The sequence below is a fragment of the Chryseobacterium sp. genome, assembly GCF_045629545.1.
Taxonomy (GTDB): domain Bacteria; phylum Bacteroidota; class Bacteroidia; order Flavobacteriales; family Weeksellaceae; genus Chryseobacterium.
In genome coordinates, this window is record NZ_JAZQRK010000045.1 from 1 (window position 1) to 115343 (window position 115343).

Annotated in this window: 110 protein-coding genes, 2 tRNA genes and 1 pseudogene (1 of these 113 running past the window's edge); 70 read left to right on the plus strand and 43 right to left on the minus strand. The window is 33.5% G+C overall.

The window, feature by feature from the left end:
* Positions 1–181: 181 nt before the first annotated feature.
* The 7 genes and pseudogenes from ACKI42_RS10635 (at position 182) to ACKI42_RS10665 (ending at position 7189) form a co-directional block, all read left to right on the plus strand.
* A complete protein-coding gene (locus tag ACKI42_RS10635) occupies positions 182–817 on the plus strand; it encodes an ATP-binding cassette domain-containing protein (protein ID WP_407405226.1) in 636 nt (211 codons plus the stop codon).
* Between the two features lie 165 nt (positions 818–982).
* Positions 983–1480 carry a VOC family protein gene (locus ACKI42_RS10640; protein ID WP_407405228.1) on the plus strand — a complete coding sequence of 166 codons (498 nt, stop codon included), beginning with the start codon at positions 983–985 and terminating at the stop codon, positions 1478–1480.
* A 9-nt stretch (positions 1481–1489) separates the two neighbouring features.
* On the plus strand, positions 1490–1963 hold the full coding sequence (locus tag ACKI42_RS10645; RefSeq protein WP_407405230.1) for a GNAT family N-acetyltransferase: 474 nt from the start codon (positions 1490–1492) through the stop codon (positions 1961–1963).
* Positions 1964–1994: 31 nt separating this feature from the next.
* Positions 1995–2765: an alpha/beta hydrolase gene (locus ACKI42_RS10650; protein ID WP_407405232.1), complete on the plus strand. Its 771-nt coding sequence runs from the start codon at positions 1995–1997 to the stop codon at positions 2763–2765.
* A gap of 51 nt (positions 2766–2816) precedes the next feature.
* Positions 2817–3647, plus strand: a pseudogene (gene pheA / locus ACKI42_RS10655) (prephenate dehydratase).
* Between the two features lie 376 nt (positions 3648–4023).
* Complete coding sequence (locus tag ACKI42_RS10660; protein WP_407405234.1) at positions 4024–5661, plus strand: ABC1 kinase family protein; 1638 nt, start codon at positions 4024–4026, stop codon at positions 5659–5661.
* Positions 5662–5836: 175 nt separating this feature from the next.
* Complete coding sequence (locus tag ACKI42_RS10665; RefSeq protein ID WP_407405236.1) at positions 5837–7189, plus strand: DEAD/DEAH box helicase; 1353 nt, start codon at positions 5837–5839, stop codon at positions 7187–7189.
* A gap of 107 nt (positions 7190–7296) precedes the next feature.
* On the opposite strand, the gene ACKI42_RS10670 is transcribed toward ACKI42_RS10665, so the two are convergent.
* The 3 genes from ACKI42_RS10670 to ACKI42_RS10680 all read right to left on the minus strand — a co-directional run bounded on the left by ACKI42_RS10670 (position 7297) and on the right by ACKI42_RS10680 (position 9686).
* Positions 7297–7758, minus strand: a complete 462-nt coding sequence (locus tag ACKI42_RS10670; RefSeq protein WP_407405238.1) for a lipocalin family protein — start codon at positions 7756–7758, stop codon at positions 7297–7299.
* A 315-nt stretch (positions 7759–8073) separates the two neighbouring features.
* Positions 8074–9237: an iron-containing alcohol dehydrogenase gene (locus ACKI42_RS10675; protein ID WP_407405240.1), complete on the minus strand. Its 1164-nt coding sequence runs from the start codon at positions 9235–9237 to the stop codon at positions 8074–8076.
* 197 nt (positions 9238–9434) lie between these two features.
* Positions 9435–9686, minus strand: coding sequence for a hypothetical protein (locus ACKI42_RS10680; RefSeq protein ID WP_407405242.1), 252 nt, complete (start codon positions 9684–9686; stop codon positions 9435–9437).
* Positions 9687–9881: 195 nt separating this feature from the next.
* Between ACKI42_RS10680 and ACKI42_RS10685 the strand changes: the two genes are divergently transcribed.
* Positions 9882–10070: a hypothetical protein gene (locus ACKI42_RS10685; protein WP_407405244.1), complete on the plus strand. Its 189-nt coding sequence runs from the start codon at positions 9882–9884 to the stop codon at positions 10068–10070.
* Between the two features lie 140 nt (positions 10071–10210).
* On the opposite strand, the gene ACKI42_RS10690 is transcribed toward ACKI42_RS10685, so the two are convergent.
* Positions 10211–11818 (minus strand): S8 family peptidase, encoded by a 1608-nt coding sequence (locus ACKI42_RS10690; protein WP_407405246.1) that lies wholly within the window; start codon positions 11816–11818, stop codon positions 10211–10213.
* A gap of 81 nt (positions 11819–11899) precedes the next feature.
* On the opposite strand from ACKI42_RS10690, the gene ACKI42_RS10695 reads away from it, so the two are divergent.
* From ACKI42_RS10695 to ACKI42_RS10705, 3 genes are read left to right on the plus strand one after another with little or no spacing between them, the layout of a single operon-like run.
* Entirely contained in the window at positions 11900–13030 is a 1131-nt protein-coding gene (locus ACKI42_RS10695) for a DegT/DnrJ/EryC1/StrS family aminotransferase (protein ID WP_407405248.1), read from the plus strand.
* A 15-nt stretch (positions 13031–13045) separates the two neighbouring features.
* The gene (gene galE / locus ACKI42_RS10700) at positions 13046–14068 is read left to right on the plus strand and encodes a UDP-glucose 4-epimerase GalE (RefSeq protein WP_407405250.1); all 1023 of its coding nucleotides are present in this window, start codon (positions 13046–13048) and stop codon (positions 14066–14068) included.
* 7 nt (positions 14069–14075) lie between these two features.
* On the plus strand, positions 14076–14513 hold the full coding sequence (locus ACKI42_RS10705) for an adenylyltransferase/cytidyltransferase family protein (RefSeq protein ID WP_407405252.1): 438 nt from the start codon (positions 14076–14078) through the stop codon (positions 14511–14513).
* A gap of 53 nt (positions 14514–14566) precedes the next feature.
* Here the strand turns inward: ACKI42_RS10705 and ACKI42_RS10710 are convergent, their stop codons facing one another.
* The 5 genes from ACKI42_RS10710 to pnuC all read right to left on the minus strand — a co-directional run bounded on the left by ACKI42_RS10710 (position 14567) and on the right by pnuC (position 20495).
* The gene (locus tag ACKI42_RS10710; RefSeq protein ID WP_407405254.1) at positions 14567–17128 is read right to left on the minus strand and encodes a TonB-dependent receptor domain-containing protein; all 2562 of its coding nucleotides are present in this window, start codon (positions 17126–17128) and stop codon (positions 14567–14569) included.
* Between the two features lie 165 nt (positions 17129–17293).
* Positions 17294–18319, minus strand: a complete 1026-nt coding sequence (gene mltG / locus ACKI42_RS10715) for an endolytic transglycosylase MltG (RefSeq protein WP_407405256.1) — start codon at positions 18317–18319, stop codon at positions 17294–17296.
* Positions 18320–18348: 29 nt separating this feature from the next.
* On the minus strand, positions 18349–19116 hold the full coding sequence (dapF, locus tag ACKI42_RS10720) for a diaminopimelate epimerase (RefSeq protein WP_407405258.1): 768 nt from the start codon (positions 19114–19116) through the stop codon (positions 18349–18351).
* A 105-nt stretch (positions 19117–19221) separates the two neighbouring features.
* On the minus strand, positions 19222–19830 hold the full coding sequence (locus ACKI42_RS10725) for a hypothetical protein (protein WP_407405260.1): 609 nt from the start codon (positions 19828–19830) through the stop codon (positions 19222–19224).
* An 8-nt stretch (positions 19831–19838) separates the two neighbouring features.
* A complete protein-coding gene (gene pnuC, locus ACKI42_RS10730) occupies positions 19839–20495 on the minus strand; it encodes a nicotinamide riboside transporter PnuC (RefSeq protein ID WP_407405262.1) in 657 nt (218 codons plus the stop codon).
* 163 nt (positions 20496–20658) lie between these two features.
* Here pnuC and ACKI42_RS10735 point away from each other — a divergent pair, with 163 nt between their 5' ends.
* From ACKI42_RS10735 to hemN, 3 genes are all read left to right on the plus strand, one after another.
* Positions 20659–22173: an amino acid permease gene (locus ACKI42_RS10735; protein ID WP_407405264.1), complete on the plus strand. Its 1515-nt coding sequence runs from the start codon at positions 20659–20661 to the stop codon at positions 22171–22173.
* A 42-nt stretch (positions 22174–22215) separates the two neighbouring features.
* Entirely contained in the window at positions 22216–23232 is a 1017-nt protein-coding gene (locus tag ACKI42_RS10740; protein WP_407405266.1) for a WD40/YVTN/BNR-like repeat-containing protein, read from the plus strand.
* A 99-nt stretch (positions 23233–23331) separates the two neighbouring features.
* Complete coding sequence (gene hemN, locus ACKI42_RS10745) at positions 23332–24690, plus strand: oxygen-independent coproporphyrinogen III oxidase (protein ID WP_407405268.1); 1359 nt, start codon at positions 23332–23334, stop codon at positions 24688–24690.
* A 66-nt stretch (positions 24691–24756) separates the two neighbouring features.
* On the opposite strand, the gene ACKI42_RS10750 is transcribed toward hemN, so the two are convergent.
* The 3 genes from ACKI42_RS10750 to ACKI42_RS10760 all read right to left on the minus strand — a co-directional run bounded on the left by ACKI42_RS10750 (position 24757) and on the right by ACKI42_RS10760 (position 26828).
* Positions 24757–25257 (minus strand): hypothetical protein, encoded by a 501-nt coding sequence (locus ACKI42_RS10750; protein WP_407405270.1) that lies wholly within the window; start codon positions 25255–25257, stop codon positions 24757–24759.
* Between the two features lie 16 nt (positions 25258–25273).
* Positions 25274–25981, minus strand: coding sequence for an endonuclease/exonuclease/phosphatase family protein (locus ACKI42_RS10755; protein WP_407405272.1), 708 nt, complete (start codon positions 25979–25981; stop codon positions 25274–25276).
* A gap of 307 nt (positions 25982–26288) precedes the next feature.
* Positions 26289–26828: a GNAT family N-acetyltransferase gene (locus ACKI42_RS10760; protein ID WP_407405274.1), complete on the minus strand. Its 540-nt coding sequence runs from the start codon at positions 26826–26828 to the stop codon at positions 26289–26291.
* A 647-nt stretch (positions 26829–27475) separates the two neighbouring features.
* Here ACKI42_RS10760 and ACKI42_RS10765 point away from each other — a divergent pair.
* From ACKI42_RS10765 to ACKI42_RS10775, 3 genes are all read left to right on the plus strand, one after another.
* Positions 27476–28399 (plus strand): hypothetical protein, encoded by a 924-nt coding sequence (locus ACKI42_RS10765; RefSeq protein ID WP_407405276.1) that lies wholly within the window; start codon positions 27476–27478, stop codon positions 28397–28399.
* An 11-nt stretch (positions 28400–28410) separates the two neighbouring features.
* Positions 28411–29310 (plus strand): hypothetical protein, encoded by a 900-nt coding sequence (locus ACKI42_RS10770; RefSeq protein ID WP_407405278.1) that lies wholly within the window; start codon positions 28411–28413, stop codon positions 29308–29310.
* 104 nt (positions 29311–29414) lie between these two features.
* Entirely contained in the window at positions 29415–30182 is a 768-nt protein-coding gene (locus ACKI42_RS10775) for a hypothetical protein (RefSeq protein ID WP_407405280.1), read from the plus strand.
* 384 nt (positions 30183–30566) lie between these two features.
* Here ACKI42_RS10775 and ACKI42_RS10780 read toward each other — a convergent pair whose 3' ends face one another.
* Positions 30567–30932, minus strand: a complete 366-nt coding sequence (locus ACKI42_RS10780) for a thioredoxin family protein (RefSeq protein WP_407405282.1) — start codon at positions 30930–30932, stop codon at positions 30567–30569.
* Positions 30933–31701: 769 nt separating this feature from the next.
* Here ACKI42_RS10780 and secD point away from each other — a divergent pair.
* The 5 genes from secD to ACKI42_RS10805 all read left to right on the plus strand — a co-directional run bounded on the left by secD (position 31702) and on the right by ACKI42_RS10805 (position 37482).
* Positions 31702–34614 (plus strand): protein translocase subunit SecD, encoded by a 2913-nt coding sequence (gene secD, locus ACKI42_RS10785; RefSeq protein WP_407405284.1) that lies wholly within the window; start codon positions 31702–31704, stop codon positions 34612–34614.
* A 191-nt stretch (positions 34615–34805) separates the two neighbouring features.
* On the plus strand, positions 34806–36023 hold the full coding sequence (locus ACKI42_RS10790) for a TCR/Tet family MFS transporter (protein WP_407405286.1): 1218 nt from the start codon (positions 34806–34808) through the stop codon (positions 36021–36023).
* Between the two features lie 60 nt (positions 36024–36083).
* Positions 36084–36416 carry a twin-arginine translocase TatA/TatE family subunit gene (locus tag ACKI42_RS10795; protein WP_407405288.1) on the plus strand — a complete coding sequence of 111 codons (333 nt, stop codon included), beginning with the start codon at positions 36084–36086 and terminating at the stop codon, positions 36414–36416.
* A gap of 2 nt (positions 36417–36418) precedes the next feature.
* Complete coding sequence (locus ACKI42_RS10800) at positions 36419–36997, plus strand: phosphatase PAP2 family protein (protein WP_407405290.1); 579 nt, start codon at positions 36419–36421, stop codon at positions 36995–36997.
* A gap of 32 nt (positions 36998–37029) precedes the next feature.
* Positions 37030–37482, plus strand: a complete 453-nt coding sequence (locus ACKI42_RS10805; protein WP_407405292.1) for a tRNA (cytidine(34)-2'-O)-methyltransferase — start codon at positions 37030–37032, stop codon at positions 37480–37482.
* Positions 37483–37489: 7 nt separating this feature from the next.
* Here ACKI42_RS10805 and ACKI42_RS10810 read toward each other — a convergent pair whose 3' ends face one another.
* On the minus strand, positions 37490–37963 hold the full coding sequence (locus tag ACKI42_RS10810) for a 23S rRNA (pseudouridine(1915)-N(3))-methyltransferase RlmH (protein WP_407405294.1): 474 nt from the start codon (positions 37961–37963) through the stop codon (positions 37490–37492).
* A 31-nt stretch (positions 37964–37994) separates the two neighbouring features.
* Here ACKI42_RS10810 and ACKI42_RS10815 point away from each other — a divergent pair, with 31 nt between their 5' ends.
* Entirely contained in the window at positions 37995–39005 is a 1011-nt protein-coding gene (locus ACKI42_RS10815; protein ID WP_407405296.1) for a YihY/virulence factor BrkB family protein, read from the plus strand.
* 371 nt (positions 39006–39376) lie between these two features.
* On the opposite strand, the gene nhaA is transcribed toward ACKI42_RS10815, so the two are convergent.
* From nhaA to ACKI42_RS10840, 5 genes are all read right to left on the minus strand, one after another.
* On the minus strand, positions 39377–40558 hold the full coding sequence (gene nhaA, locus ACKI42_RS10820; RefSeq protein WP_407405298.1) for a Na+/H+ antiporter NhaA: 1182 nt from the start codon (positions 40556–40558) through the stop codon (positions 39377–39379).
* Positions 40559–40579: 21 nt separating this feature from the next.
* The gene (locus ACKI42_RS10825; RefSeq protein ID WP_407405300.1) at positions 40580–42784 is read right to left on the minus strand and encodes a RelA/SpoT family protein; all 2205 of its coding nucleotides are present in this window, start codon (positions 42782–42784) and stop codon (positions 40580–40582) included.
* Between the two features lie 121 nt (positions 42785–42905).
* Complete coding sequence (locus ACKI42_RS10830) at positions 42906–43271, minus strand: hypothetical protein (RefSeq protein WP_407405302.1); 366 nt, start codon at positions 43269–43271, stop codon at positions 42906–42908.
* Positions 43272–43418: 147 nt separating this feature from the next.
* The gene (gene acs, locus ACKI42_RS10835; RefSeq protein WP_407405304.1) at positions 43419–45326 is read right to left on the minus strand and encodes an acetate--CoA ligase; all 1908 of its coding nucleotides are present in this window, start codon (positions 45324–45326) and stop codon (positions 43419–43421) included.
* A 40-nt stretch (positions 45327–45366) separates the two neighbouring features.
* The gene (locus ACKI42_RS10840; RefSeq protein ID WP_407405306.1) at positions 45367–47253 is read right to left on the minus strand and encodes an AMP-binding protein; all 1887 of its coding nucleotides are present in this window, start codon (positions 47251–47253) and stop codon (positions 45367–45369) included.
* 313 nt (positions 47254–47566) lie between these two features.
* Here ACKI42_RS10840 and ACKI42_RS10845 point away from each other — a divergent pair, with 313 nt between their 5' ends.
* The 8 genes from ACKI42_RS10845 (at position 47567) to argH (ending at position 55816) form a co-directional block, all read left to right on the plus strand.
* The gene (locus tag ACKI42_RS10845) at positions 47567–48145 is read left to right on the plus strand and encodes a GNAT family N-acetyltransferase (RefSeq protein ID WP_407405308.1); all 579 of its coding nucleotides are present in this window, start codon (positions 47567–47569) and stop codon (positions 48143–48145) included.
* On the plus strand, positions 48132–49328 hold the full coding sequence (locus ACKI42_RS10850; RefSeq protein WP_407405310.1) for an argininosuccinate synthase: 1197 nt from the start codon (positions 48132–48134) through the stop codon (positions 49326–49328). The genes ACKI42_RS10845 and ACKI42_RS10850 overlap by 14 nt, the downstream gene beginning before the upstream one ends.
* 127 nt (positions 49329–49455) lie before the next feature.
* Positions 49456–50418 (plus strand): N-acetyl-gamma-glutamyl-phosphate reductase, encoded by a 963-nt coding sequence (gene argC, locus ACKI42_RS10855; protein ID WP_407405312.1) that lies wholly within the window; start codon positions 49456–49458, stop codon positions 50416–50418.
* A 10-nt stretch (positions 50419–50428) separates the two neighbouring features.
* Positions 50429–51568 (plus strand): aspartate aminotransferase family protein, encoded by a 1140-nt coding sequence (locus ACKI42_RS10860; RefSeq protein ID WP_407405314.1) that lies wholly within the window; start codon positions 50429–50431, stop codon positions 51566–51568.
* A 66-nt stretch (positions 51569–51634) separates the two neighbouring features.
* Complete coding sequence (locus ACKI42_RS10865; RefSeq protein WP_407405316.1) at positions 51635–52594, plus strand: acetylornithine carbamoyltransferase; 960 nt, start codon at positions 51635–51637, stop codon at positions 52592–52594.
* A 5-nt stretch (positions 52595–52599) separates the two neighbouring features.
* Positions 52600–53397 (plus strand): acetylglutamate kinase, encoded by a 798-nt coding sequence (argB, locus tag ACKI42_RS10870; protein ID WP_407405318.1) that lies wholly within the window; start codon positions 52600–52602, stop codon positions 53395–53397.
* Entirely contained in the window at positions 53369–54451 is a 1083-nt protein-coding gene (locus ACKI42_RS10875) for a M20 family metallo-hydrolase (RefSeq protein WP_407405320.1), read from the plus strand. The genes argB and ACKI42_RS10875 overlap by 29 nt, the downstream gene beginning before the upstream one ends.
* A gap of 60 nt (positions 54452–54511) precedes the next feature.
* On the plus strand, positions 54512–55816 hold the full coding sequence (argH, locus tag ACKI42_RS10880; protein WP_407405322.1) for an argininosuccinate lyase: 1305 nt from the start codon (positions 54512–54514) through the stop codon (positions 55814–55816).
* Here argH and ACKI42_RS10885 read toward each other — a convergent pair.
* Positions 55813–56274: an Lrp/AsnC family transcriptional regulator gene (locus ACKI42_RS10885; RefSeq protein WP_407405324.1), complete on the minus strand. Its 462-nt coding sequence runs from the start codon at positions 56272–56274 to the stop codon at positions 55813–55815. The two genes, argH and ACKI42_RS10885, sit on opposite strands and share 4 nt — an antisense overlap.
* Before the next feature lie 242 nt (positions 56275–56516).
* On the opposite strand from ACKI42_RS10885, the gene ACKI42_RS10890 reads away from it, so the two are divergent.
* From ACKI42_RS10890 to carB, 4 genes are all read left to right on the plus strand, one after another.
* Positions 56517–57407, plus strand: coding sequence for an aspartate carbamoyltransferase catalytic subunit (locus tag ACKI42_RS10890; protein WP_407405326.1), 891 nt, complete (start codon positions 56517–56519; stop codon positions 57405–57407).
* A gap of 125 nt (positions 57408–57532) precedes the next feature.
* On the plus strand, positions 57533–58606 hold the full coding sequence (locus tag ACKI42_RS10895; RefSeq protein ID WP_407405328.1) for a carbamoyl phosphate synthase small subunit: 1074 nt from the start codon (positions 57533–57535) through the stop codon (positions 58604–58606).
* A gap of 18 nt (positions 58607–58624) precedes the next feature.
* Positions 58625–58777 (plus strand): four helix bundle protein, encoded by a 153-nt coding sequence (locus ACKI42_RS10900; RefSeq protein ID WP_407405330.1) that lies wholly within the window; start codon positions 58625–58627, stop codon positions 58775–58777.
* A gap of 59 nt (positions 58778–58836) precedes the next feature.
* On the plus strand, positions 58837–62019 hold the full coding sequence (gene carB / locus ACKI42_RS10905; RefSeq protein ID WP_407405332.1) for a carbamoyl-phosphate synthase large subunit: 3183 nt from the start codon (positions 58837–58839) through the stop codon (positions 62017–62019).
* 78 nt (positions 62020–62097) lie between these two features.
* On the opposite strand, the gene ACKI42_RS10910 is transcribed toward carB, so the two are convergent.
* A complete protein-coding gene (locus ACKI42_RS10910; protein WP_407405334.1) occupies positions 62098–62958 on the minus strand; it encodes a hypothetical protein in 861 nt (286 codons plus the stop codon).
* A 235-nt stretch (positions 62959–63193) separates the two neighbouring features.
* Here ACKI42_RS10910 and ACKI42_RS10915 point away from each other — a divergent pair, with 235 nt between their 5' ends.
* The 3 genes from ACKI42_RS10915 (at position 63194) to ACKI42_RS10925 (ending at position 67346) form a co-directional block, all read left to right on the plus strand.
* A complete protein-coding gene (locus ACKI42_RS10915) occupies positions 63194–64213 on the plus strand; it encodes an alpha/beta hydrolase (RefSeq protein ID WP_407405335.1) in 1020 nt (339 codons plus the stop codon).
* 106 nt (positions 64214–64319) lie between these two features.
* Positions 64320–65471, plus strand: a complete 1152-nt coding sequence (locus ACKI42_RS10920; RefSeq protein ID WP_407405337.1) for an ATP-binding cassette domain-containing protein — start codon at positions 64320–64322, stop codon at positions 65469–65471.
* A 21-nt stretch (positions 65472–65492) separates the two neighbouring features.
* A complete protein-coding gene (locus tag ACKI42_RS10925; RefSeq protein ID WP_407405339.1) occupies positions 65493–67346 on the plus strand; it encodes a hypothetical protein in 1854 nt (617 codons plus the stop codon).
* Between the two features lie 57 nt (positions 67347–67403).
* Here ACKI42_RS10925 and ACKI42_RS10930 read toward each other — a convergent pair whose 3' ends face one another.
* A complete protein-coding gene (locus tag ACKI42_RS10930) occupies positions 67404–68753 on the minus strand; it encodes a glycoside hydrolase family 71/99-like protein (RefSeq protein ID WP_407405341.1) in 1350 nt (449 codons plus the stop codon).
* A gap of 191 nt (positions 68754–68944) precedes the next feature.
* On the opposite strand from ACKI42_RS10930, the gene ACKI42_RS10935 reads away from it, so the two are divergent.
* The 4 genes from ACKI42_RS10935 (at position 68945) to ACKI42_RS10950 (ending at position 70868) form a co-directional block, all read left to right on the plus strand.
* Complete coding sequence (locus ACKI42_RS10935; RefSeq protein WP_407405343.1) at positions 68945–69550, plus strand: DUF2911 domain-containing protein; 606 nt, start codon at positions 68945–68947, stop codon at positions 69548–69550.
* 135 nt (positions 69551–69685) lie between these two features.
* Positions 69686–69973: a nuclear transport factor 2 family protein gene (locus ACKI42_RS10940; protein ID WP_407405345.1), complete on the plus strand. Its 288-nt coding sequence runs from the start codon at positions 69686–69688 to the stop codon at positions 69971–69973.
* A 26-nt stretch (positions 69974–69999) separates the two neighbouring features.
* Positions 70000–70509, plus strand: coding sequence for a GNAT family N-acetyltransferase (locus tag ACKI42_RS10945; protein WP_407405347.1), 510 nt, complete (start codon positions 70000–70002; stop codon positions 70507–70509).
* A 2-nt stretch (positions 70510–70511) separates the two neighbouring features.
* On the plus strand, positions 70512–70868 hold the full coding sequence (locus ACKI42_RS10950; protein ID WP_407405349.1) for a cupin domain-containing protein: 357 nt from the start codon (positions 70512–70514) through the stop codon (positions 70866–70868).
* Between the two features lie 279 nt (positions 70869–71147).
* Here the strand turns inward: ACKI42_RS10950 and ACKI42_RS10955 are convergent, their stop codons facing one another.
* From ACKI42_RS10955 to ACKI42_RS10965, 3 genes are all read right to left on the minus strand, one after another.
* A complete protein-coding gene (locus tag ACKI42_RS10955; protein WP_407405351.1) occupies positions 71148–71891 on the minus strand; it encodes a dienelactone hydrolase family protein in 744 nt (247 codons plus the stop codon).
* A gap of 10 nt (positions 71892–71901) precedes the next feature.
* Positions 71902–72510 (minus strand): HAD family hydrolase, encoded by a 609-nt coding sequence (locus ACKI42_RS10960; RefSeq protein WP_407405353.1) that lies wholly within the window; start codon positions 72508–72510, stop codon positions 71902–71904.
* A 423-nt stretch (positions 72511–72933) separates the two neighbouring features.
* Complete coding sequence (locus ACKI42_RS10965; protein ID WP_407405355.1) at positions 72934–73362, minus strand: type I restriction enzyme HsdR N-terminal domain-containing protein; 429 nt, start codon at positions 73360–73362, stop codon at positions 72934–72936.
* Positions 73363–73371: 9 nt separating this feature from the next.
* Between ACKI42_RS10965 and holA the strand changes: the two genes are divergently transcribed.
* The 7 genes from holA to ACKI42_RS11000 all read left to right on the plus strand — a co-directional run bounded on the left by holA (position 73372) and on the right by ACKI42_RS11000 (position 77834).
* Complete coding sequence (gene holA / locus ACKI42_RS10970) at positions 73372–74409, plus strand: DNA polymerase III subunit delta (protein ID WP_407405357.1); 1038 nt, start codon at positions 73372–73374, stop codon at positions 74407–74409.
* A 128-nt stretch (positions 74410–74537) separates the two neighbouring features.
* Positions 74538–75482: a thioredoxin-disulfide reductase gene (trxB, locus tag ACKI42_RS10975; protein WP_407405359.1), complete on the plus strand. Its 945-nt coding sequence runs from the start codon at positions 74538–74540 to the stop codon at positions 75480–75482.
* Between the two features lie 54 nt (positions 75483–75536).
* Positions 75537–75896: a fluoride efflux transporter CrcB gene (gene crcB, locus ACKI42_RS10980; RefSeq protein ID WP_407405361.1), complete on the plus strand. Its 360-nt coding sequence runs from the start codon at positions 75537–75539 to the stop codon at positions 75894–75896.
* Between the two features lie 197 nt (positions 75897–76093).
* Positions 76094–76178 (plus strand) — tRNA-Ser (locus ACKI42_RS10985).
* 128 nt (positions 76179–76306) lie between these two features.
* A complete protein-coding gene (locus tag ACKI42_RS10990; RefSeq protein ID WP_407405363.1) occupies positions 76307–76864 on the plus strand; it encodes a hypothetical protein in 558 nt (185 codons plus the stop codon).
* A 56-nt stretch (positions 76865–76920) separates the two neighbouring features.
* Complete coding sequence (locus tag ACKI42_RS10995) at positions 76921–77448, plus strand: hypothetical protein (protein WP_407405365.1); 528 nt, start codon at positions 76921–76923, stop codon at positions 77446–77448.
* Between the two features lie 11 nt (positions 77449–77459).
* Positions 77460–77834 carry a hypothetical protein gene (locus ACKI42_RS11000; RefSeq protein ID WP_407405367.1) on the plus strand — a complete coding sequence of 125 codons (375 nt, stop codon included), beginning with the start codon at positions 77460–77462 and terminating at the stop codon, positions 77832–77834.
* Between the two features lie 337 nt (positions 77835–78171).
* Here ACKI42_RS11000 and ACKI42_RS11005 read toward each other — a convergent pair whose 3' ends face one another.
* Positions 78172–78768: a Crp/Fnr family transcriptional regulator gene (locus ACKI42_RS11005; protein WP_407405369.1), complete on the minus strand. Its 597-nt coding sequence runs from the start codon at positions 78766–78768 to the stop codon at positions 78172–78174.
* Between the two features lie 614 nt (positions 78769–79382).
* Entirely contained in the window at positions 79383–79610 is a 228-nt protein-coding gene (locus tag ACKI42_RS11010) for a glutathione synthase (protein ID WP_407405371.1), read from the minus strand.
* 493 nt (positions 79611–80103) lie between these two features.
* Between ACKI42_RS11010 and ACKI42_RS11015 the strand changes: the two genes are divergently transcribed.
* From ACKI42_RS11015 to ACKI42_RS11075, 13 genes are all read left to right on the plus strand, one after another.
* A complete protein-coding gene (locus tag ACKI42_RS11015; RefSeq protein ID WP_407405373.1) occupies positions 80104–80283 on the plus strand; it encodes a hypothetical protein in 180 nt (59 codons plus the stop codon).
* Positions 80284–80313: 30 nt separating this feature from the next.
* Entirely contained in the window at positions 80314–80631 is a 318-nt protein-coding gene (locus tag ACKI42_RS11020) for a hypothetical protein (RefSeq protein WP_407405375.1), read from the plus strand.
* 239 nt (positions 80632–80870) lie between these two features.
* Complete coding sequence (locus ACKI42_RS11025) at positions 80871–81080, plus strand: hypothetical protein (RefSeq protein WP_407405377.1); 210 nt, start codon at positions 80871–80873, stop codon at positions 81078–81080.
* A 254-nt stretch (positions 81081–81334) separates the two neighbouring features.
* Positions 81335–82465: a 1-acyl-sn-glycerol-3-phosphate acyltransferase gene (locus ACKI42_RS11030; RefSeq protein ID WP_407405379.1), complete on the plus strand. Its 1131-nt coding sequence runs from the start codon at positions 81335–81337 to the stop codon at positions 82463–82465.
* 443 nt (positions 82466–82908) lie between these two features.
* The gene (locus tag ACKI42_RS11035; protein WP_407405381.1) at positions 82909–83217 is read left to right on the plus strand and encodes a hypothetical protein; all 309 of its coding nucleotides are present in this window, start codon (positions 82909–82911) and stop codon (positions 83215–83217) included.
* On the plus strand, positions 83214–83546 hold the full coding sequence (locus ACKI42_RS11040) for a hypothetical protein (RefSeq protein ID WP_407405383.1): 333 nt from the start codon (positions 83214–83216) through the stop codon (positions 83544–83546). The genes ACKI42_RS11035 and ACKI42_RS11040 overlap by 4 nt, the downstream gene beginning before the upstream one ends.
* Positions 83547–83594: 48 nt before the next feature.
* Complete coding sequence (locus ACKI42_RS11045; protein WP_407405385.1) at positions 83595–84101, plus strand: CinA family protein; 507 nt, start codon at positions 83595–83597, stop codon at positions 84099–84101.
* 4 nt (positions 84102–84105) lie between these two features.
* A complete protein-coding gene (locus ACKI42_RS11050; RefSeq protein ID WP_407405387.1) occupies positions 84106–84261 on the plus strand; it encodes a hypothetical protein in 156 nt (51 codons plus the stop codon).
* 191 nt (positions 84262–84452) lie between these two features.
* Positions 84453–84713 carry a SemiSWEET transporter gene (locus tag ACKI42_RS11055; RefSeq protein ID WP_407405389.1) on the plus strand — a complete coding sequence of 87 codons (261 nt, stop codon included), beginning with the start codon at positions 84453–84455 and terminating at the stop codon, positions 84711–84713.
* A 175-nt stretch (positions 84714–84888) separates the two neighbouring features.
* The gene (locus ACKI42_RS11060) at positions 84889–86391 is read left to right on the plus strand and encodes an ankyrin repeat domain-containing protein (protein WP_407405391.1); all 1503 of its coding nucleotides are present in this window, start codon (positions 84889–84891) and stop codon (positions 86389–86391) included.
* A 4-nt stretch (positions 86392–86395) separates the two neighbouring features.
* Positions 86396–86890 carry a DUF2271 domain-containing protein gene (locus ACKI42_RS11065; RefSeq protein ID WP_407405393.1) on the plus strand — a complete coding sequence of 165 codons (495 nt, stop codon included), beginning with the start codon at positions 86396–86398 and terminating at the stop codon, positions 86888–86890.
* 5 nt (positions 86891–86895) lie between these two features.
* The gene (locus tag ACKI42_RS11070) at positions 86896–89094 is read left to right on the plus strand and encodes a PepSY domain-containing protein (RefSeq protein WP_407405395.1); all 2199 of its coding nucleotides are present in this window, start codon (positions 86896–86898) and stop codon (positions 89092–89094) included.
* A complete protein-coding gene (locus tag ACKI42_RS11075) occupies positions 89085–90083 on the plus strand; it encodes an FAD:protein FMN transferase (RefSeq protein ID WP_407405397.1) in 999 nt (332 codons plus the stop codon). Before ACKI42_RS11070 ends, ACKI42_RS11075 begins: the two co-directional genes overlap by 10 nt.
* Before the next feature lie 76 nt (positions 90084–90159).
* On the opposite strand, the gene ACKI42_RS11080 is transcribed toward ACKI42_RS11075, so the two are convergent.
* Positions 90160–90244, minus strand: a tRNA-Ser gene (locus ACKI42_RS11080).
* Positions 90245–90456: 212 nt separating this feature from the next.
* Between ACKI42_RS11080 and ACKI42_RS11085 the strand changes: the two genes are divergently transcribed.
* A complete protein-coding gene (locus ACKI42_RS11085; protein WP_407405399.1) occupies positions 90457–91329 on the plus strand; it encodes an HAEPLYID family protein in 873 nt (290 codons plus the stop codon).
* 378 nt (positions 91330–91707) lie between these two features.
* On the opposite strand, the gene ACKI42_RS11090 is transcribed toward ACKI42_RS11085, so the two are convergent.
* On the minus strand, positions 91708–95061 hold the full coding sequence (locus tag ACKI42_RS11090) for a TM0106 family RecB-like putative nuclease (RefSeq protein WP_407405401.1): 3354 nt from the start codon (positions 95059–95061) through the stop codon (positions 91708–91710).
* Positions 95062–95391: 330 nt separating this feature from the next.
* On the opposite strand from ACKI42_RS11090, the gene ACKI42_RS11095 reads away from it, so the two are divergent.
* Positions 95392–95901: a hypothetical protein gene (locus tag ACKI42_RS11095; RefSeq protein ID WP_407405403.1), complete on the plus strand. Its 510-nt coding sequence runs from the start codon at positions 95392–95394 to the stop codon at positions 95899–95901.
* Positions 95902–95975: 74 nt separating this feature from the next.
* Complete coding sequence (locus ACKI42_RS11100; protein WP_407405405.1) at positions 95976–96632, plus strand: MgtC/SapB family protein; 657 nt, start codon at positions 95976–95978, stop codon at positions 96630–96632.
* A 60-nt stretch (positions 96633–96692) separates the two neighbouring features.
* Here ACKI42_RS11100 and ACKI42_RS11105 read toward each other — a convergent pair whose 3' ends face one another.
* The 8 genes from ACKI42_RS11105 to ACKI42_RS11140 form a co-directional block, all read right to left on the minus strand.
* The gene (locus ACKI42_RS11105) at positions 96693–98468 is read right to left on the minus strand and encodes an acyl-CoA dehydrogenase family protein (RefSeq protein WP_407405407.1); all 1776 of its coding nucleotides are present in this window, start codon (positions 98466–98468) and stop codon (positions 96693–96695) included.
* A gap of 22 nt (positions 98469–98490) precedes the next feature.
* Entirely contained in the window at positions 98491–99669 is a 1179-nt protein-coding gene (locus ACKI42_RS11110) for a thiolase family protein (protein ID WP_407405409.1), read from the minus strand.
* Positions 99670–99721: 52 nt separating this feature from the next.
* Positions 99722–100075 (minus strand): four helix bundle protein, encoded by a 354-nt coding sequence (locus ACKI42_RS11115; RefSeq protein WP_407405411.1) that lies wholly within the window; start codon positions 100073–100075, stop codon positions 99722–99724.
* A 36-nt stretch (positions 100076–100111) separates the two neighbouring features.
* On the minus strand, positions 100112–102499 hold the full coding sequence (locus tag ACKI42_RS11120; protein ID WP_407405413.1) for a 3-hydroxyacyl-CoA dehydrogenase/enoyl-CoA hydratase family protein: 2388 nt from the start codon (positions 102497–102499) through the stop codon (positions 100112–100114).
* Positions 102500–102505: 6 nt separating this feature from the next.
* Positions 102506–102958: a MarR family winged helix-turn-helix transcriptional regulator gene (locus ACKI42_RS11125; protein WP_407405485.1), complete on the minus strand. Its 453-nt coding sequence runs from the start codon at positions 102956–102958 to the stop codon at positions 102506–102508.
* A 166-nt stretch (positions 102959–103124) separates the two neighbouring features.
* Entirely contained in the window at positions 103125–104048 is a 924-nt protein-coding gene (locus ACKI42_RS11130) for an ABC transporter ATP-binding protein (protein WP_407405415.1), read from the minus strand.
* 24 nt (positions 104049–104072) lie between these two features.
* Positions 104073–105044, minus strand: coding sequence for an iron chelate uptake ABC transporter family permease subunit (locus tag ACKI42_RS11135; RefSeq protein WP_407405417.1), 972 nt, complete (start codon positions 105042–105044; stop codon positions 104073–104075).
* A 23-nt stretch (positions 105045–105067) separates the two neighbouring features.
* Positions 105068–105634 (minus strand): TlpA family protein disulfide reductase, encoded by a 567-nt coding sequence (locus tag ACKI42_RS11140; protein ID WP_407405419.1) that lies wholly within the window; start codon positions 105632–105634, stop codon positions 105068–105070.
* Positions 105635–105665: 31 nt separating this feature from the next.
* Between ACKI42_RS11140 and ACKI42_RS11145 the strand changes: the two genes are divergently transcribed.
* Together ACKI42_RS11145 and ACKI42_RS11150 are read left to right on the plus strand one after the other, a co-directional pair.
* Positions 105666–106790, plus strand: a complete 1125-nt coding sequence (locus ACKI42_RS11145) for a 2Fe-2S iron-sulfur cluster-binding protein (protein WP_407405487.1) — start codon at positions 105666–105668, stop codon at positions 106788–106790.
* Positions 106787–107404: a vancomycin high temperature exclusion protein gene (locus tag ACKI42_RS11150; protein WP_407405421.1), complete on the plus strand. Its 618-nt coding sequence runs from the start codon at positions 106787–106789 to the stop codon at positions 107402–107404. Before ACKI42_RS11145 ends, ACKI42_RS11150 begins: the two co-directional genes overlap by 4 nt.
* Here ACKI42_RS11150 and ACKI42_RS11155 read toward each other — a convergent pair.
* On the minus strand, positions 107401–109998 hold the full coding sequence (locus ACKI42_RS11155; RefSeq protein WP_407405423.1) for a BamA/TamA family outer membrane protein: 2598 nt from the start codon (positions 109996–109998) through the stop codon (positions 107401–107403). The genes ACKI42_RS11150 and ACKI42_RS11155 overlap by 4 nt on opposite strands.
* On the opposite strand from ACKI42_RS11155, the gene ACKI42_RS11160 reads away from it, so the two are divergent.
* Positions 109984–110715: a TrmH family RNA methyltransferase gene (locus tag ACKI42_RS11160; protein WP_407405425.1), complete on the plus strand. Its 732-nt coding sequence runs from the start codon at positions 109984–109986 to the stop codon at positions 110713–110715. The two genes, ACKI42_RS11155 and ACKI42_RS11160, sit on opposite strands and share 15 nt — an antisense overlap.
* A gap of 83 nt (positions 110716–110798) precedes the next feature.
* Here ACKI42_RS11160 and ACKI42_RS11165 read toward each other — a convergent pair whose 3' ends face one another.
* The 5 genes from ACKI42_RS11165 to porQ all read right to left on the minus strand — a co-directional run bounded on the left by ACKI42_RS11165 (position 110799) and on the right by porQ (position 113864).
* On the minus strand, positions 110799–111296 hold the full coding sequence (locus tag ACKI42_RS11165) for a phosphoribosyl-ATP pyrophosphatase (protein WP_407405427.1): 498 nt from the start codon (positions 111294–111296) through the stop codon (positions 110799–110801).
* A 3-nt stretch (positions 111297–111299) separates the two neighbouring features.
* A complete protein-coding gene (locus ACKI42_RS11170) occupies positions 111300–111608 on the minus strand; it encodes a phage holin family protein (protein WP_407405429.1) in 309 nt (102 codons plus the stop codon).
* Positions 111609–111683: 75 nt separating this feature from the next.
* The gene (locus tag ACKI42_RS11175; RefSeq protein WP_407405431.1) at positions 111684–112031 is read right to left on the minus strand and encodes a YtxH domain-containing protein; all 348 of its coding nucleotides are present in this window, start codon (positions 112029–112031) and stop codon (positions 111684–111686) included.
* Positions 112032–112117: 86 nt separating this feature from the next.
* The gene (gene cmk, locus ACKI42_RS11180; protein WP_407405433.1) at positions 112118–112789 is read right to left on the minus strand and encodes a (d)CMP kinase; all 672 of its coding nucleotides are present in this window, start codon (positions 112787–112789) and stop codon (positions 112118–112120) included.
* Between the two features lie 82 nt (positions 112790–112871).
* On the minus strand, positions 112872–113864 hold the full coding sequence (gene porQ / locus ACKI42_RS11185; protein WP_407405435.1) for a type IX secretion system protein PorQ: 993 nt from the start codon (positions 113862–113864) through the stop codon (positions 112872–112874).
* A gap of 165 nt (positions 113865–114029) precedes the next feature.
* Here porQ and pyrH point away from each other — a divergent pair, with 165 nt between their 5' ends.
* Complete coding sequence (pyrH, locus tag ACKI42_RS11190; protein ID WP_407405437.1) at positions 114030–114740, plus strand: UMP kinase; 711 nt, start codon at positions 114030–114032, stop codon at positions 114738–114740.
* A gap of 82 nt (positions 114741–114822) precedes the next feature.
* On the plus strand, positions 114823–115343 hold the 5' portion of the coding sequence (gene frr, locus ACKI42_RS11195) for a ribosome recycling factor (protein WP_407405439.1). It continues 34 nt past the right edge of the window; only the first 521 of its 555 coding nucleotides appear in the window; its start codon is at positions 114823–114825; the stop codon falls past the right edge of the window.

The following is a 115343-nucleotide window of genomic DNA, read 5'->3' on the forward strand; positions in this document are numbered from 1 at the left end:
GGAATAAAACAATGGCTAGAAAAATATCATTATCGAAAGCATCAAGGAATTAATAATAAACCACAAAATAAATACACCAAAGCAGCTTAAAATCCAACTAAGAAATACTAATTTTTGGTCCAGTGAAACGAGGGTAAATTAATTCAAAATACTAAACAAGCCAAAGAAAATATCAATAGTTATGTTGGAAATTGAAAATATATCGGTTAGTTTTAAAAATAAACAAGTGCTCAAATCCGTTACTTTATATATAAAACAAGGAGAAGTAATAGGTTTATTGGGTAAAAATGGCGCAGGCAAAACCACTTTATTCGAAGCACTTTACAGAAATATAAAACATGAAGGAAATATTCAATTTAATGATATTGCATTAGATAGAAAATGGGTTTCTTATCTAGAAAGCGAAAACTATTTTTATCCTTACATTACGGGAGCAGAGTATCTTGAGTATTTTGCAAAAAATAAAGAAGATAAAAAGCAAGAATTGGTGAGCAAATTTCAACTTCCATTGGAGAAATTTGTGCAATATTATTCTACTGGGATGAAGAAGAAAATTGCACTTATAGGAATGCTAATGCTAGATAAACCTATCGCTATTTTAGATGAACCCTTTAATGGAGTAGATTTTGAAGGTGTTCACTTGCTATATGATGTAATAAAAGAATTAAGATCTGAAAATAAAATTGTAATTATCAGTTCTCACATTATAGAAACTCTTTTTCATACTTGCGATAAAATTGCAATTTTAAAAGATGGTGTAATTGATAAAATTATCAATAAAAATCAATTTTCAAGTTTAGAACATTTTAAATTTTAGTTTAAATGAAAATCAAAGAACTCACACTGTTAACCACAGATCTGCTGTCCACAGAAAATTTTTATGCTGAAGTTTTGAATTTTAAAATTCAAGATAAGTATAGCAAAAAAAAATACCTTTATTGTCGGCGAAACTTTGCTTACATTTATTTTATGTGAAAAGATCGTGAAGCCAATTTATCATTTTGCATTTCTAGTTCCCACTCATAAAATTGAGGAAACTAAAATTTGGATTTCGAATAAAATTAAAATTCTAGAAGCTGGAAATAAGGATAATATAGTGACTTTTGAAAATTGGAAAGCGCAATCTTTTTATTTTTATGACATCAAAAATAATCTTTTAGAATGCATTGCTAGAGAAGATTTTTCTGATGAGCATTTTAAACCTTCAACTGCTCCTTACGTTATGAATATCAATGAGGTAGAAATTGCAACAGATTTGCCTTTATCTCTATCCAAAATTCTTATCCAAAAAACCAAGATAAACTACTTTGCTAAAGGTCCTGTGAGAGAAGATTTTGCAGCTTTAGGAAATGAAGAAGAATTGTTTGTGATCAGTAAAGATGATAGAAATTGGTTTCCTACATGTAATTTGGCTGAAAAGCATTTTTTGAAAGTGAAATTCGAGGTGTTAGGAAAAGATTATGAAGAAACACTTAATTAAAAAAATAATATGAAAATAGAAACTACAAAATATTTAGATTTCCATCAAAAGAGCCATATTTTCGACCTTTGGAATAATGAATATCCTCAGCAATTATCTTACGAAAGTATAGAAAACCTAGAGATTTATCTTAATGGAATTAGCAATCCTACGCATTATTTTTTATCAAATCAGTTGGATGAAACAGTAGGTTGGGCAAGTACTTTTAGTAGAGAAGGTGAAATTTGGTTTGCCATCATTATTAATTCCGAATTTCATGGAAAAGGCTACGGTAAAATGCTTTTAGATGAAATGAAATTAGTAGAAAGTAAACTAAATGGTTGGGTAATTGATGGAGTAAATGAGGTGAAATCTAACGGCGAATTGTACCGATCTCCACTTGAATTTTATAAAAAAAACGATTTTAAAATTCTTTCAGAGATTAGACTAGAATTGGAGCTTTTTTCTACAGTGAAAATTGTTTGGGAAAAAGATCAGCTTTAATTTTATACCCATTAAAAATACACAAAAACAAATGATGAAAAATGTAATTTTAATTCTCTTTAGTTTATTTTTAGTACAATGTACAGCTACCAAAAATAATTTAACACAAACTGATAAAATTACAGAAATCCGACTCGATACACTTACTTATTTTGATGCATCTAGAAACCGAAAAATTCCTATTGCGATCTATCAACCCAAAAGTAAAGAAATGCGCAATGGTATTCCTGTAATTTTTAATCATGGATATGGAGAGAATAAGGGTGGAGATTATAAAGTTTATTCTTATCTCACAGAGTTTTTGGCGAGTAAAGGTTATTTCGTAGTAAGTATTCAGCACGAGCTTTCTACAGATGATCTTTTGGCGATGTCTGGGCAATTTCAGATTACAAGAAGACCCAATTGGCAACGTGGTGTAGACAATATTTATTTTGTTATAAATAAATTGAAAGCTGATTATCCTGAATTTAATTATAAAAAATTATCCCTCATCGGACATTCTAATGGTGGAGATATGGTGGTATTATTTGCACACCAACATCCCGCGTTAGCAGAAAAAATAATTTCTATGGACAATAGAAGAATGGAAATTCCGAGAGTGAGCCAGCCAAAAATATTTACACTAAGATCCAAAGATCATCCCGCAGATCCTCACGTTTTACCTAGTGATGAGGATTTGAAAAGATATGGCATAACAGTAGAGTATACAAACATCAATCATAGCGATATGGATCATGATGCCAATGATGAGGAGCGCAGATATATGAACGCAAAAATTTTAGAATATTTGGAAAAAAAATAAATTCAACGCTTCTACTGCATTTAAATATAAGCTAAATTTGAATTATGGAAAATAGCTTACCTTGGTCCTCTAGCCAGTTTTACTCAATTGGCGACCTTACAGATTTTCCCAAAAGAAGAACTTATTTCGAAATCGAGAATCCTAGATTGCTTTGCTGCTGTAGAAAGTGGGGCAGTGGATAAGGCGGTGGTTCCACTAGAAAATTCTATTGAGGGCACCGTTTCTATGACCTTAGATTATTTGTATAATTTCAATTTGTTTATAGAAACAGAATTGGTAATGCCTATCGCGCATCATCTTATGGTTCATCCCAATCATTCAAGTTTCGAGAAGGTGATTTCTCATCCACAAGCATTGGCGCAAACTTATCATTTTAGAAATAATCCTTTTAAAATTATTCCATCTCAGAATTTCAGTTATAGGGCGGCTTCTGCAAAATGGGTTTCCGAAAATCCTCAAGAAAAATGGGCAGCCATTGCCAATTGATATGCAGCAAAACTGTATGAACTGAAAATCTTACACGAAAACATTCAAGATTTCGAGCAAAATCATACCAAGTTTATTGTAATTTCTAAAATGAAAAATACACTAGAAATGTCCGTGGAAAAGGTTTCTGAGAAAACATCTTTATTGATAAAACATCCGGAAGATCATTCGGGAGGTTTGCATCAAGTTTTATCGGTATTTGCTTGGCGAAAAATGAATTTGTCTAAAATTGAAAGCAGAACCCTAAAAACAGGCTTAGGTAATTATTTTTTCTTCATTAATGTGGATTGTCCGTGGCATCCTATTTTATCGCAAAATGCAATAGACGAACTCATTGCGCTTGGTTCTGAAGTGAAATTCTTAGGGCATTATTATGAATATATTTTTATTGAATAAACTGCTTAAAACCTAAGTCATAAATGTTTTCAAAAATTAACTAAAAAAAAAAATTTGTCTGAATGACTAAATATATTCACTATTCACAATTTTATTAGTTTGCTATATTTGTAAATATTTAGTAATAGTATCAATTGTTGTCATGCTGGAAGATCCTTTGATAATTTAGAAAAGTATAATTTAAACTAAATTACGTTGCCAAAAATAATATATACACTGTACAGTAAATACCTCTTATAATTCCTGTGTTCTAATTAGCCAAATAATGATTAGGAATATTAAAATAGTAATGGTCCTCAGATTTAATTTAAGCGTCTTTGTATATTAGGAATAATTTTTGAATCCTTATTAATATTCAAATTTATTATAACATATTATGTTCGACAAGCAACAAAGAAAACTTAAAAGATCGGGTAAACTCATCTCTGTATTGAGTAAATATGGTTTCAAAGATGTGCTTGCAAGAGTAAGTGGTGAAAAAAACATTACCGTAATAGATGACTCCTTGGCTAAGGAAAACGTATATGTAAGGATAAGGTTGGCATTAGAAGAGTTGGGACCAACTTTTGTAAAGCTTGGACAATCATTTAGTAACAGAGAAGATTTATTTCCCCTAGAGTTTATTGAAGAATTACAGAAGCTTCAGGATCGTGTGGAGACTGTAGATTTGAATATTAAAGAGATTTTGGAAACAGAATTCGGAATTATTGCGGAGGAGCATTTCTTGGAAATTAATCCAAAACCATTGGCTACTGCCTCTATTGCACAAGTTTACAAAGGAACCTTAAAAAATGGCGATGAGGTTATTTTGAAAATTAAAAAGCCAAATGTACAAGCCGTTATAGAAGATGATTTACTTTTGATAAAAGATATCGTCAAGTTGATTTCTACCTACTCTGAAATAGGCGCAAAGTTGAATCTAAAACAAGCCATATCCACCTTCGAAAAGTCATTATTAGAGGAAGTTTCTATGGTGAACGAGTTTAATAATATCAAACAATTCGCGATCAATTTTAAAGACCATAAAGAAACCTACGTACCAAAGGTTTATGATGAGTATTCTAATAACGATATTCTTTGTATGGAGTTTGTAGATGGGATTAAAATTACAGACAAAGCCCAATTAGACCTTTATCATATCAACTCTGTGAAGATTTCAGAGGTAGGTTTGCGACTTTTTATTTCACAAATTCTAGATTACGGTTTCTTTCACGCTGATCCCCATGCAGGTAATATTTTGGTAAAAAAAGATGGACGTGTTGTATTTATAGATTTTGGTGCCGTCGGGAAAATTCAGCCTAATGACAAAGAGATTTTAGAGAGCTTAATCGTGGCTTTCGTTGCGAAGAATCCGAATAAGATCGTTCGAAGCTTAAAAAAAATGGCAATACAATACGATATTCCAGATGATAAAAGATTTGAAAATGATGTTGCAGAAGTACTTAATTTTATACATAGCACATCTTTAAAAAATATTGATACCTACGTGATTATCGAGAAGATGAAAGATGTCCTTAAAGAAAATCATATAGAAATGCCAGGCTATTTTTATCTCTTGTTCAAAGGAATTGGCCTGATAGAAGGGGTTGGAAGAACCATCAATCCTGATTTGGATATAGTGAAAAGCCTAATGCCGTATACCAAAAAGGTTTTTGCTAAAAAAACCGATCCTAAAAAGCTACTGAAAAACGGTCTATCCAAGGTGATGAATTTTACCGAAAGTATAGATGAAATACCGAAGGAATTAAGATCTGTTCTTCAAAAACTGGATGATAATAAATTTACAATATCTAGTGAAATTAAAAATATAGAGAAAACCAATCAACTTATCAAATCTAGTATTGTTAATCTCATTCTATCTCTGTTTTTAGGCGCTAATATGATTTGTACATCCATTATTTTTGTTTCACAGGCTCCTCCGAGAATTGGTGAAATATCCGTTTTTGCCATCTTTGGATTTTTTATTTCCATTGTAATCATTATAATTTTAGTTTTAAGAACAACTAGGAAATGATGTTACTAAGTTTTTAAATTATCAAATATGAATTAATTTATTTGAAAATATGTAATATTGATAAATTACAAATGTAATAATTGGTGTTTCGTCAATCCTTAAATAATATTTCTCTATTTTAATACAAATAAATATTCTAAAATCATCATTTTAATTAATTGTTTATCTTTGCAAAATGGAAAAACTCACTTTTGCAGATTTTGACCTTCCGGTCAAAGTTCTTGATGTTTTAGCAGATTTAGATTTATTTGAGCCAACGCCTATACAAATTAAAAGTATAGGACCAATACTTTCTGGAAGAGATGTGATGGGGATTGCGCAGACGGGTACAGGAAAAACGCTAGCATATCTTTTACCAGTTTTAAAGACTTGGAAATATAATAAAAATGGAAATCCTACAGTTGTAGTACTTGTACCAACAAGAGAATTGGTGGTTCAGGTAACTGAAATTGTAGAAAAGCTAACAGAAAATCTTTCTGCAAGAGTAATTGGTATCTACGGGGGAAAAAATATCAATACACAAAAGCTTTTATTTAAAGACGGATGTGATATTTTGGTAGGAACACCTGGTAGAATCATGGATTTAGCCATTGATAACGCAATTTCTCTCAGAGAAGTACAAAAATTGGTTATTGATGAATTTGATGAGATGCTGAATTTAGGTTTCCGACCACAGCTTACTCACATCTTTGAAATGATGAGGGATAAGAGACAAAATATCCTATTCTCAGCTACCATGACAGATGCTGTAGATGAGATGTTGGATCAGTATTTTGCAGGTCCAATAGAAATTTCATTAGCAAAGTCGGGAACTCCGCTAGAGAAGATAGAGCAAACTGCTTATAAAGTAGAGAACTTCAATACCAAAATCAACTTGTTAGCGTACTTGTTGAAAAACAATGAAGATATGTCTAAAGTTTTGATCTTTAATAATAATAAGAAAAATGCAGATTTGCTGCTTTCTAAGATTGAAGAGATTTTCCCAGGCCAGTTTGATGTCATACACTCCAACAAATCACAGAATTATCGATTGAAAGCCATGAAAAACTTCGAAAATGAAGTACTTCGAGGTCTTATTACTACAGATATTATGGCGAGAGGATTGGATATTTCAAACATTACGCATGTAATCAACTTCGAAACACCTGAAGTAGAAGAGCAATACATCCACAGGATCGGTAGGACTGGTAGAGCAGATAAAGATGGTAAAGCCATCACTTTTGTATCTAAGAAAGAAGAAACTTTGGCTTTGGATATCGAATTATTGATGGACAAAGAATTGAAGTACATCGATTTCCCAGAAGAAGTTACTATCAACCCTAAGAAAATTGCTTCTGAAGAGGATGAGATTGTCATGAAGAACCCTGCTTATGTGAAAATATATGAAGGTGGTGGCGCTTTCCATGAGAAGAAAGATAAGAACAAGAAAGAAAATTGGGGTGGACCATCCAAAAGAAAACTTCCTAAGAAATTTGGTGCGAATAGAGCGCAACAAAAATCTATTTCTATGTCTAAAAGAAAGAAATAATACAATAAAAAATTCGACCTCATTATTGGAGTCGAATTTTTTTATGCTAAATATAATCTTTGGATTAGTATAAAAAACTCTTGATATTATTCAGGAGTTTTTTGGTATTATCTTTTGTAAGTCGTGTAGATTTTGTCTATTTTGAAATCACCATTATAATCAATATTATCATACAATTGTTGAAGTTTCAGCTCAGTACTATTCAGGTAAATAATTTTGTAAGGTCTAGGACTTTCGTTTTCATACTTAATCACCATTGTTTTGGTTTCGGTATCATAGTCATACGTTCCTTCAATCTTATCACTAGTGCAAGATGATTCTATCCCAGAGAAAGCTGTATATGCAGTATAATGATCTGTTCTGAATTCTGTTGTACTTTTCATATTGCATCCCATAGGTACATCTGTAGTGATTATAGTTTTGTCATCTGCACCAGATATAATCTCCATTTTGGCGGTCCTCCATTCTCCTTTTAACATATCCATTTCGTAATGTTGGATGTCATCATCTTCTTTACAAGAAGAAAGCGCAAATGCTGAAAAGGCAAATAAAAGTAAACGTTTTTTCATTTTCACAAATTTAAGAATATGCTAAAATATAAATAAATTTGAAATATTGGTAATGAATTAAAGGATTTTTAGAGTTTTGGTTGAAAAAAAAGGATTTTGAGAAGAGTAGTGTTGCCTCAAAAATAAAAGATAGCCTTTATCGGGGGTCGTTTACAGAGAATGTGATAAATACGATTGCTACAAAAAGTCCCACTTTCTAGCCCCGATTGCAGTGGAAATCCTTTTGTTTTTTATAGAAAAAACAAAAGATTGCAACGAAAAGCGGGAAATAGCTACAAAAAAAATCCCGAAACTTGATGTTCCGGGATCTGATGATTAATAACTCATTTCAACAATTTTGAATGCATCTTTTGGAGTCAATTTCTTGTATTCTCCCAAGCCCAACCAATTGCGCTCTGTGAAAGCTTTTTCCACTCTTTCAGCAGTGTTTAGGTACTCTTGAGTATAGTATGATAATTTGGTTTGAATTTCTAAACTATGGAAAAATTCTTCTAGCTTTTTGATTCCAGCTTCTGCCTTTTCTTCTAAAGTTCCTTCGGTAACATTCCAAACCCTTTCCGCATATTGAGCCAATTTACCTTTTTTATCTTCGAAGTTGTAACGATAGTGCGATGGCGCAATTACGGCCAAAGTTCTAGCATGATCGATCCCGAAATAAGCCGTCAGTTCGTGTCCCATCGCATGAACAGCCCAATCTGTGATTACTCCTTTTTGGATCAATCCATTGAGTGCCATTGTACAACACCACATATAATTTCCTGCTGCATCGTAATCGAATTCATCTGACATTACTTTTGGGGCTGCATTTTGAAGGCTAATTAGGATACTTTCTGCAATTCTCTCTTGAAGATCTGCAGAAGATGGAGCCGTCATATACTGCTCTAGAACGTGAGTATAGGCGTCTGCTATGCCATTGGCAATTTGTCTTTTGGGAATGGATTGAATAACTTCAGGGTCTAAAACTGAAAATTCTGGGAATAATCCTGGTCCGCCAGAAGATAATTTTTCATTAGTTTCTCTTCTAGAAATTACGTAACCAGAGTTCATCTCCGAACCTGTAGCGGGCATGGTAAGTATGCTTCCAAACGGTAATCCTTCACCTTCAAAAGTTCTTACAGGCTTGGTAAGGATTTCCCAAGGTGTTCCTTCATATTTAGCTGCGGCTGAAAGAAACTTCACGCCATCTATCACAGATCCGCCTCCTACAGCTAATAAATAATCTATGTTTTTTTCTTTGATTACAGCTAAAGCTTCTACAAGAACTTCGTATTCTGGATTCGCAGGAACACCTCCAAATTCGTGCAATTCATGCCCGTCTAATGCTGATTTTACCTGGTCGTAAACGCCGTTAGACTTGATACTTCCACCGCCATACACCATTAGTATCTTTGCATTTTTAGGGATTTCTTTGGATATTTTTGCAATTTCTCCTTTACCGAAAAGTATTTTTGTTGGGTTTTTAAACTCAAAGTTTAGCATTATTCTTTATTTTATTTAAATCAAATTTACGCAATTGAGACTTAAAAATAAGTTAAGACTTTGCTAAATCTAAGCATAAAATTATTTTGTTCATACATCTTCGAAATACGTAATATTAGGAGCATCAAAAGTAAAATCGTTCCGTTTGTACCAATCACCTTAAAAATCCAAAAAATGAGGTAATATAATTTCGATTTTTATCGTTGGATAGACCTCGACTTTAATTCCTTATTAATCTGGACAAGTGCAATTCCGGTGGGCAATAAGGTAATGATACATCCAGTGGCAATAGGTATAAAAACATATTTTTTCATGGAAACTGAAAGAATAACTAAGGAAGTGCAAGCCATGATCATCAAAACGCCTAATCCTAAAACTAATTTTTTTATTGTTTTTTTCTTTGACTGAAGCTCCTCAATACTAAATTCTTGTAAATTTTTGTTTGCCATGATTTTTATTTATTAATGCAAATTTATGATAAAAGCATTGTTGATAGCTGATTTTTAATTGCAAATAGCGGAATATCTGAGTGAGTTATTTTCCTTGATTCTCAGTTTGCTATTAGAATTATTTCTATTAATAATTAATTTTAGATTGAAATTAGGTATCGAATTCACCCTTATTCAGTTGTTATTGAAAGAGCTTTGCAAGATCATCCACTAGAAAAGGTAATAGAACAGCCACAATACTATGCTAAGCTTACAGGTTTCACGATGTTGCAAGAGGAAGATCCACTTTTTATGAAGTCGGTAAAAATTCGTGAGAAAATTGTTATCACTTTTCCGTATTCAGCAATATGCTTTAATGAAAATTTAGAATGGAGAAGGCAATAAAGAAGCCTTTGGGAAACTTGTTACGCGTTCGTTATTTGGAAATATCAATGCGAGTAGAAATTCTGTGTAATTTTTTCATTTTAATTACTAAAATCAAAATTTAAAATACAAAAGCCTTCCCATTACTGAAGGCTTTCATTTTATTTCTTCATAAATTTCTCGTAGTAGATGTTATCTTGAGTCTGAATTTTAAGATAATAAGTTCCAATCGGGAAATCTTCCACCTTGATGGATTTCTGTTTTTTCTCAGTAAACAATAATTTACCCAGATTGTCATAAACTTCCACAGTTACCACTTCTTTTTCTGTTGCGATATTTAGGATCGAAGAGGTTGGATTCGGAAATAGTGCAATCGTTTCTTTCTTTACCAATTCTGATGAGGAAAGCACTGTGTTATAAAAATTACCAAAATTTAAAATACCATATCCAATTTGATTATTGGTATTTGGATAGAGAGAAGCAGTTTGACAAAGTCGAGTTTTCATTTGGTTTCTATTCAAGGAAGGGAAGGCTTGCATCAAACATGCAATTCCGCCAGCCGCTATGGGTGTCGCAATAGACGTTCCCGAAACCGAAGTAATGGTGTTATTAATCACAGTTGTTGCAGAAGTTCCTCTGGTAGCACCATCAGGTTTTATAATGCCTGAAGAATTGGGTCCAAAAGAAGAAAAATTTGAAGGATTTCCCAGATCGTCTACAGCTCTAACTGTGAAAACTTGAGCGTTGTCTGCAGGAGTCAAAAGGTAATGCCAAGGCTGAGCACCCGAATTACCGGTGGCTGCCAATACAAAAATGCCTTTGCTAGAAGCAATTTCGCTACCTCTAGCGATAAATGAAGTAGTGCCATTCATCTGAGCGTAAGAATAATTGTAGCGTGCATCATCAAAAGTACTATAACCTAGAGATGAGGTGATGATATCAACTCCTTTTCTGTCGGCTTCTTCAGCAGCTTCTATCCAATATATTTCTTCTTCCGGAATTTCAACATCGGCATCTTCAGATCTGTATAAATAAAAATTGGCATCGGGTGCGGATCCTACAAAAGTATCTTGAATAAAACCCCCAATAGCACCTAAAACTAAGGTTCCGTGGCTATTGAGAGTAGGGTCGTAGATGTCGGTAGATTTAGATACAAAATCATATCCACCTTTTATCTGATTATTGCTAATCAGTCTAGAAAAAGCAGAACCTATATTTACGGTTGGGAAACCTGTATCTATGACTGCTATTGAAATTCCTGTTCCGGTATAATTTGCGAGATGAAGCGGTCTTAGGTTAATTTGGTCTATTTGCTCAGTCCCATTGCCATAGTTAAATAGAGTAGTACTATTATTTTCCTTAGCGTAATTCTCCCATTTGTTTACATTTTGAGTTTTTAAAACTAAAGTAGTATTTTTCGCAAAACTTTCAAGCGAATGTACAAACGGTAGTGATTTGATGATATTCGCTTGAGCTTGATTTAAATTTAAAATTACTCCATTCAACCATTTTGAATGATCTGTGACGGTGAATCCTAGGTTCTGTATAGTGGAGATATAGGATGGTTCTATAGGCGCGTCTTGATCATTCAGGGTGATACCTTGAGTAGAGCGCCTGTCTAGAGATTTCTGACTCAGTTCGGAAAGAGGATTGGCATAGAAATTTCCTTTATTAGGTTTATCTTTGAAAAAAACAAATACCAATTCAGATTGAGCATATCCCATAGAATAATTGGCAAAAAGGCAAAAGAGTAAAAGTTTTTTCATCATTTTTTTTATAAAGATAAAACAAATTCGATTATTTTTTTTGAAAGGATATTTAATTCCTTATTTTTACGGAAATATTTGTTTATGAAAAAAATACAGATGGTTGACTTGCAGAGTCAGTATTACAAGATAAAGAATGATGTAGATAATGCGGTTTTAAATGTACTAGATTCGGCAGCTTTTATTAATGGGCCAGAAGTAAAATCTTTCCAAAATGAAATGGAAAGCTATTTGGATGTAAAACATGTGATCCCTTGTGCCAATGGTACAGATGCATTACAAATTGCATTGATGGCTTTGGATTTGAAAGATGGTGATGAGGTGATTACAGCTGATTTCACTTTTGCAGCAACAGTAGAAGTTATTCATTTACTAAAGCTAAAATCGGTTTTGGTAGATGTAGATTATGATACTTTCACTATCTCTACGGAACAAATTAGAAAGGCAATTACTCCAAAAACAAAAGCAATAATTCCTGTACATATTTTCGGACAATGTGCGAATATGGAAGAGATTCTAAAAATTGCTGAAGAACATAATCTATTTGTTATAGAAGACAATGCGCAAGCAATTGGTGCAGAATATACATTTTCTGACGGTACTGTAAAGAAATCGGGAACGATGGCTACAGTGGGAACAACGTCATTCTTTCCTTCAAAAAACCTAGGATGCTACGGTGATGGTGGTGCAATTTTCACCAATAATGATGATTTGGCACATAGAATAAGAGGAGTTGTTAACCATGGGATGTACGAAAGATATTATCATGATGAGGTAGGTGTAAACTCTAGACTAGATAGTATACAAGCTGCAGTGTTGAGGAAAAAGCTTCCCAACTTAGATTCTTACAATGAAGCAAGAAGAAAAGCTGCAGATTATTATGATGAAGCATTTGGAAATGCAGAACATATTTTAACTCCAAAAAGAGACGAAAACTCTACACACGTTTTTCACCAATATACATTGAGAATTACCAATGGTAAACGAAATGAGCTTCAGAAATTTCTTACAGAAAAGGAAATCCCTGCGATGATCTATTATCCTGTAGCATTGAGAAAGCAAAAAGCTTACTTCCAAGAGAGTAATGACGCGGATTTTGTGAATACAGATAAATTACTAGGAGAAGTAATTTCTTTACCTATGCATACAGAATTGGATGAAGAGCAATTGAAATATATTACAGATGCTGTTTTAGAATTTATGTCTAAATACTAATAACATAATTATATAATGGCAATACTTGTAACAGGCGGTTTGGGCTACATTGGCTCACATACCGTTGTGGAACTTCTTAATAATAACTTTGAGGTTATTATTGTTGACGATTTATCCAATTCGGAGAAGTTTATTTTAAACAACATTCAAGAAATCACAGGTAAAAAGCCTATTTTCTATCCATTCGATCTAAGAAGAAAAGAATTGCTGCACCAAGTTTTTGATGCACATACTATAGAAGGGTGTATTAATTTTGCTGCTTACAAAGCGGTAGGCGAAAGCCAGGAAAAACCATTAGATTATTATGAGAATAATCTTTTTACCTTAATTAATATTCTTCAGGAATTTAAAAATAGAAATATATCCAATTTTATTTTTAGTTCATCTTGTACGGTATACGGACAAGCAGATAAAATGCCTATTGATGAGAGTGCTTTACTGAAAACTCCAGAAAGCGTTTACGGTAAAACCAAACAAATGGGAGAAGAGGTCCTTAAAGATTTTGCTAATGCTTATCATAGCAAAATATGTTTGTTGCGTTATTTTAATCCTATTGGTGCGCATCCTAGTTCTTTACTAGGTGAGTTGCCAATTGGTGTACCTAATAATTTGGTTCCCTATGTAATGCAAACGGCTACAGGAATAAGAGAAAAACTGAATGTTTGGGGTAATGACTATAATACCGAAGATGGAACGGCGATAAGAGATTATATCTACGTTGTAGATTTGGCTAAAGCACATGTTGCAGCGCTACAAAAATTGATGACTAACACTTCGGTAGAAACAACGATAGATATTTTCAATCTAGGAACTGGCAAAGGTTCTTCTGTCTTAGAGGTAGTAGAAGCATTTGAAAAAGCTAATAGCGTATCTGTACCTTATCAAATTTGCGATAGAAGAGAAGGTGATATTGAGATTGCTTACGCCGATGCTAGCAAAGCTGAACAAGAGTTAGGTTGGAAATCTGAAACAACATTACAAGAAGCTCTAAAAACGGCATGGAATTGGCAAAAGTACCTGGAAACAAAAACTAATTAATTTTATTATGAAGACTGAAAGAATCGGTATTACGTTCTCTTCTTTTGATTTGCTACATGCGGGTCATATCAAGATGCTAGAGGAAGCTAAGACTGTTTGCGATTACCTAATCGTAGGACTACAGATTAATCCTGCACATGATCGTCCTAATAAAAATAAACCAACACAAACTATTGTAGAGCGTTATATTCAGCTTAAAGCGGTAAATGCCGTTGACGAAATAATACCTTATTATACAGAAGAAGATCTAGAAGACATATTGAAGTCCTTTGTAATAGATGTTCGTATCATTGGTGATGACTATATAGAAAAAAATTTCACAGGTAAAGCGTACTGTGAGGAAAAAGGAATTGAGATTTTTTATAATAAAAGGGACCACCGTTTTTCTTCTAGCGATCTGAGAAAAAGAATATATGAAGCCGAAATGGCAAAATTAAATAAGTAACAAAAAAATCCCGAAAGCTAAGCTTAAGGGATTTTTTGTTATATTTAATCTGACTACATTGGACCTCCGCCTTGTTCGTCACCTGCAGCATTAGCGTTTATATCTTTTTTACGTTTAGGTTGTTCTATTTTTTCACCTTGTTTGAATCTGTAGGTTAGTGAAAGAGAAAACTGTCTAGGTTGCCACTGCATAAAGTTTCTTCTGGTATAATCATTATTGAAACTATAAACCTCTCTGCTTCTTGTATTAAATATATCCTGAAGATTAAACGCTAATGTTCCATCTCCTTTCCAAATCGTTTTTGATGCACCCAAATTTAAAGCATACATGTCTCTAGTGTCTTGGTTAGCAGATTTTTGTGCGCCTCTATAAAAACCTTGCAATTGTACACTAAATGTTTTATCTATCTTAAAGGTTGTATTTAATCTTATACGCGTAGAAAATCCACTTCCCGTAAAATCCATACTTCCAACGCCTGGTTTTCCTTCTTTATCTGTGATAGCATAATACGCAATACCAGAAGTTTTGTAACCAAATGCATCTACACTACCCATTATTTTCAACCAAGAAAAGGGATCGTAAGTATAGTTTAGATCCAAACCATAACGATCATCATTTCCCAAGTTAATAGGTTTTGTAAAGAATTCTGCTGTACGCTCATCTTTTCTATACACCAACATTTTATTATTTTCTGTAGAATGACGATAGTATAAAGTAGGGTTTACAGTGAATTTTCTTTTTGAAATATTATAACCCAATTCAAAAGAATCCACAAAAGAAGGGTTCAGGTCTATATTTCCTTCGAATACGTTTTGTCTATTAGAATAATTAGAATAAGGAACCATAAAGAAAGAACGAGGTCTATCTATTCTTCTAGAATAATTCAACAATATTTGATTGTCCTTCGTTACATCATAGCTAAGATATATACTCGGAAACAAATTATTATAATTTTTCTTTGTATTGATGGGCGCATCGCCCCCTTGGTTTTGATAATCTATTGTAATGTTAGATTGCTCATCTCTAAGACCCAATTGGTATCCAAAATTACCTATTTTACTTCTGAATTGAACATAAAAAGCATTGAACATTTCTTTATAAAGAGTATTGTTGTTGTAATATCCAATAATAGGATCAATTACCGTGCTTGATACAGAACTCTTATAGTCATTATCATTGATATCTAATCTGTAACCCGCCTCTAGTTTAGAATTCTCTCCAATTGGCAATTCATAATCTATTTTACCGATGGCAGTTTTACTTGAGGATTCTCTGTTAGAAGCATCACTTCTTACAAATTCCGAATTTAAGTATTCTCCAATTGTTGAATTATTATCACTAGAGTTACTTTGTAAGCTTAAGGAAACTGATAAGTTCTGACCATTATCATCAATTTTATGATCCAGTCCTAGATCACCCTGAAACGCTAAGTTGTTATTAGATCCTTCAGAGTTTCTTTGCATCAAAGAGTTCATAGAATTCCAGGAGTTAGACGCGCCAAAACGATAAAAATTTTCAATTGAATTTAATTTTTCACTAGAATCGCCATCAAATGTTCTTACCATTGCAGATAAATTGAATGAGGTTCTATCTGAAATATCATACACTAAACCCGCAGTTGCATTATAGTTTTTATTATAACTTTTATTTTTAGAATCTTGAGATTGATAGGCTAAAATGTCATTTGTAGAACCTGTAGTTGGTAGGAAGATATTGTTGTAGGTAGTTTCAGTCTCATTTTTATTTTGACTTTCTGTATAACCGCCACCGCCATTTACAAAATAAGTCATTTTGTTTTTTTTCCAACTTAGGTTAGCGTTCAAGCTTGTTCTTGGGTAATATCCTAAACTCCCAACAACGCTACCATTGAAACCTACTTTTTTACTTTTCTTTAAAATGATATTTAGAATACCAGATGTTCCACTAGCTTCAAATTTTGATGATGGGTTGGTAATCACTTCTATTCTTTCTATTTGGTCAGCTGGTATAGATTGTAATGCATTTGCACCATCATCTATGCCAAGTAAAGAAGAAGGTTTTCCATTGATGAGAAACTTTACATTAGAGTTTCCTCTCATAGATACGGTACCATCAGTGTCCACAGAAACCGAAGGAACATTTGTTAACACATCTTGCAAGCTTCCTCCTTTACTCACAATATCTTGTGAAGGATCATAAGTTTTTTTATCTAGCTCTACTTTATATGGTTTTGCAGATACGGTAATAGTAACACCTTGTATATCTTGTGTTTTTACATTGGTAGTATTTGCCTCAGGTTCTATAGATAAAGCACCGATATTACCAGAAGTAGCAACCTGCTTATTAAATGTGTATTTCTTGAAATCTATGGCTTCTACTATAATATCGTAGTTACCAGGAGTTAGCTGTAGCTGATACTGTCCTTTTTCATCCGTAAGTGTAGCATCACTGAACATTTTATTTTCCTTATGGCTAAATGTAACAGACGCGTAAGGTACTGGCTGATTACTCTTATCTACAATAGTTCCTGTGATATTTGCTTTTTCTTGTGCAAATGCCATTGCTGCAGCAGAAAGTACAAATGTAAGTGCTAATGTCTTTTTAGTAAAAAAGCTTACTATTTCCGTATTATTCATGGGGTTTTGTTTGATTGGAATATCTAATTATATTCAATATATTATTAATATCGAATTGGTTGGATTTCCTATATTTATTATTATCTTTAGTTTATAGTGGTATAAGTCGCAATTTTACCAATTATGTTAATTATAAATTCGTTAAAATAAAGTTAAAATTTTAAGTTATTTAATATTTTTAGAATTTAACCAATTTTGATATGCTTTTGCGTTGATGGCATGTTGCTCTGCACTCGCTGTAAATTTGTGATAACCAAATTTTTCTGGGTCCGCACACATGAAGATAAAATCATTGCTTTCAGCTTCCAACACTGCATCGACAGAGTTTTTATCCACAACACATATTGGGCCCGGCGGTATTCCTACATTGGCATACGTATTATACGGAGATGGAGTTGTAAGATGTTTGTACAAAACTCTCTTTATAGAGTTTTTGAAGTTGTTGGTTTTATTGATAGCATAAATAACAGTGGGGTCAGATTGCAATTTCATTCCTTTTCTAAATCGATTCAGGTACAACCCAGCAATTGTTTTCATTTCATCAGGCTTACCTCCAGATTCTTTATAAACAATAGATGCAAGTGAATAAATTTGATCTCTACTCAAACCAGACTTTTGCTCTTTATTTTTTCTATCACTTGTCCAAAATTCGTTATATTGATTTTCGAACTTATTATAAAATTCCTTAGGCGTCACAGTCCAAAAGAAATTATAAGTATCAATGAAAAAATATTTTTTTAGATCTTCTGCATTGGTGAAACCTTTATCAGTTGCTATTTTATCCAATTCTTTTACAAATTGTAGAGAATCTATTTCCGTTTTTTTAGTTACCTTTCCTACCATTTGGTATACATCACCAAAATCCCCAATTCTAAATGAATTTTCGGTTTGATTTCCGGCTTTGATTAAATTTACCAATTCTGTATTACTAGCGCCTTTTTTAAAATGGTAACGTCCAGGTTTAAAAAACTTATTCATCGATTTATCAATAGCCACTGCTTCAAATGATTCCTTGCTCTCAACATGTGGCGCAATAGAATCTAAAATCTGCTTAAAGTTCGCACCATGAGGAATCAAAACATATCCATCTTTGGAAACGTTATTGGTATAATATTTTTTATAAAATTTCATACCGAAAAAACCTGCAATAGCAAGTCCTGCGAGTACTACAACAAGGATTACTTTTTTCATTATTAATTTGATCGTTATTAGTTTTTAATTTAATGAATATCTACTTTTCCTCTAAAAACTTGTTTAGCAGGACCTTCAAGCCAAATTTGCTCGAAATGATCTCCATTTTTTTCTGCATATACCTTCAGATCGCCACCCAAAGTTTTAACTTTTATAAAGTTTAGATTGTTTTTTTCTAGAAAAGTTAAAGCAGAAGCAGTAACTCCCGTTCCGCAACTGTAGGTTTCGTCCTCAACTCCTCTTTCGAAAGTTCGTACAAATATTTCTTCTTGTCCAATAGCTTCAATGAAATTTACATTAATTCCCTCTTGCTTGTAAGTATCAGAATTTCTAATGGCAGAACCATTTTTGAAAACATCGATATTCCCAATGTCTTCAACATATTGCACGTAATGAGGAGATCCTGTATTAAGTACGAAATCCTCACCATCAGTATGTATTTCCTCTACATCAATCATTTTTAGTTTTACGATGCCATTGTGAATTTTTGCTTCATGAACACCATCAATCGCCATAAAGCTGCATCTGTTTTCGAACATATCCAAGAAGAACGCAAAGGCAACCAAACATCTGCCGCCATTTCCACACATGGTACTTTCGCCACCATCCGCGTTATAATACACCATTTTAAAATCGTATTTTTCATCTTTTTCTAGCAAGATAAGTCCATCTGCACCAATTCCGAATCTTCTATCACACAATTTGGCGATGGTATTTTTATTCTTAGGGAAAGCTAAGTCACGATTGTCAATCATCACGAAGTCATTTCCAGTACCTTGATATTTATAAAATTCCATTGTTAGTTTATTGTTTTATAATGCAACTTGCAAAATTACTATAAAATCAATATAAAAACGAACAGCATATGCCATTCGTTTAATATTATAATAGATCAGTAAAAATCAATTTCTGAATCCTCTATTAGAACCAGAAGAACTAGAAGTAGATCCAGAACTATTGATGTTTTGGTTGCTAGTAGATGGGTTTCTAAAACCTCCGTTGTTAGAACTGTTATTCTTTTGCGGCTGAGGATGTTGTTGTGGTTGCTGTGGAGCAGTATTTCTAAAACCTCGGTTGTTAGAGTTATTATCTCTATTTTGCTGGTTTCTTACCCCATTATTTCTATTACTGTTCCTTGGGTTGGTATAGTTGCCATTATTATTGTTACCTGTAGAATTACCAAATCCATTGTTAGGTCTTTGGGATGTAATTACTTTGTTTTGGGTATTGCTTTGGGTATTATTTTGTTTCTGGATATACACTTTGTTTCTATTGGTACCATAATAATAGGGTACGCCACTATCATAATAATATTGCATATCATTTCTATAGTAATAGCCGTCGTTTCCATAATATCCTCCCGTTCCGTAATAGTTTTGCGGAGCGTAGTAATAGCCATTATCATAATAAGGCTCGCCATAATTATCAACATAACCATTAGTAGTAGTGAAACAAGAAGTTAAACTTAATGTAAGTAAAACTCCAAATGATATTTTTAATAAACTTTTCATAATAATTATTACTTTATATTTTTTTTCCAATTGACATATCCTAGGACTGCCATTATAGTAAATACCAAATATTGAACCGAAGTGATACCTAATCCTTTAAAAATCATCATAGGCATGCAAATAATGTCTCCTATAATCCAAAAAATCCAGTTGTCAATGCGTTGTTTGGCCATTAACCACATACCGACAAGGAAGATAGAGGTTGTAATAATGTCTAGCCAATTTGCCCAATCAAGATGGTAAAGACCTAAGCTTGTTTCCTGTAACGAAAATTGATTGTCGATATAAGGTTTATAATAATAGACTAGAGTTACCATAGCCAAACCTACCAAAAACAGTATCAGTGCCACAATTCTCTCTTTCCTTGTAGCCCATTGTACCTCTACATGGATATTATCTTCCGCATTTTTAGACCACAAAAACCAACCGTAAACACTCATTATCGTATAATATACATTGATGATACAATCACCAAATAATCCGAATTTGAAAGTGATATAAATGTAGATTGCAGTAGAAATAATACCCGTGGGATAAACCCAAATATTTTTTTTAATTGAAAAATAGACGCTTAGTATTCCAAAAACAGTTGCTACGATTTCTATCGCGGTCTGAAGCGCAGTGTAAGATTCGTAAGGTTTTATGAAAAGGTCATATAAATTCATGGGGTCAAAAATAAGGAAATTTTGTGGATGCTTGCCATTGCTTGCTAAGAGTTGTCGGTGATTATTAAAAATAAATATAAAATTATATGATTATAAATCTAGGATTTATCTTAAAATCTCTAAAATTTTTATATTTTCGTAAATCTTAAATAACTAAACAATTATGTCGAATATTTGGAAAACAAAACCTCTTGGCGCCTATGAGGCTGATATGAAAAAGAGCGAACTCAAACGCGTCTTAGGGAAGTGGAGTCTTACTGCAATTGGGATTGGAGCCATTATTGGAGGGGGAATCTTTGTACTTACGGGTACTGGTGCTTACTATCATGCAGGTCCCGCACTCGCACTTTCATTTGTAGTAGCAGGTATAGCCTGTATTTTTGCAGCGCTATGCTATGCCGAATTTGCTGCATTACTTCCTGTAGAAGGATCTGCGTATGCGTATGCCTACGGAACAGTGGGTGAAGTGTTTGCGTGGCTAATTGGTTGGGGTCTGGTGCTAGAATACGCCATGGGATCTATGACGGTAGCCGTATCTTGGTCTGGATATTTTAACAAACTCCTCAAAATTTTTAATATTAATATACCTTATTACCTCACCAACGATTTTGCTTCTGCCAAACAATACGCAATTGCACATGGTTTAGTAGAACCCACATTTGCGTTCAATTTACCAGCATTTATCATTGTTTTAATTGTAACTGCGATCTTAGTAAAAGGTACTAAAGAAGCTGCAGGAGCAAATAATATTATTGTAATTATGAAAACATCAGTGGTTGTTTTTGTAATTATTGTGGGAGCGATGTTTGTTAATATGGAAAATTTAACTCCATTTATTCCCGATGAAAAAATGATTTTGCAATCTGATGGAAAGCTTGGTGCTGCCTATGGTTTCAGTGGTATAATTGCTGGAGCTGCAGCGGTTTTCTTTGCGTACATCGGTTTTGATGCCGTTTCTACACAAGCGGCAGAAGCCAAAAACCCTAGAAAAGATATTCCATTTGCTATTATCACATCATTATTAGTATGTACTTTCTTGTATATTCTAATGTCTCTTGTTCTTACAGGGATGATGAATTATAAGGATTTCGGAAGCATTCCAGATGCGCTTACTGCTCCGGTAGCAGTAGCATTCGAGAAAGCAACAGGTATGAAATGGGCAGTAATATTGATAACCGTAGCAGCAACAGTAGGACTAATCTCTGTGCTATTAGTAATGATGTTGGGTCAGTCTAGAATTTTCTTAGGAATGGCTAAAGATGGTTTGTTACCGAAAATGTTTAAAGAAATTCATCCAAAAACAAAAACACCATACAAAAACACCATACTACTAGGTCTTATTGTAGCTACAGTAGCGGCGCTTACACCGATCAGTACTTTGGTACATATGTGTAGTTTCGGAACTTTATTCGCATTTACGATGGTATGCTTTGCAGTTTGGTTACTTCGAGTGAAAAAACCAAATCTACAGAGAGGGTTCAGAACGCCAATGCTTCCAGTAGTGGCAACATGTGGAATTTTAATTAATATTTATCTAATTATTAATCTTGAAATCACCGCAATCTATATGGCTATTGGATGGCTTGTATTGGGTCTACTAGTGTATTTCCTATACGGTAAGAACAATAGTATATTGGGTAACGGTGGTTACGACGAATATATGGACAAAAAAAAATAACTTATAGCCTTCTTAACGGAAGGCTTTTTTTATGGAAATAATATGAGAAAAATAACTTTTGTATTAATGCTAATCCTTGGGATTTATAGTCAATCTCAAACTGTTGCTTTTGAAAATTTACTTCAGGACAAAATAAGCATAAGAGCGATTGAAATTTGGGATCATAAGGTGTGGTATGCCGGAACCGACTCTAAATTTGGATATGTTGATATAAATGATGCTAAAAATTCAAAACAAATTCAACTATCGGATAAGAAACTACAGTTTCGAACATTGGCGCAGGATAAGAATTCTTTTTATGCAATCAATATTGAAAGTCCTGCTTATTTTTTTAAGATCAATAAAAGTGATTTAACCTATGAAATCATCTTTACAGATACAGTGAAAACTGCTTTTTATGATGCTTTACATTTTGATAATGGTCGGTTTTATACTTTCAGTGATCCAAATAAAGATTTGGATTTAAAGTTTTTAGAATTTAATTCAAATAAAAAATCATATAAGTTTAAATATTATAATGATGTTAAACTAAATGAAGGAGAAGCAGCTTTTGCGGCAAGTAATACCAATATTGCATCATCTAAAGATTATTTATGGTTGGCAACAGGTGGAAAGGTATCGAGGATTTTAAGATTAAATTTAAAAAATAAAAAATTCGAAGTGTTCGCAACGCCAATTATTCAAGGTGAATCTTCACAAGGAATTTATTCAATAGATTTTTCTAGCAATGAATTTGGGATTGCCGTTGGTGGAGATTATACCAAACAATCTGCAAACATCAATACCATTGCAACTATGCATGATGCTGGCAAAACTTGGGAAGTACAAGCTTCAGGAAAAAATGCAGGATATATGACTTGTGTAAGAATAAAACCCAATACAAATGGTAAAGAAATAGTGGCAATAGGCGATCAGCACATTAGCTATTCTAATGATTTTGGGAAAACTTGGAAAGTGATATCCGAAGAAAAAGGTTTGTACGTTGCCGAATGGATTTCTGAGAATGAGGTTGTACTCGCAGGTAAAGATAGAATCTTAAAAATGACTATTATACGCTAATAAAAATCCTAAGAATAGATGATAACAATAATGATTTTGGGGTTTCTGTAAATTCTTATTCGTAACTTTGTGCTTCAAATAAAGTATGTAATTATCATAATGAGTTCATTAATCAATAAATATAATATACCAGGGCCTCGTTACACGTCTTATCCTACGGTACCTTATTGGGACGAAAGCACTTTTTCTCCTGAAAAATGGAAAACTAGCGTTATCAAATCTTTCCACGAAAGCAATTCTAAAGAAGGAATTTCAATCTATATTCATTTGCCTTTTTGTGAGGCGCTTTGTACTTTTTGTGCTTGCCACAAACGTATTACCAAACAACATTCTGTAGAAGTACCTTATCTAGAAAGTGTTTTGAAAGAATGGCATTTGTATTTGAAGATGTTTGATGAAAAACCGATACTAAAAGAACTTCATTTGGGTGGTGGAACACCAACATTTTTCTCTCCAGAAAACTTGAAAACTTTATTGAAAGGCATTTTTGAAACGGTAGAAATTGCAGAGCATCCAGAATTTTCATTTGAAGGTCATCCAAATAATACGACAAAGGAGCACCTTCAAACTTTGTACGATTTGCAGTTTACCAGAGTGAGTTTTGGAGTGCAAGATTACGATCCTAATGTGCAAAAAGCCATAAATAGAATTCAACCATTCGAAAACGTAAAAAACGTGACCGCTTGGGCTAGAGAAATTGGATACAAAAGTATTAGTCACGATTTGGTATTCGGTCTACCACACCAAAGTTGGGACGCGATGGAGTATACCATTAGAAAGACTTTAGAGCTAAAACCAGATCGTTTGGCATTTTATTCTTATGCTCACGTACCTTGGGTAAAAGGTGTGGGACAAAGAGGTTTTGATGAAAATGATTTGCCAAGTGGTGAAGAAAAACGCAGACTCTATGTAGATGGTAAAAAATTGCTAGAAGATCTAGGATACATTGAAGTCGGGATGGATCATTTTTCTCTAGAGCACGATGATTTGTACCAATCTCTTATTCATAAAAAACTGCACCGTAATTTTATGGGATATACTTCTAGTAATACGCAGCTGATGGTAGGTTTGGGTATGTCATCTATCTCAGATTCTTGGTATGCTTTTGCACAGAATGTAAAAACAGTGGAAGAGTACCAAAAAATGGTAGAAGAAGGAAATATACCTGTTGTAAAAGGACATATCCTGAATGAGGAAGATCTTTTGGTAAGAAGACATATTCTGAATTTGATGTGCCAACTAGAAACCACTTTTGATATCAATAATTCTTTCCCAGAATTGAACAATGCATTTGAAATGCTAAAAGAGATGGAAAGTGATGAACTGGTAGAAATAGATGGACATCAAATAAAAATCACAGAAAAGGGAAGAGCATTTACTAGAAATGTGGCAATGGTTTTTGACCTTAGAATGATGAGAAATAAACCAGAAACGAGAATTTTCTCTATGACGATTTAATCATTTAAAAATATATTTAAAAACCCTTCGCTATTTGTGGAGGGTTTTTGTTTGGTTTTAAGGGTTTTATTTTACTTTAATAATAGGATGAAAATTTGCATTAAATTCTCTTGTATCTATTCCTATGCGAGTCAATAAATCTTCTGCAGTTGCTTTTATTAATTTCCAATCCTCATGTTCGTCAATATTGTGGTAATCCCAAATTTCGTTTTGTATTTGATCCACTTGATTTTTAAATTCTAAAAGTTCAGGCTTGAAAATAGGATCTATAAGATTATTTCTAAATATTGTTTCAAAACAAACCTCAATGAAGGCATAGTCCAGTTCTTCATATAATTCTGTAAGCGGATCAATCAAAACAGATTCAAGATTCATCAACTCTTTAGAATTGTAGGTAAACAAAATTAACGAATTGATGAGATTACTCATAAAAAAATCTACACGCTCATTATATTCTAACTCTTCATATTTTGAATAACTGCAATCTTCAATCTCTGATACATCCAAATCATTATCAATACTTTTGGCTTCCTTTTTTACAAAAATTTTAAATATATTAAATTTCATAAAGGTAATTTTGAGATTAAATAAATTCTAAAATTAATGGACTATGATCACTCAGCTTTGTCCAATAACTATAAGTTCCAATTTCAACTTTTGTTAATTTATTTTTTAAATTTTCAGAAATAAAACAATAATCTATATGATATGGTTTATCTATCTTTCGATGCAAATATAAAGTAGGTTGAGTTTCTCTTCCTTGGACTTCATTAAAAAAGACATGATACGAACTGTATATTTTATGTTCAATCAATTTATTGACAAGATTTGTGTGATTGTAGATTCTTCTTGGCTTATCCCAAATCGAGTTGCTATTGAAATCTCCAATAATAAGTAAATTTTCAATCTTCAAAAGATCAGTGTAATAATGTATGGCATTCCATATTTGTGAAGTGTAACAATCATGGTTCGTAGGTTTTTGTGTCCAAACGGCAAGCATTACATACTCAGCAGCATCAGATTTGATTGAGAGTGGAATCACATATTCAAAATCTGGATTATGAATATCAAGGAGCTCAATTTTAAAATTTGAAAATGTAAATACAGCAATGCCTTTATTTTTATTTTTCCCGTACCAAAATGAATCTGATGGTATTTGAATAAAATCTGGGAACTTTAATTTTTCAAGATTTTCACATTCTTGAACCACTAAAATATCAGGCTTTTCCGCAAAAATAAATTCGGCTTTTTTTCTAAATGCCATATTGCAATTCCAACTAATAATTTTCATACTTAGGCATTAAAATTTTTAAAAATATAATAATTAAATCACTTCATATACTTATTCAACCTTTTGATACACTGCATCCTTAACAATCATTTTTTTTATTTTGTTCTAGATGGATGTAATTTTTTAAGGTTAAATTATTTCCAACAAGCTTATACCATTTTTCTATGAATTTTTGCGCTGATGCTTTCTACTGCTTTATTAGTTTTGAATTCGTTGGATTTGGAATGCGCACATCAACCACTGTCTGCAAATGACAAATATGAAGAAGGATCATTAACTTTTTCATTATTAGTGTTCTTTTTAAATTTTAATAAGCTTCCCAGTCAGACTTTTTTATCTGAAATAAATCTACATTTTTATGGTTAAAATCGATGTTTTTTTCAAATGTCATTCCGTTTTTTAAAGCTACATTTTTTGACGCTGTATTATCTGGAAATATTAAAGAAACCAATCTGTCGTGGAAATTATTTTTAAAGGCAAAATCTCTGCATTTTTTGGCTGCTTCAATGGCATAACCTTTTAATCTATGTTGAGGCAAAATAGAGTAGGCGATTTCTAGTTCGAATTCGTTATTTATTTCTCTTACCAAAACTCCACATTGTCCAACGAAAGAACCATCTTCTTTTGAAATCAAAACATTTTGTCCACCCAATTCATTTTCATACCGATGAAACGTCCATTCAAACCATATTTCGCATCGTTGCTGTGGAGTTTTGTAATCGCTCATTCCTAGAAGTGCTGTGGTAACGTCATCCTCAAATAATGTTTGCCAAGTATGGAAATCCGAATGTTCGAGTTTTCTAAATATTAGCCTTTCTGTTTCCTGATCTTTAAGTAGATACTTCATTTAGTTTTCAGTTTGAGTTTATTTGTTATAGTAAAAATAGTCATTATTAATACAATAATACTTTTGATTCCGATTTTAAGGTTATGGTAGCTTATATTTCTGGATGTACAAATTATAGGATAACTAAAATATAGAAAATCATGAAAGTCCAAAATAGAAAAGGTGTAATTGCAAGAACTAGCCAAAATAGATTCCAATGTTTTGGTTCTCGAAATTCCAAAACTGTAAAAGTGGAATTAATGATTGAAAATAATATTGAAGATCCATGAAGAATCATCGCCGTAAAACCTCCAATTTGCCAATAAAATCTTAACTCAGTGTATCGAAGTGGAGCACAAAATTTCGTAATTATAAATGCTAACAGAAAAACAGAAAATATTAACAGTGTATATTTTCTGTAGCTATATTTTATGTGTTGATTTTGCTTCATAGTTAATAGAATATTGTTTATCAAAAAAAATTAAAAAAAAATAATTATACCAGTTCACTATAAACCAATTTAAAAAAACAACCATCAACAACAAATAACTATGAATTTATCTTGGATAACACATTTTAACATACAAATAATCATGTAGATATAATTCTACGAACTGTATTTATTTTTTGAAAAAAATGTAGATTTGTTATTTATTAAAAATACATGTATGAGAAAAGCAATTACAATTATTTTGGTTGCCTGTAGTATTTTCCCTAATTTATTAAATGCACAAGGTAAGAATATCGGAATTAATACTTCTACTCCCGACACTTCTGCCATTTTACAAGTTAGTTCTAATTCAATCCCAGACCTATCATCAGCTAGTAAAAAAGGGTTTTTACCTCCAAGAGTAGCATTACTAAGTAATATTGATGTATCTACTATTCCTTCTCCCGCAGTTGGTCTTTTGGTTTATAACACGGCTAACAACGGATCATATCCTAACGAAGTAAGTTCTAATGGATATTACTTTTGGGATGGCAATAAGTGGGAAAAATTAATGAATTCTGCAGCGATAGAGGAAGCCGTAAAACCAAGAATATTTTATGTAGAAAACAATGACAGGCAAAATTTCACTTCAGCTGAAATAAATGCCGTTTCTCCAGCAATACCTAACGATAATGTTGTAAAGTTTGGAACACCAATTATAAACACAAATAACTTTATCACCATCGATACTGTCAATTCAACTTTTAAAGCGACTATTTCGGGAATTTATGAATTTTCTGCTTTTGTCAATTACAATCCTATGGCTGGAGTTGTTTCTGGAAATGCAAACAACAGGGCTTTCCTTAATCTAAAAATTCAAAGGTCTACAGACGGAGGTACAACATGGGTTAATACTATTGGGTCAAGAACAGGTTGGGGAGTAAATGGATCTTCCCTTCTTAAGACCGCAATATTATTAGGTACACCATTAAAGTTGAATATGAATGACATGATACGAGTTGTTATTGCTAATCCTTTTAGTAGCGCTGCCAACAATAATCATTGCAGTGGTGGAAATAGTTATATTGATAATGATGCAACCAATAATATTCCCGTAGCCAAAGGATTAAGGATTCAATTATTAGATTACAATATCAAATAACACTTACAAAAATGAAAAATATATTATTATCTCTATTAGTACTTACAAGTTTTTTTATTAAGGTCGATGGACAAGTTGGTGTAGGTACTAATACCCCTAATTCATCTGCAAATTTAGATATTGATGTTTCTGGTTTATCTACTAAAAAAGGAATGCTTCTACCAAGAGTTATGTTACAGAACAATACTGATGTTACCACTATTGCAAATCCTGCTGTTGGATTAATGGTATATAATACACAAGACAATGGAACTAGCCCGAATGCAGTTGAAAAAAATACCTTTTATTTTTGGAATGGAGTTCAATGGACCAATATTTCCAGTTTGACAGAAGTTAAAAGAGAACTACTTCCCCAAGTCTTTTTTATTGCAGAAGGCAACAATAATGTAACCACACCACAGTATACGTATTATAAGAATGAAAATATAAATGTAGCACCTGTCGTTATAAAATTTGATCCAAGTTCAGTTATTCTAAATACAGGAAATAATATTACGTTAAATACTGATAATACATTACTCATTAATAATTCAGGATTGTATGAGGTTTCGGGATTCATTAATTATAATCCATCTATTTTACTTAGTACAGTTATATTAACAACGACCAATGTTGAATTCATTATTCAGATTTCTACAGATAACGGTATTAGTTGGAATAATATCGCAAAAACTGTGGGTGTATGGGGAGAAGGTACATCGTTAAACAATCGTACAAATAATATTTCTCCTGTAATAATTACAGCAAACAAAAATAACTTGTTAAGATGTCTTGTATTTAAGACACAGGGAGACAATCATAGAGAAACAACAGACCCAATTGATCCGGTGAGCAACCCTGCTAAAGCTACTATCAGTGCGCCAACAGGATTAGAATATGGTAAGGTATTAAAAATATTAAAATTAGACTAATCATGAAAAAAATACTTTCAATTGCATTAATTTATGTATTTATTATAAATTACAGCCAAATTGGAATTGGAACTACAACTCCAAATTCATCATCAATAATAGATATGGATGTTTCTTCCCTAACCAATAAAAAAGGATTTCTGCCTCCTATCGTTAGTTTAAAAAATAATACAGATATTACAACCATTAATACACCTATCAATGGACTGACAGCTTATAATCTTGTTGATGGTGGATCAGGCGCAACTTTAATAAAAGGAAATAGAGTAAGCTATTGGGATTCTACAAAATGGCAATCATTAACTAATCTTGGAGAGATTAGAGTGCTTAAACAGCCTATTGATTACATAAATTCTTCTATTACACCACAAAATTTAACAACAGATAATACATTAACTGCTTTTAACAATAGCCAATTAGTAATAGTGAAATGGAGCGCCACAGACGAGATTGTTGCTAATCCCAACGATATAATTTTATCTAATAATATTTTCACCTTTAAGACTGCTGGAGTTTATCAATTAACAGGTTCTATTATTGCAAAAACAATTATTAATTCTACCCAGAACACGCAAATTGTGATGGTATTACAAACATCTACAGACGGTACTACATGGACCAATATTTTTGGAACCTCTACACCCATAGAGAGGTTAGTCGGTAATAAGGCACAAACACTTTCAATTCCTCAGATATTACATCGATTTGCAGCCAATACACAAATGCGAATAATGTTATTTAAACCAACTAATGTTACTAATGCTGCAACAGGGGTTGTTTCCAACAGTTCCGTACAAGCGAACTCAGGCATTATTCCAAATGTTACGGGTGACTCGACAAAATCTATTCGTTTTACAAGAATTAGAGAATAAATATAAACTCTTTCACACTGTAAAAGAGTTTTTTAAAATGAAGTAGATCAAACTTATTTTGAAAATAAAAAAAAAGGTTACGAAATTTTTGTTAAAAAACATAATTATTTCACGACTAACCCTTTTTTACTGAGTAATTAACAAACATATAATGTAACGTGAAATTGTTCCTTACTTACCATTAGCAAAAAGGAGGTTCTCTAAGTTTAATGAAATTTTGTTTTTCTCACGTTTCACAAGATACGAAATTATATGAATGATGAAATCAGTTAGTGATTTAGCTACAAAAAAATAACCTCTTTAGAAATACTCTAAAGAGGTTATTTTTTTAACTCTAAAATTGTTTTTTTAAATGAGTAAATTATGAAAAGGTATTATTTTATCTCAATTAAATTTGGAAAGAGATAAAATTACTTTTTCTTTAGATGCTAATCCATCTGATATTTTTACCAGTTCATTACCGTTATTATCTAGTAAGACTAATGTTGGTAATACATTAGTTTTAAATTTATCTTTAAAAACCTGATAGTCTTTAACAACTTTAGAATTTAAATCTTGATTTCTTGGAAGGTTGATCTCAAATATTTCTACATTTTCATTTGCATATATTTCAAATTCTGTAGTTTCAATTACATTTTTTTTCATTTTTATACAAGGCTTACACCAATCAGAGCCTGTCAAAATGATTAGAATTTTCTTTCCTGATTTTTGAGCCTTTACTTGTGTAGTATTCCAATCATTATTTTTCACAACTTGTGAAAAGTAAATATTGGAACAGAAAATAAATAGTAGAATAAAAAATCTCATCACTTTTTTAAAATTTATACTTTATCAATTACGTGGATATTTCAAACACTATTTTTTATGTCTATAACCCTTATTACTCAAATCAAATATAAGTGATTTTTTCCAATGCCTAATTATTCGTGAATTGCTAAAATACATGAATTTTTATATTCTTTCACTACAATAATTTTTATTTTGATTTTACATTTCTAAGGAAAACTGCAATTACCTGAAAATCTTCATTCCAAAAGATTCCATTTTAAGTCAATAAAAATTTTAACATTAGGTTTAAAAGAGCGATTATCTATAAAAGATATTTGTAATGACAAATTAATTATTAAAGCGCCTTTACGTCATTTGAATGCCTTAACGAAATGGTTGATAATGGCGGTGAAAACTTTCTTCATTATTTGGCTAGGCTTATGGTGATATGGATAGGTTTTATGGTGATTTTGAGGTTTTCTAAATGAGAATTAAATAAAAATATTCAGATTTCTATTATGTAGATCATAATTTAATATTTTGATAGCGAGTATATTGTATAAAGTTCTCCGATTTGGATATTGCTTTCTTTTTAAGTACAATAAGAAAATAATCCTTAAAAATTATCAATTTTATAGGTGAATATTTATTCAGAAATATCTGAAAATAAACCATTTCAGTTCTTAAAAATTCATAAATTCTCAAGAAAATCATTATATTTGCCGACTTAATTTAACGTAGTTATAACAAAATGCAAGGAAAAGGACTTATCACAATTGTTGCTATTGTACTCGGGCTAATATGCTTGAATGAGCTATTGCCAACATGGTACGCAAGCAAGATTGAAAAGCAGGCAACTGCTATTGCAGGAGACAATCCCGAGAAGTATCAGAAAGAAATCGCAAGACTTTCTAAAGATACACTAAATCTAGGTTTTACGGAACTTTATTACTCTAAAGCGAAAGACAAAGAAATGAAGCTTGGTCTGGATTTGAAGGGTGGTATCAATGTTCTATTAGAAATCAACCAAAGAGATTTGGTGAATGATCTAACCAATTATTCTACCAACCCTATCTTAATTGAAGCACTAAACAAGACCGACGAAATTCAAAAAAATTCTACAAAGTCGTACATCGACAACTTTTTCACAGAATTTAAAGCGGTAAACCAAGCAAAAGGAGCCAACCTGAAACTTGCTGATCCAGAAATTTTTGGAAATACCAATCTTTCTGAGATTAAATTCAATACTTCAGATGAACAAGTAGAAAGTATTGTAAAAAGAAGGATAGATCTTTCTGTAGGTACAGCTTTTGAAGTAATAAGAACAAGAATCGACAAACTAGGAGCGGTACAACCTAACGTACAAAGAGTACCAGGAACAGCAAGGATTTCTGTAGAAATGCCTGGTATGAAAGATATCGACAAGGTGAAAAAAATGCTTCAAACTTCAGCAAAACTTCAGTTTTGGGAAGTTCAGCAAATCACCGAAGTTGCTCCTTATTTCCAATCTTTATCTACAGCGGTTGCTACTAAAGGAGACTCTATTGGAGTTGCAAAAAACACCAACTTCCTAAATATTATCCAAGGGGGTAATTCTGGAAGCCAAAGCTCTGTAGCAAGTGTAAAGTTATCTGATACAGCTGCAGTAAACAAAATCTTGAACAGTAAAATTGGCAAGGCAATGCGTCCTGTTAATCTTAAGTATACTCAGTTTATGTGGGGCTACAAGCCAGAATCTACAGACACTGAAAGTTTGGTACTGTACGCTATCAAAGGGAGCATCAACCAAAAAGCACCAGTAGATGGTGCGGTAGAGACTGCAAGCATTGGATATGATGAGCTAAGTAGAGTAGTTGTAGATATGCAAATGGATTCTAAAGGTGCTAAAGAATGGAAAATCCTTACAGAGAAAAATGTAGGAAGACCTGTTGCTGTAACACTAGATAACAGAGTATATACCGCACCAAACGTTGTAGGCGCTATCCCGAACGGAAAAACACAAATCTCTGGTAACTTCTCTCAAGAAGAAGCTAAAGAATTGGTAGATGTATTGGGCGCAGGTAAATTGCCAGCAGGTGCAAAAGTAGTACAAGCTACACAAGTAGGTCCTTCATTGGGTCAAGAATCTATTAATGCAGGGGTAATCTCATTTGGTATTGCTTTCCTAATCATTATCGCATACATTATTTTCTATTATGGTGGTGCAGGAGTATATGCGGTGATTGCAATGATCATCAACTTATTCTACATTTTCGGAATCATGGATTCTGGAGACTTTACCCTTACACTTCCTGGTATTGCAGGTATTGTACTTACAATGGCAATGGCAGTGGATACCAACGTAATTATCTACGAGAGAACGAAAGAAGAACTCTTCGCAGGTAAGAGTATTCTAGAGGCTTATAAAGATGGTTTCAAACACGCATTAAACGCAATTATTGATGGTCACTTAACTACATTATTAACGGCAGCAGTGTTGTTCTTATTTGGTACAGGACCTATCAAAGGTTTCGCCATTACTTTAGGTATTGGTATCTTAATGACATTATTTACTTCTGTATTATTATCTAGAGTAATGATTTTCTCTAGACTAAACAAAGGAAAAGGTCTTTCAGTTTGGACACCTCCAACCAAAAATTTATTCAGAAATACTTGGATCGATTTTATTGGGAAAAGAAAATATTCTTACATGGTATCTGCTGTTTTAACGGTAATATGTATTGGTTCAATCTTCGTAAATGGATTCAAATACGGAATCGATTTCACTGGAGGTAGAAACTACGTAGTACGTTTTGATAAGAGCGTAGATGCTGAAGAAATTGAGCAAAGCTTAGTAAAAGTATTCGCTACACAAGATGGTAAAAACTCATCTGTAGAAGCTAAAACTTTTGGTAACGATAAACAGTTGAAAATCTCTACAGATTACCTTATCGAAGACGAATCTTTGAAAGCGGATCAAACTGTTGAAGAAAAGTTATTTCAAGGATTGAAAGCTAATCTTCCTGCAAATATTACAATGAATGATTTTAAATCTGCAGATAAGGAACACGCAGGAATTATCTCTTCAGAAAAGGTAGGACCTACCGTGGCAGATGACATCAAAACTCATGGTATCTTGGCAGTAGTAGCTGCATTAGCAGGGATCTTTATCTATATCTTATTAAGATTTAGAAAATGGCAATTCTCTCTTGGTGCTGTAGTAGCATTATTCCATGATGCGGTAATTATCCTTGGAGCTTATTCATTGCTTCACAGAATAATGCCTTTCAATATGGAAATCAACCAGGATTTTGTTGCCGCAATTCTTACAGTATTAGGATATTCTATTAATGATACCGTAATTATCTTCGATAGAATTAGAGAGTACCTAAAAGAGAAAAAAGCCCTTACACTAGCAGGATTGTTTGATGATTCTATTTCTAGTACTTTGGGTAGAACTTTCAATACTTCATTCACAACGATCTTAGTAATCTTAGCAATATTTATCTTCGGTGGAGATAACCTAAGAGGATTTATGTTTGCAATGCTTATTGGTATTGGGTTTGGTACGTATTCATCTATATTCATTGCATCAGCAATTGCGTATGACTTCCTAAAAACTGGGAAAGAAGATGAAGTACATGGTAAAACATCTACAGAGAAAGAGGTGCTTGCTTCTAAGTAATCTCCCGCTACAATAAATTATGAAAGCCTTTCTTTATGAAAGGCTTTTTTTATTATTTATATCAATTGTAGATAGACCTTTCATTACTTATTTTTGACCATTTTTAAGCATAATTTTAAATGTATCTAAATTGCTGGGGTGTTCTTAAATCATACTTAAATATTTATGCCAATTATCTAATTTTGCCAAGTATGGAAGGTTCAAAAAAGAAAGGTGCATTAAGCTTTATATTTATCACATTGTTGCTAGATATTACGGGCTGGGGGATCATCATACCCGTGGTACCACAGCTCATCAAAGAGCTGATTCATGCAGATATCAGCGAGGCGGCCAAATATGGTGGTTGGCTAGGTTTTGCCTATGCTTTTACGCAATTTATCTGTTCACCTATTGTGGGAAACCTCAGCGATAAATTTGGAAGAAGACCTATTATTTTGTTTTCTTTATTTGGTTTTGCAATCGATTATATTTTGCTTGCGCTTTCTCCAACCATAGTATGGCTTTTTGTTGGGAGAGTGATTGCTGGACTTACTGGAGCAAGCATCACTACCGCTAGTGCATATATTGCTGATGTTTCTAATGATGAAGATCGTGCAAAGAATTTCGGACTTATAGGCGCTGCTTTTGGGGTAGGATTTATCCTAGGTCCTGTTTTAGGTGGTATTTTAGGACATTATGGATCTAGAGTGCCTTTTTATGCTGCCGCGGTGCTTTGTTTCATTAATTTCCTTTACGGTTATTTTATTTTGCCCGAAAGTTTAGACAAAGACAAAAGAAGAGAGTTTAGTTGGAAAAGAGCCAACCCAATTGGATCATTTAAATTCTTAGGAAAACATCCCGAAATATCTGTGCTTATCGTTGCTTTAATACTAATTTATATAGCAAGTCACGCCGTACAAAGTAATTGGAGCTATTTTACCATGTACGAGTTTGGTTGGACAGAAAGATTGGTGGGTATTTCTTTGGGAGTCATGGGATTATTAGTAGGATTGGTGCAAGGAGTTTTAATCCGTTGGACAATTCCTAAATTGGGTGAGCAAAAAAGCATTTATTTTGGACTAATATTATATGCAGTTGGATTGTTATTGTTCTCATTTGCAAGCTCCGAATGGATGATGTTTGCCTTTCTTATTCCATATTGTTTGGGTGGTATTTGTGGTCCTGCTTTACAATCTGTTATTACCAAAAGTGTGGCCTCTACAGAACAAGGAGAATTGCAAGGTGCGCTTACCAGTTTGATGAGTGCAACGTCTATTATTGGTCCGCCTCTGATGAATAATTTATTCTATTATTTCACGCACGATGAGGCGCCTTTTAAATTTTCCGGGGCTCCTTTCTTTCTAGCATTTATCTTGATGACGATCAGTGTTGTGATAACTTATTCGGCATTTAACAAGAAAAAATCTTAAAATTTATTTAAAATTATAAGACTAAGACGTAATCTGTATAATCTTTTGTAATTTAGCACCATGGAATTAAGTATCGGAGAAATGGCCCTTATTGCCATTGCCATAGTCGTTTTATTCGGACCAGATAAGTTGCCGCAAATTGCTCGAGATTTAGGCGCTGGAGTAAGAAAAATGCGTGGTGCTGTAGAAGATATTAAAGGTGAAATATTAAAGGAAACGGATAATCCTTTGTCCGAAATAAAGCGCGAGATAGAGAAAGTAAAAGACGCTGCTAAAGATTTTGATCCGACTAAAATCATTGAAAAAGACATTATAAAAGAGCCTTCTATCGAGGAAACTCCGAAAGTAAAGCCTGCTGATGATGATTCTCATGAAGGACCCGTAAGCAGATAATTATGGAGGAAGTTGTATTAGAAGACAAAAGAGTATTTCTATTTCTCAATAATCTTGGAGATACTCCGTTTGATCAGTTTTGGATCATGATTTCTGGAACTTGGATTTGGATTCCTCTCTATATTATTTTTCTTTATTTATTATACAAAAATTACAAGCTTAGAACTTTACTTTATATACTTTTGTTTATTGCAATTGGTGTAACGATATCAGACCAGGTTTCTGGGATTTTTAAGTATGGAGTTGCTAGATTGCGCCCTTGTCACGACCCTTCTTTACAAGATCATATGAGGATTGTAAAATGTGGCGGACAGTTCGGTTTTTATTCTGCTCATGCCTCTAATACATTTTTCTTGGCAAGTTATCTTTGCTTATTATTAAAAGATAAGCTAAAATGGTTTCCTTACTTTTTGTTTTTTTGGGCTTCGGTTGTTTCTTACAGTAGAATCTATTTGGGTGTTCATTTTCCTATTGATATTTTGGTAGGTGCAACAGTAGGAACTCTATTGGGATTTGTATTCTCATTATTAGCCCAAAAAGTAATCCGAAAACAAGCTTCGGAAGTCGGTTTCAAAAGCTAGATCTTAGCTTCAATTTATAGTCAGTTTTTTATATGTTAAATATTGTTCTTGTAGAACCAGAAATCCCTAATAATACAGGTAATATAGGCCGATTATGCGTGGGTACAGAAAGTAGATTGCACCTTATTCATCCCTTAGGTTTTCTGATAGATGATAAAAACCTAAAGCGTTCTGGCTTGGATTATTGGGTTCACTTAGAGGTAACCGAATACGCAAATGTGGAAGCTTGGAAATCTAAAGTTCCCGATTTATCACGTGTATTTTTAATGAGTTCTCACGCAGAAAAATCTTATCTAGAAATAGATTTTCAAGATGGAGATTGGTTGGTTTTCGGTAAAGAAAGCAAAGGATTAAGCCAAGAGGTTTTAGATCAATTTGAAAATCATCTTACCATCCCAATGTCCAACCTTATTAGAAGTTTCAATATCGCCAATTCTGTAGCATTCGTAGTAGGAGAGGCAAAAAGACAGCTTAAATTGAAATAGCAATTGCTTAATCGTTATGATAGGGTTTACCTTGCAAAATTTGGTCTGCACGGTACAATTGCTCAACGATAAAAAGACGAATCATCTGGTGAGTGAAAGTCATCTTGGATAAAGACATTTTCTCATTGGCTCTGCTGTATATTTCGTCAGAAAAACCATACGCGCCCCCAATAAGGATATGTATTTTCTTCACAGAAGTATTCATCCATGTATCCATTTTCTGAGAAAATTCTCTACTGGTAAACTGTTTCCCTTTTTCATCCAAAAGGGTTACCCAATCATTTTTATCAATGAAATTCATGAAAAGTTTGGACTCATCCTTCTTGATTAAATCTGGCGTAAGGCTTTTGGCATTTTTGATATCTGGAATTTCTATAATTTCAAAATTCCAATGTTTGGGAAGTCGAGTACGGTAATAATTGATTAAAGATGTAATTTCTTTATCATCTGTTTTCCCAATACAAAGTAAACTAATTCGCATTTCTTATATTTGCTGAGCACAAATATACTTTATGGCAATAAAAATTCCTAAGTTTATCTTGAAAATTCAGCAATTTTTCGATAAAATACACCTTCCAGTGTTGGGTATTTCTCTATGGCAACTGTTTCAGATCTACATTTCAGGTGTATTTCAAGGCCAAATAGGGAGAAAAGCAGCAGGTATATCTTGGAATTTTACCTTAAGTCTTTTTCCTTTTCTGCTCTTTTTGCTCTCTGTTATTCCATATATGCCTCATTACGACAAGCTTCAATTTTATATTTTTGAAGTGCTAATGCATAATATTTTCCCTTCTAATATTGAAGGCGATGTAAGGAACTATATACAGACCAACATCATTCCCAATATGAAAGGCATTAGCAATCTTACCATTTTAGTAGCCTTGGTTTTTGCTACTAATGGAACTTTTTCTATAATCAGTGGATTCAATGAGAATTCAAAAGAAAAATTGTCTGATGTAAAAGAATTTATACTTTCCTTTTTTATCACTATAGGCTTTGTAACAATAGTATTTCTCGCTTTGTTTGGAGTCTACTATTCTGAGGTTGTTTTAAAGCTTTTTACGCCATCCTATAATATTTCATGGCTTGTGGATAACCTTTCCAGAATCATTGGATTTGTTTCTTTTCCCTTATTTTATTTCCTTTTGCTTACTTTATTTTATTGGCTAGGAACAGTGAAGATTATTAGATTCAGACAAGCTATTCCGGGTGCAATTTTGACGACCGTATTATTTATTATCACCACATATTTATTTGCTATTTATGTAAAAGATATTGCAAGATATAACGTACTATATGGTTCTATAGGAAGTATGATATTACTTATGGTTTGGGTAAACGTTAATGTGTATTTACTTCTTTTTGGGAACGAACTCAATATTGCCATTAGAAATCTGAGAATAGAAAAACTTTTGGCAGATGAGTTAGAAAAAGAAGCACAAGATTTTCATTCTCAAGTAAGTGAGCCAAGTTTACTTTCAGATCCTCATCATACCCGATTTTTTGAGGATAAACATAAATAGACCACTACAAAATGTTTTATTTTAACCACAAAAGTTGCAAAATCAAACATTTAAATTAACCATTCCAAAAGAACATAGAATGTATATTCTCTGCTTTCGTTAAAACTTCGCTAAATATTTTAATAATTTGGAAGTTTTGAAAAACACATATATTTTAACCACAAAAGTGGTAAAAGAACCTTTTAAAATAAACATTCCAAAAGCACATAAGAGGTAAAATACTTATTTGTAACTTTTGATTCAACTTAAATCTAGCGAAATCATACGCTGCTTTTGCAGTTTATAAATGCTTATAACGTTAACCAACATACTTCATAATCATTAATAGACAATTATCTTCAGCTTAAACTTTTGTTTAAAACAATTTTGAATTACAACTCCGTCAATTCTACCTTTTTCTTTTTTGAACTCAAATTTAGAATGGTATACCCCAAAAATGCAGCAAAGAATGATGCAATCAATATTGCAAATTTAGCTTCATTTTGAATTTCAATTTCAGATTTAAAAGATAGCAGAGCTATGAAAATCGACATGGTAAAACCAATCCCTGCAAGCAATCCAACTCCAATCATTTGAAGCCAAGAACTCCCTTTTGGAAGCGTACTGATTTTTAGTTTAATAGCAATCATCGAGAAAAGATTAATACCAACTAGTTTTCCAATGATTAATCCGAAAATAATCCCAAATCCCAAATTACTGAATAGTCCATCTACCATCCCGTTTTCGAAAGTGATATTGGTATTGCTTAGGGCAAATATCGGCATGATGAAAAAACTTACCGGAAGATGCAATTGATGCTCCAATTTCTCTAATGGTGATATCTCTGTTGTAGACACATTGGTCGGGATTGAAAAAGCCAAAACTACACCAGCGATGGTGGCATGAATACCAGAATGATGCAAGAAATACCATAAAAACAATCCAGGAATCAGGTACAATACAATTTTGGTAACTTTGAAATAATTTAGCAAAAACAACAAAATTCCTACCCCTGCAGACAGTGATAAATAAGTCCAATGAATTTGCTCTGTGTAAAATATCGCAATAACTAAGATAGCGCCCAGATCGTCTACAATAGCCAAAGCAGCCAAAAATATCTTGATGGAATTGGGGATTCTTTTCCCTAATAAAGAGATGATAGCTAATGAAAATGCGATATCGGTAGCCATTGGGATTCCCCAACCGCTACTATAATGAGTTCCGTAGTTGAACGCTACATAGATGAGGGCAGGCACAATCATTCCGCCAATGGCTGCAAATATGGGTAGAGAGGCATTCTTGAAGGATGATAATTCGCCTTCTACAATTTCTCTTTTTATTTCTAAACCAACAAGTAAGAAAAAGATTGCCATCAGTCCGTCATTAATCCAAATGCTTATAGGATATTGCAAATGAAAAAGAGAGGTGCCAATTTCTCGATCTAATAACTGCTGAAAACTCAAGGCTAGGGAAGAATTGGCTATGCAGAGTGCTAAAAACACACATAAGATCAGCAAGATTCCTGATGATTGATTATGATTGAAAAACTTTTTAAAATAGATGCTTAAATTCATTGATTATTTTTTCTTACTTCATTATATTCTTACCACTTTAGATACGCCATCAATAATTTTTAATTTTTTGAAGGTTTCATCTAGCTGACTTCTGTTCTTTACTTCTAAATTGATGTTTCCTGTGAAAATACCATTGTTAGATTCTATAGACATACTTTTCATGTCCATACCCATCGCGTTACTGATAACAGCAGTGATATCGTTTATCATTCCCATTCTGTCCAATCCTTCGATAGAGATTTTCACACGGTTTTTGAAGCTTTCTTCATTTACCCACTTGGCTGGTATTACACGGTAGTCATATTGAGCTCTCAGATTGATAGCATTTGGGCAATTATCACTGTGAACCTTGATGCCTTCTGAAATTGTGATAAAACCAAAAATTTTATCTCCCGGAATTACCGTGCAACATTTAGCATAACTATAGTTCAATTTTTCTTCATCCTTCCCAAAAACAATCATATCGAGATTCATCTCCTTAGGATCTTCGTAATGGGTGTTTTTGTTTGGGGTTCTTTTAAATTTGGAAAGTAAATTGTTAAATACGTTTTTGCTTTCCAAGTATTTTCTCAGGCTGCTTGCATCCAATTCTCCATTTTGGAATTTCAAAAATACTTCTTGAGACGATTTTAAATTAAAGAATTTTTGAAGTTTATTGATTTCTTCATCATTAAAATTAAGTTTTGCATGTCGCAATTTTCTTTGTAAAATCTCTTTCCCTTCCTCTACATAAGAGTTTTTCTCTGTATTGAGATAGTTTTTAATCTTCGATTTTGCTTTTGAAGTGACAACAAAATCTAGCCAATCTGCCTTTGGCTTTTGGTTTTGAGAGGACAAAATATCCACTTGATCTCCGTTTTTCAACACATAAGAAATGGGTAGCAATTTCCCATTAATCTTAGCTCCCAAGCACTTCATACCTAGATTGGTGTGTACAGAGAATGCAAAATCTAGCGCTGTGGCATTAGTCGGTAATATTTTTATTTCACCTTTTGGGGTAAATACAAAGACTTCCTTAGAATACAGATTAAGCTTAATGTTATCCAATAATTCCGAAGTGGAAAGATTCTGCTGTTGCTCTAGGACTTCACGGATTTCAGTTACCCATTTTTCAAAATTTCGATCGTCATTGCTTTGTTTGTAGCCTTCCTTATATTTATAATGTGCGGCAACACCCTTTTCGGCAATATCATCCATTCTGTCTGATCGGATTTGAACCTCTATCCATTTTCTATCTGGCCCCAACACCGTAAGGTGCAAGCTTTCATATCCTGTAGATCTTGGTTGGGTAATCCAATCTCTCATACGAGATGGATTACTGTGGTATACATCGGTCACAATAGAATAAATTTTCCAAGCCAAAAACTTTTCATTCTTAGCATCAGATTTATAGATGATTCTTATGGCATAGTTATCAAAAACTTCTTCAAAGGTTACTCCTTGTTTCAGTATTTTTCTGTAGATAGATGAAATGGCTTTTGCTCTTCCTTTTATTTTTACATTAAGTCCTTCATCCTCCAGTCTCTCCGACACTTCTCTTTCGAACTCTTCTATGTATTTTTCTCTGCTTTCTTTGGCTAATTCTAGTTTTTCTGTGATCTCATTGAAAACTTCTGGATTATTATATTTTAAAGATAAATCTTCAAGTTCAGATTTTACATTATATAAACCTAAACGGTGCGCCATTGGAGCATAGATATAAGCCGTCTCCGAAGCAATCTTTTTCTGCTTATCGGGAGCCATACTATCAAGCGTTCTCATGTTATGAAGACGATCTGCTATTTTAATCAATATGACTCTGAAATCTTGAGACAGGGTGAGAAGAAGTTTTCTATAGTTTTCAGATTGTACAGAAATATTCTGATGGTTCATGATGGATATTTTGGTCAATCCATTCACTATTTCTGCTATTCTCTCTCCAAATATTTTTTTTAAATCTTCATAGGTATAATCAGAATCTTCTATTACATCATGCAATAACGCACAGGCGATAGATGTGGCACCCAGACCGATTTCCTTAGCTACGATTTTTGCTACAGCAATAGGATGATAGATATAGGGTTCACCTGTTTTTCTCCTTTGGTCTTTATGCGCATCCAGAGCTATATCAAACGCTTTTCGGATAAGTTTATTGTTCTCCTCGCTTAGCGTTCTGTAAGTGTTTGATATAAGATCTTTATATCTCGCTAGTATTTCTTTATTTTCTTGCTCAATATCGTAACTCATTTGTGTAAAAGGCTTAGTTGAAAACGAAAATACGAAAAATATTAGGATCTATCTATTATTTAGGTACAAAAAATCCGCAGAACATAGGCGCTGCGGATCCGGTTATTAGTTTTAAAAACCTTTAAGCTTTTACTTCAGAATTAATTCCGAAATGCATTTCTTTTTTCTTAAGATTTGGACTGTTTTGGATTTCAGATTTACATTTTACGGAAATAAGTTTTTTTACGTTATCGTACGTTGCCTTTTGGATGTCCAGATCATTAAATATAAACATCTTTATAACAGAATTCTGAGCAAAAATATTTTGTAATTTCGCCGTATTTTGCTCGTCATTTACCTCAACGCTTGCCATGTAATGAGTATGGTTTTCCCCATTTTCTAGATATACAATATATTGAGAGTTGTCTATGCCTGAATTTTCAAGATCGAATTCCAATCTTTTGTAATCACTATTACGTTCGAATAAGCCAGTTAAAATTCTTTGCATAATAATTATTTTTTATTTGAACTCTAAGTTACTTAATATTAGGGTATAAACTATCATTATTTAAAAAAAAATTGTTATTTAGATAAAATCAATAAACATTTAAATTAAATATTGCAATATCTATAATATAAGTTTAAAAAAAACCATTTAAATTTTAGCAAATTTTATTTCGTCAACAATCTCAGGATTCAATAGAGTAGAAGTATCTCCAAAGTTGCTAAAATCACCTTCTGCAATTTTCCTTAATATTCTACGCATAATTTTGCCAGAACGAGTTTTTGGTAATCCCGAAACAAACTGTATTTTATCCAGCTTTGCAATGGGTCCTATCTGCTCAGAAATTAATTGATTGATTTCTTTTTTTAAATTTTCTTTGTCTCTGCCTTCGCCAAATTCTTTTAATATAACAAATCCGTAGAGTGCGCTGCCCTTAATATCGTGAGGGTATGCAACAATTGCAGATTCTGCCACGGCAGGATGCTCGTTAATACTATCCTCAATAGGTGCTGTGCCCAGATTATGCCCAGAAACGATGACTACATCATCTACACGTCCCGTAATTCTGTAATATCCCACTTCATCCCTTAACGCGCCATCACCCGTGAAATATTTTCCCGGAAAGGCTGAAAAATACGTTTCTTTATATCGTTGATGGTCTCCCCAAATAGTTCTTGCAATACCCGGCCATGGAAAACGTATACAGAGATTACCCGTCACCTGATTACCCGATATTTCATTTCGCTTATCGTCCATCAATACAGGCTGAATACCCGGAAGAGGTAGCGTGGCATACGTGGGCTTAGTAGGTGTAACAAAAGGAAGGGGAGATATCATAATACCACCAGTTTCTGTTTGCCACCAAGTATCAACAATAGGGCATTTTTTCTTCCCTACATGATCGTTAAACCAATGCCATGCCTCTTCATTAATAGGTTCTCCTACGGATCCAATAACACGAAGTGAACTCAAATCATGTTTATCTACCCAGTCTGAATTTTCTTTGGCTAAAGATCGGATCGCTGTAGGAGCGGTATAGAATTGGGTGACTTTGTGCTTTTCTATCACTTCCCAAAAACGATCGGGTTGTGGATAAGTTGGTATTCCTTCGAAAATAACTGTCGTAGCGCCATTTATCAAAGGTCCATACAAAATGTAAGAATGTCCTGTGATCCAACCAATATCAGCGGTGCACCAAAAGATATCATTTTCTTGATAATTAAAAACATTTTTAAAGGTATATCCAGTATATACCATGTAACCTGCAGAAGTATGAAGCATTCCTTTGGGTTTGCCTGTAGATCCTGAAGTATAAAGTATAAATAATGGATCTTCTGCGTCCATGATGACACTTACAAATTCTGATGACGCATTTTCGTACAAAGTTTCCATCCATATATCTCTATTCTCTTTCATTGAGAGCGTGTTCTGAGTTCTTTTTACCACCAACACTTTCTCAACAGTCGGACAATGTTCTACCGCTTCATCTATGATACTTTTTAAGTCTAAAACTTTATTACCTCTATAACTTCCATCTGATGTTACAATCAGTTTGGCTTCACAATCATTGACTCTAGAAACCACAGCAGACGCAGAAAAACCAGCAAATATCACAGAGTGAACAGCACCCAATTTTGCACACGCCAACATGGTAACTGCCAATTCTGGAATCATTGGTAAATAAATGCAGACGCGATCTCCTTTTTCTACTCCTAAATCCCGCAATACATTGGCTACTTTGTTGACTCTTTTGTAAAGATCATTATAAGTAATATGTTCTGTGGGTTCTTTTGGATCATTAGGTTCCCAGATGATGGCCGTTTTTTCACCCCTAACCGCTAGGTGTCTATCTAGGCAGTTTTTGGTAATATTAAGCTTAGCATTTTTGAACCAAGAAATCTTTGCTTCATTCATGTCATATTTTACTACTTTGCTCCATCTTTGGTACCAAACGAAGTTTTGATCTGCTATTTTATCCCAAAATTTCTTAGGGTTTTTTATCGATTTTTTATATTCCTCAAAATAATGAGGTAAATCTTCAATGATGTAATTTCTCATCGTTACAATGGTTTTATTTTACGATCGGATTATGCCATCCTTACGCTGTATATTTTTTATATTTATCTTGAATTTCTTCAATTATTTTTTCATCATCAATCGTAGCAGGTATAGAAAATTCTTTTTGATCTAGTATTGTACGGATTAATTTTCTTAAAATTTTTCCCGATCTCGTTTTGGGAAGTCTATCTACTACCATTACGTTTTTTAAACAAGCTACTGCGCCTATTTTCTCTCTTACTTTTTGGGTAACTTGCTTTTCGATTTCAGATTCAGAAATTATGCTTCCGTTTTTAATGACCACTGTAGCAAAAGGAATTTGTCCCTTCAAAGCATCATCTATTCCTACCACGGCGCACTCTGCAATATCCGGATGAGATGAGACTACTTCCTCCATTTCAGAAGTAGAAAGTCTGTGTCCTGCTACATTGATGACGTCATCTACACGTCCTGTGATAAAGATATATCCATCTTCATCTTTTATAGCGCCATCACCAGAAAAATAATAACCTTCAAACTGAGAAAGATAACTATTTTCGAATCTTTCATAATCATTCCAAACTCCAAGTAAGGCGCCTGGTGGAAGTGGAAGTTTTATTACGAGGTATCCTTCATGATGTGCGTCCAGTTCGTACCCATTTTCATCAAAAATTCTAATATCATATCCCGGAATCGCCTTTCCTGCAGATGCTCTTTTGATGGGGAATTGCCCATTTTCGGGTAATAATCCGATCATTGGCCATCCAGATTCTGTTTGCCACCAATGGTCGATTGCTGGTACGTTAATGTGTTCATTAAACCAATCTAGAGTGGCAACGTCGCACCTTTCTCCTGCTAGTAGCTGCTTCTTAAGGCAAGATAAGTCGTACTTTTTTACCAAATCTCCATGAGGATCTTCTTTTTTAATAGCTCTAATGGCGGTAGGTGCAGTAAACATAGTAGAAACTTTATATTCTGAGATGATTCTCCAGAATGTTCCTGCATCTGGCGTCATGATCGGTTTTCCTTCGAATATTACGGTTGCATTTCTATTGATTAATGGTCCATATACAGAAAAACTATGTCCAACTGCCCAACCAAAATCTGAAGCTGCCCAAAATGTTTCTCCAGGTTCTACATCGTAAATGTTTTTCATGGAGAATTTCAAAGCGGTCGCATATCCGCCAGTGTCTCTTACTACGCCTTTAGGTTTTCCTGTGGTTCCTGAAGTATATAGTAAATACAATGGATGAGTAGATTCTACGGCTATACATTCTGTAGGTTGAGATTGTGCGACTAATTCTGAATAATCAATTAATCCCTCAAACATTTCGTGCTTATTATCCACTAGATTTCTATTGAATACGATGATGTTATCCACCTTGTCTTGTGCTAATTCAATAGCTTTTTCTACCAATGGAAGATATGGAATTCGTTTGGCAATTTCTACGCCTGCAGACGCTGTGATAAGAACTTTTGGTTTGCAGTCGTCTATTCTTACCACCAACTCTTGTGGGGCAAATCCACCGAAAACTACATTGTGTATCACGCCAATTCTGGCACATGCAAGCATGGTAAATAGCGTTTGAGGTATCATCGGCATGTAGACCACAGCAATATCGCCTTTCCCAAGGCCTAAAGAGAGCAGACCTCCTGCCAGGCGAGATATTTCTTCTTTTGCTTGGGAGAAAGTATAACTTATTTTCTGATCAGTAACGGGAGAATCGTACACTACTGCCAATTGCTCTCCGTATCCGTCTTCAATGTGTTTGTCTATACAGAGATAGCACATATTCAGCTCACCATCTGCAAACCACTGCGTGTAATTGTTGTGATCTGGCGATGTAATTTGGGTTGGAAATTTGAACCATTTTATCTCTGATGCTTGGTCATGCCAAAAATTTTCTTTTTCATTAAGGCTATATTCAAATAAATTATCTGTTTTCATGTAAATTTTGGATTTTAATACTTTTAGGTGTTACGTTTTTAAATATAATTAAAATGGGAATAATAGATGAGTTATTGCTTAAATATTCTATGATAGTATTCTAATTCTTATTCAATTTAGTATTTTTTTTGCAATTGCCATAATTTTTAAAATTAAACAAATACTTAATTTTCAACTTTCTTAAACTGTTAAATCAACTCAAAACAGATAAAATATCTAACTATAATAATTTTAACAATAATTTTATCTTATTTATTTTGAAATTAAAGTGATAATGTTTTAAATTTGCATTCTAATTTATAGCTAACAAGAAATGAACTTAGAAGTTTCTTCTGAAAAACATTTGATATATGTGGAACAAATCCGTGAGGAAATGGCCAACTCTGCTAAGGCCAGAGGGACAGGAATTGCTACGCGTACCTCTGAATATATAACTGAGAAAATACTAGAAGGTAAAGCTGTTATCGCAACAGATGATCAGGGTACATGGGCAGGATTCTGCTATATAGAAACTTGGTCAGATGGTCAGTATGTGGCCAATTCTGGTCTTATCGTTTCTCCGCAATTCAGGAAATTGGGATTGGCGAGAAAAATAAAAGAAAGGGTTTTTGACTTGTCTAGAGAAAAATATCCAACTGCAAAAATATTTGGTTTAACCACAGGATTGGCGGTCATGAAAATAAATAGTGATTTAGGTTATAGACCTGTCATCTACTCGGAACTTACGCAAGATGACCAATTTTGGAACGGTTGTAAAAACTGTGTCAACTATGAAATTCTAAAAAGTAAGGAGAGAAACAATTGTCTCTGTACGGCAATGTTATTTGAGCCAAAAAGTAATGAAATGATAACAAAAAATAATCTAGAAACGGTATATAATGGGAACGACTAAAAAAGTGGTATTGGCATTCAGTGGAGGTTTGGATACTTCTTATTGTGCAAAATATTTAACTGAAACTTTAGGGTATGAAGTACATGCAGTAACAGTAAACACAGGCGGATTTGATGCTAATGATGCTGTTGAACTTCAAGAAAAAGCAGAAAAACTAGGTCTTGCTTCTTACCGTTTTGTAGATGCATCCGAAAAATATTATAACGATTGTGTAAAGTATCTTATTTTTGGAAACGTTCTTAAGAATAATACCTATCCACTTTCTGTAAGTGCAGAAAGAACAATACAAGCGCAAATAATTGCTGAATCAGCGATAGAGTTGGGTGCAGATGCTATTGCACATGGAAGTACGGGAGCAGGAAATGATCAGGTTCGTTTTGATTTGATGTTCCAAGTAATGTGCCCTAATATCGAGATTATTACTCCAATTCGTGATTTAAGTTTATCAAGAGAAGAAGAAATTCAGTTTTTGAAAGATCACGGTTACGAAATGGATTTCGAAAAAGCTCAATATTCTATTAATAAAGGTCTTTGGGGAACTTCTGTTGGAGGAAAAGAAACTTTAACATCTAGATATTCTCTTCCAGAATCTGCATATCCTTCTCAAGTGGAAAAAACAGAGGCTTCAGAATTAGAAATTGAATTCAAAAATGGAGAATTGGTTGCTGTAAACGGAGAAGTTTTTGCTCATCCTGTACAAGCAATTCAGAAGATTGAAGAATTGGCATCTCCTTATGGTATTGGACGTGATATTCACGTTGGTGATACTATTGTGGGGATTAAAGGTAGAGTAGGTTTCGAGGCTGCTGCAGCATCTATCATCATCAAAGCTCATCATTTATTAGAAAAACATACGTTATCCAAATATCAACAAACCATAAAATCTCAACAAGCAGATTGGTACGGAAACTGGCTTCACGAAGCGCTTTTCTTAGATCCAGTGATGAGAAATATCGAGGCTTTCTTGCAAGATTCTCAAAAAGCTGTGAATGGTAAAGTGTTCATTACGCTTCTTCCATATCGTTTTATCTTGAATGGAATCGAGTCTCCAAACGATTTGATGTCCGATATTTTTGGAAGCTATGGCGAAGCAAACAGAGCTTGGTCTGGTGATGATGTAAAAGGATTTACAAAAATTCTTAGCAACTCATTAAATATTTACCACCAAATTAATAAAAAATAAATAGGGCAGCTTTATCCGCCTTCCGTTCCCGCTATTTTTATTTTCAAAAAAAATAAAAATGAGCTCCACTCACGTCGGGCTGCGAGAGATTAGGTGTAGAATTTAATGTTCTCAAAAATTAAATACAATGAAAACAGTAGGAATTGTAGGAGCAAATGGCTATACAGGAAGCGAACTCGTTCGTTTGCTTGCCTATCATCCAAATGTAGAATTAGGGTTTTTGTACAGTCGTTCTAATGCGGGAACTAAAATTTCTGAAATCTATGCAGATTTAGAAATGGTTTGCGATATAGAATTAACGAATGAAATCTCAGCAGTAGATATTGTTTTCTTGTGTTTGCCACATAGAGAAAGTAAGAATTGGTTATCTCAAAATTCAGTTTCTGAAAACACTTTGGTGATTGATCTTGGAAATGATTTTCGTTTGGATGGAAAGTCTTTGGATAGAAACTTTATCTATGGACTTCCAGAAATCAACAAATCGGATATCGCGCAAGCTAAAAGTATTGCAAATCCGGGTTGTTTTGCTACCGCAATTCAGTTGGCACTAATGCCATTGGCAAACAAAGGGTTGCTGGATGAGGTGTATACTACAGGGATTACGGGTTCTACCGGAGCTGGGCAATCTCTGCAAGCTACTACTCATTTTACTTGGAGAAATGATAATGTTTCTGCTTATAAAACCCTTACTCATCAGCATGTAGATGAAATTCTTCAACAAGTAATTTCACTTAATAATAAAGAAGTAAGCCTAAATTTTGTTCCATGGAGAGGAGATTTTGCGAGAGGAATTTTTACGAGTTCCACGATAAAAACAGATTTAGAGCTTACTGATATCAATCAATTGTATAAGGATTTTTATGCAGAGGCGCCTTTTGTAAAGGTAAGTGATAGAGCAATTGATTTGAAACAAGTTGTCAATACCAATCGCTGCGTGATCCATGTAGAGAAAAACGGTAATGTAATAGTTATTCATTCAGCGATTGACAATTTGCTTAAAGGAGCTTCCGGACAGGCGGTTCAAAACATGAATATTGCAATGGGATGGGAAGAAAACCTAGGATTAGACCTAAAACCTATTGCATTTTAAAACAAAAAAAATGAATTTATTCAACGTATATCCATTATTTAATATCAATCCTGTAAAAGCTCAAGGTTCTTTTCTTTGGGACGAAAAAGGAGAAAAATATTTAGATTTCTACGGCGGACACGCTGTAATTTCTATTGGTCACAATCACCCTCATTATCAAGCAAAATTAAAAGATCAATTAGAAAAAATTTCTTTCTATTCAAACTCTGTTCAAAATAGTTTACAAACAGAGTTGGCTGAGAAATTAGGAGCAATTTCTGGTTATTATGATTACTCATTATTCTTGTGTAATTCTGGAGCTGAAGCGAATGAAAATGCTTTGAAATTGGCTTCTTTCTATAATGGAAAAAGCAAAGTATTGTATTTTTCAAATTCTTTCCACGGACGTACTTCTGCAGCAGTTTCTGTAACGGATAATCCAAAGATTGTGGCTCCCGTTAATTATTCTGAAAGATTTATCAAATCAGAATTTAATAATATCAATCAATTAGAGGAAACTTTCAAGACGCATGGTTCTAAGATTTCTGCTGTAATTATTGAGGGCATACAAGGAGTTGGAGGAATAATGATTCCTACGATTGAGTTTTTAGATAAAATTAAAGAATTGTGTGACGCAAATAATGTGGTTTTAATCTTAGATGAAGTACAATCGGGTTACGGAAGGTCTGGATATTTCTTTGCACACCAAGAGTTCGGCATAAAAGCAGACATTATTACTACTGCAAAAGGAATGGGTAATGGTTTCCCAATAGGTGGAGTTTTAATTAGTTCAAAATTTGAATCAAGTTATGGATTATTAGGTACAACATTCGGTGGGAATCACTTGGCATGTGCTGCGGCAATTGCTGTTTTGGATGTTATCAAAGAAGAAAACCTAATTGATAATGCTGAAAAAATGGGTGCTTATATAGAAGATCAAGTGAAAAGTTTTCCTCACATCAAATCTATTAGAAGAAAAGGTCTGATGATGGGTATAGAACTAGATAGAGATTGTGCAGAAGTAAGAAAAGAATTGCTTTATTCGCATCATATTTTTACGGGTAATGCCAATGATAAAAGTGTATTGAGGGTTTTACCAGCACTTAATATCCAAAAGGAAGAAACAGATTTGTTTATCAATGCGTTCAAAACGGTTTTAGAAAAAATTTAATATTAATTTCAGCCTAAAGGTTTTAATCTAAATTTTTAAAATTTTTAAGTAAAAAATCAATTCAAAATGAAAAAATTCACCTCTGTAAATGATATCGAAAATTTACAGGAAATTATACAAAAAGCTTTAGAAATAAAAGCAAATCCACTTTCTGATACAGAAAAAGGTAAAGGTAAAACAATAGGTTTGGTATTCCTAAACTCAAGTTTAAGAACTCGTTTGAGTAGCCAAATTGCAGCACAAAATTTAGGTTTAAATATTTTAACACTCAATGCTGCGCAAGAAGCTTGGAACCTGGAATTTGCAGATGGAGCCGTAATGGATGGCGGTACTGTAGAACACATAAAAGATGCGATAGAAGTACTAAACCAATATTGCGATATTATCGCTGTACGTTGTTTTGCTGGCATGAAAGTGAAAGAAGATGACGTGAACGAAAGTATTCTTAGTCAGTTTGAAAAGCATGCTAAAGTTCCTGTGGTTTCTCTAGAATCTGCAACGCGTCACCCATTACAAAGTTTGGCAGATTGTATTACGATCACAGAAAACTGGAAAGAAGAGCGTAAGCCAAAAGTAGTTTTATCATGGGGACCTCACGTGAAACCAATTGCACACGCAGTTGGAAATTCTTTCACAGAGTGGATGCAAGAGATGGATGTTGATTTCGTTATTACTAACCCTGAAGGCTATGATCTAGACCCGAATTTTGTAAAAGATACACCTGTAATTCACAATCAGGAGGAAGCTCTGAAGGATGCAGATTTTATCTATGTTAAAAACTGGTCTTCTTTCGAGGATTATGCTGCAACACCAGAAGTGAAATATAACTGGATGTTAACGAATGAAAAATTAGCCAATACCAATAACGCAAAAGTAATGCATTGCTTGCCAGTACGTCGTAATGTAGAATTGAGTAACGAAGTGATGGATGGTGAAAATTCTATTATCTACCAACAAGCAAAAAATAGAATATTCTCTGCACAAACTGTGTTCAGCGAAATTCTAGACCAAATTATTACAAAATAATCATCATGAAAGAGAAACTTTTTGTTGTAAAAATAGGCGGCGCTTTAATAGATGATGAAGTTTTATTAAAAGAATTTCTGACTCAGTTTTCTCAGATAAAAGAGAAAAAAATCTTGGTGCATGGCGGAGGAAAATTAGCAACAACGTTGGCTAATCAACTCGGTATTGAACAACAAATGGTAGATGGCAGAAGGATTACAGATAAAGCAACTTTGGATATTGTAACGATGGTGTATGCTGGCGGAATCAATAAAAATATCGTCGCAAAACTACAAAGTGTAGATTGCAACGCTATTGGTATTTCTGGTGCAGATGCTAATGTAATACAAGCTAAAAAAAGAAATCATCCTCAGATAGATTTTGGTTTCGTAGGCGATATTACGGTAGAAAGCATTAATCGTACGTTGATTTCAAATGTTTTGAAACTCAATCTTGTACCCGTATTTTCGGCAATCACTCATGATAAAATGGGCAATCTTTTTAATACCAATGCAGATACTATAGCTTCTGTAATTGCGCAAAGTTTGTCTGATGATTTTGATGTAGAATTATTGTATTGTTTTGATAAAGAAGGAGTTTTAGCAGATGTAAACAATTCAAGTTCGGTCATAAAAAAAGTTTCTTCAGAAGATTTTTTAGCTTTAAAGGAAGCAGGGAAATTGCATAAAGGAATTTTACCAAAGTTAGAAAATGCGCTAGCAGCGGCAAAAAACAATGTAAAAAAAGTGTATCTAATTAAAGAAACACAACTCCAAAAACATACCGAAAATAACCATGCAGGAACCGAAATCTGTTTATCGTAGAGAAGAACTATCCGAGAAAGCTATTACATTGCTAAAAAAGCTGATCGAGATTCCTTCTTTCAGTAAAGATGAATATAATACTTCGGTAGAAATAGAGAATTTTTTTAAAGATAATCATATTCCTACCAACCGTTTCAAAAATAATATTTGGGCAGTCAACCAATATTTTGATGATAATAAGCCTTCCATTTTGCTTAATACGCATCATGATACAGTAAAGCCCAACAAAGCCTATACGCTAGATCCCTTCTTAGCCATAGAAAAAGAAGGAAAGATTTTTGGGTTAGGGAGTAATGATGCTGGTGCTTCGCTGGTTTCTTTGGCACAAGTATTTTTGCATTTTTACGCACAAGAAAATTTAGATTATAATTTAATAATAGCCTTGACGGCTGAGGAGGAGATTTCCGGTGTAGACGGTATCGAAGCTCTTTTTCCGCAGCTTCCGAATGTGGAGCTTGCCATTGTAGGAGAACCAACGCAGATGAATTTGGCAATCGCGGAAAAAGGTCTTTTGGTAATAGATGGAGTAATGAAGGGAACTCCTTCTCATGCTGCTCATCCTAATGTTGATAACTCTATTGTGAAATGTCTTGCAGATTTGCAAAACATCCTGAATTTTAAACTTCCAAAAGTTTCAGACTATTTGGGAGAAGTGAAAATCACTTTGTCTGGTATTCATTCGGGAGTGCAGCACAATGTAGTGCCAGAGACTTGTTTGTTTACTTTGGATGTGAGAGTTACAGATGCTTATAGCAACAGAGAAGCTTTTGATATTATACAGGCTCAGATGAAATCTAAACTGACAGCAAGGTCATTTAGGCTCAATTCTTCAAAAATAGAGATCGATCATCCATTTGTACAAGCTGGTTTGTCTTTAGGAAGGACAACTTATGGATCGCCCACATCTTCAGACCAAGCAATTATCCCTTGCACATCTGTGAAAATGGGACCTGGAGATAGTACTAGATCTCATACTGCAGATGAGTACATTTATATTGATGAGATAAAAGAGGGAATAGATATCTACATCAAGATTTTAGAAAAAGTATTATAAGACGCGAAATTTTATATCTAAAATGATTGAATTTCACTTCTAATATTTAAAAAGAAAATTATGAAAAAAATTTGGCAAAAAGACAATGTCCAAACCAACAATATAGTTAATCAGTTTACGGTAGGTAAAGATCTAGACTTCGACGAGCGTTTGGCGAAGTACGATGTTTTAGGAAATATTGCCCAATGCAAAATGCTTGCAGAGGTTGGGATTATTTCTCATGAAGAATCTGTCAAAATGCTAGAAGTTTTAGAAGATATCTTGAAAGATATCCAAAATGAAGCTTTTGAGATCGACAAAGAGGCGGAAGATATTCACTCTCAGATAGAATCTATTTTAATTGAAAAACTAGGCGATACAGGGAAGAAAATACACACCGCAAGATCTAGAAATGATCAAGTTTTGGTGGATATAAAATTGTATTTACTAGACGAGATAAGAGAAATTACGGTTTTAACCAATGAGTTTTTCCAGAATTTGGTAAAGTTGGCAGAACAGCATAAAAATACTCTTTTGCCAGGTTATACACATTTTCAAATAGCAATGCCTTCGTCATTCGGACTTTGGTTTGGGGCGTATGCAGAAGCGCTTTTGGATGATGTAGAAATGTTGTTTTCTGTAAAGAATATCATCAACAAAAATCCATTAGGTTCTGCAGCAGGTTATGGATCATCTTTTCCTATTAATAGAGAAAGTACTACGCAAAGTTTAGGATTTAATACCATGAACTATAACGCGGTATATGCGCAGATGACGCGTGGGAAATCCGAAAAAATGTTGGCAATGGCGATGGCAACTTTAGCAGGAACTTTAGGCAAATTCTCCTACGATGTTTGTTTGTATCTCAGCCAAAACTTCAATTTTATTAGTTTCCCTAAAGAATTTACTACGGGAAGCAGTATTATGCCTCACAAGAAGAATCCGGATATTTTCGAATTGGTAAGAGCAAGATCTGGGAGAATACAAGCATTGCCGAATGAGCTTATATTATTAACGAATAATCTCCCTTCTGGTTATCACAGAGATGTACAATTAACGAAGGAAATCCTTTTCCCAGCTATAGATTCTCTTAAGGAATGTTTGGCAATCCTAAATTATACTTTACCTAATATCCAAGTGAGAGAAGGGATTTTGGAAGACGAGAAATACAAATACTTGTTCAGTGTAGAAAAGATCAATGAGGAAGTACAAAGCGGTCTTTCATTTAGAGATGCATATATAAAAGTAGGAAACGAAATTGAAAATAATGAATTTGAATTTGAGGTAAAGAATCTGAACCATACTCATCAAGGGAGTATAGGAAATTTGTGTTTGGATAAAGTAGAATATCAGTTTAATAAACTGAGAGACAAATTGCTAGGTTAATCTAAATCAATCTTAAATTCTGTAGATTTTTTAACTTCATGAAGTACAATAGAACTGTGATATTGCCAAATATTAGGTGTATTTGAAATTACATTTACAGCAAAATCATTATAAGAATTGATATCTTTTGCAATGATTTTTAGCATATAATCGTATTCTCCAGAAAGGCTAGTGATTTCTTGAACTTCATCGTACTTACCAATATGATTCTCGAAAGACTCTAGTACTTTTTGCGATTGTTCCTTCAAACGTACGTTACAATAGACAATAAGATTTAGTCCTAATTTTTCCCTATTTAGTAGACCTACATATTTCTCTATTACTTTCTGCTTTTCTAGTTGTTTTATACGCTCGTAAGTAGGAGTAAAGGTAAGGCCAATTCTTTCAGATATTTCTTTAATAGAAAGTGTAGAGTCGGCTTGTATAATTTTGAGGATCATTTTGTCTTTAGCGTCCATAATAGTTTTTTGATGAGTGACAAAAATATCAAGAAATATCGAGACTGAGAAGTAATTAAATTTTTAATTTTTTTAACACTCAGATTTTGCCGTTTCGCTGAAATAATATATCTTTGCACCTAATGAATAAAACAGTATTTATATCATTAGAATTTCCGGGCTGCATTGGCGCCCTTTACGATATTTATTATATTAAGCGAAGATTTGTCTTCGCTTTTTTTTTGTAAAAAATACAGATAATTATGTTTACGATTACAGAGCTAAGTACAGAGAAAATCAATAAATTACTTCAAGAAGCGTTGGCTTTTTCTAAAGGTAAAATTGCAAAGATAGAAGGTGAAGTTTTCAGTTCAAACCTATTTTTCGAAGATAGTACGAGAACCAAAACTAGTTTTGATATTGCTGAGAGAAAATTGGGTTTGCAGGTTATTCCTTTTGATGCTTCGCATAGCTCGGTAAATAAAGGTGAAACACTTTATGATACAGTAAAAACATTGGAGAGTTTAGGTGTAAATTTAGTGGTAATCAGAGATAAAAAAGATCGGTATTTTGAAGAATTGAAAGATATAAAAATACCCGTAATCAACGGTGGAGATGGTACAGGAAATCATCCATCACAATGCTTATTAGATTTATTGACAATCTATCAAGAGTTTGAATCTTTTGAAGGATTAAAAATAGGAATTGTAGGAGATGTGAAACACAGCCGAGTAGCCAACTCCAATGCAGAAGCATTAAGAAGATTGGGTGCAAAAGTATATTTCTCGGGACCAGAAAATTGGTTTGATGAAGGTGCTCTTATTAATGGAACCTATCTTCCCGTAAACGAATTAATACAAGAGGTTGATGTCTTGATGTTACTAAGGATTCAGCACGAACGTCACGATTCTACGATGAGTTTTTCGGCATCAGAATACCATCAGAAATACGGGCTTACTAAGGAAAGAGAAAATAGAATGAAAAGTAATGCTATCATCATGCATCCAGCACCAATTAATAGAGATGTGGAGATAGATACCGATTTGGTAGAATGTAATCGCTCAAGGATATTTAAACAAATGCAAAATGGTGTATTCGCAAGAATGGCAATCATCAAAGATGCTCTGGAGCAAAAGGGATTTGAGTTTAAATAAAATGTACCCGTGTACAATGTTTTAATGAAATCATAAATACAACAGTACATAAAAAGTAAAGTAAGTAAAAGAAATTGAAATGTCTAGCATCTGAAATTTGATGCTTAGCATCTAATAAAATAAAAATGAAAAAGAAATTAATATTAGAATCCGGAGAGGTTTTTTACGGAGAAGGTTTCGGAGCAGAAGCGGAAACTGCAGGTGAAGTAGTTTTCAATACTGGGATGACGGGTTATCAAGAACTTATCTCTGACCCATCTTACTGTGGTCAAATGGTTTGTATGACGTATCCTTTGATAGGGAATTATGGGATTAATCGTGATGATTATGAAAGTATAGAGCCCGCAATTAAAGGGCTTATTGTAAAAGAAGTATGCGATCTGCCATCTAATTTTAGATCACAATTATCCTTGGATGAATTCTTCAAGAGAAAAAAAATGTCGGGGATTTCAGGTATTGATACAAGAAGATTGACAAGAATTCTTCGTAATTCTGGTGTTGTGAAAGGCAAAATTGTAAATGCCGATGCAGATAATGATACTACTATCGCTGAACTAAAGAATACAATATTCCCAACCAACCAGGTGGAAACTGTATCTACAAAGACCTCGTATGCAAACCCAGGTAGAGGATTGAAAGTTGTGTTGGTAGATTTCGGTTCGAAGTTGGGAATTATCAGAGAGTTATCTCAAAGAAATTGCGATATCACGGTAGTTTCCCAAGATTCTACTGCCGAAGAAATCCTCATGATGAATCCAGACGGAATCATGTTATCTAATGGTCCTGGAGATCCAGAAGATAACCAAGAAGCTTTAGTTATGATCCGTGGATTGCTAGGTAAAGTTCCAATTTTCGGAATCTGTTTGGGTCACCAATTAATCGCTTTGGCTTGTGGTGCAAAAACGTTCAAACTTAAATTCGGTCATAGAGGAGGAAATCACCCTGTTTTAGATTTAGAAAATAATAAAGTAGCAATCACTTCGCAAAATCACGGTTATGCTGTAGAACAGGAGAGTTTGAAAGATACAGACCTTGTAGAAACGCATATCGCACTTAATGATAGAACCAATGAAGGTATAAAACACAAAATTCATCCTTGTTTTTCTGTGCAATATCACCCAGAGGCGAGTCCTGGACCAGAAGATGCTAACTATTTATTTGATGATTTTATCAAATTGATGGAGGATTTTAAGAAGTAAAATTGAGAAACGAGAGCCGTGACTCTTGTATTCTCGTTTGAATTACAAACTCAATTAATTTTGATGAAAGAACTTCAATTAATATTTATAGAAAAAGCAGATTCTTTGATTAAAGATTTAATTGAAATTAAGAAAATGATATATTCTTTTAAAAATAATTTAACAATATAAAGTAGTCAAAGATAGAATCTCAAATCTCGATTCTTGGCTCTTTAATCTTATATAATAAAATGGCAAAACGTACAGACATAAAAACAATATTAGTAATCGGTTCTGGCCCTATCATCATTGGGCAAGCAGCAGAATTTGATTATGCAGGAACGCAGGCTTGTTTATCACTAAGAGAAGAAGGTTACAAAGTGATTCTTATCAACTCTAATCCTGCAACTATCATGACGGATGTGGAGATTGCAGATAAAGTTTATATAGAACCAATTTCTTTACAATTTGTAAGTCATATCATCAGAAAGGAGCGCCCAGACGCACTTTTACCAACGCTAGGAGGACAAACTGGCCTTAATATGGCGGTAGAGTTAGAAAACTCAGGTATCCTAGAAGAATGTAAAGTTGAAGTTTTAGGAACAAAGCTTTCTGCAATCAACAGAGCGGAAGATAGAGATCTCTTCAGAGAACTGATGAGAGAGCTGAACGAACCGGTACCAGAATCTGATATTGTAACAACAGTAGAAGGAGCAATAGATTTTGCGGATAGAATTGGTTATCCAGTAATCGTAAGACCTGCGTTTACCATGGGTGGAACGGGTGGTGGTATTGCTGCAACTGAGGAAGAATTAAAAGAAATTGCAGAATTAGGCTTAAAATACAGCCCAGTTACGCAGTGTTTGATAGAGAAGTCTATTGCTGGTTTCAAAGAAATTGAATACGAAGTAATGCGTGATGCAAACGACAATGCAATTGTGGTTTGTAATATGGAAAACATAGATCCAGTGGGAGTTCACACAGGAGATTCTATCGTAGTAGCGCCTTCTCAAACCTTATCTGATAGAGAATATCAAATGCTAAGAAATTCTTCACTTAAAATCATTAGAGCATTAGGTATAGAAGGAGGTTGCAACGTACAGTTGGCATTAGATCCTCATACTTTCAACTACTATATTATCGAGGTAAACCCTAGAGTTTCTAGATCATCTGCTTTGGCTTCTAAAGCAACTGGATATCCAATTGCTAAGATTGCGGCAAAGATTGCGGTGGGTCTTACTTTAGATGAAATCATGAATCCTGTAACAGGGAAAACATACGCATGTTTCGAGCCAGCCTTGGATTATGTGGTAACTAAGTTCCCAAGATTCCCATTCGATAAGTTTGAGACGGCAGACAGAAGATTGTCTACTCAGATGAAGGCTACTGGTGAAGTCATGGCAATTGGTAGAAATTTCGAAGAGTCTTTACACAAAGCAATTCGTTCTCTAGAAACAGGTCTTACTCATTTAGGTTTAAAGAAAAAACAAGCAGAAGAACTTACAGAGGAAGAAATCGAAAGAAGAATCCGTGTATGTGATGATGAGAGATTATTTATCATCGGTGATGCGCTAAGAAGAGGTTATGATTGGGAACAAATTGTAGAATGGAGTAAAATTGACAAATTCTTCATTTGGAAAATCAAAAAACTAATCGACTTTGAAAAAGTAATTTCTGATAACAAATTTGATAAAGAAACTTTAATTAAAGCTAAAAAACTAGGTTTTGCTGATGTTCATATCGCAGAACTTTGGGATGTGAAGCAACGTGAAGTTTATAATTTCAGAAAAGAAAATAATATTATTCCAGTTTTCAAAATGGTAGACACTTGTGCTGCTGAGTTTGAAAGCGAAACTCCATATTTCTATGGAACTTACGAAGAAGAAAACGAAAGTGTTGTAACGGAAAAAGAAAAAATTATTGTTTTGGGTTCTGGACCTATTAGAATCGGACAAGGTGTAGAGTTTGATTATGCTACGGTACATTCTGTTTGGGCTATCAAAGAGATGGGTTACGAAGCCATTATCATCAACAATAACCCAGAAACGGTTTCTACAGATTTTTCTATCTCAGACAAATTATACTTCGATCCATTAACGGAAGAAGATGTAATGAACATTATAGATCTAGAAAAGCCAAAAGGTGTTGTAGTACAGTTCGGTGGACAAACTGCAATTAACTTAGCTGATAAATTGGCAAGCTATGGTGTAAAAATCTTAGGAACTTCTTTGGAAGATCTAGATAGAGCAGAAAATAGAAATAAATTTGAAGCTGCACTTCAAGAACTTAATATTCCTCAACCATTAGGAAAAACTTGTTTCACAAAAGAAGAAGCTTTAGTTATCGCTAACGAAATTGGTTTCCCAGTATTGGTACGTCCTAGTTATGTACTTGGTGGTAGAGCCATGGAAATTGTATACGACGACAAAGAATTGAGCTACTACATGACTAATGCAGTAAAAGAAAGCTCGGAACACCCAATCTTGATCGACCGTTACCTTACCGGAAAAGAAGTAGAAGTAGATGCAATCTGTGATGGTGAAACAGTGATTATCCCAGGAATTATGGAGCACATCGAAAGAGCAGGTGTACACTCTGGAGATTCTATTGCTGTGTATCCTCCACAAAACGTTTCTCAAGCAGAAATTGATACTTTGGTGGATTACACTCAGAGATTGGCGAAAGGACTTAACGTGATTGGATTGATGAACATCCAGTATGTTTTATCTGAGGGTAATGTATATGTAATCGAGGTGAACCCAAGATCATCTAGAACGGTACCTTTCTTATCTAAAATTACAGATGTACCAATGGCGAAATTAGCTACAAAAGCAATACTAGGAGCAAAACTTACAGATTTAGGTTACAAAAACGGATTAGTTCCAAACAAAGAAGGTGTATTTGTAAAAGTACCTGTATTCTCTTTCTCTAAACTTACGAAAGTAGATATTTCCCTAGGACCAGAAATGAAGTCTACAGGTGAAGTAATGGGTAAAGATACTACACTAGAAAAAGCTTTATACAAAGGATTAATCGCAGCAGGAAGAAAAGTTCCTGTAATAGGATCTATCTTATTCACAGTAGCAGATAAGCACAAACAAGAAGCGGCAGAGTTGGCAGCTAGATTCCATGAAGTAGGCTTTAAAATTTGGGCTACGGAAGGAACAGCTGGATTCTTCAAAGAAAAAGGAATTCCTTGCAAAATTGGATACAAAATAGGAGAAGAAAGCGTAAATCTGATCGATCTTATCCAAAAAGGAAAAGTACAGTACGTCGTAAACACCATGACGAAGGGAAAACAAGTTGAAAGAGACGGTTTCCAAATTAGAAGAATGAGTGTAGAAAACGGCGTACCATGTCTTACTTCAATGGATACAGTAGAGGCAATCTTAAAAGTAATAGAAAGCATGACTTTCAAAATGGAAGCAATGTAGTTTAGCTTTTAATCATATCAAAAAAAAAGGATTTAAACTTAGTTTAAATCCTTTTTTTTCTAATCGGAAAAAAAATTGTTAATATCCTCCTCTCCAAATCCCGTCTACAAAAGTCATTATATATTGCGAATAGCTCGTTACGAAGAAACTAGCATGAGAATTTGGTGGAGAATTTCTTCCCACTGTCATACCTGTTAAGGTCTTATCTAAAACAATCGTTACCTGCTGACCTTCATATCCATCAGGAAAATCATCAATAATAACATAGTCAACAGAGCTATCTCTATATGGTGTTTTTAAATGAATAATATCTGCAGTAATGGGTTCAGTAATGACAAAATGTTGGTTTTGAATATTCAATACAGGCATCATCATTATTTGAATTTTCTTTGTCAAAATGCCATCCACTGTTACCGTAGATCTAGGAGTTGCCGTGCCAAAACCAACTCTGTGATTTTGTGCGTCTACAGATATTGTACTGTCATCTATAGAAAAAGCATTAGTAGTAGAGCCTCCAGAAAAGGATAATTTATTACTATTGAGATTCACATTTCTATGACCAGCAAGTTCACCGTCTTTGTTATAGAGATTCGCAAAAGTTCTCCATTTTAGTTCAGTTCCTATATTATCCAAATAATAGAAACCTTTAGTATGAATTTCGCTTACAACTCCAGTAGATGTAGAAGTTGCATCCGTGATATACACAAATGTACCTTCATGTTCTGAAGTATAAGTAGTCATGTCCTTTGTGGCGAGTTCTGCTTTTGTTAATTTTGGAATAATTATACCGTCTGCAACAAATGGATCTACCTGAGATTGATTATCCCTTTTTTCACTTACATGAAGTGTAGATTTAGGAGATACTGTATTTACACCTACTTGTGCAGATACTAAGTTTAGCAGTCCTACCGAAAGGACTGTCAATAAAAAGATTTTCATTAAGTTTTTTAGTTTAGTGGTAAATATACTTCCAAATAAAATAGGATAAAGGTGAATAAAATATTACAATTATGTGTAGCATAGTTTATTAAAGATATTGATGGCTAGAAGTATAGGAAATGCCATTTTTGCTGGATGATAATTATCACTCTTTATATTTAGAATAAATAAAAATAAAAAATCTATATTTGAATAATTATTTTAAAAATAAAGTATTGTGGTAAAGGTATTAATAATGAGTGTTGCATTGGCTTCTTCAACATTAATTTGGGGACAAGAAGTGTTACAAAATGGAGTTAAGGAAACAATTCAATCTAAAATTTTAGATGAAAATAGAGAAATTTATATTCATTTGCCAAGATCTTACCATGATAACCAAATTCAGCCAGCAAAATATCCTGTAATCTATCTGCTAGATGGAGAAACCAATTTCGATTACTATGCAGGTATGGTAGATTTGCTAAGTAAACAGCCTTACGCAGAAATCCCCGAAATGATTGTGGTAGGTATCATTAATACCGATAGAACGAGAGATCTTACAACTTCCGAATCCAATGAAAAATCGACCAAAAATCCCAAAGAATTGGTGTATAAAACCAGTGGAGGAAGTGATAAATTTTACAATTTTTTAGAAACTGAAGTTAAAGATTTTGTTGCTAAAAAATACAGAACTAATGGATATCAAATTTTGGTAGGTCATTCTTATGGTGGTTTATTTGCAACAGATATTTTATTTAATCACAGTAAAAGCTATCAATCTTACGTGATCAATGATCCAAGTTTGTGGTGGAATAAACAAAAGCAAATGGCTACCATCAGGAATTATTTTAAAAATAATTCGAAATTACCCAATTCTACATTTGTTTATCTAGCACAAGCCAATGATGAAGGGCGCTCTCAGCAAACTATTGAAGAAATGAGCCATAATATTGTTCGTTTTAAGGAGATTTTAGAGAAAAGTCATGGTCTTTATTTTAAGCATAAATTGTACACAGAAGAAGCACACGGAAATGTTATTTATCCAGCAAATTTTGATGCATTGCGCTACATTTTCAAAGGCTATTCTACCAATGTGAAAGAGTTTTCTGCTGATCCAGAAAAACTAATGAGATCCTACGAAGAATTTTCTAAGAAACAAAATTTCACTTTTCAACCTTCCGAAATTTATTTAAATTTTATTATTAAATATCTTCAAAAAAACCAATCTACCGAAGCTGAAAACTATTTTAAGCAGCTTAAAAATGACCTTTACTAGAATACATAATTGTATCGCTAAAAATGGCGATTCTTTAGCAATTTTAAAGTCATTTTGTAAATTGTTGTAATAATCCTACTATCTTTAATGACAAATCATAACACAGATGTCGAAACACCAAAAAAGAGTACAAGAAGTCTATCATTTTTTTGAAAACAATGATACGGTACTTGGATTTAGAAAACTTTTAGATTGTGCCATGGATACTCAAGATATGAACATCTACAAAGAATCTACAGAGCTTACGGATTGGAAAGAAAAAAATCCTAGTGATACCAAAAATCTCATTTATAAAGCAAAAGTTTTATTAGAAAAAATCAACAAAATAGAGGTGTACGAAAGTTCTATGGAGTTTCCAGTACTTTCTGCTATAGATATAAAAAAATCTTACGGCAGCCAAAGATTTTCGCTTGGTCCCGTTTCCTTACAAATCAGGAAAGGACAAGTATATGGTTTGGTAGGGGAAAATGGAAATGGAAAAACTACGTTGCTTAGAATTTTAGCCAACGAGCTCAAATATTCTCACGGAACGTTGAAATACAATTTCAATACTGTACCGAAGGATGATTATGATCTTTGTACAAAATTGGTATACATCCCACAAAGAACTGACAAATGGTATGGTAGTCTTAAGGATAATTTGAAATTTGTGCTATCAAACTATGGAGTAAAAGCAGAGGAAAACGAAACTCGTACGCTAATGATGATAGCAAGATTGGGGTTGTGGAATTACAAACATCTGAAATGGAGCGAGCTGTCTTCGGGGTATAAAATGAGATTCGAATTGGCAAGAACATTGCTTCGTCAGCCTGAAATTTTACTATTGGACGAGCCACTTGCCAATTTGGATGTACTAGCACAGCAAATTATACTCGAAGATTTGAAATCTATCGCCAATTCGGTAAATAAACCTATTGCACTGATCTTGAGCTCACAGCAATTGTATGAAGTAGAAAAGGTTTCTGACAAAGTAATTTTCCTTAAAAACGGACAATACAAAGATAATGCAGAATTGCAAAGTGCAGAAAACGAAGGTTTGATCATAGAAATTGAAAGTACAAATCCACGAGAAGATCTTCTCAGAATTTTCCAAGAATTAAATTTAGAAAAACTGAATTTTAATGGTGGCGTATACGTGGCTTACTTTTCTGTGAATACAGCTTTTCATGAGGTTATTTCCGCTTTAGGACAAGCCAAAATAGAAGTTGTGTACATCCGTAATATCTCTTCATCTACAAGAAGATTCTTCGTTAACTAATCTTCCCAAACTTTACTGAAAATGAAAAAAATTAATCAATATTTATTAGAAAATCATCCTACTATTTGGAACACGAAGCTTGTTTGGATGCTCCTTATTACTCTAGTTATACATATCATCTTCTTTTTCATCGGATATGTTTCTCATAGAGACCCAATATCACTACAATCCAATTCTGTACAAGATGATTTCTTCTCGCATGGGTACATTTTTGTTCAAGTTACGATTTCCATTATACTGATTGTTGGATGGCTCATTTCCTTGTTTAAAAATAACGCTTTCAAGAATTTTTATCCTAATTCTAAGTGGAAATTATTTTCCCAATTTTTACAATATTTTATTATTGTATTCGCCAGTACCACATTCTATTACTCGTTCATGATGGGTTTTAAGACCTTCATTGTGACAAATTATCCTGATAAAGAGATGAATAAAAATATAGATATCATCAACCGATCTTATCCTTTTTTATCTCAAAATATGGGACATTATACGTTGAATAATAGACTATCTCCGGAGCCATTCGCCAAATTATATTGTGAAACGGATATTGATAAAATAGATAGAAGTAAAAAGTATTTTGTGTATTATAATCGTGTTTATCAGTTTTACACAACTTATTCTAAAAAAACTACCAAAAAAGATAAATATGGAGAATATGTAGAAGTTCAGCCAGAGTTTTCTAAAAATATTCAACCTGTAAATGTAGAAAATGATGGCAAGACGAAGACATCCCATTTTAGGAAAGATGTTGTTGACTTATCTACCTATATCACAACAACGCAGCCTAGCTATTACAATTTTTCAGAATTATTATATGATCACGATAATTGGCAAAAAGAATCACAGCGTTATCCAAGCGAGGATTACAATCTTGGATTTATGAGTAATTCTGAGTCAAAACAAAGGAAAGCGGAAATAAATAGGAAAACAATTGAGCTTTTAAAAAAGAAGGACCCAGAAGTCATTGAAAAATTATTGTCTGAGTTTCTAGAAATTTCCAAAAAATTCAAAATTTCCAACAACCTTAATGCCAAAGAGTGGACAAAGCTTGTTTTTCATCCTTCTGAATTTGAAGTCAAAAAATTCATTAGAGAAGAGAAAATATCCAATGATATAGAAGATTTTGCAGCGACAGATTACGCTACTACTGTAGATGCGGCCGCTATGGTAGACGAAAACGGAGTTGTGGTAGATAGCAAAACTTCCATAGAAACGTTTAATCCCACCATTGCCAACCAGATACATCCAGATCAGTACTTTAAACAAAATCTTACCTCATTTTATTACTATCAGAGAGATTTGGTAGAAGTTTTGGGAAATGTAGATTCTATTAAAGAATTCAAATTTGTGCAAAGCAGTATACATGTATTTTTGTGGCTTGGATTTGGGATTTCTCTCTTAATTTTTAGTTTTAGAATTGCAGGTCTCAAAGCCTTATTATTTAGTATGATTAGTGCGGGTGTGTTATCATTATTGGTTACTATGGTTTCTATTGGCTATTCTTTCCTTGGTGGTGATTATGAAGAATCTTTTACTAGTATTGTTGGACTCATTGTATTGCTTACCATTATTAGTGTACCGTTATTTATGATGAATAAATTCAGCAAAATGATAACTTCTATTTTTTTAGTAATCTCTATGAATGTTTTTGTGCCTACTGTATTCCTCGTTCTTACGTTGATAGATCGTTATCAAAATTATTTATGTAAGGAGCCAAGTCTCAATATAGAAACGGGAGAAAAAACTTCAAACTGCATTACGTTTTTAGATTATTTGCAACTAAATATTAGCTTTATTTTGATAGTGTTAGGGTTTATAATAATGTATTTTTACAGTGATATAATCAGAAAATGGAAAGCCAGACCTGAATAATTTTTTAGATTATAAAAAAATCTGCCTCATACACTATGTAGGAGGCAGATATATCAATTACTGATGAGGGGTCGGGTGAGACTGCTGTAAAGGTATTTGTCCCTTTATCAGTCGGGCGCCATCGCCTGTAAGTCTTAGATAAAAGTCTGAGGAAACTTTAGTAGAATCGGCATCCAAGGTTAAAAAGTATTGATTAGATGGTATTTGATTTTGATGAGTGGCAGCTTTTGCAATTGCGGTTCCTTCATCATACTCATCAAACATGGCTACATAAACATTGGGTATTCCAATTCTTTTAATATTGTAAAATTGTTTCCACAAAAAATCTCCATGTTGTCTCGCTATTTGGTTGCGTTGGCCACCATTCCAATTTGACCAGGCAAAACCTGGAAAAACTACGGGTTGGAAATCTACACCATGAAGATCGCATACCGCTTTATCATTGAACAATAGATTTGCATATCCATCCACCTGATTACTATCATAACTTCCTACTGTCCATGGCGTAATCATATTGGCAGTAAGCATTGCATTATTTATATTGGGATCAGTTCGCCAATGTTTTTTTGTCCCTGCAATGACGTAGCAACCTCTATCCTGAAACCATTTTATAACATCTCTATAACTTTCACTATTACCAGGCCTCCCGTTCACACCCATTCCCCAGATGCAAACCACGTAACGTCCTTGCTGTTTTGCATATGCTGGGGAACTTAGTAAATCAAGTTTATTAACGATGGTATTTAGCCAGTCTTCTTTTATCTCTGATTGAAAGTTCGCCCATCCAGAAATATCATACATAATATAAAATTTTGTAGGTCTATTTCTGTACATATCGCCGATAGTAGTACTTTGCGCTGCATTTCTCACTTTTTGCGTTACTTGATCCCTATTTAGTTTCCGTACTGGATCATTCAATTCTGTACCAAAACGTTGAAGTGCAATACAATCGATTCCATATTTTCTCATCCATTCTACATGCTTATCAATTACGTTAGCATCATTAGAAGAGTACAATTTTGATGGTTGTCCATTTCCCAAAGTATCATAGTCAGTTTCGTAGGTGGTTGAATATTCACTCACATCTGGCCAAAGTTCAAATGTTTGATTTAAGGCTTTTGGGGCATTGCCAGTAGACCAATGTCGCCACTTTTTCAAAGGGGATTTATCTGTATCTGTATTAAACCAACCCTGATATCCTACTACCACTTTCCCTACGACGTCGCCATAATCTGTGGGTGAAAAACCTTCGTTAACGGTTTTTAGATGTAATGATGAATTGGTATGCTCGCTATCTATTTCTTCAGGTATATTCTCTTGCGAACATGATGAGCAACAAATGCTAATAACAGTAATTAAAGCTACTGTGGTTTGAATTATTTTAAATTTTATTACAATTGAATCCATAACTATTTTTTTTATGTTAGATTATACTTTCCATGAATAACGTCGCTTATATAGGAAAAAGTATTTGTCCCGAGTTTTATTTTCTCAAAAAGAGACAATAAATGTAATGATGATTCTATATTTAACAAAATTTAGCAGTTAGATAGCATATATTCTAGTCGTTATTTTGTATTTTTATAAAAAATTTTATAGTGAAGAAGTTAATTTTAGCCCTATGTATTTCTGCATCAGCAGTTAGTTTTGCACAAGATTATTCGGTACCGGCAGCAAGCCCACGCCAAAAGGTAGAACAACAATTTTCTATGTCCAAAATAAGCATAGATTATGGGAGACCAGGTGTAAAAGGAAGAAAAATTTTTGGGGAATTAGTGCCATTTGGACAAGTTTGGAGAGCTGGAGCCAATTCATCTACTAAGGTAACATTTGGGCAATCTGTTAATTTTGGAGGCAAAGTTGTGGCAGCAGGAACATACGGACTATTTATAGTACCATCGGAAAAAGAGTGGAAAGTAATTTTGAATAAAGACTTTCAACAATGGGGCGCTTATACCTATGATCCAAAACAGGATGTTGTAGATATTGTAGTACCAGTCTATAAATTGGCTGAAAAACAAGAATGGTTTGAGATTACACTCAATCCTACAGATGAAAACTCGGGCAACTTGGTGATAAAATGGGACTTCTCTCAAGCAGAGATACCTTTAAAACCATCAAAACCAGAAGCTGTTACAAAAATTTCTGAAAAACTGAAAGAAATTAAACAAATAGAAAAAGATGCTGCTAAAGCAAAAAGTTAAACTAATAGCGAACTTCGGTTCGCTTTTTTTTACCTATTTTTTTAATCAATTATTTTGCAAGGAATCCTATGGAAACAAAAAATTTAGCTACCCTTTGGTTTAAAAGCTATTATTGGACACAATATTAAGGATTTATTGAATCTATATGATAAGCAAGAACAACATTTTAGTCCAAAATTTAAAATAAGACAACCACAAACAAAAGGATTAATAAAAGGAAAATTTGCATTGAGAGCTTGGTGGAAAGACTGTTTTGATAGATTACCTTCCTTGCGCTATCCTATAAAATCCCTAATTGCTGAGAATGGAAAAGTTTTTATGGAATATAATCGAGTAATAGATAACGAAAAAGATGTGGAAGTAGGCGAAGTTTTGGAAATGGAATACGGTGAAATTATCTTTTCTAGAGTTTATCACGGATAATTATTAATTTTAAATAAAAAAAATACATGGATTTTTCTCTTCAACCTTTATTAGAAACAGAAGAATACAGTCTTGTTCCGTTAGAAGAATCAGACTTTGAAAAAGTATATGAAGCAGCATCTGACCCAAAAGTTTGGGAACAGCATCCTAATAAAGACCGTTATAAAAGGGAAGTTTTCGAGGTCTTCTTTAAAGGTGCGATAGAAAGCAAAGGTGCTTATAAAATTATAAAAAAATCGACTCTAGAAATTGTTGGAAGTACACGTTTCTATAAGAATGAGAATCGGTACTTTATTGGATACACTTTTTATGGAACTCAGTATTGGGGTCAAGGCATCAACTCGCAAGTGAAAAAAATTATGTTGGATTATCTATTTCAATATATAGATACAGTTCACTTTCATGTAGGTGTTGTAAATATTAGATCTCAAAAAGCATTAGAAAAATTGGGTGCAGAAATAATTGCTACCGTAGAAATGGCTTATTTCGGAGAAGAAACAAGGTCGAATTATCTTTATCAAATCATAAAATATTAAATATGAAAAATTATAAAGTTCAAACCAATCCCTTTATTGTACCCACCACGGACGAGAAAACCATTGCAGAACATTGGGGACAGTCTACCGGAAATGCTGATGTTTCTATAGCTCAAATGATCGCGCCACCAGGTTGGAGCGAACCTCATCAAACTCCCCAATTCGATGAATTTACCATAATTATTTCGGGCAGAAAACAATTTGAAATCGATGGTGAGATTGTTATTTTGGAAAAAGGTCAAAGTATATTGGTGCAAAAAGGCGCTAGAGTCAGATACAGTAATCCTTATAATGAAGCTTGCGTTTATATAGCGATTTGTATACCTGCATTTTCTATGGATTTGGTGAATAGAGAGTAATTTGGGAAGCGAATGGTGCATTGTTGCCTATAACATTTAAATAAATAGTTTAATATCTGACATTCAAGATGCTGATGTAGAGTAAATTATATTAATTTTGATTAAAAACACTTGATCCAGTTACTTTTGTCAATATTATAATTAGTGGTGCAATTGGAGTAGGAATAGGTGATGCCACTGGCACACTAACCAAATATTCTCCAAAGGAATATTTAATTACTTTAGAAGAATCAAAATAGAAAAAAAAAGCTGAAGATCTGTTACAATATACAGCTTTTTTTACTTCAAAATTTCTTTTAAGAAAAGTAAAGTATGGTGCCAAGCCCTTTTTGCCATGGTACTATTATAATCTGGAGATTCTGGATTGGTGAAGGTATGTTTAGATTGTGCGTAGGTGATTATTTGCCAATCTGCCTTTCCTTCATTCAATTCTTTCACAAGATTTTGGTAATCTTCTGGAGAAACACTTTCGTCGTCCGCAGGATGTTCTACAAGTACCTTTGCACTAATAGCTTCATTTGCTCTCGACTGATCTTTTGCCAATCCGCCATGTATGGAAACTACTCCTGCTACGTCCATATTTACTCTAGAAGCTTCCAATGCACCTGTTCCGCCAAAACAAAATCCTATCACAGCTATTTTATTGGCAATTGCTCCCTTTTTTTTGAGTTCTTCTAAGGCTAGCTTTATTCTTTTTTGATAAGCAGCGTAATTTTGTTTGTAAAATCCTGCAGATTCCGCCGCTGAAGCGTTATCAGTAGGTACATTTCCTTCGCCATATATATCTGCAATCAGCGCAATATAACCTTCGTTTTTCAATTGTAAGGCAGTGGTTTTTGCTTCATTATCTATGCCTTTCCAAGCGGGAAGTATCAATACGCCAGGAAGGGGTCTTTTATCTGTAGAAGTTATAAGTCCATTCAGCTTTTGTGCTCCGTCATAGTAGGTAACTTCATATAATTTTTGACTCTTTAAAGAACCAGAAAATAAAGCAATAGCAGATAAGGTGATCAATTCTTTCATTAAATTTATTTTAAATATTAATTCCAAAAGTAGAAAGTTCGGCTTTTAAATCGGAATCGGGGTTGATTTTTATCGTTTTGAACCCTAATTGACCTGCAACTTCAATATTTTTCGGATTATCGTCGATAAATACTGATTCTTTTGCCACAAGATTATATCTCTGCAAAAGGATATGCCAAATTTTTGGATCTGGCTTCTTTATTTTTTCTATCCCTGAAACTACGATTTTATTGTTAAATATTTCAAAAAAACTATAATGCTCCAAAGCATATGGAAATGTTTCCGAAGACCAATTAGTGAGACCAAACAATTCATATTGAGTTGTACTAAGCTTTCTCAGAATTTCTACATTTTCTTCTATTTCTCCTTTCAGCATCACGGACCAATTATCATAGAAGGCTCGAATCTGCTTTTCCCAATCTGGAAATTGATCAATAAGAATTTGAGTTCCATCTTCTAATGTTCTTCCGGCATCTTGCTCTTCGTTCCATTGTGAGGTAGCAATATTTTGAAGGAAATACTCCATCTTTTCATCATTTTGAAAGTAGTTTTTGTAAAAATAGCGTGGATCCCAATCCATTAATACGCCGCCAAAATCGAAAATGATATTTTTTATCATGATTTTATTTGTTTAAATTTTTTAGAAAGAATAATGTAAATTATTGTGAAGGCTAACAAAATGTGAAGATAATGAGAATGGCAGAGAAATTCGGTATAATTAATCTTAAAATTACTCAAAGAAATCAAAATTAAAATTTGAGCACCATAGTTTATAAAACCAAAAAAATACCATGCGATGATATCAAATATTTAGGCACTTGTTTTTGGTTATAGTCAATATTTATCGGTAATTTTTTTAGCTATTTTACCATAAATCAAATAAGAAATAGTTATATTATCGATACAAAGATTGATAATACCCACCAAATCTACAATACCCAATAAAGCTGATTTTTTGAATGAAATTACACTATTTTATTCTTTTCATAATCTATTGGATTCCGCCTGCATTTATCACTTGCTGATCTACTACTTTATTAAATTATTGTCTTACAAACTGATAAGCATTATCTATAAAATCTGCATAAATATGTTGTATACCGTTGGTTAGAACTATTTGTGTAGCTTCAATTACAGAATTATATCGAGCCGTTTGCTCAAATGTCTTTTGCGTTAAAGAAATATGAGGCGCTTTGCATTCAATCAAAATAATGGGCTTTGTTTTTTCGGTTACCAGAAGATCAATTCTTTTTGTGAGACCATTCAAAACTATTTTTTTTTCAGTTATTAAAGCTGAGGTTGCGTAAGATTTAACGGTGATATAGTGGTGAACCCAATGTTGTCTTACCCATTCTTCGGGCGTTAGCAAAAGGTAAGTTTTACGAATAAGATCATAAATAAATAACTTATCTTTGTCTCTCTTGAATTTAAAATCAAAATTGTCCTGAAAATTAAGTTTTGGAAGTTCCATTAGTAGAAGATGAAAGAATTAAATGTAATCCTCAAAAGTATTAAAAATAAAGAAGTTTTACCGATTTATTTTTTTCATGGCGACGAGTCTTTTTTTATTGATGTCGCAGTAAAAGCCCTTGAATACAACTTTCTAGAGGAAGACGAAAAAGCCTTCAACCAAACCGTAACGTACGGAAAAGATACTACCTACCAAGATATTTTATCTTTGGCAAGGCAATATCCTATGATGGGTGATAAGCAAATAATTATTGTTAAAGAAGCGCAAGATCTAAAATTAGGAGACGATGAAAGTCTTGCTTTAGAAACTTATATTAATAATCCTGTTCCATCTACCGTTCTTGTATTTGCGCATAAAAATAAAAAACTGGATAGTAGAAAAAAGGTAACCAAAGCTCTAGAAAAAGCAAATGCTCTATTTTTGAGTGAATCTATTAAAGATTATAATTTGCCTAAATGGATTTCAGATGAACTTCAAAGGCTAAAAATAAAAACTTCACCAAGCATTCCAACACTTTTAGCAGAGTATTTGGGCAATGATCTTTCAAGGATTTCTAATGAGTTGAGTAAGCTTAAAATGATTTTAAAACCAGAAGAAATTTTAGACGGAAAATTAGTAGAAACTCACATCGGAATCAGCAAAGAGTACAATGTATTCGAGCTTCAAAAGGCATTAGGAAACAAAAATATCAATACCGCGCTCAAAATAGCTCATTATATGGGCAAAAATCCGAAAAACAATCCTTTTGTGATGTTGATGGCAAGTTTGTACTCTTATTTTTCTAATATCATTTTGTATCATACTGTTTCTCATTTGCCTTCACAAGCAATAGCAACACAGTTGGGTGTGTCTCCTTACTTTATTAAAGATTATGCCGAAGCAGCAAGCAGATATCCTTTAAAACATGCTACTCGTGTAATTTCTATTCTTAGAGAATTTGATATGAAAGGAAAAGGCTTGGGAGCGAGCAATATAGAAGATGCCGAGTTGATAAAGGAATTGGTCTACAAAATAATCCACGTAGACCAAATAAAAACGAAAATCTGATTATTTATGATGCCGATTGAATTTGATGATGCCTATAATTGATAACTATCATTAAATTTTTTTCGTATCAACCGTATTTTTTACGAAATTAGCCTTCTAGAAATTGAAATATTTTTGAAAAACGTATTATGGAGCAAAACATTTTAGATTGTGTAATCGTAGGATCTGGTCCTTCTGGCTTTACAGCCGCTATATATGCTGCTAGAGCAGACCTAAAACCAGAATTATACACAGGATTGGAGCCGGGCGGACAGCTCACTACTACTACTGAGGTAGATAATTTTCCTGGGTATCCTGAAGGAATTACGGGTCCAGAAATGATGATGGATTTGCAAAAGCAAGCAGAAAGATTCGATACTAAAGTTCATTATGAGATGATCACCAAAGTTGAATTTTCTACTGAAGTTGGTGGTATTCATAAATTATATGCAGGGAACAAAGAGATTTTTGCTAAGACGGTAATTATCTCTACAGGTGCTACTGCAAAATATCTTGGCTTAGATGACGAAAAAAAATACAATGGGGGAGGAGTTTCTGCGTGTGCTACTTGCGACGGATTTTTCTACAGAGGAAAAGATGTTGTAGTGGTAGGTGCTGGTGATACTGCTGCCGAAGAAGCTACTTACCTTGCCAAATTGGTAAATAAAGTAACCATGTTGGTAAGAAAAGGAGAATTTAAGGCTTCAAAAGCTATGGTACACCGAGTAAATAATACACCAAACATAGAAGTTAAATTTCACCACGAATTAATTGGTATAGAAGGTGAAAACAATTTGGTAGAAAGAGCCGTAACGATCAATAACCAAACGCAAGAGACTTCTAAAATAGATGTACATGGTATCTTTATCGCAATTGGTCACAAACCCAATACAGATGTGTTTGCAGGTCAAATAACATTAGACGAAAACGGATATATAGAAACTGAGAAAGGATCTTCTAGAACCAATCTTCCTGGTGTTTTTGCAGCTGGAGATGTACAAGATCATATCTACAGACAAGCTATTACCGCAGCGGGGAGTGGATGTATGGCAGCAATGGACGCTGAAAAGTATTTAGCAGAATTGCACTCATAAAACTGTAAAAAAATAGAGAGCGCACCTTCATTTGGTGCGCTTCTTTTTATTTAAATGAAAAATCTATTACTAATCTTTTTGGGTGGTGGTGTAGGTAGTGTAGCTCGCTATATACTCTCAACGTACACTCAAAAATTTTGGACAATTGGAACCATTCCTTTAGGTACATTTATTGTCAATGTGATAGGATGTTTCCTAATAGGGTATATCACTTCATCATTCATTAAGGTAGATCACTATCTTAAGTTTCTTTTAATCACCGGATTTTGCGGTGGTTTTACTACTTTTTCTACCTTCTCTGTAGAGAACTATCATTTGTGGCAAACCCAAAATTATATTACTTTATTTTCTTATTTATTTCTAAGCGTGTTTTTAGGTTTTCTCGCTGTTTCCTTAGGGATGAAATTTGGGTAGTTATTATTCACTTTTGTAATCATCGGATGTGATAGTGACTTATAAGAATATAATATATCAAAATTTTTCTCTCACAAAATCAGTACGTTATTTATTTAATCGCTAAGATCTGCAAATTTATTTTTAAAATATTTTGGAGTATAACAAAAAGTATTTATATTTGCACCACTGAAAACAACGGTATATTCGTCGTTTAAGGAGAGATGGCAGAGTGGTCGATTGCGATAGTCTTGAAAACTATTGACTGTAACAGGTCCGGGGGTTCGAATCCCTCTCTCTCCGCAAGTTGAGAAACTAATTAAACCTTCAAATTATTTTGAAGGTTTTTTTTGTGCCATAATTTTGCATACCTATTTTCTTTTCCTTATAAAAATATTTTTGTAATTTACATCTCGTATTAAACTCCAAACATGCAAATACTTTACGCAGCAAGAGGAACTTATGACGAATTCACTAATGATGAGTTCGGATGGAAACAGTATAAAGAATGGTCTAGATTACCTCAGCTTGATGAATTAGTTTCGTTAGATGGCATGTTGAACGAAGATTTAGTAGAGCCAGATTATAATAGCGCTTACGATTGGGAAAATATTCATGTTTCAGGCAATATTCAAACAGGATTTTATCATTCAGTAGACTTTGTTTTACAAAAGATGGTAAAACGAGATCAATTTAATTTTTTAGCAGTAATTATTGAACCTACACAAGATTGTTCTTATCATTATTTTGAAGGATTTGAATGGATGGGCTACGATTTATTAGATCAATATTTTTCAATCAGTGCACTTACGAATTGTGGAGGTTTTGATGAGTCTTTCTTGCCTTCTGAACTTAATCATAACGGTTTATTATCAGATTTTAATCGAGCAAAAGAGGTTCAAGCAGATTTATTTACGAATAACCCCAATGAAGATCATGCTAATACCCATTGTATCGCTGTCTGGCGTAACAAAGATATTGGTAGGTAGTTCAAAATTATAATGGTTATTTTAGTGCATTATTAAAAGTTAAATTTTTAATAAATATGATCATAAAAGCCGAAATAATCAATCAACCATTATCTGGAGATATGCAAGAGCGCATTTTCCATTTTGATAGTGAATGGAATTCTCATAATTGGACTTTTGTGAAATTTTATAGAGATGATGGATTAGTATGGTGTGGACATTTCCGAGGATCTCCCAATTGTGTAGAGGTTTCACTAACTTACCAAACTGTCATCGTACTTACCAGCGATTATCTTATTCAAATCGATTCAAATACAGAAGAAATTATCGAAATAGAGGATTCGTTTCAATATCGGAATTTAACACTTGCTCCCGATGAGAGTTTGATCATCGCCGATTATATGAATGTAGAAAAATTTACAAATAATATCAAACAAAAAACATTAATAGAGAGTCCAATTGAAATGGATTTTATTGAATTTAAAAAGTGGAATGAGAATAAGTTGGAATTTACTTGTCAGGAATTTGTCTATTGGGAAAAGAATTATCTAATGACTTATGATTATAAATCCAATCTTATAGAAATAAAAAAGTTAATAAAATAAAGCCCACCTTAGTGTTTTCAAATAAAGGAATTATCGAATTTTTATTTGGTTTAAAAGTAAATAAAACTGCGAATTTGATTATTAATGGAATTATTCTAATCTTCACAATACTATGCTTTTTGTTGATACCAAAATACGCCAATAAAAAACATAAAAAAGCAAACGAAAATTGGAAAAATGAACAATTTTCCGGAATTGTTGATAGCTTGTCACGCGATCTCAGAAATCACGCAGTTACAACTTTGTATTTTAAAAATGGAAAAAATCGTTCTAGTCTGTCTCAGCATTATTTTTATTCTATAAAAAAAAATGATTCGGTTTTTAAAGTTTCAGGTACAGATTCTATTTATTTAAAAAGAAATAATATAATTCTAAAATTTAGATAAAATGTATTTTCAGATTTCTAATTTCTGCATATCGAAGGTAGTGTTGGTAATAAGCTAATTATATGCTTTTGAGTTTGTGGATTATCGAAAATATGTAGTTGTAAATCTACAACGAATTTTAATTTAGCCAAAATTTTATAATCGAAAAATCCCTCTCAGAAGAGAAGCATAAAACACAAATGATGAAAAAATTATTAACGCACTAAAACGTTTCAATTAGGAAAAATATAAGGATGTATTTTATATTATTATATCGTTATGAATCATATACCGATCATTATTTTAGTACTATAAAGAAAAGAAAAGATAGTTTGGCAATTGGAGTTTGTATAAGAAATTAGTACATTATTTTTCTATTTTCTATACGCAAAAGCTTTTGTCTTTCCATTTTTTTTATAGTTCTGATGGTTGTTTCTATGCATAATCCCGTAAGTGAAGCAAGTTGCTGACGAGTAAGAGGGATCTCAAAGGTAAAAGGAGATTGATTATCTTGCTCTTGCTTCATGAGCTGCATTACTTCATTTTGTCTTTCGGATGCGCTGTGGCATGAGACCGATTTTATCAAGATATATTTTTTGTACAATCGCTCTGATAAAGCCTTGCATAACATCAGGTACAATTGTGGCTGGAGTTCTAGTAGTTTATAAAAACTTGTTTTGCTAAGTTTCAGCAAGCTACATTCTGTCAAGGCACGTGCGTTCATAGGATAAGCTTTTTCCGTAAATAGTAAAGACTCTCCTATACTATCATCTGTAGAAAGTATATTTTGAATAAACTCTTTACCATCGCTATGGTAATTATTTAGTTTTATTTCACCCGTAAGAATTTGGTAATAAAACTGGGGAGTTCCATTTTCTCTAAATATATAATCTCCAGCATTGTATTTCTCTAAGACAGCTCCTATTTCATAAAGATGATTTTTGTTTATTGGCATATTAAATATAGTATGGGGGATTAAAATTATTTCTTGTTTAATTTTTCACTTAATCATCTTTTAGATTTCACATCACAAGTAAAGATAATTGCGGGATATTCCCAACTTACTATCTAAAATCTGAGATTAAATTGAGTTTGTATTTTTTTTATTACAACTATCTTTTTTTCATAAATCAGACTAGATATCCGAATAGTAAATCGATAATTATCACTATTATAGTATGACAAATATACTTTAATAACTTAATATTTAACTAATAAAATTAAGTATATACAATTATTATTAATTAATAGTAAACAATAACATAATATAATTGTTATATTTTTATTATCAATAAAGAAGATAAAACTTAGGCAAATTAAAACCAAAAAACGGTGGAGACATTACAACTAATTATTATTCTTTGAATAGTAATAGCTATTTTAATTATTTTTATGATATCCTTTCCTTAACTATACTTGTATTTTTTGTGAAAAAAATATATTATCCTTATCCAATTTCTGCTGCGTTTACGGTTAATTTATCAATTATTGTGACCTTTATTTCTTTTTCATGTTGGGTCAATTGAAACCAAAAAAAGCGGAAACCATTATGATTTTCACTTTTTTCTTCTACTTTTCAAACAATAATCTGCCATTAGTAGGCTCAGAAAAACAGATCAAAATTTTATCGTCATGACGTCTAATTGGGACGAGTACCACTTGGTATTTTCCTTCTTCATCTAAGGTTTCTACAATTAGATTACTTCCCATACCCACCTGGTCTTGTGTGTATTCTACTTGGTAATCGTCAAAATCGCCTTTTACAAAGTCTTCTTTTTTAAAATCTATAATTGCCATAATATGTTTTTTTAAATATACACTAGGTAAATGTCTTATCCAAAATGCTTTGTATATAGAATCTAAGATAAAAAATAAATATCAATCTGACTGCTATTTTGCGCTATATAATTTGAGGGGTATAAAACCGCTAATAGGAAATTAAAAAGAGGAATTCGAAACTTTTTTCGTGCTTTAAGCCCCTAGTCATAAATATTGGATAAGTCACCATTTTAACTTTGAAGGGAAGACCACCACAAGGAGTGCTTTATAGTATAGTGAATCAATCTAAAAATGAGATTAAATAATTGATATTTCTATTATACCTCAGATTCCATTTATGATAAATTAAAATCAAAAAGATAAATTCTCAATTGAAAATAATATCAAAGCACCATTTTTTCAAACACCCGGCAAAATAACTTGTGATATTGTAGATGACCTTACAATACAATATCCTAATGATCTTATCCTGAAAGTAACTGCTACAGCTATATATGGTAGCGACTTACATATGTATTCTGGAAATATACCACAACCTAGGCCTGTGGTAATGGGCCATGAATTCATGGGAGCCAATATCAATCATCTACAAGTAGAAGATCGAGTAGTTGTACCCTTCCCTATATCTTGTGGAGGATGTTTCTTCAGCAAGCATGATCTTCCATCGGGATGTTCTCACTCCAACCCATAAAATGGACTTATTACTGAAAATGGTGGTGGAATGTTCAGATGTACAGATTTATATGGAGGCCAAGCACAATACGTAAGATTTCCTTATGCAAATTTTGGATCTAGATATGTATCATATTCATTATCAAATGAGCAAGTGCTTTTCCTCACAGATATTTTCCCTACAGGTTATACAGTAGTAATGTGGGCAAATCTGATAGGAGGTTATACAGTAGCGATATTTGGTGCGGGTCCCGTAGGATCTAAGGTTGCTAAAAGTGCTTATTTGCATCATGCTAAAAGAGTAATTGTAATTGGTACCCAACAATATCGACTAGACCGAATTATCCAAACTTACAGGTTGCGATAATATCCTATGGAAAGTCGCACAGCAAACTGTAGAGCAAATACGTGATCTTACTGCTGGACGCAGGTAAGATGTTTACATTGATGCAGTAAGGTTTGACCAGATAGAGATCTTATAGACAGAGCAAAGGCTGTGGTCAATTTTGAAAAAGGGTCTGTAAAGGTACTCGAAGCCTGTATGAGTGCTGCCAGAAGAGATGGTTTTGTTTCAATACTGGGCGTTAACCCCATCAATTACGATAATTGTTTGACAAAGGGCTTACCATAAGGGTAAGACAATCAACCGTGCATCCTATTGTAGATCTATTACTACATATTGTAGAAAGTGGTCAAGTAAAACTTGATGATATTATTACCCATCGTTTTGCTTTAGATGAGGTAGCTAAAGGATATGAAATTTTTCATGAGTGGGAGGATGGAAGTGTAAAAGTAGTTTTAGATCCATGGAAATAATTAAACCTATGATTTAACTAAAGACCTTTCAATAGAGAGTCTTTTTCTATCGAATAATCTCCTATGTAAGATTTAAATTTAGCAATAAATTAATTTAAAAACAAAATTAAAAATAAATCTAGAAAGAATAAAAGTGTATTGTTGCACTTGAAATAGTCCAAAATGATCTTTGAAAAACCCTCTTCTTTTTAAATTGCACCTATAACCTCAAAAATTTTTTGTTCTTTTGCAAATTGTTTTAATAGTAGAATTGTATGTTGAAGTTTGATGAAATTAGATCTTATAATGATGATGAAGTAAATGAAGCTTTATGTAGTATCGCTAAGCACCCGATGATGAAGGCCCTGATGGGCTTTACCTTCCCAAATATGGAGGAAAAAATATGGCAAGAAAACATGACCAAAGTGGATACTATTACAGATTTTCAAACGAATTTTATATCTCATACAATTCGTCAGATTTTAGAGAGAAGCTCTGAAGGGATTACAACTTCAGGATTTGAAAAATTAGACAAGAATACGGCTTACCTTTATATTTCCAATCATAGAGATATTGTTTTGGATACTTGTTTACTCAATTTGGTATTGCTAGAACAGGGTCTTGTGATGACTTCTTCTGCCATTGGCGACAATTTGGTGCAAAAAAAATTCTTGCATGTTTTAGCAAAACTCAACCGAAATTTTCTAGTGCAACGTGGTTTATCTCTACGAGATCAGCTTACTAGTTCTAAAACGATGTCAGAGTATATAAAGAAGCTTCTTCACAAAGACAGTAGATCGGTTTGGATTGCGCAGCGTGAAGGTCGCACAAAAGATGGTAACGATGCTACCCAGCAGGGTGTTCTAAAGATGTTGGCAATGGCGGGAGATGATGTTCCTTTATTAGATTATCTTAGATCCTTAAAGATTGTTCCAATCTCAATTTCTTACGAATACGATCCTACAGACGCATTGAAAATGCCTCAAATATTGGCTAAAGAAAGAGATGAGGTATATGTGAAGGATAAAGATGAAGACTTTACCAATATGATGAGTGGCGTATTGGGACAAAAAAAACACATCCATATCCATGCAGGTGATGTATTAGATACACAACTTGATGGTATTGCAGTGCTTAACGATAATAAAAATAAGCAGATACAAGGCGTTGCGCAACTCATTGATTATTCGGTTTTCAAAAATTACAAATTGTGGCCTACTAATTATATCGCTTATGATTTGCTTTTTGCAGGAGATCAATTTTCTATTTATTATACAGAGAAAGAAAAAGATTTGTTTCTACGACGTCTAGAGCTTCGAATCAATCAGTCGGATGAAAGTTCTGTAAAACACTTCTTGGCAATGTACGCTAATCCGGTGGTCAATCATCTTTCTTTTTGTGAGTAGCATTTATTAGCTCCATTACTTTTGCTTACATTTTAAATAGCTTTTTTTTTCTCTTTTTCTTGCGTGATGGATTCCTTTCTCATCATTTGTACTCCCATTTTTATCTTGGATGTAGTACGATTTCATGTTTCTTTAAAACCTTTCAAAATATCATCCATCTAATTGTTAATAATAGGCGGCAGTGCTTTATTTTATTACTGTTTTCACCTTTTTATGATTATAGTCATAAAAGCATGATTTACTATTTTTTAGATTTGAATAAAAGTAAATGATAATGGATTATGAATAAAATTATCTGATAATTCATATCTATATTCAGGATACATTTTCACAAATAATTGTTGTTGGTTAAAGACTAAAAAGTCAAAGTTTAGCAATCATTGTGTATAATATTATGCAACGATTTTTAGCTACTATTTAACATTAAAATTAAATAATACTTTATGGATAGATTAGAAAATAAAATCATTGAATTATTGAATAAAAATGAATTTCAAAAAATCAATAATCACTTTCAAATATTTGATTGCGAATCTCAAATTTATGCTAAAGAAATCAAGAAAAACATTTTTTTGTTATTTATAATAAAAGTAGCAGAACATGTTGAAAAAGCAAAGGCTATTATTGCCCAATTCGATTCCCCAGAAAATATAGGTGTTAAGGATCCCGTGCAAATTTTGTTTCATCTTTCTATCAAAGAAAAAAAAGATCTTATGTATTTGGATCAATATTTAAAAGTTTCCCAATTATGAAACTGCAAGATCCTTCACAAAGTAGATATTGGTTGCTGCATACAGCCAATTTTTTAGAGATCGACCTAAGGTATCAGCATCGATCAAATTACTATGTCTTTTCTTCATTTATTGGTAAATATATTCATAGAATAAAGACCAATATAAAATGCGACAAAATAAAAAAGATAGTTGAGGAGTACATTAGATCACATGATATGGCGATGATCAATTTTTACTACACAAATGTGAAACACGAAAATATGATAGCAACAGTTTCCAAAAATTCTTATTACAAAGTTTTGAAAGAAGAAAAATTATTACAAAAAATTTTGAAGATTTTTGAATAATCGAGATAAGAGCTTTTTAATTAAAATTTAACGATTAAAATTCGAAGTATGAAGTTTCCAGAAAATACACTACAATACATAAGTGAATCCTTGAGATGTGTGAAAGAAACCATTTCTGTTGCAGAAAGTGTAAGCGCTGGTTTGCTACAATTTGCATTTTCGCAAATGCCTTGTGCGAGCGAGTTTTTTAAGGGTGGAATGACCACATACGGTTTGCCAGAAAAGACAAAATTTTTGACTGTAGATAGAGTAGAAGCTGAAAATAACGATTGCGTTACACAAAATATAGCAAATACCATGGCTTTGAATGTTGCTCAGTTATTTGAAATAGATTGGTCTATAGGAATCATAGGCTATGCAACAGCCGTTAAAGAATCTGGGGATAAAATATATTGTTATTTCTCAATTGCTTACAAAAATCAAATTGTAGTTGCCAAATCTATTGAGCTACATCCCAAAACAGTGGCTAAAGATGCACAGCAATTTTATGTTGAGTTTATCCTAGGTTGCCTAAAAACTGAAATAAGTCATCTAATGTTGTGTCAAAAAGTTTAATGCCATGCAAAAAACAAGATTGCCCAATGCTACAGCCGTTTTGGTTTTAGGAATTTCATCCATATCCCAATGTTGCTGTTATGCTATTCCTGGTATCGCTACTAGAATTATTGCTCTTATCATCTACCGAAAAGATAAAATTTTGTACAACAATAATTAGAAATCTTATTACATTATAAGTACGCTCAATACAGGGAAAAACTTAAGTATTGTTGGTCTTGTAATGAGTGGACTTTATCTCTTGTACATTATTTTTATCGTCACAAATATCAATTCGGGTGCTTTGATGAATCTTACATTAGTTCAAGAATATTTTTAAGGGTAAATTTTAGATTAACAAAAAACAAAACAATGGATGCCAACACATTAGGAACCATCGCAGGAATATGTACTTCGGTTGAATCAATTCCTCAACTTATAAAAATATTCAAAACCAAAAACGTAGACGATCTTTCTTGGTTGATGATTGTTGTGCTAATTACCGGACTTTCTTTGTGGGTTTGGTATGGAATAGAAAAAAAAGAATTGCCCATTATTTATTCTAATGGTTTCTCACTTCTTATCAATATCAGTTTGCTCATCTGTTATTTGCTTTATAGAAATATAAAGTGATTTTACATAAATTTTATTTAATGGTCATACTCTAGTAAGTGCATGATATATCTTATGTTTTACCAAATGTACATTTATCACAATTTTCATTGGTAGTAGAGAAAATATTATTTAATTTTGCTATTTAGAATTATTTTAAATAAAATTAAGATTTCGAACTCTTACGAATTATCATATGAAAAAGACGTTATTAGCTATAGTAGTTCTAGTAGGAACCATGTTGGGAAAAGCACAAACCAACTCACTAATAGAAGCAGGCTTCTGGAAGGGAAAACCTACGATTGGCATGGTGCAAGAAGAAATAACAAAAGGGAATAGCCCATCACAGCAAAATGGCGGTTTTTTTGATCCCGTTGTGATGGCTATTAATAACAAAGCCTCTACGGAAGTAATAAAATATCTGGTAGAGCAAAAGGGGAATAGCGTAGACAAAAAAACGCATCATTCTAGAACGTATCTGCAATGGGCTGCTGCTTCAGGTAATCTAGAGTTGGTAGATTATCTCTTGGCAAAAGGATCGGACGTTAATTATAAAGACAGCCATGGTTCTGATGTTGCAGCGTATGCTGCAGAAGCAGGAAACAAAAACACAGAGGTTTTTGATGCCCTTTTCAAAGCAGGTGCCACCCCTAAAGCTAAACACGAAGACGGTGCAACTCTGATGATGCTTAGTATTGCACATGATGAAGATTTAAAATTAACCGACTATTTTATTTCTAAAGGATTATCCCTAAAAGATAAAGACGATTTGGGAAGAACATTAGCTGACTATGGAGCTAAACTAGGAAACCTTAAGATTATTGAGAAATTAGCAACTAAAGGGGTTACACCAACAGACCAAGCTTTATTTTTTGCAACCAAAGGTTCTCGGATGAAATCAAACGGTGTTGAGGTTTATCAGGCTTTGATTGATTTGTATAAACTAAATCCAAAAACTTTAAATGCAAACGGACAAACTCTACTTCATGTTTTGGCAGGCAAACCTAATGCTGAGGTAACTAATTTCTTTTTGGCCACAGGTGTTGATGTAAGTATAGTAGATAAAGAAGGCAATACTGTACTAATGAATGCTGCGGCTGGTAAAGATGTTGCTATTGTACAAACTCTTTTATCAAAAGCTAAAAACATCAATTCTATCAACGAAAAAGGAGAATCGGCGCTTACTAAAGCGATAGCTTCGGGCACGTCGGATATTGTTTCTTTATTAATAAAAAATGGTGCAGATACAAGAATACTAGATAAAAACGGAAACAATTTGGCGTATTATTGGTTAGGGTCTTTCAAACCTTCGGGTCCAGGAAGACCTGGGCTAGCGCCACAAGCTGATAGTAAAGATTTTGATGATAAACTTGAGTTGTTAAAAACTTCTGGTTTGGATGTAAAAGCTCCACAAAAGAACGGTAATACACTTTTGCATTTGTCTGTAGATAAAAATAATTTAGATCTCATGAAAAAAGCGGCAGAACTAGGCGTTAACGTTAATGCACAAGATTCTGAAGGGAATACAGCGTTGCACAAAGCTGCTCTTACAGCTAAAGACGATAAAGTTTTAAAAACATTAGTCGCACTCGGTATCAAGAAAGATCTAAAAACAGAATTTGGAGAAACGGCTTACGATTTGGCGAAAGAAAATGAGTTTCTTAGCAAAAATAATATATCAGTAGAATTTTTGAAATAATATAATGATGAAGAACAATTGGAAATTATTGGTTTTAAGCTTGTTTGCGGTTTTATTTTCGGCAACAGCTTTTGCTCAAACTACCAAGTACAAATGCATGGTACAGATGAACAGCTATTCGGGTAAGGAGGCTTATGTAGTTGTTTCTTTAATGAATCCTAAAGGACAATACGAAGAAACTCTTGCTGTACTTGGCTCGGATAACGAGTGGTACAAAACTCTGAAAGAATGGGATAAGTTTCAAGCTAAAAAGAAACAAAAACTCAACGGAATTACGGGAGCTTCTGTTGCTGGTGGAGCACGTGCTACAAAATTGTTAGAATTTAATACCGCAAAATTAGAAAAAGGATATAAAATTAGGTTTGAATCTGCTGTAGAAACTCAAAAATATTTTACAAAAGATGCTGAGGTTACTTTGTCTGCTGCTGCTCTGGATAATAGAGAAGGAGCCAAAGGAACGGGTTACATCAAGCAGGTAAGATTCATCAAAGTTCAGTAGAAAAAATGACACTATCAATTTGGAGATTTGCTCATTTAGCTTTGGCTACAATATCGGCATCTTTCCTTCTAATTCTATCATTAACGGGCGTAGTATTGGCTATACATGCGGTACAAGAAAAATCTCCTAGTTATAAAGTAGAACATTTTAAAGATTTATCTCTCGCGCAAGTAATTCCTACTTTGCGCGAGAATTATTTTGAAATATTAGAAGTGAAGGTAGATCACAACGATTTTGTGACGATTGATGCACTAGATGAAGACGGAAAATCTATAAAGGCGTATATTGACCCAAGGACGGGGAAAGAGTTGGGAAAAATTGTTCCCAAAAGTGATTTTATCGAGTGGACAACCGCGCTGCATCGTTCTTTATTTCTAAAAGAAACCGGTAGAGCAATAGTTGGAGTTGTATCATTTTTGTTATTTTTAATTACATTGAGTGGTTTAATTTTAATTATTAAACGCCAGCAAGGTATTAAACATTTTTTTGCTAAAGTAAATAAAGACTTCTTTGCGCAATATTTTCATGTGGTTACAGGAAGGTGGCTTCTTATTCCTATCTTAACAATTGCCATTTCTGGAACACTGCTTTTTGCTTTGCGTTTAGATTTTGTAAAGGTGAAGAATACTGAGATTAAGCATGAGAGCAAAACAGACGAAACTATAGGTAAAGAAATAAAAGATATCGATTTTTTTAAAAACACCAAACTCTATAAGGTTGAGCGTATTGAGTTCCCATTTGTACCCGACGATCCGGCAGAACCATTTATCATTCATTTAAGAGATAAAACTATTTCTGTGAACCAAATTAACGGTGATTTATTGTCAGAAAGTCGATTTTCTTATACTGCTGCTTTAGAGAAGTTTAGTCTCGATTTGCACACGGGCAGAACCAACATCCTTTGGGCAATTATTTTAGGGTTAGCCTCACTAAATATTGTTTTTTTTATCTATTCAGGATTTGTAATTACTTTTAGACGTACAAAAACCAAAATTAAGAATAAAATTAAGCCACAGGATGCCGAAATTATCCTATTGGTAGGTTCGGAAAACGGGACAACGCTCTTTTTTGCTAATAAAGTACACAAGCAACTATTGTCCGAAGGCAAAAAGTCTTTTTTAGCGGAGATGAATCAGTATCAAACATACAATAAGGCTAAGCATTTGATTGTTTTCACATCAACCTACGGTTTAGGCGAAGCTCCGAGCAATGCTACTCGTTTTGTAGACTTGGTAAATAAATTTCCTCAATCGCAAAATGTTGATTTTTCTGTGGTTGGATTTGGTTCTAGAGCGTATGAAGAGTTTTGTGCGTATGCTTCTCAAGTAGATGAGGTGTTGCAGAAGCAATCTTGGGCAAACAGAATTGTAGATGTTCATAGGGTGAATGATCGTTCTACAGATGAATTTGTTACATGGGCACAAGCTTGGAGCGAAAAAACACTTCATGCATTACCAACTGCACCCGCTGTATATGGCTTTAAGATTCCCAATCTTCAAAAATTTGTTGTGACAAAGAAAACTGCAATTTCAGAAGACAATAGTACATTTATTGTGACGCTACAAACAAAAGGTAAAAATGATTTTTCGTCAGGAGATTTACTAGCGGTTTATCCAGCAAATGATCACAAAGAAAGGTTCTATTCTATTGGTAAAGTGAATAATCAAATACAACTAGTGGTCAAATTGTTTCCGAATGGTTTCGGCTCAGGATATCTTAACGGCTTGACTATTGGAGATACGATTTCTGCTAGGATAATGAAGAATCCTAATTTCCATTTACCTTTAGAAACAAAAAAGGTCGCTATGATTGCGAACGGAACGGGTATTGCGCCTTTTCTTGGGATGATAGAGAGTAATGTTGATAAAAAGGAAATCCATCTTTATACGGGCTTTAGAAACGAGAATTCGCTTATTGCTACTTATAAAGCATTTGCCGAACGTATGAGTGATAAGAATCAATTAAAAACCATTCATTTTGCTTTTTCTAGAGAAGAGAGAAAACAATATGTGATGGATCTTATTGAGAGAGATGCTGAATTTTTTGCTAAATTGCTTAAAGAAAGCGGAACAATCATGATATGTGGTTCTCTGAATATGCAAAAGGACGTTGAGATAAAACTAAATACGATTACTGAGAAACTCAACAATCAAAGTTTAGATCATTATTTTAAAAACAAACAAATACGAACAGATTGTTATTAAAAAATAAAAATACAGATTATAAAAACAGAACGACTTACCTTGTTCTGTTTTTTCTCTTTATGGCTACCAACCTTTTTAGCCAATCATCAGTAATGGTAGAGAGAAAACTCGTCCTTATGGGCTCTATATTTCATATTACGATTGTAGATAAAGACAGCGCCAACGCTAATCATAATATAAATAAAACAATTGCTGAGATAACAAGAATAGAGAATCTAATTTCAGAATGGCGAGAAGAAACACAGATTTCAGAAGTTAATAGAAATGCAGGCATTAAACCTGTAAAAGTTGATCGAGAAGTTTTCGACCTTACTAAACGCGCATTGTACTATTCTAACGAGTCTAATGGTGTTTTTGATATAAGTACCGCTTCTATGGATAAAGTGTGGTTTTTTGATGGCTCTATGACCGTAATGCCGAGTAAAGCAACCATTAGTCAATCGATTAAGAAGGTGAATTACAAAAATATCATCCTAGATAGTAAAGCGTGTACTATTTATCTTACCCAAAAAGGAATGAAGATTGGCTTTGGATCTATAGGTAAAGGATATGCAGCAGATAAAGGGAGAGAACTTATGATTGGCAATGGAGTAGTAGCCGGTATTGTGAATGCATCTGGCGATATTGCAACTTGGGGAAAACAACCTAATGGAAAACCTTGGGCAATTGGGATTAATAATCCTTTTTCTAATCGTGGTATCGCAAATGTTCTCAAATTAGAAGATTCTGCTGTAGCAACTTCTGGAAGTTATGAAAAGTATGCAGAAATCAACGGAGTACGTTATTCTCATATTATTAATCCAAAGACAGGCTATCCAGCTTCTGGACTTACAAGTGTTACCATCTACGGACCTTCTGCAGAGTTTTCTAATTTTCTTAGTACTTCTATTATGGTTCTTGGTAAAGATGAGGGAAGAAAGTTGGCAAAGAAATATCCAGACTATCAATTTCTATTGATTACTGATGCAGGACATGTATTGAGAAGATAGAGTGAACCTTCATTTAATTTTAAACATAAAAAAACCTTCAAAATAATTTGAAGGTTTTTTTATGTTTCTCAACTTGCGGAGAGAGAGGGATTCGAACCCCCGGACCTGTTACAGTCAATAGTTTTCAAGACTATCGCAATCGACCACTCTGCCATCTCTCCTTAAACGCCGATTATATCGTTGTTTTCAGTGGTGCAAATATAGGCACTTTTTATTATTCTCCAAATTTTTTTAAAAGAAATTATTTTAATTTTATTTAAAACCTTTATTCTGAGTGAAATAAATTTCAATATTATTTTTACTTCGTAATTTGAAATTGTATAAGTTCATAGCAAACGTGCATAAATATTCATATTCATTTTTCAAAATAATTTTGAAACTGGTTTTAAATTCCAAATTCTTTCCTAAATCTGTGGATAGTTTTGCCATAGATTTTTACATGATGATAAAACAATTATTCTATTTTTCAATTTTTATGCTCAGTTTTGGATTAAAAGCACAAGAAAGTCCAAAGAAAATTTTACCAAAAGTAGACCACGCAGAACCGATTTATATAGATCTAATGAGAGATCTTGGAGCTAGGAAGGGAGAAGCCGAATTTAATCTAGGTTTTGGAATTGCCAATTTTGATAATTATAAAGAATATAATGGTTTTGTAGAATACGAATGGGCAGTAGCAGATCGGTTGGGATTAGAAGTTGAGGTTCCCTTTCGAATAGAACAAGCTAAAGGAAACAACACAGCATCGGTTCCTGATAACTCCATAGAAGGCATAAAACTAGCTACACAATATACTTTTTTGGTGTCTGAGAAAACACAAACTTCCTTAGCCGTAGGATATATTCATGAATTTGAACTCAATTCCTTTAAAGCACTCCAAGATAATGGTAAAATGTTTACTGGTATGAAACTGAATCCGATTTTTGTAGCTGCGAAAAAATTTAATCGTTTTAATACTCTGATTTACGCTGGTCCCATTATCGAAAGACATTTTAATGCGAAGCGTACGGATGTCATGGGCGCCGTGAACACTTCCATACTTTATGTATTACCCAATAGTAAAAACTTTATCGGTTTTGAAAATAATATAGAATTCAACAACCACGAATTTCATGATGTTTTAAGACCGCAAATCAAGTTGGCTCTTCAACAAAATCTCGCCGTTGGTTTGGTTACCGGAATACCTTTAACCCACGGAAATAATATGAAGCTGGATGTCTTGACCCGAATTATCTGGGAACCTTAAGGAGAAAAAGCAAACCTCATCACTATTTAGGTGAGGTTTTTTTATTTTAAAAAGATTCAATAAAATCAATCTCAATAATTGGTTCGTTAATTAATTTAATATAAAAAAACAAAAAAAACCACATACTCGAACGTCTCAGCTGAGGTTCAAAGTTTTTCTCAATTTTAAATATCTGAATTAAACCATAGTCTTTTGTCCCTTTTGCGGTTAAAACAAGATAAAAATCCACCTAGGAAATCTCAGATTTGCAAACCTACATGTGCTCTTTTTCAAAAACAGAATTTATCTCATGTGACGTATGTGTTAAAATGTTCACATTTATTTACCTCTTTTTTTAATTTAAAAAACACTGTTGCAAGATTCTCAGATGAGGTTTATTTAAATCATTTTACATAATTCAATATATCTACAAAAAGGATTTGCAAGTTTTATTTCTTCGGGTGATTTGCAATTGGGAGAAAATAATTTCGGACTACCTACCAACACAAATGCAATCTTTGCTCTAGAAACAGCTACATTAAATCTGTTGGGACTGTACAAGAAATCCATGCCACGAGGCGCGTCCTCAGGTGTAGAACTCGCCATACTATAGATTACAATCGGTGCTTCTTGTCCTTGAAACTTATCTACAGTTCCTATTTCGTAGTTTGGAAGCCTTTTTTGCAACTCGAAAACATTGCTGTTGTACGGTGTAATGATTTTGATATCATTAGGAGTTACAAGATGTTTTTTATCTTCTTTATCTACCCAAAAGACATCGCCTTTGGTTAGATCCTTTACCAAATTTTCTATGTAATCTATTTCTTCCATTGCCACATTGGTATTTCCGCTATGCGAGATGGATTTGTAGAAAAGTCCTGAACCAACAAGTGCTGTATTTCCTTTTATTTTTTGGTTTTTTAATTGATCAACGGCGAGCAATTTCCCTTCATAAAACATTTCAGAATCGAAAAGGCAAATGTCAGGATGCATTCTCCAAGTTTTTTCCAAGAAAATACCTCTATTTTTTGGAATTGTTTTTTCACTCTTCAGAAGATGTTCCAGCGCAGAAACTTCTGTTCCTTCAGGATGAATGCCTTGTATCGGTTGCTTTAATTGTTGATGATCGCCTAGAAATATTAGATTTTTTGCAGCGTGCGACACTACCACAGTTTCTATTAAGGCAAATTGTCCGGCTTCATCCACAAACAAATAATCTACGGCATCTCTCAAACTTTCGTGACACCACATAAAACTTGTGCCCGCAATAATTTGATAATTGGGAAGCAGATGTACGATTTCAGCAGTATTCTTCGGAGAATCCCAAAATGTATCTTGATCATCTCTTGCACTATTTTTATATAAAATTTTTACTTCAAGATTATTTTCTTCTGCAACTTCCTTCGCCTTCTTAAGCAAATTGATAATGACCTTGTGACTAAGTGCTGTAACGCCGATTTTTTTTCCACTTGTAAGCAAATTATAGATCATATGACTTGCCGTATAGCTTTTTCCTGCACCAGGCGGACCTTGTATAGGAAGATAGCTAGAATTCAGTTTTAGTGACCAATCAATTGCTTTTTCTACCGTATTCTCTGTGTCTATTACGGTTGCAATGGTATTAGGATTTTCATTTAATAATAAATCTCTTGCAACTTTGTAATCTGGCAAATCGTTGTAAAATCCATTTTCAACAATCCATTCAGTAAACTGTACCAAATTTTCAATTTTATCTTTGGTTAAAAAGCGCTCAAATTTGATAATAGATTCTGGATGATTATCCTTTATTTTTGGTCCTTTTTTTAGTTTTAAAGTATTGTGATATTCGTCAATTTCATAGATTTCTCCAATGCTATTACCATCCTGATCCTTCACTTGCAAGCCTGCCTTAAGATCAGTTTCCTGATTGGGGAAAGAGTAGGTGTCTATAATACTTCTTTTGAAATCTTCTCTTTCGCCAGTATATCGCAGATAAGTCAGTGTAGTTTTTTCGTCCAGCATTTCGTCCATTGGAAGTGCCAAAATTCTAAAATATTCCCACCAAAACGATTTTTCTTCTCTTCTATACCAATCTAGTAAATTAGCCAAAAGATATCTAGCTTCCTGATGATTATTCCTTTCAAATTTTTCCATAGGAATTCCTTCCATTAAAGCTTCAAAAATAGGTTCTATGCGAGAAAGATGTTCAGAAACAGATTCTGGCTCTTCGGCAATTTCAACAATCGGTCTTGGTATTTCTTCACCCAAAGCTATTAGTTGAGTTCTATTGTCTTCCAACCAATTTTGAAGATTTTTTAGCGAAAAACATTCTTCTTTGTTAAATTCTACAATTGGATTTTGTAAAACGGCGGTAATGAGTTCGTGCTTTTTTGTTTCTAAAATAAATTTGTAATCAGATTGATGAATAGCAACCTCTCTTATATCTTGATTTCTATTAAATTGATAGAAAACTTCTAATTCTCGTAAAGTGTATTTTTCAATTCCTGCTCTTATGGATTGTTTTACGATTTGAGATAAATTAATTAAACTTTCACAACGCAGCAATTGATCAATCTCGGCTTCTTTTGTTACATATTTTCCCATCAATCTTTTGAGCGCAGTACTTTCTGATGCAGAATAATGATAAACATGAAGAGTAGGAAATTGCATTCTTTTTTCAAAAATAAAATCAACCAAATGCTCAAAGGATTGTTTTTCTTCATTGGCATTTTGAATCCAAATGTGTTGGTATTCTCCTTGAAAAAGCCAACCCATCAGGTATTCTATTCCGTTAGGTTCTACCAAAGGATCACTTTCAAATTTAATATAAATGTCACCTTCTGAAGGTTCTGGAAGTTTGTAAAAACCAAATTGTTTTTTTCTTTCGATTTGTTCAAAAATGGGTTGATGATGATCTCTGTATTCCTTTTGAAGACGCGCTTGCTCTCTTAGTTTGATGTAAGTTTCTTTAGACCCTTTTGATGGTTTAAAAGGCAATGGTAAAGGTGTTGTAGCCATTTGCTCTAAGGTTTTTATACCATGAGAAATTACTTCCTTAGTTTGAGAATTTCCCATGCCAGCCACAAAGCTCAAATGATCATCTTTTCGCCTTTTATCATTACAATGATTCCACCAATTGCAAATATCACAATGGGCGCAGAATTCTGGGTAAGTAGCATCGTTATAATCAATAGCAGTTTTTAGCCTGTTTTTAATTAATCTTAAATAAGAAATATAATCCGAAACACGATATTTTATTTGAGTTTCTGGATTTTTAACGTGCATTTTCTGAGGCAAAACTCCCTGTATTTCTGCTAACATCTCCGAGTACAGAGCAATTTGTAAAATAGTTCCAGCTCTAGTATTTGCAGAAAGTTTTGAATCCAATACTTCATAAGACCAATTTCCCAAATCACTTTTAGTTTCTACCTTAACAAGAAAATCGCACCAACCTTGCCATTCTGGGTCTTCTAGTCGAGCCTGATAAATATAGTCGTAACCACTTTTCATAGCTTCCAAAGTTAGAGATTGTGCATTTTTATCTTGAGCATTTATTTCAAAAACTGTAAATCCTGCTTTTTTTAAAGATTCTAAATATTCTTTTTCAAATTTCAAACCTCTTTCTCTCATCAATTCTAAAGTTCTGCTGCTAGAAAATGGCTTTTGCAGATTTGCTTCTATTGCTTCATGATTCAGATGCGTAAGATGCGTACAATGAATATGATTGGAAAGATCTGAAGCTGAAAATTGTAGGGATTCTATGGTTTTTCTCATATTTGGTTTTTAATATTTCCTTTATTGACGGTTGCTTGCTAATGATATAACAAAATTACAAAATAGAGGATAGGATTTAATAGTGAGTTTTATTTTATTTTTAAAAAGAAAAATTTGGTGTAAAATTAACAGTGTTATGATTAATCAAGAATATTTTTAATTATTAATTTGTAATGTCTAAAATACACTACAATGCTTATTTTAAAGGATTCTTTAATGATTTTGAGGTTAGATGATCACATTTTAATAAAAAATATATTTTTTTTTTATAATTGGTATACTATTTTCATACTATATTGCGTTTACAAAATAATAAACAATTAATACATTATGAAAAAAATGCTATTTGTAGCTTCAGCACTTTTATTGACTGTAGCTTTCTCTTGCAAAAAAGAACAAAACACAACTATAACTACTGACGGTAAGGATACTTTGGCAGTTACTTCTACAACTACAGAAACAACTATCGGTTTAACGGAAACTGAAGCTAAAGTGAAGGTTGACCAGGCTCAAGCTGATCTTGATGCAGCAATAAAGAAAGGTGATAAGGCAGCTCAAGAGGCAGCTCAAAAGACTTTGGATGACGCTAAAACTGCATGGCAAGGAGCTAAAGATGCAGCTGCAGCTACTGCACAAGACGTTAAAAATGGAGTAAATAATGCAGCTGAGAAAACCGATGCAGCAGTAAAAGACGCTAAGCAAGACGTAAAAGAGGCAGCTAAAGACACTAAAGATGCAGTGAACAAAGCAGCAGAAGATACTAAGGATGCTACTAAGAAAGCAGCTTCTGATGTTAAAGATGCTTATAACAATACATTAGAGAAGGCAAAAGCTAAATAAGCTTTCTTTATAAAATAAATTAAGGACGCTTATTGATAGGCGTCCTTTTTATTTACACAAAATCTTATTACGATATGAATGATTTTAATCAATTTTTTCATTACTCAGATTTCCTAAAAGCAGGTGCTGCACTTTTGTCTGGACTTATTCTAGGATATGAAAGAGAATTGAAAGATAAATCTGCCGGCTTGAAAACCATCTCTATTATTTCTCTTGGTTCAGCCTTATATGCAATACTATCACAGAATCTAAGGGGTGAGGGTGATAACTATGCTATTGCAGCAGGCATTATTAGTGGAATAGGATTTTTGGGTGCTGGTGTTATTTTCAAAGAAGGATTTAGTATCTATGGACTCACAACAGCAGGAGTAATCTGGGTTTCTGCGGCAATTGGGATGTCCATAGGCTTTGGTGAGTTTTATATTGCAGGTGTATTTCTGCTCTCTACTATGGTGGTTATCTATGCAACACAATGGTTTGGGAAGCATGTTGTACCCAATAACTTAACCAAAAATATTATTGTAGTAGTAGATAAAGATTATGCAGAAAGTAGACACGATATTATTGATGAGATAGAAAAATTGACTAGATATCAAACGGTAACTAAGATTGAAAGGATCGAAGATGAAAACCTAAGAATCAATTTAGATATTTATTTAAACGAAAAAGGAATTAAACCATTGGAAGACTACCTTATTAAAAATAAGAAAATTATATTGTTTAGCGTATAACACAAAAAAACGCCTCCGATAATCTGAAGCGTTTTGAGTATTTATATCTAAAAGGAAATCCTAATAGTGACCTTTTTCTACATAATGTGCAGCAATTTTCTCTGTAAGTGCTACTACATTTGGATAATTAGTATATTTCGTAAATCTTCTTAACCCTGAGAGCATCATTCTTTGCTCATCACCTTCAGCAAAAGAAATTATTCCTTCTTTCGCAGCTGCGATAATTTTTTCTGTTGCTTTGTACAGGTTCAATTGAGCCATTGCAGCTTCTACAGAGTCTGGAGTGAAATGTTTTTCAGCTCTTAGAACTGCAGATTCAGCCATATAAACTTGGTTCAAGATTTCAGAGGCATTAATTAATAAGTGTTGTTGCTTCTCGATATCCATCATGAATTTTTGTAGAGCAGCACCAGAAACCATTAAGAATACTTTTTTAAGGTTTGCGATAATTGCTTTTTCTTCACTCATAAATTCAGAATAATCTGGCACTTCGAAAGATGGAATTCCCATCAATTCTTTGCTAATTGCCATAGCGGGAGAAAGAAGATCTATTTCGCCTTTCATTGCTCTTTTAATTAACATTCCAACTGCCAATAATCTGTTGATTTCGTTGGTTCCTTCGTAGATTCTAGAAATTCTAGCATCTCTCCAAGCAGATTCCATAGGAGTATCCTCAGAGAATCCCATTCCTCCATAAACCTGAATTCCTTCGTCCGCTGTATTTTGAGCTAAATCTGAAACAAAAACTTTAAGAATAGAACATTCTACAGCGAATTCTTCAACTCCTTTTAGTTCAGCTTCTTGATGGCTCATTCCGCCAGCTACTAATTCGTCAATTTTATCTTGAACATTTTTTGCTCCTCTATAAGAACCCGCTTCACTTACGAATGTACCAGTTGCCATCTCAGCAATTTTCTTTCTGATTGCTCCGAAAGTAGAAATAGAAACTCCAAATTGTTTTCTTTCGTTAGCATACTGGATAGAGTGGTTGGTAATTCTTCTTTGTGCATCCAAACAAGCAGCTGCCAATTTGATTCTACCAACGTTCAAAGCATTAAGAGCGATTTTGAAACCATTGTTTCTTTCTCCTAAAAGATTCTCAACAGGAATTTTCATATCATTGAAGAAAACCTGACGAGTAGACGATGCGCGTATACCCAATTTATGTTCCTCTTCCCCAAATGTTAAGCTGTCTGGGTTTTCCAATTCTGAACGATTGATAATGAAACCTGTAATATTTTTATCGTCTTCTATTTTGGCAAATAATGTGAAAGTATCAGCAAATCCTGCATTAGAAATCCACATTTTTTGCCCGTTGATGATGTAGTGTTTACCATCCTCAGATAGTTTAGCCTTTGTTTTCCCAGAGTTGGCATCAGAACCTGCATCAGGCTCTGTAAGGCAGTAAGCTCCGAACTTTATGCCAGCAGCCAAATCTGGTAAATATTTTTTCTTTTGTTCTTCAGTTCCGTACAATACAATTGGTAAAGTTCCAATACCCGTATGTGCACCGTATGCAGTAGCCAAAGATCCAGTGGCACCAGAAATATAGTCACAAGCCAACATTGTAGAAACGAATCCCATTCCTAATCCACCATATTCCTCGGGTACAGAAATACCTAGCATTCCCATATCTCCCAATTTACGCATAGTTTCTTCCGTTAATGCGAAATCTTTATTCTCGAAACGATCTTTGTTTGGAACAACTTCTCTATCAATAAATTCTTTTGCAGAATCACGCAGCATTTTTTGTTCATCGTTTAATTCTTCAATACTAAAGATCTCGTTTGCTTGAACTTCTTTGATTAAAAATTCTCCACCTTTAATTATAGCCATTTTATATTTGTATTTTTAGTGTTTATAATAATTCGAAAACTGATGCAGCACCTTGTCCAGTACCAACACACATAGAAACTAATCCGTATTTGCTACCTCTTAGTTTCATTTCATTTAATAATTGTACTGTTAACTTCGTACCTGTACATCCAAGTGGGTGACCCAATGCGATGGCACCACCATTTACATTTAAAATATCAGGATTTAGTCCTAATTCATTTTTGATGGCAACAGATTGAGAAGCAAATGCCTCGTTTAATTCAATCAAATCAATATCATTAAGAGTTAAGCCAGCTTGTTTTAACGCCTTAGGAATAGCGAAAATAGGCCCGATTCCCATAATTCTTGGAGGAACACCTGCCGCCGCGTAAGAAACTAATCTTGCGATAGGAGTTAGGTTGTGCTCTTTTAAATATTCTTCAGAAACCACCAATACGAAGGCAGCACCATCAGACATTTGAGAAGAATTACCAGCAGTTACAGATCCACCATTAGCAAATACTGGTCTAAGTTTTGCCAGACCTTCTAACGAAGTATCTAATCTTGGTCCTTCATCTACGGTAAAATCAAATTTCTTAGTTTGAGATTTCTGATTTTCATCTAAATATGTGTATTCAACTGGGATTGGAACGATTTGGCTCGCAAATTTACCTTCAGCAATTGCTTTCAATGCTTTTTGGTGAGAATTAAATGCGAATAAATCTTGCTCTTCTCTAGAGATTTTATACTCAGTAGCTACAGCTTCCGCAGTATAACCCATTCCCCAATAATAATCTGGATGGCTTTTTGCCAAATGACTTTCCGGGATTGGCTTGTATCCACCCATTGGGATATAACTCATAGACTCTGTACCTCCAGCGATAATACATTCGGCCATTCCTGCTTGTATTTTTGCAGAAGCCAACGCAATTGCTTCAGATCCCGAAGCACAGTAACGATTAATGGTTACTCCTGGTACTTTATCGGTATTTAGTCCCATTAGGGAAATAAGACGAGCCACGTTAAGTCCTTGCTCTGCTTCTGGCATTGCGTTACCAACGATAAGATCGTCTATGGTATCTTTATCAATTTGTGGGAAATCTCCCATTAATTTTTCTATTACTGTTGCTGCAGAAACATCTGGTCTTGTAAAGCGTAAACTTCCTTTAGGTGCTTTACCTACAGCGGTTCTGTAACCTGCAACGATATATGCTGTTTTCATTTTTTTTGTATTAAAGTAGGTTGTACAATGTAGTAATGATTGTAATTCGGTATTATGTATTTAGTTTTTGCTTTAACTTCACTATCATATTTTGAATGTACTTAATCTCAGAATAAATAGAATCAAATTCATTATTATAGAAAAAATCTAAATCTTTCGCTATTAATATTTGAGTCTCAAATTCAAACGAAGATCCTAAAGCAATATTCAAAAAGTGAGAAAATTGTGCATTTGTATCACGACCAGCACCTTCAGCGATATTAGATGGAACAGAATAAATACTTCTTCTTGCATGTGAAGTCAATCCGAATAATTCTTCTTTTGGAAAATTTTTTGAAGCCAAATAAAATTCCTTACAAAGTTTCATGGATTTTGACCAAACTTCTAAATCTCTAAAATTGTGCATATCAATGATACTTTAATACCTAATACATCTTAAAAATTAGTTACGCAATGGTTTTCCTTTGGTTAACATGTACTGAATTCTTTCTAGTGTTTTTCTTTCTCCACAAAGTTGTAAGAAAGCTTCTCTTTCCAGATTTAGCAAATATTGCTCAGTCACTTCGGTAGGTTCAGACAAATTTCCTCCTGCCATTACATAGCCTAATTTATCTGCAATTTTCTTGTCATGCTCAGAGATAAATTTACCAGCCAACATTTGATCTGTTCCAACATAGAACATACCCAATGCATTCTGACCAAGAACTTTTACTTTTTCTTCGATAGGTTGAGAATATCCTTGTTTAGCCATCAATAAAGCAACATCCTTAGCTTCTGCAATTTGTCTGTTTTTATTGATAACTACGATATCTTTATGCTTTTGTAGAATTCCCATATCGAAAGCTTCTTGTGCAGATGTAGCCACTTTAGCCATTGCGATATTCATGAAGGCATCTCTTAGTCTATTTGTTTTCACGTCATCAGCAATTACTTCTTTCATTGTTCTTACCGTGAATTCCTTGGAACCACCACCACCAGGAATTACACCAACACCTGCTTCTACAAGTCCAATGTAAGTTTCTGCAGCAGCTACTACTTTATCAGCGTGCATTGTCATTTCGCAACCACCACCAAGCGTCATTCCATGAGGAGCCACTACAACTGGAATTGAAGAATAACGGACTCTCATCATTGATTTTTGGAAGTAGGCAATAGCCATATTCAAGTCGTCCCAATCTTGCTCGATAGCCATCATCAAAATCATCGCTAAGTTGGCACCTACAGAGAAGTTTGCTCCTTGGTTTCCTACTACAAGACCATCATATTCTTTTTCAGCTAAATCTATAGCTCTGTTGAGTCCATCTAGAACTTCACCACCAAGAGAATTCATTTTAGAACGAATTTCAAAATTGATGATTCCATCACCAAGATCAATAATAGAAGATCCAGAATTAGACCACAATGTTTTGTTCTTTCTGATATTATCTAAAATAATAAAAGCTTCTTGTCCTGGAATATTTTTGTAAGATCCATTATTAACAAAAGTTTTTGCACCTTCGTCGTTTATTTGGTAGAATGATGATATATTTTTCACCCATTCTGCTACCTCATAACCAGATTCTTTAGCAAGTGCAATTCCTTTTTCTACGCCTACTGCATCCCAAATCTCGAAAGGACCATTTTCCCATCCAAAGCCAGCGCGCATTGCGTCATCAATTTTATAAACTTCATCTGAAATTTCTGGAACTTTGTGAGAAACATAAGCAAATAATGCTCCCAACATTGCTCTGTAAAATTCTCCAGCTTTATCTTTCCCACCAATCAATACTTTAAAACGATCAATTGGTTTATCAATCTTTTTTGTTAGTTCTAAAGTTGCAAAATTTGATTTTCCTTGATCCTCGTATTCTAATGTATCAAGGTTCAACCCTAAAATTGCAGATTTACCATCAGCATCTTTTACCTTTTTGAAAAAACCTTGATCAGATTTAGAACCCAACCATTTGTTCTCCATCATATGATTGATGTAAGAAGGCAATTCGAACTGATCTCTGAATAATTCTTGCTCAGCACCAGATTCTCTAACACCGTTTGCAACATGTACCAATGTATCTAGTCCTACAACATCAGCCGTTCTGAAAGTAGCTGATTTTGGACGCCCGATTACTGGACCTGTCAATTTATCAACTTCAGAAACATTCATTCCTAATTTTTGGATATTGTGGAATAAATTCATAATTCCGAAAACTCCAATTCTGTTGGCAATAAATGCAGGTGTATCTTTAGCTAAAACTGTATCTTTTCCTAAAAATTTAGCTCCAAAACTCATATAGAAATCTACAATTTCTGGTGCTGTATCATGTGTAGGAATAATTTCTAATAAGGGTAAATATCTTACCGGATTAAAAAAGTGAGTTCCTGCAAAGTGCTTTTTGAAATCTTCGCTTCTTCCTTCTACCAAATGATTGATAGGTATACCTGAAGTATTAGAAGACACTAGAGTTCCAGGCTTACGGAATTGTTCTATTTTTTCGTAAACTGATTTTTTAATGTCTAATCTCTCTACAACTACCTCGATGATCCAATCTGTATTTTTTATTTTTTGCAAATCGTCATCGAAATTTCCAACAGAAATTCTATCCGCAAATTTTGGAGAATAGAGGAGTGCTGGACTTGCTTTTTTCAGTTTTGCCAAATTCTCGGTAGCAATTCTATTTCTGACTACCTTATCATCTTTGGTCAAACCTTTTTTCTGTTCAGCTTCAGTCAATTCAAAAGGAACAATATCCAACAGCAAAACTTCTACGCCGATGTTGGCAAAGTGAGCTGCGATACCGCTTCCCATAATTCCTGAACCAAGAACCGTTACATGTTTGATTCTTCTTTTCATTTTTATTTATTTTCTGTTATTTAATAATTCGTTGGCAATTTTCATGATTTCACCCATTACTTCTTTGAAAACTTCTACTTTTTCGGGTTCTATTTTTTCAACAATTTTTTTATTGAAATTAACGACAACTTCCTTTGATAGATTTCTAGAATTAAGTCCTTTATCCGTTAGCTTAATGATAACTTCTCTTTTATCTGTTGTTGTTTTCTCCTTATAAATATAGCCATTATCTTCCAAAAGTTTGATAATTCTAGTAAGCGAAGTGGGTTCTATAGCCATCTTAGGACCCAGATTGGTACTCCTTGTGCCTTCTTTGGGATCAATTTTCAACAAAGTAAGCGCTTGTACTGCCGTAGAGTCATACTCTTGTGCCATCTCGCTATACATCTTAGAAACTGCCAACCAGGTTTGTTTCAAAATGAGGTCTACGTTCTCCGTTTTATCTTTATTGATGTCCATCATAGTGTTTAGGTTATCTTTATATCAAATGTAGCAAATATTATGCATGCATAGTATATTTTTGTGTTAAATTTAATTAACACACTGATAATTAGTAACTTAAATTATATGATTAGCATAATACTATGCATGCATAGTATGTAGTATCTTCAAATATTAGATGTAATTAGTATAATGTTTTAACTAATTTTACGATTTCTTCGAATGATTCGCATTTGTAATTTTCATTTTTAATAGTAATGGTCCAAATATTTCCATCAAATTCGAAGGAAACTGAAGAGAGATCTTGTTCGAAGTTTTTTTGTAGCAAAGAGTACAACATTTCTTTATAAACGGAAGGCGCGGAGATATTTGGCGCTACAAATTTAGGATTCACCTGAAACAATGAGGCGTTAACAAGTTCCGGATGCTGAAGTAAAATGTCTTCCACAATCCCCGAATATAATTGTTTGTTTTTAACATACAAAATTTTATCTGCAAATTCTTTCGCTAATCGCCAATCGTGAGATGAAAATAGTATTAATTTTTTATGAGATTTAGCAAGATTTCTCAGCAATTGCAAAATCATAACTTTATTTTCCTCATCCAAATGAGTTGTAGGCTCATCTAGGATAATAAAGGGCGAATTTTGAGAAATTGCTCTTCCAATAAATACCTTTTGTAGATTACCATCAGACAAATTTTTTAGCAATGTATTTTTATATTTTTCTAAATTAAGCGCTGTGATAATGGTAGAAACTTCCTCTGTATCATCCTTTTTTAGTTCAAAATAATAGGGATAGTGGATGTATTTACCAAGAGAAATAAGATCCTCAACCGTGAAGGTTTGTGGTACGATAGATTTGGAAAAAACAATTGCAATTTCCTCTGCAATTTCCTTTACTGAAAGTTTAGTGATATTATTACCTTTAATTGAAATATTTCCGTTTAACAAAGGAATTTGATTGATTAGTGATTTTATCAAGGTTGTTTTTCCAACGCCATTATTTCCCACTAAGAGCACAACGTCACCCAAATTTAAATTTACATTGACATCTGATATCAATGTTTCTGTATAACCAATATTTCCGTTTTCTATCTGTAAATGCATCTTTAAAGAGGATTTTTTATTAAGCTAAGCTTTATTTTGTTTCAAAAGCATGGTTACTATTACAGGAATTCCGAATATCGAACTGATCACATTAATAGGTATACTTGTTTTCTCTGCAATGATAGAAAATGAAAGCATCATGAATATTCCTAAAAGCATATTTAGGATCCATTGTTGCCAAAGTTTCGCAGGATTATATACCATTCTGCAGAAATGCGGAACTATAATCCCAATAAATAGAATCGGTCCCAAAAATGCTGTGATAGACGCAGAAAGTAGGGAAGCGGTAATGATAACAAGGATTTTGAGTTTCTGTAGATTAACGCCAAAACTTTGCGCGTAAGCACCTCCTAAAGAATTTCCGATAAGAGGCTTGATGGTGTTAAAACTAAAGAACAATCCAAATCCAACCAAAATTGTTAATATATAAATTTGGTTTCTCGTCACCATATTATTAGCTCCGAAAGACCATAATATAAAGTTTTTCAAGCTTTGTTCTTCCGCATAGAATTGCAATAAAGAAACCATAGCCCCGGAAAAAGCAGATATTAGAAAACCAATAATAATAAGGTGTGATTTATCTTGAAATCTGCGAGAAATACCTAGAAGAACCAGCATTAATATCAAACTTCCGAGAATAGCAGATAAACTTAAAAAACTGTTTTGCAGTAATTCTGGAAGTATAATATTGTGCGCGAAAAATATATAAAAAGCAACTGATAAACTTGCTACTGAAGTGATCCCTAAAATATCTGGCCCTGCCAAGGGATTTTGAAAATATTCTTGCATCATAAATCCCGACGTAGGAATTGAAATCCCTGCTAATAGCATTACTAATACTCGGTTTATCCTAATTTCTGCAATCTGATTATTACCTGAAGCTTGAAAGAAATCTTGAATTTGTAAATCTAAAAATCCCGTTTTTAGATTGGTAATAGCACTTGTTATAATCGCTACTATTAATAATAAACACAGGATTTTGAATTTGTCTGACATTATATTATTTTATACTAAATGAGTTATTTTACATCAAATGATTTAATTTTTTCATCTAATATTTGTTGACTCATTAATCCCAAATATTCATCAGTTTTATCGCCTTTTCTCATATATGTAAACGGTATTGCATCACCCGTCCAAGTTTTAAAATTATTTTTAAAAAAAGTTTCATCCAACAGTGCACCATCCAACAGAATGGTGTGATTTCTAATCCCATGTTTATCCACAAAAGCGGGAACTTCTGTATTCCAAACTTCCTTGGTATCTAGATTTAGAAATGTAATTTTTACGGGTTTACCCGCTAGTTGTACAGATTTTTCCTTAAAATGCGGAATCTCTCTTACGCAAGGGCCGCACCAAGTAGCAAAGAAATTGGTAACGTATAAAGTGTCATTTTTAGTCTGTAGAAATTCAGTGGTTTTTTCTGGAGATAAAGATTTTAGTTCTGCTAATTTTTCTGGTGTTACTGAAGGTGCTGTGTTATCTATAGAATCATTGGTAGTAGATACTGACGTGGTATTTTCCGCTTCTTTTTTACAACTCAATAAAGCGGTTGTGAAAAGCAAGGTCAAAATTATCTTTTTCATGTATATATTTTTATTATTTTTGAGTAGAACTATGGAACAACTAATGTACAAGGGGAAACTTACCCCATTTCACCCGTTAAAAATAAAGAAAAAGGAAGACCTGACCAAAAATACTATCTCACTGGAACTCGATATTCCTGAAGATTTGGTAGGAAATTTTGTTTTTCAGTCGGGTCAATATGTAAGTTTACAATTCAAATTGAAAGATGGAATGGTAATATATGATTACTCTATAACGTCGGCTCCACACGAAAATAAGATTACTTTAGGGATAAAGATTAGCTCAACTGAAAGTTCTGCTTTTCAATTATACAAAAATTATAGGGTTGGAGATGTTATATTGGTAAGCGAACCCAGCGGGAGATTCACCATAGATTCTAAGCCTCATGAATTTCGTACGATTGTGGCTTTTGCGGGCGGAATTGGCATTACACCACTATTGAGTCATTTCAAAAACATACTACATACTGAGCCTAGAACGCGCCTTTTTCTTTTCTATGGTAACAAAAGTAAAGATGAAGTCGTCTATAGAGATTTGCTAGATAATATGGCAAAATTATATCAAAACAGATTACAGATTTATTACTTTTATTCTCAAGAAAAAACCGATGATTTGTTATTTTATGGCAGATTAGATGAAAAAAAACTAAATTTAATCATTAACCAAATATTACATTTGGATGATACCGATGAAGAATCTACCATTTGGGATGCAGTAGATGAAGTGCTGATTTGCGGGAAAGAAAGTATGGTGAAATCTCTTGCTAATGCTTGCTATCATCATGGCATCAGGAAGAAAAACATTCATTATGAACTCTTCGATGAGCTGATTGATGAAATTTATCCTTCAGAAAAGCAATTTCCTTTAATTGAAAATATTAAGGTTGAATTTACAATCTTAGGTAAGAATTATTCAACTCTATTTAAAAATAATAAAGAGAAAATTTTACAGCAATTGTTGGAGCAAAATTATCCTGTTCCCTATTCTTGCAAAGCAGGAATTTGTGGAAGTTGCGAATGCAAAGTGGAAGAGGGCGAAGTTGAACTTTTGGAAAACGAATATCTTACAGAAAAAGAGGAGGAACAAGGAAGAATCTTAGCTTGTATGTCTATCGCAAGAACTAATAAAATAAAGCTTAACTTTGATTTGAGTTGAAAACAGCAAAAAACATAGTTAAATTCATATTTTTATCAGCAGAATTGGGCATTCTGTTGATATGTTTATCCAACCTTTGGGTATTTGGGCTTACCAATGGACGAACGTACACTAAGATTTCAAAAATTCCGCCTCGTGAAATCGCTTTGGTCTTGGGAACATCACCAAGAATGAAATCGGGTGCCTCAAACCCTTATTTTACTAAAAGAATGGACGCTACTGCATTACTTTATCATCATGGAAAGATAAAAAAAATTATCGTAAGTGGCGAAAAAAGTAAAGGCTACAATGAACCCTTAGCCATGAAGAATTACTTGGTGTACCAAGAAGGTGTTCCAGAAGAAATAATCACCGAAGATCCAGAGGGTTTCAATACATACAAAAGTATTTTACGATGTAAAAATATTTATAAAAAGCACGATATCATCATTGTTTCTCAAGGTTATCACAATCTAAGAGCCTTATTTTTTGCCAGAAATAATAATATGAACGCGTTGGGATTTGACGCCCAAGATGTCACAAAACCTGCTAGTTACTACAGAAATCAATCTAGAGAAGTTCTCGCTAGAGTGATTGCTGTAGTATACTATATTTTGGGAATCCCTCCAGATTAAAATGGATAGCCAAATGCAATATTGAGAGTAGGTTTCAGAGGTTTTATATCATGAAATCTCCATCTTTCGCCCTCAGGTCTATTCGGATCATAGATTTTATAAGCCAAATCTACACGCAGGGTAATATAAGCTACATTCACTCTAAGCCCAAATCCACTACCAATACCCACTTGTTTGATAAAGTCTCCAAATTTAAACTGATCATTAAAACCATTATCTTTCAAGCTCCAAATATTTCCAATATCGGTGAATACTGCACCTTCATACATATCATTAAAAGGAACTCTGTATTCTACATTGGTTGTCAGCTTTACATTACCCATCACATAGGTACGAATTCTTTCGTCAATTTGAGAATCTGAAGGTCCCAAGCCGCCGAATGCTACCCAAGCACGGATATCATTAGATCCACCATTGAAATAAGATCTTGCAAAAGGCATAGATGAAGAATTTCCGTAAGGAACACCTAGACCGATAAATTGTCTTAGTGCTAACGTTTGATTTCCATTGAACTTAAAATATTTTCTAACATCAAAATCAAATTTTACAAATTGTGCATACGGGATTCCAAAAATTGTACGTTGAGAATTCTCTAGTACCCCAATATTTCCATCTCTCTTTTGATTGAATGCACTAAGTATATTACCAGCAACTTCCACCTTACCGTTGAAATAGAAAGGATTTTCGAAGTCCTTTTTACCAATTTCGTTATAGATAAAATTGTAGATCATCGAGGAGATAATAATATCCTGAGTTTGTCTATCTTTATTGATTAATGATTGGTTGAAACTATTAAAATTGTTTAGTTTCTCAGCATCCAAACTATTTTTAAAAGCTTCATCTTTAATAATTTTTGCAGATACCTGATCCATCGTCAATAAACCAGCATTGTAATCTTGGGCTACAACAGGATTGAAGGCAAAATAATTATCGAATGCTTCGGATCTTATATATTCATCGTTTACGAAGAAACTGTAATAACTCTCCTTATTTTTTGTTAAACTAAACTGCGTATTAAATAATGTCAGTTTATGAGATACAATATCATTTACATTTGCGAAATAATTTAATCCTGTATTAAAATTAATTCTGCCTAGTCCAATATTATTCTGTACGGATGCTCCCAAAACAATAGATGAAGTAGGAGTGTATCTTTTCGGAATTAGTTTGTAATAATTAAACGGTAAAAGTAATCTAGGGAAAGAAAGTGATCCCTGAGCCGAAATTTCATAAGCTACAATTCTTTTATCTAAATTTTTAGGGTTTTTAATAGACCCAAAAGTTCCCGCTATACTTGTAGACAAGTTTTCTGCACCTCTAAATATATTTCGCGTTGTAAGATCTATAGATGGTGCTACACCTAGATTTAACAGTTGAGAATAATTAATATCCGTTCCTACTTTTATTTCATATCTAGGTAATGGCTTTAAAAGGTACAAAACATCTACTATACTATCGTTTGGAGTAATACTTCCACCTTGTCTTAAAGAATCTTTAGCCTTTAAGATGCTAAAATTATTCATGGCCAAAATATTTCTCTTTGTAATATCTAGTTTTTTCTGATCATACTCAGCTTTACTATCGACAATAATAGTACGCCACAAGGCTGAAGTCTTGTAGTTTTCATTCATTTTATGAAATCTAATTCTACGTAAACTATCTTTCACTGTTTTGGTACCGAAGTCACTAGCATTTCTTACGACGGCAACATCAATATTCCCGAATGTTGCCTTTTTATATCGAGAATTGGCGGAATCTTTTTTTATTTCTAAAATTAAAGGGACTTCTTTTCTGCTCTTCAAAGAATCCGCTATAAACCCTACTTCATCACCACCATTATTGAATCTGTAGTAGCCTTTGCCTCGCATGAGATCGTTTATCCTAGTCACCTCCTTTTCCAATACAGTCTGATCAAGAATTTGTTTGGATCGAATGTGGGTTTTTAGAAGAGACTCTTGATAAATACTTTTTATGCCTAGATCTGGGATATTATAATAGTATTCTTTAATGATTGTTGGGCTGTTGTGAGTGATAGAATAATCCACTTCAGCCTTTTTTCCTGCAGAATCCAGTTTATGATTGAAGCTTACTTTACCATCCCAATATCCTCTATACGTTAATCTTTTTTCTATAGATTCAGCACTTTTTTCAGATCTATTTTGATCTAAAATAACTGGTGGCGTTCCCCAATTGTGAAGCAATCTGTCTGATAACAGACTTTTTCCGATGCTTTCTTTCCTATTGTATTTAATAAACAAAGAATCTCTTAGATCCTGATTTCTCATTTCGCTTGGATACGTCATATACTCATTAAGGATAGTATCGTACTTTGGGTTTGCAGCATTATAAAGCCACAAACTCAATGGCATAAGTAGAAATTGCTTTTTGTTGGGTTTCTGCTGAACGTAGCTTTTCAGTTCATCATCAAAGAATTCAGATTTATCTTCAAAAATAAAATTGTTTTTTGTCAATAAATATTCTCCCTGAGGAACCTTTTTTGTCGTGCTACAAGCAGAGATAAGTACTGCAAATGTTGCAAATGAAATTATTTTATAATATTTTTGAGGAGAATTCTTAAAATGCTTACAGCTCATACAATAAAAATTTTACAGTCTTTAGATAAAAAGAAGTTTAGGCAAAAATACAATTTGTTTTTGGTTGAAGGGAATAAAATCATTTCCGAACTTCCCAAATCTAACATTAAAATAAAAGAAATATACTCTACGGATGCAAAAAATCTAGGTTTTACAGGAACTCCTGTTATCGAGATTACCGAACACGAACTCAAAAAAATTAGTTTTCTTCAACATCCAAAAGATTCTATAGCAGTTTGCGAACTGCAAGTAGATCCCAATTTTAAGGAGAGGGATATACAATTGGTTTTGGATGGTATCCAAGATCCAGGTAATCTGGGGACAATCATTAGATTGGCAGATTGGTTTGGGATAGAACAGATCATTTGTAGTGAAGACACTGTGGATTGCTACAATCCAAAGGTCATACAAGCAAGTATGGGATCTTTTACCAGAGTGAATATGGTCTATTGTAACTTGGTAGACTATTTGTCTGAGACAAAAAATAGCAACGTTGGTACCGATATGGATGGTGAAAATATATACCAATTCGAAAAACCAAAAAAGCTAAATTTAATCATGGGTAATGAAGGAAAAGGATTGAGAAATGAAACTGAACAATTATTGCACAAAAAAATTAGTATTCCGAGATTTGGAAGATCTCAATCTACAGAAAGTTTGAATGTATCAATGGCTGCAGGAATTATCTTGGGTCAGTTCTTTAATAAATATAATTAATATATAGACAAAATAGAGTATTAGAGTTGTGAGTTCGTAGGTATTTTTTATACAAAAAACTCACAACGCTTTTACCCAAATAGTTATATTAATTGTTCCATGCTAGACAAACTTTTAGATTTTTGATAGGTCTCCAACTTTTTTCTTACGAACTTTAGTGCCATTGGAGCCACATAGATTAAAGCAGCGCCAAGAAGTTTTTTCTTCCAATTAGAACTTCTAAAATTATTTTTAGCATAGTTAGCTACAAATGCAGTTACCGCAAGTTTGACCATGCTGTCTAGTGCATCACCCTTGAGTGCATTATTGGCAAATCCCATCGCTGCATTTTTGCTAAGGAACATATCTTTTACTTCAGAAGAAAGTTGTTTGGCAATAACATCTTTCCTCAAAACAGTTTTTTCTTCCCCTTCCTCATCAACTTTTTCTTGCAAATATTGATCAGTAAGTCCGTTGGTAAATGCACTTAAACTTTCTTTCGTGTTTTTGAAAGTGAGTAACGATTCTAGGTCATTAATTTCACCTTGTAGAAGCGCTTTTTTCCTTTTTAGTTCTTCCAAACTTTCATAATTTCTACCCATAAGCTATTGGTTTAAGAATTCTATTACTTTATTGGCAACTCCATTTACCAAACGTTTTTTAAAGATAATGATTAGAATCATAATCAACAAATAAAATGTGGCCACAACCAAAAAACCATAAGAAGTATTGTTCATTATATTGCCTAATAGAAAGGCAATTCCAAAATTCAATAGGATAATAAAAAAGGTAAATGCAACCAATAAAATCACTAGATAAGCAATGACACCTGCAGATATAGATGATTTTTCAGTGGCCTGAATTTTCAATAAATCTATGCGTTTGGAAGCATATTCTTTTAATGTCTCTATCATAGTTTTTTTTTAGTGTTACAAAAAAAGGAACTTTAATAGTCAAAGTTCCTTTTATAAAAATTTATAAAATAATAATTATTTTAAATCATTAAGACCTGCTTCAACATCTTTTACCATGTCTGTCGTTTTAGAAACGATTTGGTCTTTATATTTATCATATCCATCTTTTACAGTGTGCGCAACGTTGTTGGCAGTTTCTTTAAAAGTAGATGAAATATTATCATATTGATCTTTCACCTTTTCGGATACATCTCCGTACTTATCTTTAGCTTGATCTTTTAAGTCGCTAGCCTTAGTTTTAATTTTTTTTCTAGTTTCTTTACCTTCCTCTGGAGCATAAAGCATTCCTAAAATTACTCCTGCTGCTGCACCTGCAAGAAGACCTGCTAACATACCCGCTGTACTATTACCTTTTCTAGACATTTTTTGTTTTTTTTAGTTATTAATATTAAGTTATTTGTAAAATTAGTACAATTAATATACCAATTTTGAAATTTCGAAATAAAAAATCAATTATTAATATAGGATAAAATTCTTTCTATAGTTTCTTTCTTAGATAATGAGGAATTATCAATCAGAATAGCATCTTCTGCTTGTTTTAAAGGAGCAATTTTCCTTTCACTATCTATACGATCTCGCTCTATTAGATTTTCTCTTACTTGGTTAACATCGGCTTCAATACCCAAACCTAGAAGTTCTTGGTATCTTCTTTTCGTCCGTTCTTCTATACTTGCAGTAAGAAAAAATTTAAAATCTGCATTAGGGAAAACTACAGTCCCAATATCTCTACCATCCATGATTACACCTCCTTTTTCTGCAATATTTTGTTGAAATTGGAGTAAAAAATCTCTTACTTCCTTTTGTTTTGCTATAAAACTAACACTATTAGAAACCTCATTTGTTCTTATGTCTACAGAAATATCCTTATCATTGAGGTACAATACCAATTCCTCATTTACATTCTTGAATTCTAAATGGATTAAAGGAAAAGAAGAATACAGTTTTTGAAGATCAATATCTAGATTCTCATCCTTACAATTCTGTAGTGCAAACCATGTAATGCCACGGTATAAGGCTCCCGTATCTAGATGTACAATACCTAGTTTGTGCGCAATGATTTTTGAAATAGAGCTTTTTCCTGTAGATGAGAATCCATCTATAGCTATTACTGGTTTTTTCATAATACAAATTTCAAAAAAAAAATCTATAAAACCAATGATATCTTGGGATAATCAAATTTAAATGTACCGGTTTAAGTGTAGATTATTCACCCCGATGGCTACTTAGATCTATAGAAACGCCAAGTTGATTGACGTTTGAGGAATTATGATACCTTACATGAGCATAATCTACCCTGAATTTTGAAATTTTCAGACCGAAGCCTGCAGAAAGTCCTGAAAAGTTTCTTTGATCCGATACAGCCAGCTCATTTCCTCTTTTAGCGTTGTAACCGACTCTTACCTTGAAAGATTTTTCTGGGAATAATTCTGCTCCAATTGAAAAATGGTCAGCTATTTTTCTACCCAAATTCACCTCCTGATCGTTAATATTGTATTCAGAAGAAATGTCAAACTTTTGAAGATCATGTGCAGTGACAGTAATCGCTAGAGGAAAAGCTTTAAGAATCTTTGTATATCCTATATCTATTCTAAAAGGAAGGTTCTCTCTTTCTCCATTAAAGGAATTGAATTGATATCCGAAATTTTTGAAAACCACTGAAGCAACTTCTTTGTTTTGCTTGTTATGATAAGTTATTCCTGCAGTACCAGATAGAGCTGAAGACGAATAGGTGTCAATTTTTGAGGTAATAAAATTAAGTCCACCACCAATTGTCCAATCTTCTTCAAATTGGTATGCGTATCCTGCTCCTACAGCAACATCTGAAGCTGAAAATTCTCCCATTTCAAAACCACTTTCGTCAGTTCTAGGGATATTCCCATAGCTCAAATATCTAGCGTTCAGTGTAACCATATGTCCGTTTTCTAAATCCTTAGCAAAACTAATGGTTCCGTATTTAGAATCCGCCAAATAGGCTGTAGCATTGATAGATAGTTGCTTATCAGAATCTGGATTCAACAAGGAAGGATTGGCAATAGCAAAAGAAACATCATAATCTCTAATGGTAATTGCATCGCCTCCAAGAGCTGCTTGTCTAGCCGAAACTGGAATATTAAGAAATGAATATACATTTGTCCCATTTTGAGCAAATGAAACAATTCCCGAAAGAAGTAGTGAAAAAATTAGAACTTTCTTCAAATCAATATTTAATTATTGCAAAAATAACCCTTTTTGTAAGTTATCAAAATATTTATCCCATTATTTGTGCGTAATATTTTTCTTTTTTCAAAATTTATAATGATTATATTTGCAAAGTCTATCTAGGAAGAAGTAGACAGTAGAATTACAATTATAAAAAATAAGATGAAATATAAAAGAATCCTTCTAAAACTAAGTGGTGAAGCGCTAATGGGAAACAGACAATACGGTATTGATACCGAAAGACTGATGGAATATGCGCAGGAAATAAAAAAAGTAGTTGACAGCGGTTGTGAACTTGCCATTGTGATTGGGGGAGGAAACATTTTCCGTGGAGTAGCAGGTGCTGCCAAAGGTATGGACAGGGTACAAGGCGATTATATGGGGATGTTGGCAACGGTTATCAATGGAATGGCTTTGCAAGGTGCTTTGGAAGACGCAGGCATTAAAACAAGATTGCAGTCCGCTATTGAGATGGACAAAGTAGCAGAACCATTCATCAAAAGGAAAGCTGTGAGACATCTTGAGAAAGGTAGAGTGGTGATCTTTGGCGCTGGAACTGGAAACCCGTATTTCACTACAGATACTGCAGCTACTCTAAGAGCGATAGAGATTGATGCGGATGTTATATTGAAAGGAACTAGAGTAGATGGTATCTACGATTGTGATCCTGAGAAAAATGAAAATGCCGTTAAATATGAATCTTTAAGTTTCGAAGAAGTTTTCGAGAAAGACCTTAAAGTAATGGATATGACTGCCTTTACATTAAGCCACGAAAACAAATTGCCCATCATTGTGTTTGATATGAACAAAGATGGTAACCTAATCAAAATAGTGGAAGGAGATAATGTGGGAACATTGGTAAGTGTAAAATAATTATTTTAGAAAAAATGATTACATTCACATCGTATTCCTAAACCTTACAATAATGTGTAATTTATCAAACTTTAAATATATAATGGAAGAATTAGATCTTATTTTAGAATCTGTAAAGCAAGATATGGAATCTGCAATTAAGCACTTGGACCATGCGTTCCAAAAAATTAGAGCAGGACGTGCATCAACATCTATGGTACAAGATGTAATGGTAGAATATTATGGTGCACCAACACCATTGAGCCAAGTAGCAAACGTTTCTATTCCAGATGCAATGACAATCTCTATTCAACCTTGGGATAGAACGGCAATTGGAGCTATTGAAAAAGCAATCATCAATTCTAATTTAGGATTTGCGCCTTCTAATAACGGAGATACTATTATCCTCAACGTACCACCTCTTACGGAAGAAAGAAGAAGAGATTTGGCTAAACAAGCTAAAGTGGAAACTGAGCAAACTAAAATTGTTGTGAGAACAGCTAGACAAGACGGAATAAAAGAACTGAGAGCATTGGAAGGTGTTTCTGAAGATGCTATAAAAGGCGCTGAAGGGGATGTACAAGAACTTACAGACAAATACTCTAAAGTATGTGAAGAGCGTCT

What these genes read in the sequence shown, in the direction of transcription:
- ACKI42_RS10955 (WP_407405351.1), bottom strand. Translation starts at nt 71,891, where the DNA reads ATGAAAGAATTGATCACCTTATCTGCTATTGCTTTATTTTCTGGTTCT.
- ACKI42_RS11095 (WP_407405403.1), top strand. Translation starts at nt 95,392, where the DNA reads ATGAAAAAAATGCTATTTGTAGCTTCAGCACTTTTATTGACTGTAGCT.
- ACKI42_RS11045 (WP_407405385.1), top strand. Translation starts at nt 83,595, where the DNA reads ATGAAGTTTCCAGAAAATACACTACAATACATAAGTGAATCCTTGAGA.
- ACKI42_RS11030 (WP_407405379.1), top strand. Translation starts at nt 81,335, where the DNA reads ATGTTGAAGTTTGATGAAATTAGATCTTATAATGATGATGAAGTAAAT.
- ACKI42_RS10950 (WP_407405349.1), top strand. Translation starts at nt 70,512, where the DNA reads ATGAAAAATTATAAAGTTCAAACCAATCCCTTTATTGTACCCACCACG.
- ACKI42_RS10885 (WP_407405324.1), bottom strand. Translation starts at nt 56,274, where the DNA reads ATGGACGCTAAAGACAAAATGATCCTCAAAATTATACAAGCCGACTCT.
- ACKI42_RS10860 (WP_407405314.1), top strand. Translation starts at nt 50,429, where the DNA reads ATGAATTTATTCAACGTATATCCATTATTTAATATCAATCCTGTAAAA.
- ACKI42_RS11015 (WP_407405373.1), top strand. Translation starts at nt 80,104, where the DNA reads ATGTATTCTGGAAATATACCACAACCTAGGCCTGTGGTAATGGGCCAT.
- ACKI42_RS10665 (WP_407405236.1), top strand. Translation starts at nt 5,837, where the DNA reads ATGGAAAAACTCACTTTTGCAGATTTTGACCTTCCGGTCAAAGTTCTT.
- ACKI42_RS10965 (WP_407405355.1), bottom strand. Translation starts at nt 73,362, where the DNA reads ATGGAACTTCCAAAACTTAATTTTCAGGACAATTTTGATTTTAAATTC.
- ACKI42_RS11090 (WP_407405401.1), bottom strand. Translation starts at nt 95,061, where the DNA reads ATGAGAAAAACCATAGAATCCCTACAATTTTCAGCTTCAGATCTTTCC.
- ACKI42_RS11155 (WP_407405423.1), bottom strand. Translation starts at nt 109,998, where the DNA reads ATGAGCTGTAAGCATTTTAAGAATTCTCCTCAAAAATATTATAAAATA.
- carB (WP_407405332.1), top strand. Translation starts at nt 58,837, where the DNA reads ATGGCAAAACGTACAGACATAAAAACAATATTAGTAATCGGTTCTGGC.
- ACKI42_RS11130 (WP_407405415.1), bottom strand. Translation starts at nt 104,048, where the DNA reads ATGCATTTACAGATAGAAAACGGAAATATTGGTTATACAGAAACATTG.
- ACKI42_RS10725 (WP_407405260.1), bottom strand. Translation starts at nt 19,830, where the DNA reads ATGAAAAGTTTATTAAAAATATCATTTGGAGTTTTACTTACATTAAGT.
- dapF (WP_407405258.1), bottom strand. Translation starts at nt 19,116, where the DNA reads ATGGAATTTTATAAATATCAAGGTACTGGAAATGACTTCGTGATGATT.
- ACKI42_RS11160 (WP_407405425.1), top strand. Translation starts at nt 109,984, where the DNA reads ATGCTTACAGCTCATACAATAAAAATTTTACAGTCTTTAGATAAAAAG.
- cmk (WP_407405433.1), bottom strand. Translation starts at nt 112,789, where the DNA reads ATGAAAAAACCAGTAATAGCTATAGATGGATTCTCATCTACAGGAAAA.
- ACKI42_RS10920 (WP_407405337.1), top strand. Translation starts at nt 64,320, where the DNA reads ATGTCGAAACACCAAAAAAGAGTACAAGAAGTCTATCATTTTTTTGAA.
- ACKI42_RS10840 (WP_407405306.1), bottom strand. Translation starts at nt 47,253, where the DNA reads ATGAAAACAGATAATTTATTTGAATATAGCCTTAATGAAAAAGAAAAT.
- ACKI42_RS10805 (WP_407405292.1), top strand. Translation starts at nt 37,030, where the DNA reads ATGTTAAATATTGTTCTTGTAGAACCAGAAATCCCTAATAATACAGGT.
- ACKI42_RS10945 (WP_407405347.1), top strand. Translation starts at nt 70,000, where the DNA reads ATGGATTTTTCTCTTCAACCTTTATTAGAAACAGAAGAATACAGTCTT.
- ACKI42_RS11165 (WP_407405427.1), bottom strand. Translation starts at nt 111,296, where the DNA reads ATGGGTAGAAATTATGAAAGTTTGGAAGAACTAAAAAGGAAAAAAGCG.
- mltG (WP_407405256.1), bottom strand. Translation starts at nt 18,319, where the DNA reads ATGAAAAAAGTAATCCTTGTTGTAGTACTCGCAGGACTTGCTATTGCA.
- ACKI42_RS10895 (WP_407405328.1), top strand. Translation starts at nt 57,533, where the DNA reads ATGAAAAAGAAATTAATATTAGAATCCGGAGAGGTTTTTTACGGAGAA.
- ACKI42_RS10800 (WP_407405290.1), top strand. Translation starts at nt 36,419, where the DNA reads ATGGAGGAAGTTGTATTAGAAGACAAAAGAGTATTTCTATTTCTCAAT.
- ACKI42_RS10635 (WP_407405226.1), top strand. Translation starts at nt 182, where the DNA reads ATGTTGGAAATTGAAAATATATCGGTTAGTTTTAAAAATAAACAAGTG.
- nhaA (WP_407405298.1), bottom strand. Translation starts at nt 40,558, where the DNA reads ATGAATTTAAGCATCTATTTTAAAAAGTTTTTCAATCATAATCAATCA.
- ACKI42_RS10705 (WP_407405252.1), top strand. Translation starts at nt 14,076, where the DNA reads ATGAAGACTGAAAGAATCGGTATTACGTTCTCTTCTTTTGATTTGCTA.
- ACKI42_RS10815 (WP_407405296.1), top strand. Translation starts at nt 37,995, where the DNA reads ATGGCAATAAAAATTCCTAAGTTTATCTTGAAAATTCAGCAATTTTTC.
- ACKI42_RS11010 (WP_407405371.1), bottom strand. Translation starts at nt 79,610, where the DNA reads ATGGCAATTATAGATTTTAAAAAAGAAGACTTTGTAAAAGGCGATTTT.
- ACKI42_RS10645 (WP_407405230.1), top strand. Translation starts at nt 1,490, where the DNA reads ATGAAAATAGAAACTACAAAATATTTAGATTTCCATCAAAAGAGCCAT.
- ACKI42_RS10680 (WP_407405242.1), bottom strand. Translation starts at nt 9,686, where the DNA reads ATGGCAAACAAAAATTTACAAGAATTTAGTATTGAGGAGCTTCAGTCA.
- crcB (WP_407405361.1), top strand. Translation starts at nt 75,537, where the DNA reads ATGAAAAATCTATTACTAATCTTTTTGGGTGGTGGTGTAGGTAGTGTA.
- ACKI42_RS11110 (WP_407405409.1), bottom strand. Translation starts at nt 99,669, where the DNA reads ATGAAAACAGCATATATCGTTGCAGGTTACAGAACCGCTGTAGGTAAA.
- argB (WP_407405318.1), top strand. Translation starts at nt 52,600, where the DNA reads ATGAAAGAGAAACTTTTTGTTGTAAAAATAGGCGGCGCTTTAATAGAT.
- ACKI42_RS10740 (WP_407405266.1), top strand. Translation starts at nt 22,216, where the DNA reads ATGAGAAAAATAACTTTTGTATTAATGCTAATCCTTGGGATTTATAGT.
- ACKI42_RS10890 (WP_407405326.1), top strand. Translation starts at nt 56,517, where the DNA reads ATGTTTACGATTACAGAGCTAAGTACAGAGAAAATCAATAAATTACTT.
- ACKI42_RS10710 (WP_407405254.1), bottom strand. Translation starts at nt 17,128, where the DNA reads ATGAATAATACGGAAATAGTAAGCTTTTTTACTAAAAAGACATTAGCA.
- argH (WP_407405322.1), top strand. Translation starts at nt 54,512, where the DNA reads ATGAAAAAAATTTGGCAAAAAGACAATGTCCAAACCAACAATATAGTT.
- ACKI42_RS11040 (WP_407405383.1), top strand. Translation starts at nt 83,214, where the DNA reads ATGAAACTGCAAGATCCTTCACAAAGTAGATATTGGTTGCTGCATACA.
- ACKI42_RS10925 (WP_407405339.1), top strand. Translation starts at nt 65,493, where the DNA reads ATGAAAAAAATTAATCAATATTTATTAGAAAATCATCCTACTATTTGG.
- ACKI42_RS11140 (WP_407405419.1), bottom strand. Translation starts at nt 105,634, where the DNA reads ATGAAAAAGATAATTTTGACCTTGCTTTTCACAACCGCTTTATTGAGT.
- ACKI42_RS10660 (WP_407405234.1), top strand. Translation starts at nt 4,024, where the DNA reads ATGTTCGACAAGCAACAAAGAAAACTTAAAAGATCGGGTAAACTCATC.
- ACKI42_RS10830 (WP_407405302.1), bottom strand. Translation starts at nt 43,271, where the DNA reads ATGCAAAGAATTTTAACTGGCTTATTCGAACGTAATAGTGATTACAAA.
- ACKI42_RS11050 (WP_407405387.1), top strand. Translation starts at nt 84,106, where the DNA reads ATGCAAAAAACAAGATTGCCCAATGCTACAGCCGTTTTGGTTTTAGGA.
- hemN (WP_407405268.1), top strand. Translation starts at nt 23,332, where the DNA reads ATGAGTTCATTAATCAATAAATATAATATACCAGGGCCTCGTTACACG.
- ACKI42_RS10650 (WP_407405232.1), top strand. Translation starts at nt 1,995, where the DNA reads ATGATGAAAAATGTAATTTTAATTCTCTTTAGTTTATTTTTAGTACAA.
- ACKI42_RS11105 (WP_407405407.1), bottom strand. Translation starts at nt 98,468, where the DNA reads ATGGCTATAATTAAAGGTGGAGAATTTTTAATCAAAGAAGTTCAAGCA.
- pyrH (WP_407405437.1), top strand. Translation starts at nt 114,030, where the DNA reads ATGAAATATAAAAGAATCCTTCTAAAACTAAGTGGTGAAGCGCTAATG.
- ACKI42_RS11020 (WP_407405375.1), top strand. Translation starts at nt 80,314, where the DNA reads ATGTTCAGATGTACAGATTTATATGGAGGCCAAGCACAATACGTAAGA.
- ACKI42_RS11135 (WP_407405417.1), bottom strand. Translation starts at nt 105,044, where the DNA reads ATGTCAGACAAATTCAAAATCCTGTGTTTATTATTAATAGTAGCGATT.
- ACKI42_RS10810 (WP_407405294.1), bottom strand. Translation starts at nt 37,963, where the DNA reads ATGCGAATTAGTTTACTTTGTATTGGGAAAACAGATGATAAAGAAATT.
- galE (WP_407405250.1), top strand. Translation starts at nt 13,046, where the DNA reads ATGGCAATACTTGTAACAGGCGGTTTGGGCTACATTGGCTCACATACC.
- ACKI42_RS10850 (WP_407405310.1), top strand. Translation starts at nt 48,132, where the DNA reads ATGGGAACGACTAAAAAAGTGGTATTGGCATTCAGTGGAGGTTTGGAT.
- ACKI42_RS10735 (WP_407405264.1), top strand. Translation starts at nt 20,659, where the DNA reads ATGTCGAATATTTGGAAAACAAAACCTCTTGGCGCCTATGAGGCTGAT.
- ACKI42_RS10690 (WP_407405246.1), bottom strand. Translation starts at nt 11,818, where the DNA reads ATGATGAAAAAACTTTTACTCTTTTGCCTTTTTGCCAATTATTCTATG.
- ACKI42_RS10910 (WP_407405334.1), bottom strand. Translation starts at nt 62,958, where the DNA reads ATGAAAATCTTTTTATTGACAGTCCTTTCGGTAGGACTGCTAAACTTA.
- ACKI42_RS10760 (WP_407405274.1), bottom strand. Translation starts at nt 26,828, where the DNA reads ATGAAGTATCTACTTAAAGATCAGGAAACAGAAAGGCTAATATTTAGA.
- ACKI42_RS11100 (WP_407405405.1), top strand. Translation starts at nt 95,976, where the DNA reads ATGAATGATTTTAATCAATTTTTTCATTACTCAGATTTCCTAAAAGCA.
- ACKI42_RS11035 (WP_407405381.1), top strand. Translation starts at nt 82,909, where the DNA reads ATGGATAGATTAGAAAATAAAATCATTGAATTATTGAATAAAAATGAA.
- ACKI42_RS11125 (WP_407405485.1), bottom strand. Translation starts at nt 102,958, where the DNA reads ATGGACATCAATAAAGATAAAACGGAGAACGTAGACCTCATTTTGAAA.
- ACKI42_RS10990 (WP_407405363.1), top strand. Translation starts at nt 76,307, where the DNA reads ATGCAAATACTTTACGCAGCAAGAGGAACTTATGACGAATTCACTAAT.
- ACKI42_RS10770 (WP_407405278.1), top strand. Translation starts at nt 28,411, where the DNA reads ATGAAAAATATATTATTATCTCTATTAGTACTTACAAGTTTTTTTATT.
- trxB (WP_407405359.1), top strand. Translation starts at nt 74,538, where the DNA reads ATGGAGCAAAACATTTTAGATTGTGTAATCGTAGGATCTGGTCCTTCT.
- acs (WP_407405304.1), bottom strand. Translation starts at nt 45,326, where the DNA reads ATGAGAAATTACATCATTGAAGATTTACCTCATTATTTTGAGGAATAT.
- ACKI42_RS10775 (WP_407405280.1), top strand. Translation starts at nt 29,415, where the DNA reads ATGGATGTTTCTTCCCTAACCAATAAAAAAGGATTTCTGCCTCCTATC.
- ACKI42_RS11175 (WP_407405431.1), bottom strand. Translation starts at nt 112,031, where the DNA reads ATGTCTAGAAAAGGTAATAGTACAGCGGGTATGTTAGCAGGTCTTCTT.
- ACKI42_RS10750 (WP_407405270.1), bottom strand. Translation starts at nt 25,257, where the DNA reads ATGAAATTTAATATATTTAAAATTTTTGTAAAAAAGGAAGCCAAAAGT.
- pnuC (WP_407405262.1), bottom strand. Translation starts at nt 20,495, where the DNA reads ATGAATTTATATGACCTTTTCATAAAACCTTACGAATCTTACACTGCG.
- ACKI42_RS10795 (WP_407405288.1), top strand. Translation starts at nt 36,084, where the DNA reads ATGGAATTAAGTATCGGAGAAATGGCCCTTATTGCCATTGCCATAGTC.
- ACKI42_RS11005 (WP_407405369.1), bottom strand. Translation starts at nt 78,768, where the DNA reads ATGCCAATAAACAAAAATCATCTTTATGAAATAGGAGCTGTCTTAGAG.
- ACKI42_RS10675 (WP_407405240.1), bottom strand. Translation starts at nt 9,237, where the DNA reads ATGCTAAACTTTGAGTTTAAAAACCCAACAAAAATACTTTTCGGTAAA.
- ACKI42_RS11060 (WP_407405391.1), top strand. Translation starts at nt 84,889, where the DNA reads ATGAAAAAGACGTTATTAGCTATAGTAGTTCTAGTAGGAACCATGTTG.
- ACKI42_RS10915 (WP_407405335.1), top strand. Translation starts at nt 63,194, where the DNA reads ATGAGTGTTGCATTGGCTTCTTCAACATTAATTTGGGGACAAGAAGTG.
- ACKI42_RS10930 (WP_407405341.1), bottom strand. Translation starts at nt 68,753, where the DNA reads ATGGATTCAATTGTAATAAAATTTAAAATAATTCAAACCACAGTAGCT.
- ACKI42_RS10765 (WP_407405276.1), top strand. Translation starts at nt 27,476, where the DNA reads ATGAGAAAAGCAATTACAATTATTTTGGTTGCCTGTAGTATTTTCCCT.
- ACKI42_RS11170 (WP_407405429.1), bottom strand. Translation starts at nt 111,608, where the DNA reads ATGATAGAGACATTAAAAGAATATGCTTCCAAACGCATAGATTTATTG.
- ACKI42_RS10695 (WP_407405248.1), top strand. Translation starts at nt 11,900, where the DNA reads ATGAAAAAAATACAGATGGTTGACTTGCAGAGTCAGTATTACAAGATA.
- ACKI42_RS10755 (WP_407405272.1), bottom strand. Translation starts at nt 25,981, where the DNA reads ATGAAAATTATTAGTTGGAATTGCAATATGGCATTTAGAAAAAAAGCC.
- ACKI42_RS10790 (WP_407405286.1), top strand. Translation starts at nt 34,806, where the DNA reads ATGGAAGGTTCAAAAAAGAAAGGTGCATTAAGCTTTATATTTATCACA.
- holA (WP_407405357.1), top strand. Translation starts at nt 73,372, where the DNA reads ATGAAAGAATTAAATGTAATCCTCAAAAGTATTAAAAATAAAGAAGTT.
- ACKI42_RS10825 (WP_407405300.1), bottom strand. Translation starts at nt 42,784, where the DNA reads ATGAGTTACGATATTGAGCAAGAAAATAAAGAAATACTAGCGAGATAT.
- ACKI42_RS11070 (WP_407405395.1), top strand. Translation starts at nt 86,896, where the DNA reads ATGACACTATCAATTTGGAGATTTGCTCATTTAGCTTTGGCTACAATA.
- ACKI42_RS11065 (WP_407405393.1), top strand. Translation starts at nt 86,396, where the DNA reads ATGATGAAGAACAATTGGAAATTATTGGTTTTAAGCTTGTTTGCGGTT.
- ACKI42_RS10670 (WP_407405238.1), bottom strand. Translation starts at nt 7,758, where the DNA reads ATGAAAAAACGTTTACTTTTATTTGCCTTTTCAGCATTTGCGCTTTCT.
- ACKI42_RS10865 (WP_407405316.1), top strand. Translation starts at nt 51,635, where the DNA reads ATGAAAAAATTCACCTCTGTAAATGATATCGAAAATTTACAGGAAATT.
- ACKI42_RS11120 (WP_407405413.1), bottom strand. Translation starts at nt 102,499, where the DNA reads ATGAAAAGAAGAATCAAACATGTAACGGTTCTTGGTTCAGGAATTATG.
- ACKI42_RS11115 (WP_407405411.1), bottom strand. Translation starts at nt 100,075, where the DNA reads ATGCACAATTTTAGAGATTTAGAAGTTTGGTCAAAATCCATGAAACTT.
- ACKI42_RS10875 (WP_407405320.1), top strand. Translation starts at nt 53,369, where the DNA reads ATGCAGGAACCGAAATCTGTTTATCGTAGAGAAGAACTATCCGAGAAA.
- secD (WP_407405284.1), top strand. Translation starts at nt 31,702, where the DNA reads ATGCAAGGAAAAGGACTTATCACAATTGTTGCTATTGTACTCGGGCTA.
- ACKI42_RS11055 (WP_407405389.1), top strand. Translation starts at nt 84,453, where the DNA reads ATGGATGCCAACACATTAGGAACCATCGCAGGAATATGTACTTCGGTT.
- ACKI42_RS10960 (WP_407405353.1), bottom strand. Translation starts at nt 72,510, where the DNA reads ATGATAAAAAATATCATTTTCGATTTTGGCGGCGTATTAATGGATTGG.
- ACKI42_RS11145 (WP_407405487.1), top strand. Translation starts at nt 105,666, where the DNA reads ATGGAACAACTAATGTACAAGGGGAAACTTACCCCATTTCACCCGTTA.
- ACKI42_RS10845 (WP_407405308.1), top strand. Translation starts at nt 47,567, where the DNA reads ATGAACTTAGAAGTTTCTTCTGAAAAACATTTGATATATGTGGAACAA.
- ACKI42_RS10995 (WP_407405365.1), top strand. Translation starts at nt 76,921, where the DNA reads ATGATCATAAAAGCCGAAATAATCAATCAACCATTATCTGGAGATATG.
- argC (WP_407405312.1), top strand. Translation starts at nt 49,456, where the DNA reads ATGAAAACAGTAGGAATTGTAGGAGCAAATGGCTATACAGGAAGCGAA.